The organism is Paraburkholderia sp. J8-2 (assembly GCF_905220195.1).
Lineage (GTDB): Bacteria > Pseudomonadota > Gammaproteobacteria > Burkholderiales > Burkholderiaceae > Paraburkholderia.
Map to the genome: position 1 here is coordinate 55,933 of NZ_CAJMZA010000016.1, position 114,489 is coordinate 170,421.

99 protein-coding genes, 2 pseudogenes and 1 riboswitch (2 of these 102 cut by a window edge) are annotated in these 114,489 nt (G+C 63.7%); of the genes and pseudogenes, 50 read left to right on the plus strand and 51 right to left on the minus strand.

Translation table 11 applies throughout. The features are described 5' to 3' along the window. Positions 1–1,230, minus strand: partial view of an allophanate hydrolase gene (gene atzF, locus U5A52_RS27800; protein ID WP_321936936.1) — the 5' portion only. Its footprint begins 609 nt before the window's first position; the window shows 1,230 of its 1,839 coding nt (coding positions 1–1,230); its start codon is at positions 1,228–1,230; the stop codon falls past the left edge of the window. A 421-nt stretch (positions 1,231–1,651) separates the two neighbouring features. Then, a complete protein-coding gene (locus tag U5A52_RS27805) occupies positions 1,652–2,911 on the minus strand; it encodes a glycosyltransferase family 87 protein (RefSeq protein WP_321936938.1) in 1,260 nt (419 codons plus the stop codon). Between the two features lie 397 nt (positions 2,912–3,308). Between U5A52_RS27805 and U5A52_RS27810 the strand changes: the two are divergent. From U5A52_RS27810 to U5A52_RS27825, 4 genes and pseudogenes are all read left to right on the plus strand, one after another. Next, positions 3,309–3,486: pseudogene (locus U5A52_RS27810) on the plus strand (integrase); the annotation flags it as partial. A gap of 146 nt (positions 3,487–3,632) precedes the next feature. After that, positions 3,633–5,123 (plus strand): transglycosylase SLT domain-containing protein, encoded by a 1,491-nt coding sequence (locus tag U5A52_RS27815; protein WP_321936940.1) that lies wholly within the window; start codon positions 3,633–3,635, stop codon positions 5,121–5,123. 294 nt (positions 5,124–5,417) lie between these two features. Further along, a complete protein-coding gene (locus U5A52_RS27820; RefSeq protein ID WP_321936942.1) occupies positions 5,418–9,041 on the plus strand; it encodes an AAA family ATPase in 3,624 nt (1,207 codons plus the stop codon). Positions 9,042–9,098: 57 nt separating this feature from the next. Continuing rightward, positions 9,099–9,356 (plus strand): DUF4242 domain-containing protein, encoded by a 258-nt coding sequence (locus U5A52_RS27825; RefSeq protein WP_321913258.1) that lies wholly within the window; start codon positions 9,099–9,101, stop codon positions 9,354–9,356. Positions 9,357–9,554: 198 nt separating this feature from the next. Here the strand turns inward: U5A52_RS27825 and U5A52_RS27830 are convergent, their stop codons facing one another. Beyond that, positions 9,555–9,857: a DUF4148 domain-containing protein gene (locus U5A52_RS27830; protein WP_321936943.1), complete on the minus strand. Its 303-nt coding sequence runs from the start codon at positions 9,855–9,857 to the stop codon at positions 9,555–9,557. A gap of 421 nt (positions 9,858–10,278) precedes the next feature. Here U5A52_RS27830 and U5A52_RS27835 point away from each other — a divergent pair, with 421 nt between their 5' ends. After that, on the plus strand, positions 10,279–12,195 hold the full coding sequence (locus tag U5A52_RS27835) for a kelch repeat-containing protein (RefSeq protein ID WP_321913260.1): 1,917 nt from the start codon (positions 10,279–10,281) through the stop codon (positions 12,193–12,195). A gap of 57 nt (positions 12,196–12,252) precedes the next feature. On the opposite strand, the gene U5A52_RS27840 is transcribed toward U5A52_RS27835, so the two are convergent. Beyond that, positions 12,253–12,999 carry a VC0807 family protein gene (locus U5A52_RS27840; RefSeq protein WP_321913261.1) on the minus strand — a complete coding sequence of 249 codons (747 nt, stop codon included), beginning with the start codon at positions 12,997–12,999 and terminating at the stop codon, positions 12,253–12,255. 133 nt (positions 13,000–13,132) lie between these two features. On the opposite strand from U5A52_RS27840, the gene U5A52_RS27845 reads away from it, so the two are divergent. Further along, positions 13,133–13,723, plus strand: a complete 591-nt coding sequence (locus U5A52_RS27845) for a cytochrome c (protein ID WP_321936945.1) — start codon at positions 13,133–13,135, stop codon at positions 13,721–13,723. A 310-nt stretch (positions 13,724–14,033) separates the two neighbouring features. Here the strand turns inward: U5A52_RS27845 and U5A52_RS27850 are convergent, their stop codons facing one another. Together U5A52_RS27850 and U5A52_RS27855 are read right to left on the minus strand one after the other, a co-directional pair. Beyond that, positions 14,034–19,520, minus strand: coding sequence for an AAA family ATPase (locus tag U5A52_RS27850; protein ID WP_321937040.1), 5,487 nt, complete (start codon positions 19,518–19,520; stop codon positions 14,034–14,036). 143 nt (positions 19,521–19,663) lie between these two features. Further along, on the minus strand, positions 19,664–19,972 hold the full coding sequence (locus U5A52_RS27855) for a DUF4148 domain-containing protein (RefSeq protein WP_321936947.1): 309 nt from the start codon (positions 19,970–19,972) through the stop codon (positions 19,664–19,666). Between the two features lie 272 nt (positions 19,973–20,244). On the opposite strand from U5A52_RS27855, the gene U5A52_RS27860 reads away from it, so the two are divergent. Continuing rightward, the gene (locus tag U5A52_RS27860; protein ID WP_321913409.1) at positions 20,245–20,850 is read left to right on the plus strand and encodes a glycine zipper 2TM domain-containing protein; all 606 of its coding nucleotides are present in this window, start codon (positions 20,245–20,247) and stop codon (positions 20,848–20,850) included. Positions 20,851–20,892: 42 nt separating this feature from the next. Here the strand turns inward: U5A52_RS27860 and U5A52_RS27865 are convergent, their stop codons facing one another. Continuing rightward, complete coding sequence (locus U5A52_RS27865) at positions 20,893–21,750, minus strand: oxidoreductase (protein WP_321936949.1); 858 nt, start codon at positions 21,748–21,750, stop codon at positions 20,893–20,895. A 119-nt stretch (positions 21,751–21,869) separates the two neighbouring features. Between U5A52_RS27865 and U5A52_RS27870 the strand changes: the two genes are divergently transcribed. Further along, complete coding sequence (locus U5A52_RS27870; protein ID WP_321936950.1) at positions 21,870–22,841, plus strand: LysR family transcriptional regulator; 972 nt, start codon at positions 21,870–21,872, stop codon at positions 22,839–22,841. Positions 22,842–22,890: 49 nt separating this feature from the next. Here the strand turns inward: U5A52_RS27870 and U5A52_RS27875 are convergent, their stop codons facing one another. The 3 genes from U5A52_RS27875 to U5A52_RS27885 form a co-directional block, all read right to left on the minus strand. Beyond that, on the minus strand, positions 22,891–23,610 hold the full coding sequence (locus U5A52_RS27875; protein ID WP_321913267.1) for a transposase: 720 nt from the start codon (positions 23,608–23,610) through the stop codon (positions 22,891–22,893). Between the two features lie 206 nt (positions 23,611–23,816). Beyond that, on the minus strand, positions 23,817–24,206 hold the full coding sequence (locus U5A52_RS27880) for a cupin domain-containing protein (protein WP_321936952.1): 390 nt from the start codon (positions 24,204–24,206) through the stop codon (positions 23,817–23,819). 83 nt (positions 24,207–24,289) lie between these two features. Continuing rightward, entirely contained in the window at positions 24,290–25,132 is an 843-nt protein-coding gene (locus tag U5A52_RS27885) for an AraC family transcriptional regulator (protein ID WP_321936954.1), read from the minus strand. A gap of 216 nt (positions 25,133–25,348) precedes the next feature. Between U5A52_RS27885 and tatA the strand changes: the two genes are divergently transcribed. Together tatA and U5A52_RS27895 are read left to right on the plus strand one after the other, a co-directional pair. Next, positions 25,349–25,576, plus strand: a complete 228-nt coding sequence (gene tatA / locus U5A52_RS27890; RefSeq protein WP_321936956.1) for a Sec-independent protein translocase subunit TatA — start codon at positions 25,349–25,351, stop codon at positions 25,574–25,576. 164 nt (positions 25,577–25,740) lie between these two features. Beyond that, positions 25,741–26,103 carry a BON domain-containing protein gene (locus U5A52_RS27895; protein WP_321936957.1) on the plus strand — a complete coding sequence of 121 codons (363 nt, stop codon included), beginning with the start codon at positions 25,741–25,743 and terminating at the stop codon, positions 26,101–26,103. 73 nt (positions 26,104–26,176) lie between these two features. On the opposite strand, the gene U5A52_RS27900 is transcribed toward U5A52_RS27895, so the two are convergent. Further along, entirely contained in the window at positions 26,177–26,497 is a 321-nt protein-coding gene (locus tag U5A52_RS27900) for a DoxX family protein (RefSeq protein ID WP_321936958.1), read from the minus strand. 1 nt (position 26,498) lies between these two features. After that, positions 26,499–26,879, minus strand: a complete 381-nt coding sequence (locus U5A52_RS27905) for a DUF4267 domain-containing protein (protein ID WP_321936960.1) — start codon at positions 26,877–26,879, stop codon at positions 26,499–26,501. 85 nt (positions 26,880–26,964) lie between these two features. Here U5A52_RS27905 and U5A52_RS27910 point away from each other — a divergent pair, with 85 nt between their 5' ends. Further along, positions 26,965–27,576 (plus strand): TetR/AcrR family transcriptional regulator, encoded by a 612-nt coding sequence (locus U5A52_RS27910; RefSeq protein ID WP_321913274.1) that lies wholly within the window; start codon positions 26,965–26,967, stop codon positions 27,574–27,576. 104 nt (positions 27,577–27,680) lie between these two features. Here U5A52_RS27910 and acnB read toward each other — a convergent pair whose 3' ends face one another. Further along, positions 27,681–30,266 carry a bifunctional aconitate hydratase 2/2-methylisocitrate dehydratase gene (gene acnB / locus U5A52_RS27915; protein ID WP_321913275.1) on the minus strand — a complete coding sequence of 862 codons (2,586 nt, stop codon included), beginning with the start codon at positions 30,264–30,266 and terminating at the stop codon, positions 27,681–27,683. A 355-nt stretch (positions 30,267–30,621) separates the two neighbouring features. Here acnB and U5A52_RS27920 point away from each other — a divergent pair, with 355 nt between their 5' ends. Further along, the gene (locus U5A52_RS27920) at positions 30,622–30,912 is read left to right on the plus strand and encodes a hypothetical protein (protein WP_321936961.1); all 291 of its coding nucleotides are present in this window, start codon (positions 30,622–30,624) and stop codon (positions 30,910–30,912) included. A gap of 126 nt (positions 30,913–31,038) precedes the next feature. Here the strand turns inward: U5A52_RS27920 and U5A52_RS27925 are convergent, their stop codons facing one another. Further along, positions 31,039–31,830, minus strand: coding sequence for an SDR family oxidoreductase (locus tag U5A52_RS27925; RefSeq protein WP_321936962.1), 792 nt, complete (start codon positions 31,828–31,830; stop codon positions 31,039–31,041). 148 nt (positions 31,831–31,978) lie between these two features. Here U5A52_RS27925 and gcvA point away from each other — a divergent pair, with 148 nt between their 5' ends. Next, positions 31,979–32,947 (plus strand): transcriptional regulator GcvA, encoded by a 969-nt coding sequence (gcvA, locus tag U5A52_RS27930; protein ID WP_321936964.1) that lies wholly within the window; start codon positions 31,979–31,981, stop codon positions 32,945–32,947. On the opposite strand, the gene U5A52_RS27935 is transcribed toward gcvA, so the two are convergent. Beyond that, a complete protein-coding gene (locus tag U5A52_RS27935; RefSeq protein WP_321936965.1) occupies positions 32,922–33,770 on the minus strand; it encodes an alpha/beta hydrolase in 849 nt (282 codons plus the stop codon). The two genes, gcvA and U5A52_RS27935, sit on opposite strands and share 26 nt — an antisense overlap. A 16-nt stretch (positions 33,771–33,786) precedes the next feature. Further along, positions 33,787–34,398 (minus strand): LysE family translocator, encoded by a 612-nt coding sequence (locus U5A52_RS27940; RefSeq protein ID WP_415774065.1) that lies wholly within the window; start codon positions 34,396–34,398, stop codon positions 33,787–33,789. 218 nt (positions 34,399–34,616) lie between these two features. On the opposite strand from U5A52_RS27940, the gene U5A52_RS27945 reads away from it, so the two are divergent. After that, positions 34,617–35,501 carry an oxaloacetate decarboxylase gene (locus tag U5A52_RS27945; protein WP_321913280.1) on the plus strand — a complete coding sequence of 295 codons (885 nt, stop codon included), beginning with the start codon at positions 34,617–34,619 and terminating at the stop codon, positions 35,499–35,501. A 143-nt stretch (positions 35,502–35,644) separates the two neighbouring features. Here U5A52_RS27945 and U5A52_RS27950 read toward each other — a convergent pair whose 3' ends face one another. The 3 genes from U5A52_RS27950 to U5A52_RS27960 form a co-directional block, all read right to left on the minus strand. Further along, on the minus strand, positions 35,645–36,625 hold the full coding sequence (locus tag U5A52_RS27950) for a helix-turn-helix domain-containing GNAT family N-acetyltransferase (protein WP_321913281.1): 981 nt from the start codon (positions 36,623–36,625) through the stop codon (positions 35,645–35,647). A 215-nt stretch (positions 36,626–36,840) separates the two neighbouring features. Next, positions 36,841–38,145, minus strand: a complete 1,305-nt coding sequence (locus tag U5A52_RS27955; protein WP_321913282.1) for an MFS transporter — start codon at positions 38,143–38,145, stop codon at positions 36,841–36,843. Continuing rightward, positions 38,142–39,332: a M20 aminoacylase family protein gene (locus U5A52_RS27960; RefSeq protein WP_321913283.1), complete on the minus strand. Its 1,191-nt coding sequence runs from the start codon at positions 39,330–39,332 to the stop codon at positions 38,142–38,144. The genes U5A52_RS27955 and U5A52_RS27960 overlap by 4 nt, the downstream gene beginning before the upstream one ends. Before the next feature lie 161 nt (positions 39,333–39,493). On the opposite strand from U5A52_RS27960, the gene U5A52_RS27965 reads away from it, so the two are divergent. Next, entirely contained in the window at positions 39,494–40,447 is a 954-nt protein-coding gene (locus U5A52_RS27965) for a LysR family transcriptional regulator (RefSeq protein ID WP_321936967.1), read from the plus strand. 57 nt (positions 40,448–40,504) lie between these two features. Here the strand turns inward: U5A52_RS27965 and U5A52_RS27970 are convergent, their stop codons facing one another. Further along, a complete protein-coding gene (locus tag U5A52_RS27970) occupies positions 40,505–41,212 on the minus strand; it encodes a GntR family transcriptional regulator (RefSeq protein ID WP_321936968.1) in 708 nt (235 codons plus the stop codon). 163 nt (positions 41,213–41,375) lie between these two features. On the opposite strand from U5A52_RS27970, the gene U5A52_RS27975 reads away from it, so the two are divergent. The 3 genes from U5A52_RS27975 (at position 41,376) to U5A52_RS27985 (ending at position 47,060) form a co-directional block, all read left to right on the plus strand. Continuing rightward, positions 41,376–42,593 carry a pyridoxal-phosphate-dependent aminotransferase family protein gene (locus U5A52_RS27975; RefSeq protein WP_321936969.1) on the plus strand — a complete coding sequence of 406 codons (1,218 nt, stop codon included), beginning with the start codon at positions 41,376–41,378 and terminating at the stop codon, positions 42,591–42,593. 150 nt (positions 42,594–42,743) lie between these two features. Further along, entirely contained in the window at positions 42,744–44,030 is a 1,287-nt protein-coding gene (locus U5A52_RS27980; RefSeq protein ID WP_321936970.1) for an MFS transporter, read from the plus strand. Between the two features lie 6 nt (positions 44,031–44,036). Next, entirely contained in the window at positions 44,037–47,060 is a 3,024-nt protein-coding gene (locus U5A52_RS27985; protein WP_321936973.1) for an FAD-binding and (Fe-S)-binding domain-containing protein, read from the plus strand. On the opposite strand, the gene U5A52_RS27990 is transcribed toward U5A52_RS27985, so the two are convergent. The 3 genes from U5A52_RS27990 to U5A52_RS28000 are packed head-to-tail and all read right to left on the minus strand — an operon-like array spanning position 47,057 to position 50,931. Next, positions 47,057–48,151: a serine hydrolase domain-containing protein gene (locus U5A52_RS27990; RefSeq protein ID WP_321936974.1), complete on the minus strand. Its 1,095-nt coding sequence runs from the start codon at positions 48,149–48,151 to the stop codon at positions 47,057–47,059. The two genes, U5A52_RS27985 and U5A52_RS27990, sit on opposite strands and share 4 nt — an antisense overlap. A 40-nt stretch (positions 48,152–48,191) precedes the next feature. Beyond that, the gene (locus tag U5A52_RS27995) at positions 48,192–49,502 is read right to left on the minus strand and encodes an MFS transporter (protein WP_321913290.1); all 1,311 of its coding nucleotides are present in this window, start codon (positions 49,500–49,502) and stop codon (positions 48,192–48,194) included. Between the two features lie 10 nt (positions 49,503–49,512). Then, positions 49,513–50,931 (minus strand): M20 family metallopeptidase, encoded by a 1,419-nt coding sequence (locus U5A52_RS28000; RefSeq protein WP_321913291.1) that lies wholly within the window; start codon positions 50,929–50,931, stop codon positions 49,513–49,515. Between the two features lie 124 nt (positions 50,932–51,055). Here U5A52_RS28000 and U5A52_RS28005 point away from each other — a divergent pair, with 124 nt between their 5' ends. After that, positions 51,056–51,964, plus strand: a complete 909-nt coding sequence (locus U5A52_RS28005) for a LysR family transcriptional regulator (protein WP_321936976.1) — start codon at positions 51,056–51,058, stop codon at positions 51,962–51,964. A gap of 6 nt (positions 51,965–51,970) precedes the next feature. On the opposite strand, the gene U5A52_RS28010 is transcribed toward U5A52_RS28005, so the two are convergent. From U5A52_RS28010 to U5A52_RS28020, 3 genes are all read right to left on the minus strand, one after another. Then, positions 51,971–53,314, minus strand: coding sequence for a type II toxin-antitoxin system HipA family toxin (locus tag U5A52_RS28010; RefSeq protein ID WP_415764026.1), 1,344 nt, complete (start codon positions 53,312–53,314; stop codon positions 51,971–51,973). After that, positions 53,311–53,739, minus strand: a complete 429-nt coding sequence (locus U5A52_RS28015; RefSeq protein ID WP_321936978.1) for a helix-turn-helix transcriptional regulator — start codon at positions 53,737–53,739, stop codon at positions 53,311–53,313. Before U5A52_RS28015 ends, U5A52_RS28010 begins: the two co-directional genes overlap by 4 nt. A gap of 323 nt (positions 53,740–54,062) precedes the next feature. After that, positions 54,063–54,896: an NAD(P)-dependent oxidoreductase gene (locus U5A52_RS28020; protein ID WP_321936980.1), complete on the minus strand. Its 834-nt coding sequence runs from the start codon at positions 54,894–54,896 to the stop codon at positions 54,063–54,065. Between the two features lie 174 nt (positions 54,897–55,070). Between U5A52_RS28020 and U5A52_RS28025 the strand changes: the two genes are divergently transcribed. From U5A52_RS28025 to U5A52_RS28045, 5 genes are all read left to right on the plus strand, one after another. Next, the gene (locus tag U5A52_RS28025) at positions 55,071–56,063 is read left to right on the plus strand and encodes a LacI family DNA-binding transcriptional regulator (protein ID WP_321913295.1); all 993 of its coding nucleotides are present in this window, start codon (positions 55,071–55,073) and stop codon (positions 56,061–56,063) included. A 192-nt stretch (positions 56,064–56,255) separates the two neighbouring features. Beyond that, positions 56,256–57,479, plus strand: a complete 1,224-nt coding sequence (locus U5A52_RS28030; RefSeq protein WP_321913296.1) for a porin — start codon at positions 56,256–56,258, stop codon at positions 57,477–57,479. Positions 57,480–57,549: 70 nt separating this feature from the next. Continuing rightward, on the plus strand, positions 57,550–58,560 hold the full coding sequence (locus U5A52_RS28035) for a TRAP transporter substrate-binding protein (protein WP_321913297.1): 1,011 nt from the start codon (positions 57,550–57,552) through the stop codon (positions 58,558–58,560). 78 nt (positions 58,561–58,638) lie between these two features. Next, entirely contained in the window at positions 58,639–59,118 is a 480-nt protein-coding gene (locus tag U5A52_RS28040) for a TRAP transporter small permease (protein WP_321936982.1), read from the plus strand. A 7-nt stretch (positions 59,119–59,125) separates the two neighbouring features. After that, on the plus strand, positions 59,126–60,478 hold the full coding sequence (locus U5A52_RS28045; protein WP_321913299.1) for a TRAP transporter large permease: 1,353 nt from the start codon (positions 59,126–59,128) through the stop codon (positions 60,476–60,478). Positions 60,479–60,548: 70 nt separating this feature from the next. On the opposite strand, the gene U5A52_RS28050 is transcribed toward U5A52_RS28045, so the two are convergent. Next, positions 60,549–61,565, minus strand: coding sequence for an NAD(P)-dependent alcohol dehydrogenase (locus U5A52_RS28050; RefSeq protein WP_321936984.1), 1,017 nt, complete (start codon positions 61,563–61,565; stop codon positions 60,549–60,551). Between the two features lie 110 nt (positions 61,566–61,675). Here U5A52_RS28050 and U5A52_RS28055 point away from each other — a divergent pair, with 110 nt between their 5' ends. The 4 genes from U5A52_RS28055 to U5A52_RS28070 all read left to right on the plus strand — a co-directional run bounded on the left by U5A52_RS28055 (position 61,676) and on the right by U5A52_RS28070 (position 65,985). Further along, on the plus strand, positions 61,676–62,632 hold the full coding sequence (locus tag U5A52_RS28055; protein WP_321936986.1) for a LysR family transcriptional regulator: 957 nt from the start codon (positions 61,676–61,678) through the stop codon (positions 62,630–62,632). A gap of 108 nt (positions 62,633–62,740) precedes the next feature. Beyond that, complete coding sequence (locus tag U5A52_RS28060; RefSeq protein ID WP_321936988.1) at positions 62,741–63,835, plus strand: fatty acid desaturase family protein; 1,095 nt, start codon at positions 62,741–62,743, stop codon at positions 63,833–63,835. 19 nt (positions 63,836–63,854) lie between these two features. Further along, complete coding sequence (locus tag U5A52_RS28065) at positions 63,855–65,102, plus strand: NAD(P)/FAD-dependent oxidoreductase (protein WP_321936990.1); 1,248 nt, start codon at positions 63,855–63,857, stop codon at positions 65,100–65,102. Between the two features lie 16 nt (positions 65,103–65,118). Further along, entirely contained in the window at positions 65,119–65,985 is an 867-nt protein-coding gene (locus tag U5A52_RS28070) for a sugar phosphate isomerase/epimerase (protein WP_321936992.1), read from the plus strand. Between the two features lie 10 nt (positions 65,986–65,995). Here U5A52_RS28070 and U5A52_RS28075 read toward each other — a convergent pair whose 3' ends face one another. Next, positions 65,996–67,060, minus strand: a complete 1,065-nt coding sequence (locus U5A52_RS28075; RefSeq protein ID WP_321936994.1) for a LacI family DNA-binding transcriptional regulator — start codon at positions 67,058–67,060, stop codon at positions 65,996–65,998. A 214-nt stretch (positions 67,061–67,274) separates the two neighbouring features. Here U5A52_RS28075 and U5A52_RS28080 point away from each other — a divergent pair, with 214 nt between their 5' ends. The 5 genes from U5A52_RS28080 (at position 67,275) to iolG (ending at position 72,964) form a co-directional block, all read left to right on the plus strand. Then, positions 67,275–68,120, plus strand: a complete 846-nt coding sequence (locus tag U5A52_RS28080) for a TIM barrel protein (protein ID WP_321936996.1) — start codon at positions 67,275–67,277, stop codon at positions 68,118–68,120. Positions 68,121–68,279: 159 nt separating this feature from the next. Further along, entirely contained in the window at positions 68,280–69,206 is a 927-nt protein-coding gene (locus tag U5A52_RS28085; protein WP_321913307.1) for a sugar ABC transporter substrate-binding protein, read from the plus strand. A gap of 57 nt (positions 69,207–69,263) precedes the next feature. Further along, positions 69,264–70,808, plus strand: coding sequence for a sugar ABC transporter ATP-binding protein (locus U5A52_RS28090; RefSeq protein ID WP_321936997.1), 1,545 nt, complete (start codon positions 69,264–69,266; stop codon positions 70,806–70,808). Between the two features lie 42 nt (positions 70,809–70,850). After that, a complete protein-coding gene (locus tag U5A52_RS28095; protein WP_321913308.1) occupies positions 70,851–71,873 on the plus strand; it encodes an ABC transporter permease in 1,023 nt (340 codons plus the stop codon). A gap of 68 nt (positions 71,874–71,941) precedes the next feature. Continuing rightward, the gene (gene iolG / locus U5A52_RS28100) at positions 71,942–72,964 is read left to right on the plus strand and encodes an inositol 2-dehydrogenase (protein WP_321936998.1); all 1,023 of its coding nucleotides are present in this window, start codon (positions 71,942–71,944) and stop codon (positions 72,962–72,964) included. 136 nt (positions 72,965–73,100) lie between these two features. Here the strand turns inward: iolG and U5A52_RS28105 are convergent, their stop codons facing one another. Next, positions 73,101–74,612 (minus strand): CoA-acylating methylmalonate-semialdehyde dehydrogenase, encoded by a 1,512-nt coding sequence (locus tag U5A52_RS28105; protein ID WP_321913310.1) that lies wholly within the window; start codon positions 74,610–74,612, stop codon positions 73,101–73,103. 185 nt (positions 74,613–74,797) lie between these two features. On the opposite strand from U5A52_RS28105, the gene U5A52_RS28110 reads away from it, so the two are divergent. Together U5A52_RS28110 and U5A52_RS28115 are read left to right on the plus strand one after the other, a co-directional pair. Continuing rightward, on the plus strand, positions 74,798–75,739 hold the full coding sequence (locus tag U5A52_RS28110) for a LysR family transcriptional regulator (protein WP_321937000.1): 942 nt from the start codon (positions 74,798–74,800) through the stop codon (positions 75,737–75,739). 111 nt (positions 75,740–75,850) lie between these two features. After that, complete coding sequence (locus U5A52_RS28115) at positions 75,851–77,038, plus strand: phytanoyl-CoA dioxygenase family protein (RefSeq protein WP_321937002.1); 1,188 nt, start codon at positions 75,851–75,853, stop codon at positions 77,036–77,038. Between the two features lie 130 nt (positions 77,039–77,168). Here U5A52_RS28115 and U5A52_RS28120 read toward each other — a convergent pair whose 3' ends face one another. Further along, complete coding sequence (locus U5A52_RS28120) at positions 77,169–78,062, minus strand: SDR family oxidoreductase (protein ID WP_321913313.1); 894 nt, start codon at positions 78,060–78,062, stop codon at positions 77,169–77,171. Positions 78,063–78,142: 80 nt separating this feature from the next. On the opposite strand from U5A52_RS28120, the gene U5A52_RS28125 reads away from it, so the two are divergent. Beyond that, the gene (locus U5A52_RS28125; RefSeq protein ID WP_321913314.1) at positions 78,143–78,988 is read left to right on the plus strand and encodes a helix-turn-helix transcriptional regulator; all 846 of its coding nucleotides are present in this window, start codon (positions 78,143–78,145) and stop codon (positions 78,986–78,988) included. Positions 78,989–79,129: 141 nt separating this feature from the next. Here the strand turns inward: U5A52_RS28125 and U5A52_RS28130 are convergent, their stop codons facing one another. Then, a complete protein-coding gene (locus tag U5A52_RS28130; protein ID WP_321937004.1) occupies positions 79,130–80,098 on the minus strand; it encodes a hypothetical protein in 969 nt (322 codons plus the stop codon). Between the two features lie 285 nt (positions 80,099–80,383). Then, complete coding sequence (locus tag U5A52_RS28135; RefSeq protein ID WP_321913316.1) at positions 80,384–80,875, minus strand: LEA type 2 family protein; 492 nt, start codon at positions 80,873–80,875, stop codon at positions 80,384–80,386. Between the two features lie 267 nt (positions 80,876–81,142). On the opposite strand from U5A52_RS28135, the gene U5A52_RS28140 reads away from it, so the two are divergent. From U5A52_RS28140 to U5A52_RS28155, 4 genes are all read left to right on the plus strand, one after another. Then, positions 81,143–82,273 carry a GGDEF domain-containing protein gene (locus tag U5A52_RS28140; RefSeq protein ID WP_321937006.1) on the plus strand — a complete coding sequence of 377 codons (1,131 nt, stop codon included), beginning with the start codon at positions 81,143–81,145 and terminating at the stop codon, positions 82,271–82,273. A 166-nt stretch (positions 82,274–82,439) separates the two neighbouring features. After that, positions 82,440–82,712 (plus strand): hypothetical protein, encoded by a 273-nt coding sequence (locus tag U5A52_RS28145; RefSeq protein ID WP_321937007.1) that lies wholly within the window; start codon positions 82,440–82,442, stop codon positions 82,710–82,712. Between the two features lie 167 nt (positions 82,713–82,879). Next, complete coding sequence (locus tag U5A52_RS28150) at positions 82,880–83,911, plus strand: GGDEF domain-containing protein (protein ID WP_321913319.1); 1,032 nt, start codon at positions 82,880–82,882, stop codon at positions 83,909–83,911. Positions 83,912–84,198: 287 nt separating this feature from the next. Then, positions 84,199–84,978, plus strand: coding sequence for an ABC transporter substrate-binding protein (locus U5A52_RS28155; protein WP_321913320.1), 780 nt, complete (start codon positions 84,199–84,201; stop codon positions 84,976–84,978). Positions 84,979–85,084: 106 nt separating this feature from the next. Here the strand turns inward: U5A52_RS28155 and U5A52_RS28160 are convergent, their stop codons facing one another. Continuing rightward, positions 85,085–85,981, minus strand: a complete 897-nt coding sequence (locus U5A52_RS28160; RefSeq protein ID WP_321937009.1) for an AraC family transcriptional regulator — start codon at positions 85,979–85,981, stop codon at positions 85,085–85,087. A 152-nt stretch (positions 85,982–86,133) separates the two neighbouring features. Here U5A52_RS28160 and U5A52_RS28165 point away from each other — a divergent pair, with 152 nt between their 5' ends. After that, positions 86,134–86,913 carry an SDR family NAD(P)-dependent oxidoreductase gene (locus tag U5A52_RS28165; protein WP_321937010.1) on the plus strand — a complete coding sequence of 260 codons (780 nt, stop codon included), beginning with the start codon at positions 86,134–86,136 and terminating at the stop codon, positions 86,911–86,913. Between the two features lie 9 nt (positions 86,914–86,922). Here U5A52_RS28165 and U5A52_RS28170 read toward each other — a convergent pair whose 3' ends face one another. Continuing rightward, positions 86,923–87,126 carry a DUF3079 domain-containing protein gene (locus U5A52_RS28170; RefSeq protein WP_321913323.1) on the minus strand — a complete coding sequence of 68 codons (204 nt, stop codon included), beginning with the start codon at positions 87,124–87,126 and terminating at the stop codon, positions 86,923–86,925. A gap of 203 nt (positions 87,127–87,329) precedes the next feature. Here U5A52_RS28170 and U5A52_RS28175 point away from each other — a divergent pair, with 203 nt between their 5' ends. The 3 genes from U5A52_RS28175 (at position 87,330) to U5A52_RS28185 (ending at position 93,136) form a co-directional block, all read left to right on the plus strand. Next, positions 87,330–89,840: a penicillin acylase family protein gene (locus U5A52_RS28175; RefSeq protein WP_321937012.1), complete on the plus strand. Its 2,511-nt coding sequence runs from the start codon at positions 87,330–87,332 to the stop codon at positions 89,838–89,840. 66 nt (positions 89,841–89,906) lie between these two features. Continuing rightward, positions 89,907–89,978, plus strand: a riboswitch (Fluoride riboswitch). A gap of 93 nt (positions 89,979–90,071) precedes the next feature. Next, positions 90,072–91,361 carry a voltage-gated chloride channel family protein gene (locus U5A52_RS28180; RefSeq protein ID WP_321937014.1) on the plus strand — a complete coding sequence of 430 codons (1,290 nt, stop codon included), beginning with the start codon at positions 90,072–90,074 and terminating at the stop codon, positions 91,359–91,361. Positions 91,362–91,582: 221 nt separating this feature from the next. After that, complete coding sequence (locus U5A52_RS28185; protein WP_321937015.1) at positions 91,583–93,136, plus strand: methyl-accepting chemotaxis protein; 1,554 nt, start codon at positions 91,583–91,585, stop codon at positions 93,134–93,136. A gap of 17 nt (positions 93,137–93,153) precedes the next feature. Here U5A52_RS28185 and U5A52_RS28190 read toward each other — a convergent pair whose 3' ends face one another. Continuing rightward, a complete protein-coding gene (locus tag U5A52_RS28190; protein WP_321937016.1) occupies positions 93,154–94,746 on the minus strand; it encodes an EAL domain-containing protein in 1,593 nt (530 codons plus the stop codon). Positions 94,747–95,019: 273 nt separating this feature from the next. On the opposite strand from U5A52_RS28190, the gene U5A52_RS28195 reads away from it, so the two are divergent. Next, complete coding sequence (locus tag U5A52_RS28195) at positions 95,020–95,532, plus strand: hypothetical protein (protein WP_321937018.1); 513 nt, start codon at positions 95,020–95,022, stop codon at positions 95,530–95,532. 58 nt (positions 95,533–95,590) lie between these two features. On the opposite strand, the gene U5A52_RS28200 is transcribed toward U5A52_RS28195, so the two are convergent. The 7 genes and pseudogenes from U5A52_RS28200 to U5A52_RS28230 all read right to left on the minus strand — a co-directional run bounded on the left by U5A52_RS28200 (position 95,591) and on the right by U5A52_RS28230 (position 102,541). Continuing rightward, positions 95,591–96,481: a transporter substrate-binding domain-containing protein gene (locus U5A52_RS28200; RefSeq protein WP_321937020.1), complete on the minus strand. Its 891-nt coding sequence runs from the start codon at positions 96,479–96,481 to the stop codon at positions 95,591–95,593. Continuing rightward, positions 96,474–97,352, minus strand: coding sequence for an ABC transporter permease (locus tag U5A52_RS28205; protein ID WP_321913330.1), 879 nt, complete (start codon positions 97,350–97,352; stop codon positions 96,474–96,476). The genes U5A52_RS28200 and U5A52_RS28205 overlap by 8 nt, the downstream gene beginning before the upstream one ends. Further along, positions 97,345–98,175: an ABC transporter ATP-binding protein gene (locus tag U5A52_RS28210; RefSeq protein ID WP_415774066.1), complete on the minus strand. Its 831-nt coding sequence runs from the start codon at positions 98,173–98,175 to the stop codon at positions 97,345–97,347. The genes U5A52_RS28205 and U5A52_RS28210 overlap by 8 nt, the downstream gene beginning before the upstream one ends. Next, positions 98,172–99,257 (minus strand): ABC transporter substrate-binding protein, encoded by a 1,086-nt coding sequence (locus U5A52_RS28215; RefSeq protein WP_321937022.1) that lies wholly within the window; start codon positions 99,255–99,257, stop codon positions 98,172–98,174. The genes U5A52_RS28210 and U5A52_RS28215 overlap by 4 nt, the downstream gene beginning before the upstream one ends. A gap of 222 nt (positions 99,258–99,479) precedes the next feature. Beyond that, positions 99,480–100,919 carry a 3-deoxy-D-arabino-heptulosonate 7-phosphate synthase gene (locus U5A52_RS28220; RefSeq protein ID WP_321937024.1) on the minus strand — a complete coding sequence of 480 codons (1,440 nt, stop codon included), beginning with the start codon at positions 100,917–100,919 and terminating at the stop codon, positions 99,480–99,482. A gap of 116 nt (positions 100,920–101,035) precedes the next feature. Beyond that, positions 101,036–101,561, minus strand: a pseudogene (locus U5A52_RS28225) (DUF6496 domain-containing protein). Positions 101,562–101,629: 68 nt separating this feature from the next. Then, positions 101,630–102,541 (minus strand): LysR family transcriptional regulator, encoded by a 912-nt coding sequence (locus U5A52_RS28230; protein ID WP_321937026.1) that lies wholly within the window; start codon positions 102,539–102,541, stop codon positions 101,630–101,632. A 121-nt stretch (positions 102,542–102,662) separates the two neighbouring features. Here U5A52_RS28230 and U5A52_RS28235 point away from each other — a divergent pair, with 121 nt between their 5' ends. Then, positions 102,663–103,601 carry an alpha/beta hydrolase gene (locus U5A52_RS28235; protein WP_321937027.1) on the plus strand — a complete coding sequence of 313 codons (939 nt, stop codon included), beginning with the start codon at positions 102,663–102,665 and terminating at the stop codon, positions 103,599–103,601. A gap of 7 nt (positions 103,602–103,608) precedes the next feature. Here the strand turns inward: U5A52_RS28235 and U5A52_RS28240 are convergent, their stop codons facing one another. The 6 genes from U5A52_RS28240 to U5A52_RS28265 form a co-directional block, all read right to left on the minus strand. Next, on the minus strand, positions 103,609–105,156 hold the full coding sequence (locus U5A52_RS28240; RefSeq protein WP_321937029.1) for a transglycosylase SLT domain-containing protein: 1,548 nt from the start codon (positions 105,154–105,156) through the stop codon (positions 103,609–103,611). Between the two features lie 140 nt (positions 105,157–105,296). Further along, positions 105,297–105,674, minus strand: coding sequence for a hypothetical protein (locus tag U5A52_RS28245; protein ID WP_321913337.1), 378 nt, complete (start codon positions 105,672–105,674; stop codon positions 105,297–105,299). A 131-nt stretch (positions 105,675–105,805) separates the two neighbouring features. Then, complete coding sequence (locus tag U5A52_RS28250) at positions 105,806–106,207, minus strand: hypothetical protein (RefSeq protein WP_321913338.1); 402 nt, start codon at positions 106,205–106,207, stop codon at positions 105,806–105,808. 159 nt (positions 106,208–106,366) lie between these two features. After that, the gene (locus tag U5A52_RS28255) at positions 106,367–106,630 is read right to left on the minus strand and encodes a pentapeptide MXKDX repeat protein (RefSeq protein ID WP_321913339.1); all 264 of its coding nucleotides are present in this window, start codon (positions 106,628–106,630) and stop codon (positions 106,367–106,369) included. 91 nt (positions 106,631–106,721) lie between these two features. After that, positions 106,722–107,498 carry a molybdopterin-dependent oxidoreductase gene (locus U5A52_RS28260; RefSeq protein WP_321937030.1) on the minus strand — a complete coding sequence of 259 codons (777 nt, stop codon included), beginning with the start codon at positions 107,496–107,498 and terminating at the stop codon, positions 106,722–106,724. Positions 107,499–107,554: 56 nt separating this feature from the next. Continuing rightward, positions 107,555–108,193, minus strand: a complete 639-nt coding sequence (locus U5A52_RS28265; RefSeq protein WP_321937032.1) for a cytochrome b/b6 domain-containing protein — start codon at positions 108,191–108,193, stop codon at positions 107,555–107,557. Positions 108,194–108,611: 418 nt separating this feature from the next. On the opposite strand from U5A52_RS28265, the gene U5A52_RS28270 reads away from it, so the two are divergent. Continuing rightward, the gene (locus U5A52_RS28270) at positions 108,612–109,157 is read left to right on the plus strand and encodes a sigma-70 family RNA polymerase sigma factor (protein ID WP_321913342.1); all 546 of its coding nucleotides are present in this window, start codon (positions 108,612–108,614) and stop codon (positions 109,155–109,157) included. Continuing rightward, positions 109,154–109,795 (plus strand): DUF1109 domain-containing protein, encoded by a 642-nt coding sequence (locus U5A52_RS28275; RefSeq protein WP_321913343.1) that lies wholly within the window; start codon positions 109,154–109,156, stop codon positions 109,793–109,795. Before U5A52_RS28270 ends, U5A52_RS28275 begins: the two co-directional genes overlap by 4 nt. 33 nt (positions 109,796–109,828) lie before the next feature. On the opposite strand, the gene U5A52_RS28280 is transcribed toward U5A52_RS28275, so the two are convergent. From U5A52_RS28280 to U5A52_RS28290, 3 genes are all read right to left on the minus strand, one after another. Beyond that, positions 109,829–111,136 carry a chloride channel protein gene (locus U5A52_RS28280; RefSeq protein WP_321937033.1) on the minus strand — a complete coding sequence of 436 codons (1,308 nt, stop codon included), beginning with the start codon at positions 111,134–111,136 and terminating at the stop codon, positions 109,829–109,831. Between the two features lie 128 nt (positions 111,137–111,264). Beyond that, positions 111,265–112,011, minus strand: a complete 747-nt coding sequence (locus U5A52_RS28285; RefSeq protein ID WP_321913345.1) for a glucose 1-dehydrogenase — start codon at positions 112,009–112,011, stop codon at positions 111,265–111,267. 220 nt (positions 112,012–112,231) lie between these two features. After that, positions 112,232–113,227, minus strand: coding sequence for an aldo/keto reductase (locus U5A52_RS28290; protein WP_321913346.1), 996 nt, complete (start codon positions 113,225–113,227; stop codon positions 112,232–112,234). A gap of 297 nt (positions 113,228–113,524) precedes the next feature. On the opposite strand from U5A52_RS28290, the gene U5A52_RS28295 reads away from it, so the two are divergent. Together U5A52_RS28295 and U5A52_RS28300 are read left to right on the plus strand one after the other, a co-directional pair. Continuing rightward, a complete protein-coding gene (locus U5A52_RS28295; RefSeq protein ID WP_321937034.1) occupies positions 113,525–113,833 on the plus strand; it encodes a microviridin/marinostatin family tricyclic proteinase inhibitor in 309 nt (102 codons plus the stop codon). A gap of 96 nt (positions 113,834–113,929) precedes the next feature. Next, a protein-coding gene (locus U5A52_RS28300) for an MvdC/MvdD family ATP grasp protein (RefSeq protein WP_321937036.1) crosses the window boundary here: on the plus strand, positions 113,930–114,489 show its 5' portion. The gene runs 442 nt beyond the window's last position; 560 of the gene's 1,002 nt are visible here — the first part of the coding sequence; it begins with the start codon at positions 113,930–113,932; the stop codon falls past the right edge of the window.

Genomic DNA, 114,489 nt, shown 5'->3' on the forward strand with positions numbered 1-114,489 from the left:
GTCGAGCAAATTCACGAAGTTGGTGTACACGCCTAGCTGGCTGTTCGCGCCGATCGGGTCCGCGTGCACATCGTCGAAGCTCGGATGGGTGGGCGTGGTCGGCACGATGAGGACATCGATTTCCTCGAACATCGCTTCGACTTCGCGGCGTAACGCGGCGAGTGCGTATTGACCATTGAACGCATCGACGGCGCTATAGCTGTCGGCTTTGGCGATGACCTCGGCGACAACCGGATCGATATCGGCGCGATGCGCCTCGAAGAACGAACCGAGCGCGGCCCGCCGCTCTGCCACCCAGGGGCCGTCGTAGAGGAGAGCCGCGGTGCGCTGCATGGGCTCGAACGGCACGTGTACCGGCGTGAACGCAAGGCGCGTGGCAAGCGTGTCGAGCGTGGCGGCAAAGGCCTGCTGCGCCTGCGTGTCGCCGAAGAATGTCAGCGGCTCCGGCACGGCGAAGCGCAGCGCTGCATGGGGCAGCCCAAGCGATGGCACGCGGCGCGCGTAGTCATCGTGCCCGTCGTACTTGGCCATCTGCAACAGGACTTCCCAGGCGTCGCCGACGTCGTGCGCGAAGATCGACACACAGTCGAGGCTTCGGCACGCCGGAACCACGCCGCGCTTGCTCACGAGGCCCGGCGTTGGCTTCAGACCCACGAGTTCGTTGAAGCCCGCGGGTACGCGCCCCGAACCCGCAGTGTCCGTGCCGAGTGAGAACGCGACGAGCCCGGTTGCAACCGCGACCGCCGACCCCGAACTCGATCCGCCGGAGACGTATGCATCGGATTCGAACTGGCGCACCCGGCCGTAGGGCGAGCGCGTGCCGACGAGCCCCGTCGCGAACTGGTCGAGGTTCGTCTTGCCGACGAGGATGGCGCCCGCATCGAGCAGGCGGTCGACTGCAAAGGCCGACGTGCGAGGCGTGTAGGCGAAGGCGTCGCAAGCCGCAGTGGTGGGCATGCCGGCAACGTCGATGTTGTCCTTCACGGCGAACGGTACGCCGAAGAGCGGCATCCGCTCGAAGACCACAGCGCCGAGGCGCGCGTACGCTTCGTCGAGTTCGGCGGCGCGGCGGGCGAGGTCGTCCTCGCTCACACGCGACAACCAGACTTCTGGGCGCCTCGCGGCCGCGATACGGGCGATCAACGTCTCGACGACCTCGCGGGGCGTTGCGCTTTTGCGGGCATAGGAGTCGAGCAGGACACGGACCCTGAAACGTGCGTCTTTAGACATGAGTTCAATCTTGAATACAAGTTTGAACTCAAGTTAGCAGTAACTGTGCCATCACGCCGGTTGTTGCCTGAGGGGCTTGCGGGACAAGGGTTTCAGGGGGAAGAGGATGCCGGGCAGCGGGCGTGTGCTGAACCGGACTTGATCCGGAATGGGTCGCAAATGTGCCCGCGGTGGTGCATGCATCCCGCACATCGTGCAAGACCTTGCAAAGTCCTTCAAAGGCTGGAGAGGGGGCTCTTGCTGCACGGCTGTGGTGGTAGCGGCGATAAGCACCGCAGCGCTGGCGCGGATCAGGGCGCTGAAAACGCAAATGCTTTGGTAGTTGTGGTTCGGCTTGCCTCTTGGAGTCGCGTGTTCGCGGGAGGGCGGCCTCTCTTTGTGGGCGGGTTCCGAGGCAAGCCCGCGAAGCCAGACGAATAGCTTATGCATGCACCCTGTCCAATGCTAAGGGGATTCCCTCTAGCTCACGCTCTAAACGACACCTTCTCAAGAAGATTAACAAAAAAAGCAAGCAAACCAACGGTTCAATTGGTATCAATATTGGAAGGCCAGGACATTGAATTTTTATATAGTTATAAATCGGCATAAGCCACGCGAGCAAGAAAAGCGTTTGCTCCCATTTCAGCCAGCCGCTCCTTGCCGCCATAGAATAGAGACATAGAGAAGAAATCCCTAGCCATGTCAATTCATAGTGCCAGGCATACGGAGAGATGAGAAGAACAGACGCGGCCAGAGCGCCTGCCCGCAGGCAGCGATCTCGGGATTTTTTCCATACGTGAACTACGCCCATGATCGCGACAAGCGCGCATAACGCCCACGCGACATGTGCCATGCCTGCCGAAAATCCTGTCAACCGCAGTGCAGCCATAATACCGGGCGAGGCATGCCAATATCCCCAGCTGTTCTCAATCGTCAGATCCTGGAGTTGTCTGGAGGCCTTCCATGTAGCCATCAATGCCCCCCATCCTTCGACCGCAACACTGGTCGCCACGAGAACTATCGCGCTTGCCATTGCAACTAAAAACGCTTTCCAGGCCCGAGTGGCGGCCAACACGAATGGGAATGCCACAGCAAATTGTGGCTTGATTACCAGCAGGCCAACGCACAGTCCAGCCAAAACGGGAAACTCGCCGACCCACAATACAGCCAGCATTGCCAAGCCACTTACCAAAAAGACATTCTGCGCCGTCAGCAAAGTTAAAAAGATTGGGGGGCTGAAAATGGCCGCGATTGCAAACTGTGAGTGAGTCAGCCCTGTCAGCCTCATATCCGACACCCGGTAGACCGCGTAAAGCATCAATGCAAGCGTCAGGCCATCCCAAAGTGCACATGCGACCCAGAATGGGAAAAAGCCCAACGGAGTGACGATCATCAGGAAAACGGGGAGATAGCACCATGGCATATACCCGGCGCCATAAGGCATAGGACCAAAAAAATGTTCCTCGACCCAATGAAATGTACCGTAGTCGTACACGGTAAGACCCGCACCAGCCAACGCGACATGGGCGGCGGACCAGAACACGCGAAAATCACCGCCGGGCAGCAACCATTCCGATGATTGCTTGCCAGATTCGAGGACCCACTTAATATACTCCATCTGCCACAGGGCAATCGGGTAGAAACACAGCAGCGCAAAACGAACCAGGAATTTATTCGATACCCACATTTTTGCGTAATTCACTGCTCCTCCCCATTCACTCTGGCGCTTCCTGTTCGCCGGCTGCAGGTTGTCAGAACAGCGCAACTGCAATCAGGCGCCTTATGTATTCAGTGCATGTTCTCACGGCATCGCAGAAGGACAAGAGCAAAGTTCGAGCATTATTGCGGCGGATCGTTTGGTTCAGTTCTTCTAGACCTCGGCCGATTCATTGCCCCGTCTCCCCCCGGCTATTGGCCTTGTTCACTACGCATAGTGGGCGTTGCAAATTTGCTGCCTCTCTCGTCACGTTCAAATATTCCAGAACCTCGTAGCCCACTCTGTTCGGGCAAGCACATAGTTTTTACTTGCGTCCAGGAGTGCAACTGCCGTACAGGGGGCTTGATTGCGCACAGAATTGGTTGCGCGATCAAGGAAGCCGCTATTCCCGAGTCGACTGTATGTATCACCGCATGGCTCGACGCGGTAATACGCATGAAGGGTCCCTCCGCCGGATCGCCTCCATCGGGCTTGATGATACTGGGTACGGCACGCACGCGATGCGTCGCCCAAAAACGCCATTGATATACCGCCGAACAGGGAAACTTCGCGCGTTGCAGTGACTGCCATGCTCGCCGCACGGAGGTTTGCCGCCATCAGGCGTACGTCTGCTCTTTTCCGGAAACGCGCGCATCATGAGCAATGTACGTGGCCGCGCGCAGACGTCTGGATGGTCGAGCGTCGCCGCGGGGCATAGGAGGACACCATGTCTTTCGCACCTATGTTCAGGCTCATCGTCAGCCTTGTATGCGCGATCGCGCCGCTTGGAGAGGGATCGGCTGGTGCGTTGCAGCACTCGGCCCCGGCATCAGCGCTCCGGCCCACGCCCGTGCATCAGCTCAGCGTGCCCAGCATCCCGTGGCAGGGCGACTTCAATGCGATCCTCGAGCGGCGCCAGCTTCGCGTACTCGTGCCCTACAGCCGCACCCTCTATTTCATTGACAAGGGGCACGAGCGCGGACTGACCGCAGAGCTCATGCGTGACTTTGAACGCTATATCAACAAGACCTACGCGAACCGCCTTGGCAAGCGCCCGCTCACGGTGTTCCTGATTCCGACGACGCGCGACCGGCTGCTGCCTAACCTGAACGCCGGGCTGGGCGATATTGCCGCGGGCAATCTCACGGTCACCGACGAACGGTTGAAACTGGCCGACTTTTTTGTGCCACCCAACCGCAAACCGGTGCGCGAACTGGTCGTGACGGGGCCGCGCTCGCCGCGACTCGCAACGCTGGACGACATGGCCGGAAAGACAGTCCAGGTGCGGCGCTCGTCAAGCTACTATGAGAGCCTCACTGCACTCGACAGGCAACTGCGCGCGAGCGGCAAGCTTCCCTTAAAGATCGTGCTTTTGCCTGATGCGCTCGAAGATGAGGACGCACTTGAAATGCTCAACGCCGGTCTGCTGCAGATTCTGGTCGTTGACGAATGGAAGGCCAGGCTGTGGGCTCAGGTATTACCAAACATCAAGGTTCACAACGATCTCGCCGTGCGAACCGAAGGCTATACCGGCTGGGCGATGCGCAAAAACAGTCCGCAACTCCGGGACGCGATGGCGGACTTCTTTCTCAACCATGTCAAGAAGCAGAGCATCGAAGAGTATCGCCTGGAGAGGTACATGCGGCGCTTCAAGCAGATTCGTAACAACGATGAGTCTGAAGAGCTTCGGCGCTTCGAGCAGACGATCGCGATTTTCCAGACGTACGGCCGGCAATATGGCTTTGATCCACTGATGCTTGCCGCTCAGGGCTTTCAGGAGTCGCAGCTTAACCAGAGCGCCCGCAGCCGCGCTGGGGCAGTCGGCATCATGCAGATCACGCCTGCTACTGGCAGGCAGATGAACGTGGGCAACATCATGGTCACGGAGCCCAACATCCACGCTGGTGCGAAATACATGGATGAACTGATGACCCGCTATTTTCCGAACGCGCACTTCAGTGAGAATGACCGATCGCTTTTTGCCTTCGCGAGTTACAACGCGGGCCCATCGAAGATTGCCAGAATGCGCGACGAAGCATTGAAGCGCCGGCTCGATCCGGACAGTTGGTTCAACAATGTCGAGATCGTCGTCGCCGGGAAGATCGGCATGGAGACGCCCACATACGTGCGCAATATCTATAAGTATTACGTATCGTATCGCTTGATTGCCGATGCCCAAGCCGCGCGCACGCAAGCGGTCGGGACGGTACGCAGATGAGCAGGGCCGCGCCGATGACCGCTAGCACCAGCTAGCTGCCATCGAAACACCTCTCCAATTAAACAATCGACCTTCGCACGGTGATCTACGCACGCAGAAAATAGCAGCGAAGTGGACGCGCGAGGAGACGACACTCGTCAAGTCACGAGGCGATGCAATGTTCGTCGCAACTACTTAATAAGTCCACTCGCACGCGAGCGTCCCCGTACCTGCCGCGAAGAGATGTGAGCCGCATGGACAAGTTGCGCTACCTCGCCGATGATAAGGCTGGATGGGCATTCCAGAGATGCAGCAATGACCGACGATCTGACGACATGGTTAGCGCAGGTTGGCCTTGGCGCGCACGCTGCAAAGTTCAGGTCGCAAGGGATTGACTGGGATGTGCTCGGCGATCTTTCCGAGGCTGACCTGAAGGAGCTTGGCCTTACCCTTGGCGACCGGAAGCGGCTCGCAAAAGGACTTGCGGCGCTGACCGAAGCCCACGCACATTCGATTGTGCCGGTGGAGGCATGCAGAGCCTTGTCTTCGTCGCCGGCTTCCGAAGCCATCGATGCAGAGAGGCGGCAAATCACGGTGATGTTCGTCGACCTCATCGATTCGACAGCGCTAGCGGAGCGATTCGATCCAGAGGACATGCGACGTCTGCTAGGGGTCTACCATCAAGCTTGTGCACGCGCGATTGAAGCTCACGAAGGCCATATCGCTCACTATATCGGCGACGGCCTGGACGTCTATTTCGGCTATCCCGATTCGCACGAAGACGATGCCATACGTGCGGTGCTTGCCTCTCTCGCCGCCATAGCTGCGCTTCGTGAGGCCAACGAATTCATCGAGCCGGAGTACGGCGTGCGCCTGCAGGCGCGGATAGGGATCGAGACGGGACTTGTCGTAGTCGGCGCGATTGGCGCTGGATCTTCGCTCGTTCAGCGCTCGATCGTTGGAGAGGCGCCAATCATCGCCGCGAGGCTACAGTCGCTCGCCCCGCCCGATGCGATAGTCGTGGGACCGGCCACCCAGCGCCTGATCGAAGGATCGTTCAAGCTTGAAGACCTTGGATGCCATGAACTGAAGGGGGTCACGGGTCCGGTCCGGGTTCAACGTGTACTCGCGCAAGCGGATACGATCGACCGCTTCGAAATCAGGGCGGCCCAAGGGATCACACCGCTCATCGGCCGGACCGCGGAACTCGAGATGATCCGGCGGCGCTGGAAACAGAGTGTCGATGGCGAAATGCGCTGCGTGCTGTTGACCGGCGCGCCGGGAATCGGCAAATCTCGCGTGCTGCGGGCGCTCTGCGACGGCATGAGTGAAGATGCGCATACGATCATTTCGCTTCACTGTTCCGCGTACTATCGCAACAGCCCATTTTGGCCGGTACAACGCTGGCTTCAGCGCACGTTCGGCGTCGGCCTGGACGCTTCGAATGCATCGGATAGGGAGCGCCTGGCGGCCGGGATTGCAAGGCTCGGGGTCGATGCCGACGAGACGCTTCTTGTTCTTTCAAACTTGCTCTGGATGCCAAAAGGAGATCGCCGTCCGGCCGTTGACACCTCTTCCCCTTCCTTCAAGCGCCGGACGCTCGACGTGCTGGTGGCGATGCTCGAAGCGTCAACGCGCGTTCAGCCGGTACTTGTCGTTGTTGAAGACGCGCACTGGATCGATCCGTCATCCCTGGAGTTTGTTCGGCTTGCGGTTGAACAACTGGTGTCCGCCAGGCTAATGGTACTGGTCACCGCGCGGCCCGAGTTTGAACCGGGATGGACTTACCCTCATCTCGTACAGATCAATCTCGATCGGCTATCGCGCCGCGATTGCGTTGCGATGATCAGGCGACTGACGGGTGGCAAACGGCTTCCGGATCTGGTACTCGATCAGATCGTCTCAAAGACGGACGGTGTGCCGCTTTTCGTCGAGGAGCTGACCAAGGCCGTGCTCCAGGGCGATCTGTTGCAGGATGCCGGCCTCAGCTACGAGTTGAAAGGCACCGCGCAGACGATCGCGATTCCGGACACGTTGCAGGGCTCGCTGCTGTCGCGGCTCGACCGGCTGGAGCCAGCAGTCAAGGAAACCGCGCAGATCGCAGCGACAGTGGGACGTGAGTTCGGCAGGAAACTGCTTGGGTTGATTGCGTCGAGGCCGGAGGATGAACTTCAGCAAAAGCTCAATTGCCTGATCGCGGCCGAAATCATTATTCCAGCTTCAGGGAAACTCACTGGCGGGGACGCCTATTTATTCCGGCACGCATTGATCCAGGAGATTGCATACCAATCCCTGCTGCTTGCGCACCGTCGCCACTACCATGCGCTAATCGCCGCCGCTCTTGAAGAACATTATCCGGACGTCGTCGAGCGGCAACCCGAACTGATCGCTCAAAACTTCGCTGCAGCCGATCTGCCGGATCGCGCGATCGGCTATTGGCAGCAGGCCGGGCAGCGGGCACTTGCGGGTGCCGCCTACGACGAGGCGATCGCCCATGTGCGGCGCGGTCTTGAGCTGGTCAACCGCTGCTCCTGCAGCGAGCCGACTCGGTCCAGCCACCTGCTGACGCTGCTGCTGACAAGAGGCAGAGCAGAGCTCAGACTGGCGCAGCGCGAGGCGATCGCGACCTTCCGCGAGGCGGCCTGCATTGCCCGCGAACGGAAGCTGACGTCGCATCTCGTGCAGGCAGCGTTGGAGTTTGACACCGCCGAGACGTTCCTCGAAGGCTCCGGAGATGAATCGATTTCTCTGCTGGAGGAGGCGCTCACCCTGATCGGCACCGAGGAGTCGGTCGAACGTTGCCGCCTGTTGAGTCGCCTTGTTCGCACAGTTCATATGACCGGTGCACGCGAACATCGTAGTGAATTTTCCTTGGAGGTCGTCGATCTCGCCAGACGCCTGAACGATCTGCCGAGCCTGTTCGACGCATTGGCGTGCGAATTGATGCATGTCGGGGCTCTCCCGTTGCCTGCTAACCGGTTTGCGCAGCGAGAAAGCGTGTTGCTTGAGCTCAGGCAGATTGCGGAAGATCTCGGCGATGCCCACACCATCGGTCATGCGTGCGCCCGATGTCTTGCCGGCTATCTGGAGATCGGCGAGGTGGACAGTTTTGAGAGCGCGCTGGAACGGTATCGGGAGATTGCCGCCAGCGGACAGCACTTCGTCGACAAGTGGTGCGTTACGGGGGCCCAGGCAATGCGGGCCATACTCGTTGGCGACTTCGCTGAGGCGGAGCGCAAGACGCGCGACTCGTTGCAGATGGCGCAGAACGCTGACGCGAATCTCGCAACGGGCGTCTACGGCATGCAGATGTTTACGGTCCGCCGCGAACAGGGCCGGCTCGCTGAGGTAGCGCCGATCTTCAAGCGGTTTGTCGATGAGCATTCCGAGGACACTACGTGGCGGCCAGGATTCATGTTGATTTGCAATGATCTCGGCTTCGAAGCGCAGGCCCGTGACAATCTCGAGCGGATCGCGGAATCGGAATCCGGTATCCCCGTGGACAGCAAGCGGCTTGTTACGTTGACCTATCTAGCTGAAGTTGCCGCGCGCCTGCGGGACGTCGAACGTGCCGAACGGATCTATGCCCTTCTCCTGCCATTCCGCGATCAGGTCGTCACGGTTCCAGTCTTTACGCTTTGCTGCGGATCTGCGGCACGGTTTCTTGGCATACTGGCCCATGCTCTCGGCGATTGGTCTGCTGCCGAACAGCATTTCGAATACGCGCTGTACATGGATGAGCGCTTGCGCGCGTGGCCCTGGCTGGCGCATGGCCGGCATGAATACGCGCTCATGCTGGCGGCGCGCAATGGCAGCGAAGATAGAGCACGAGCGCAAAATCTGCTGTCGATGGCCGCAGCCGCAGCCAAAAAACTCAAGATGTTCGCGCTCGTGGAGCGCATCGGCACCGCGCAGACAGAAGCTTGGCCCAGAAGATAGCACAGGCTGGCGCACCGTTTGACGCGCAATGATCCGCCGCTACTCAAGGAGAGTCACATGCCGCGCTTTATGATTGAACGCAATTTTGCGGAACAACTCGAGGTCACGGGAGAAAGTGCTGCAACTGTGAAAAGAATCAACGACGAGGAAGGCGTCGAGTGGCTTTTTTCGTTTCTCAGCGCCGACAAGAAGAAGACTTATTGCCTGTATGAGGCGCCCAACGCCGACGCCATCCGCGCCGCTGCACGTCGGGCAAATCTGCCGGCCGATGTGATCATCGAGGTCAGCGACTTGCGGCCGGAAATGTTTACTTAGAAGGTGGGAGCACGGATGCAATCTCTGATGGCTGTCTATGCAACGACAGCATTGCCGCCAACGAAAGCTCGCAGCGGCGGCAATCCGCAAGTGGCGACCGACATTCGGCCGCCATCGCGGCGCACAGTACGACCTCCCACGCCGTCCCAACTACAGACGGCGTGCTCCACATCGCCCAGATCAATCAGACGAAAACGCTTACGACCCGCCAAAGAAAACCGGCTTCATCCCACTCGGGCTGGCCGGACGTCCCGTCTGGGACGACCCGTTCGTTGCAGGGCCATAGCCGCTGCTCTGGCCCGCAGCACTGGCCTCGTTGGCCTGCATATTGGCAGGAAAGTCGACGGTATTCGCATTGGCCGGATTGAAGCCGGCTTGTTGAAGCTGAGCGATTTCTGCTTGCACTTGCGAGCGCGTCAGCGCCCCGTCTGACTGCGCCGACGATGCAATTGGCATCGCAATAACGGCGACCGCGCAAACTGTGTGGACTAGCGGCTTCATGATTGCCCACCTCCAGGTGAGTGACTCCAGTTGATTCGGGCCGCAAACGGCCCGGACTTTCGTTCGACGTTTGCCGCACTTTATAGCGCTCAAACGTTGACGTTGTCGTTCATTTCAATCGTATGCGCGAGTGATCGTTTTGGCCTCCATCATTTGATGGAGGCCATCCAGCGTGAAAACGAGACGCTGCCGTCTACGCGTTCTATCGTGATGAAGTGGCTCGATAAGCCGGACTAACCCAGACGATCAATTTCGGATAACTAACCCACGGTGGCGTAAGCCAGCTCTGGACGCGAATGTCATGCTCATACGGGAGTTACTGGGCATGTTTCCTAACCAGGTCATGCCGCGCTCGCCACTATTTTTTGGCTGATTTTCGCCACACGACCTAAGCTGATAAAACCGAGCGAGGGTCGAATCCATGCATATCAGGCAAAACGTGACCTGCGCGCTGCTGCTTGCCGCGACGCTGGCTGCAGGTTGCAGCGGTGGTGGTGGAGGCGGCAACACCACGCCCGTGTCGGCGCCGGCCGGATTGACCGAACGCGACGTTGCAGTGGTCTACTCGCAGGGCGCTGAAATTGTTCCCGATACGCTCAGCATCGGCGGTGGCCCCATTACACAGTGCAGCATATCGCCGCCTTTGCCGGCGGGGCTATCGCTCGATCCTCAGACCTGCGCGATCAGCGGCACGCCAAATGGCGTTTCTCCCGACACGATTTACACGATCAACGCCAGCAATGCGGCGGGAAGCGAGTCCATCAAGGTCGAGATCGAGGTCAAGGCTGAAGTGGTCCCCCCGGAAAGCCTGAGCTACCTGAACGCCGCAGTGATCTATACGACCAACGCGGCAATCATTCCCAACACGCCGATCGCCACAGGCGGAGAAATTACCCTGTACAGCATTTCGCCGGCCCTGCCTGCGGGGCTTCAGTTCGATCCGCAAACAGGCGTCATTTCCGGCACACCGCTGGCAGTCAGTCCGCCGGCCGTCTACACGGTGACCGGCAGCAACAGTGCCGATTTTGTCGAGACTCAACTCACGATCGAGGTGCACGCAGTCACTCAGCCGCCGGCGAGCCTCAGCTATTGGGATCTCGCTCCCATCTACGTCGTGGGCCATCCAATCTCGTACGACGAGCCGCAGTCCACCGGCGATGAAATCACCTCCTTCTCGGTCTCGCCCGCGTTGCCTGCCGGATTGAGCCTGAATCCGCAGACGGGCGCGATCAGCGGGACGCCGACCACGGCGCAGCCGCCGACGACCTATACGTTTACCGGCAGCAACAGCGCTGGCAGCGTCACGGTGCAGATCGTCATCGGCATCGACGAACCGGCGACCGGAGCGTGGACACCGGCTGGTTCCATGAGTCAGGGGCGGTTCCGGCACACCGCCACGCTCCTGTCCAATGGCCAGGTCCTCGTCGCCGGGGGGCAAAGAAGACAGGTCACTGCCTCCACCGAACTGTACGATCCGGTTGCGAACACCTGGACATTGACTGGCGGCCTGAGCCAGGCGCGGCAATCCCACTCGGCGACGCTGCTCCCCAACGGCCACGTGCTCGTGGCGGGTGGATTCAAAACGGGCGTTGGCAGTGAACAGTCGTCGGCGGAGTTGTACGACCCGGCTTCCGGTAGCTGGTCGTCCACCGGCAGCATGAGCGATGCGCGTGACGCTCACACGGCCACGCTGTTACCCAACGGCCTCGTGCTCGTTGCGGGCGGCGAGGGAAAGTCGGGAACGCTGTCGTCGGCAGAGTTGTACAACCCGGCAACGGGAACCTGGTCGCCAACAGGCAGCATGGCGCAAGCGCGCTTCTCCCATACTGCGACGCTGTTGGGCAACGGTCTCGTTCTCGTCGTGGGCGGGGCGACGGATTCAGGCGTCCTGGCTTCTGCGGAACTCTACAACCCGTCAACGGGCACCTGGTCACCCACGGGTAGCATGAGTCAGGTGCGCACCAACTTCGCCACGGCGTTGCTGCCTGACGGTACGGTGCTGGCCATAGGCGGAACGGACGGAAACGTCGAACTGTCGTCAGTCGAACGGTACGTCCCCGCTGGCACATGGACACCGACTGGCAGCCTGATCCATGCGCGCGACTTCCTGAGCGCCACGTTGCTGCCCAACGGCCGCGTGCTTGCGGCCGCCGGACTGGCCGGGAGCGACCTCTACTCGGACGAGCTCTACGATCCCGCCACGGGCACCTGGACGCCGACCGCAAGCCTGAGCTGGGCGCGCGAGCAGCACACGGCCACGCTACTGGGTAACGGCAGCGTGCTCATAACCGGGGGACTCGGTCGCGGAATACTGGCTCACGCCGAACTGTTCCATTGATACGGGAATGCAGATCGCGACCGACATTTCATGCGCGCTGTCTGTCTCAAGCCGGGATCATTTCTCAAACTGGGCATGCGGTTGCTGATTCCTGATGTAGGCGCGTCGGTACAGAATCGACCAGGCCGTCAGCCCGGCATAAGCGCCATATCTGACCAAAGTGGAGAGCCGATCCACGTCGTGCCCGGCAAGGTACCCGACGATATAGACCCGAATCACGTTTTCGGCTACGAGGCCGATTCCCCAAACGGCCGTCATGAGCCGGATCGATCGCGCGAGTGCCGGGCGCGATTGCCACATTTCGTCGAATTCCCGTTCGCGTCCCTCGCGCTCTCGCGCCAGCGTCGATCTCGCGAGATAGAACACGAGTGGGCGCTTGACCAGCAAGGAGAGGAGAAAAAGCACGCCAATGAAACCACCTACCAGTGGTTCACGTGCTTCGCGCAACCATCGACCAGCAGGCGAAGTTAGCAAGGCGAGCGACAGCGCCAGGCTCGCGAGGACGATTGCGCTCAAGGCATCGAAGTGCCGAAAACGGGCGAAATCGAAAGTGATCCAGGCCAGCAACGGTATGCTCGACGCCATCAGCGCGCCGGGTGTCCCCCAGTGGGGAAGCGCTATCCGGTAAGCCAATGCAGGCAATGCCACATTGACAACGAATGCCAGAACGTACCGGGCAGAGGGGATCATCTCGAGCGCATGGACTTTGGCGAGGGCCGATACCGGCGCGAAGTGAACGTCCGAATCTCCGAGGCACCTTACCACCGACTGGTCGTTGCTGGCCGCACGGCGATGGTCGTTCAAGGTGTGGGGCGAGGGCGCTCAGGTCGGGTTGCGGGCCGACCCAAGATAACAAATCGGTAATCCACGCGTCACTTTTCGGCAAGCCGGTCTATGGAGAATTGAAGCTCCACACACGCTGCGCGATACAAACATCATGATGTTTCTTCGTACCAGAATGGCGACAGTTGTCGCTACCGTTGTGGCGCTCTTCGTCGTGCTCGGCGCCGCAGGTTTGGCCTTCATGTACTCCGGGGTGTATGACGTCTCGGCAAGCTCCAAAGACAATCCGATCGTCGCGAAGTTGCTGCACGGAACTTACGAGGCCTCGTTGCATAGGCATGCCGGATCCGATGTCGCGCCTGGCGACTTGCTTTCATTTGAAAACATTCGTTCAGGTGCGCGAATGTATGACGCAAGCTGTGCCCTCTGCCATGGTGCACCTGACCGGCCACTGAGCGCCGTTGGGCAGGGTATTCAGCCCGCCGCGCCCTCGCTGTTGTCTGCGAGCCGCCGGAATAAGCCCGCTCTGATGTTCTGGACGATCAAGCATGGCGTGAACATGACGGCCATGCCGTCGTTTGGGAAGACGCAGTCGGACGACACGATCTGGCAAGTCGCGGCCTTTATTTACGCCGAACGCGGAATTTCGAAGGATAAGTACGACCTGCTCGTCCATGGGAACGCCCAAGCCGACAGCACGGCCGCATCTCTGAAGCGCCCCATGCCCGCGCCCGATCAAAACTGACGAAGCTGTTCCGATGTGCACACCCGCCTGGCTGAATGTCTTTCCTGGGGCAATTCCATGTTGCGCGTTGTCGTGGCTCTCCAGTTCGCAGTGCAGTTGGCCGCCTGTTCAACCGCCCCGTCAACCCACTTGGCGGCGGTTGATGTCGTCGATTACGCGGGCCAGGTATGTGGCGATCAAAGCGGTCACGTAAAAATGCCTGTATGCCTTTTTCCTCGAGCGATCACGCAAATGCCCGGGCAACGCTCACAATCCGGGCTCCTAAGCGCTCGTTGACGCCGCCTGTTGGTGGCAACCGCTACAGTCGCGATCAAACGGCGGAATGCCGCGGTACCGTAAATTGAACGGCTGCGCCGCGCGGCGAGCAGTCGCTCGCCCACAGGCGACCGCCATGTGCGTCGATGATCGAGCGGCAAATTGAAAGCCCCATGCCGAGCCCGGTCTCCTTCGTGGTATAGAACGCGTTGAACGCGTTCTCGGCATTCGGGCCAAAGCCTGGGCCCGAGTCGCGCACCGTCACGATCACGCAGGCACCCTCGGCCTCGCCGGTGCTGATGTGCACGTGCCGCACGCCATCGAGGCTGCTCATCGCCTCGAGCGCATTGATGATCAGGTTCAGCAGCACCTGCTGCAGTTCCACACGGTCGCCTTCGATAACCGGCAAATCTTCCGCGAGTTGCAACGTGAGCTGGGTGCCGCTCTTGCGTGCTTCTCCCTGGACCAGTTCGGCGATCTCGCGAATCGCCTCGTTGAGGTTGACGGGTTCCTTTTTGCGTGGCGCTTTTCTGATCAGTTGCCGCAGCCGCCAGAGCACGTCCCCGGCACGGTTGGCGTCCCTGACAATCCCGCCTAGCGCTAGGCCGGCCTCGGTGAGGTTGGCAGGCTCGCGGTTCAGCCATCGCAGTGCAGCCTCGGCATAGCTCACCGTCGCGGCAATGGGCTGACTGACTTCGTGAGCGATCGAGGCCGCGAGTTGCCCCATGGTCGCAACACGGTTCGCATGGGCGAGTTCGGCCTGGATCTCGCGATAGCGTTCTTCGCTCTCGCGGATTCTCATTTCCGCCTGCTTCTGCCCGGTCAAATCGAGCACGTAAGCCACGCCCTGGTTCGGCTGTTCTTCGAATGCCGCGCCGGCGATGAGGACGGGTACGCGGCTGCCGTCTTTCCTGAAGAACTCCTTTTCACAGGGTTGCAGCGCGCCGGTCGCCTCAAGCTCTTCCAACTCGCATGGGACGCGCGCTTGCCATTCGGGAGGCGTCATGTCGTACCATCGGAGCCCGGCCTCCAGATCCTCACGCTCGTACTGGCACATGTGGAGAAATGAATCGTTGGCGTCGATCAGTCGTCCGTCGAGGCCCCAGATGAAAATCCCAATGAGATTGGCGTCGACGAGGCGGCGGATTTTGGCTTCGCGTTGCGCAACGTCGCGATACAAACGGGCATTCTCGAGCGAAATCGCAGCCTGGGAGGCCACCAGCTTCAGCACGGCGATCCGGGCGGGGCTGAACACACGGGCAGTGAGATGGTTCTCGAGGTAGAGCGCGCCCATGAGCTTGGCGCCGTTCATCAGCGGCAGGCACAGAATGGAGCGTGCGCGATGTTCGCGCACGTAGGGATCGGCATCGGCCTTGGGATCGGTTGCGGCGTCGTCCAGGAAGAGGTTCTCGCGCGTACGCAGGACATGGTTGAGGATCGATTCCGGCAACAACGCAGCAGTGACCGGTTCGTCGGACAGTTGCACGCGCACCCCGTCGCCGGCAATAGTGGCCTGCGCTGCGATGCGGTGATCATCTCCGTCGGAAAGGATCAGCAGACCTCGCTGCGCGCCCGCCTGTTCGATGGCCGTGCGCATGACCATCTCGATCAGCCTTTCAAGGTGGATCTCGCCTGAAGCCGCCTGCAAGACCTTGATCACGGTCGCCAGCTCGAGGTGCTCGATTGGCGCGGCTATCGTATTCGTCGGTCCGGGCACGGTCTCTTCGGTCCGCAGGTACCGATACTTTTCCTCGAGCTGCCGCGCCTTTGCGTTGGCGCCCCAGCGGAGATAGCCGTAGTGTGCGTCCTGCATGTACACACGCGCAATCTTCTGAAGGCCGCGGGCTGCATAAAAGCGCGAAGCGAGTTCGTTGGCCGTTGCTTCGACGTGCGTAAAGCCGCTTTCTTTTGCTGTTTCGATAGCCTGCTCGTAGAGCATCTCGGCGTCGACTACGCGGTTCTCGATACGGGCGATTTCGGCACCGACCAGCGCGGCATGGCTTGCGAAGTTCTCCGCGCACAGATTCGCCCAGATGCGAAGCTGGTCGTGACGGGAACTCAGTGCTTCCAGGTGCTGCGGTAGTTCGCCAGACGGGATGGCGTCGCAACGGGCAGCCTGCGCCAGCGCGGCATAGAGGTAGTATTCGGCCGCCTCGTTGTAGACGTACGCGGTGGTCCAGATGAGACCTTGTGCGTTCGACGCAGCCGCCATGGCTGCCTCATACTCGCCAGCTAGATAGCACTCCTGCAGTTTCCGGAGCCAGTACCATCTTGTGTTTTCAACAGGGGACTGGGGCAGGCCGGGGGCAGCGTGCAGCTGGTCAGACTGCGCGTCTTCAAGGTTGCCTGAAACGGGCGTCAAGCCCCGGAGGGTCCGGATCAACGCGAGTTTTTCTTCGATAAAGTCGACGGTGATGCCGAACTGCAGCTTCTTCGCGTGCGCAAGGCAGGACTCGACCTCGCGTTGTACGTCGGGCAGCGGGTCGCCGATGAGAAGCAGTGTCTGGACGAGGTGCGCGTACGCGACGGCGCCATATGTCAGGTCGCCGGTCCGGTGCGCCGTGTCGAACACGCAGCGCAGCTGGTCAATGCATGCCCGCACGGGTTCCACCCAGCGTGCGACATACAGCGAGTAGCACAGATACGTGCGCGTTTCATACCGTTCGAGGCCGCGCTCTTCCACGAGTTTGCAGGCGAGCCGGCCGAATTCAAAGCCGACTTTGTAGTCGCCGAAAAGCAGGACGGAAAATCTGGGCAAACGCGCGTAGGCCACGCACGAGGCATCGGCGTTGCCATGCTCGAGACTGAGATTGATTGCCTTGCACAGCGTCAGGCAGGCAAGGTTCGCATCGGTGTCGATGGCAGGCAGGACGAGGGTGGTCAGCACCTCGATGGTTGCCAGGGCGGCCACGTCGTTCATTGGCGGCAGATCGATGAGTGCTTCGATGCTCCGGTCGCCGAGCAGTGACGTGATGCGCTCGTATTCGCTGCGCGTGGTCATCTCATCCGGATGAGGCGACCACGCGATGCCTGCGTGACGAAGGAAGGCGAGGCCAACAGCGATCGCGGTGTCAGTCTGGCGAAGGAGCACGTAGATCTCCATCTGCCTGCATGCGACCTGGGCGCGTTCGGGCGGGGTCGAGGCACGCTTTGCCAGGGCCGCGAGTTGCGCTTCGGCGGCCAGCAGCTGTCCCGTGAGGATTTCGCATTCGGCCCGGTTCAACGCCAGCGTGAAGAGCAGGTCATGGCGACGCTGCCAGCAATCGTCGCCCAGTACCGCCGCGCCGGTGCTGAAATAGGCGAGCGCCGAGGTGTAGGCCGTCGACGCCCTGGCGCGCTGGCCGGCGAGCAGGTTGAGTTCGGCCAGTTGCTCGCGTTCGTCCTGGTCGCCGATCAGCACGGCCCCGCGATTGAGTTGCCCCACGATCTCGAAGATCGCCTCCTCGCGCTTGTCGTCCGGCGTCTGCGCGATGAGCAGCCGGCCGATGCGCAGATGGGCGTCGGCGCGCGATGCCTCCGGGATCAGCGAATAGGCGGCTTGATGGACCCGGTCATGAACGAAGGCGTAAGCGCCGTCGAGCCGCACGGCCAGTTCCTGGCGAACCGCCTCCCACAACACGGCATGAACCTGCGTCTCCTGCATGCCGAGCACAGCCGAGAGGGTGGCGATGTCCGCGACGTTCCCGAGGCAGGCAAGCTGCTGCAGCGCGTGCTGCGTTGCGCACGGCAGGCGGGTCAGCTTGCCGGCCATCAGGTCCACGATGTTGTCGGTGTAACCCTTCGCGTGGATGCGCTCGGTATCCCAGCGCCACTGCCGCGCATCAGGGTCGAACGTCAATAGATCGCCTTCGGCCAGCGCATGCAGGAACTGGATGACGAAGAACGGATTGCCGCCGGTTTTGTCACGCACGAGGTGCGCCAGAGGCTCGATCGATTCGGGGGCACAGTGGAGCGCATCGGCGATCAGACGCCCGATGTGCGCACGGTTGAGCGGCGCGAGCCGGATTTCCGCTATCTTCGCGCCCGCGTTCCGGACGGCCTGAAGCCTGAGCGTCAGCGCATGGGTGGCATCCACCTCGTTGTCGCGATAGGCGCCAATGACCATCAGGTAGCGCAGGTCCGGCTGGCACAGCAGATCCGCGAGCAGGTCCAGTGTCGCTGCATCGAGCCACTGCAGGTCGTCGAGAAAAAGCGCCAGTGGATGGTCGGCCTGGGCGAATACGCCGATGAAGCGCCGGAACACCTGCAGGAAGCGCTGTTTCGCCTGCTGCGGTTCAAGTTTCGGAACGGGGGGCGGCTCGCCGATGATGAGCTTCAGTTCAGGGATCAGGTCGCTCACGAGGGCCGCATTCTGCGCCAGTGCCTCGAGCAATGCGGTGCGCCAGCGGGTCAGCTCCGCTTCGGACTTGCCCAGAAGCATGCGCACCAGCCCCTGGAACGCCTGAACAAGCGTGGCGTAGGGGATATCGCGCTTGTACTGGTCGAACTTGCCGGACGCAAACAATCCACGTGGCGGCACGAGTATCTTGTGCAGCTCATTGACCACCGACGATTTGCCGATGCCCGAATAACCGGAAACGAGCACCAGTTCCGGCATGCCGTTCTCGAGAATACGGGCGAACGTGGCGACGAGGGAATCGACTTCGCGCTCGCGCCCGTAAAGCCGCTCGGGAATCATCAGCCGGCCAGGGGCGCCGTGTTCGTCCAGTGCGAAGTCGTCGATGTGACGGTGACGCTGCCAGTGGGCGAGGCAACGCCGCAGATCATGCTCGACACCGGCGGCACTCTGGTAGCGCTCCTCGGCGGTCTTCGCGAGCAGCTTCATGACGATGCGCGAGATGGCCGTGGGGACGGCATCCGCGCGCGTGTGCGGCGGCAACGGCGTTCTTGCGATATGGCAGTGCACCCATTCCATGGCGTCGCCGGCGGCAAACGGCAGGGCGCCCGTGAGCATCTGGTAGAACGTGACACCGAGCGAATACAGATCGCTGCGCGAATCGGCCGAGCGATTCATCCGGCCTGTCTGCTCGGGCGCCATGTAGGCGAGCGTTCCGGCGATGGTTTCGGGGGGCTCCGGTGCGTGCCGCTCTCGTGGCAGGCGCGAGGCCAGGCCAAATCCGGCGAGCCGTGGCCGCCCATCGGCGCAATGCACGAAGATGTGCGCGGGCTTGAGGTCCTTGTGGACGAGGCCCCGCTGATGCAGCTTGCCGAGCGCGGCGGCAATGCCAATGGCGAGTTCGAGGAAATACCCGGTCTCGAGCGGCGCGCCAAGCAGCCTTGCGAGCGGCTCGCCGCCGGGGTCGTCGAACGACAACAAGGCCTGACCGCCTTCGCGCACCAGTCTTTGCGGGCGCACTGCCCATTCGCCATCAAGCTCGTCTCTGAGCCCGAACTCGCGGGCAAGACGCTCGAGACTGGCGGGCGAGGGCTGCTCTGCGGCGAGCCGCGCATGCAATACATCCTGGCCAGCTAGCGTCGAGGACGGTTCCCTCCAGAAGATACGTTCCCCGTCGTCCCACAAAATATTTGCCTTTTTATCCATCGACGCTGCAATGCGATTATCTATTACGGATAGCATACACATTCTTCGTCGTGGCGCAATTCGCGATACAAATGGCTGCGCGCGCAACGTATTACGTCATGGTGTGCATAGTCTCGCGACGGAAGTCGTTGGATCGCGTCATCTCATCCAGGATGAAACGGCGGGCACTCCGTGTTGAACCAATAGGCGACCCGGCGCTGCGCCGCCTCCAGATCCTCGGGATAGTAGGGGTCGTTCCATGGCGACGGGTTGTAGCCCGCTTTTCTCAGAGCTGCGAGTTCGCTCTGGTGTTGCGCCATCGTCGCAGGCGCGTTGCGTTTAAGCGCGGCCAGGTCGCGGCACTGCGTTGGGCTCAGATGCGGCCCGCTTTGCGGCATGCCGCCGGCGGTACAGGCAGTCAACAGGAGCGCCAACGCGGTGCGCGCAGGGCGCAATGTTGGGAAGCGATTCATAGTGCGTCTCCACGCGTGTGATTGGCGCAACGCTAGCGGCGCGATGCGACGGGCGCGCGTGACTTACGCGTTCATCTTGCCTTAGGCCACTCGGCGGACCCGGCGCAGTACGAAGTGAAGAAAGCGCCCGCGCCGTTCACCCAGCAACGGACTTTACACGTTGTTACCGTCGCGCAGCGCCCGTTTGTACGCGCTTTCCGTATACTGCCGCGCTTGTCGCCTTCCTCTTTACGCTTGTCGTGCCCGGCGCGGCGGCAATGCGAACCACACTTGTGATGCCCATGTTCTCTACCAGGTCCGTTCTCACTGCCGCGCTTGTCGCCGCAGCAAGTCTCTCGTTGTCGGCATGCGTTGCCCCGGGATACACGCCGTACGGCGCACAGCAAGGCTACCAGGCCCAGTACAGCCAGCCTGCTTATGCACAACCGGGCACCGTGCAGCAACCCGCCTACGTACCGCCGCCCGCGCCGCAACAGCCGTATGACACGCAAAGCAACGGCCAGTACGGTTCGCAGTACAACTCGCAATACGGCAACCAATATGGCACGCAGTACGGCACGATCTCGAGGATTCAGCCCTTGAGTAGCGCGACCGGCGCATCGGGCATCGCCGGGGCCGTGGTCGGCGCATTGGCTGGTGGCGTGCTCGGCAACCAGATCGGCGGCGGCCACGGCCGCGATGCCGCTACCGTCATCGGCGCGCTGGGCGGCGCTTATGCGGGCAACCAGATCGGTCAGCAGATGGGCCAGCCCGCAGGATTCCAGATCGACGTGCAACTGAGCGACGGCTCCACCCGCGCGTTCAACGTGCCGACGCCCGGCGACCTGCGCCCGGGCGACCGCGTGCAGGTCAACGGCAGCCAGCTTGCGCGCTACTGATTCCGCCTGCTGTCGCTGAGCGGTCCTACCCGGGCGCGCCAGTCATGCAGCGAAATCGGTCGACGCAGACAGGTCCTTCCACGTTTGCGTTTCCTGCGTCACATAAGCATTTTTCGCAGCGATGGCGGCCAGGGTGTCCGTACCGAGCGGAAGGCGCAGCGGCGGGTTAGCCGCGTCGACGAGCGTGATCAATGCGGCAGCAAGCTTCGTCGGGTCGCCGGGCTGATTGTGATTCATTTGCTCGGCCTTGCGGCGAACCGCGCCCGAGGTTTCGTCGTAATCGGCGATCACGTCGGGCGCCACGACCAGCGAGGACGCATCGAGAAAGTCCGTGCGGAAATACCCCGGCTCGACAACGGTTGCGTGAATGCCCAGCGGTTTCAGTTCGGCATGCAATGCTTCCGTAATGCCTTCGACGGCGAACTTCGTCGACGAGTACACGCCGAATCCGGCCGCGGCCCGATAGCCGCCAATCGATGAAATATTGATCACGTGACCCGCGCGGTTTGCGCGCATCGTCGGCAACACAGCGCGCGTGACGTTCAGCAGTCCGAATACATTCGTGTCGTACATGCGGCGCACGTCCTTGTCGGCGGATTCTTCGATCGCACCGAGCAGACCGAAGCCGGCGTTGTTGACCAGCACATCGACGCGGCCGAATTGCTCGAGCGCCAACTGCACTGCCTGCTTGGCCTGTGCCTCGTTGGTCACGTCGAGCGCAACCGGCAGCAACGCAGCCGACTCGCCCAGACGCTCAACGATAGCCTGCACGTTACGTCCGGCGGCCACGACAGCATTGCCGTTTGCGAGCGCTGCTTCGGCAATCAATGCGCCAATGCCTCGCGAAGCACCGGTGACGAGCCATACGCGTTTGAAGCCACCTTGTTGAGCGTCAGCCATGATGTCTCTCCTACGTGTGTGATGAGGTGACGCCATGGTAAGCGCGACGATTGACACGAACTAGCCGTATATTGCTGGAGTGATAATCAACGTTTGTTTGCGAATCGGGGGTTCCGGAAATGAACGAAATTCGTGCGATCACCACTTTCGTGCGGGCCGCGGCGCTCGGAAGCCTGCGCGGCGCGGCGGTCGATCAAGGCATCTCGCCGCAGGCCGCGAGCCATGCGGTGATGCAATTGGAGAAGGAGCTGGGCGTGCGGCTCTTTCATCGGACGACCCGCAAGTTGAGCTTGACCGAGGAGGGCCAGCGGCTTCTTCACAGCGTGGAGCCGGCGCTCGCCATTCTGGCGTCTGCGCTCGACGAGGCCCGGCGTTCACAAGAGGATGTGGCAGGCATGCTGCGCGTGAGCGCGCCGCGAGCATTCGGGCTCCCGGTCCTGTGGCCGTACTTCGAGGAATTCCAGAAGCGCTACCAGAACGTGCAACTCGAAGTGCAATTCGACGATCAATTCACGGATCTCGTGACCGACCGCTCCGACGTGGGATTTCGCGGTGGACCGCCGCCTTCGGGTGGGTCGATCGCACGCCGGCTGGTGCCGATTCAGCTGATCGTGTGCGCTTCGCCGGAATATATCGAGCGCAATGGCGCGCCGCGCACGATTGAGGAACTCGCTCAACATCGCTGCACCGGGTACCGCCGCGCAAACACGGGAAAGCTTGCGCAGTGGCAGTTCCGTATCGGCGACGAAATCGTCTATCGCGACGTGCCCGCCGCCATTTGCGTGAACGATACGGAACTGGAAACGCAGGCTGTGCTTTCGGGGCTCGGCATCGGGCAGTTGGGCAGCTTTAACGCCACGACGCATATTCGCAGCGGCCGGCTCATTCCGTTATTGATGGAGCACACCACCGAATACGGCACGATTTACATCTACTATAAGCATCGAACTGAACAATCGCTGCGCGTGAAGACGTTCATCGACTTCATGGTCGAGCGCATGGCCGGCAACCGGGACTTCTTTCTCGATGCGTCCGAACTTCGCGCTGCGCAGCAGCCTCAGCACAAGCGTGCTGCGAAGCGGCGTGGATAGTCGCCAGGCATTGCACCTCCCAAACGAGCAAGGTTTCCTGGCTTCTTCCTTAGTTGCCTTCGTGCGCAAAGGCGCCTGCCGCGCGAACCTTGGGCGGGCGGTCGCGCAGCAGTAGCGGCGTCAATCGCCGGTTGGCTGTCTGCGCCGCCCACTCGCAATACGCGGCGCTGCCGAGCACCCAACCCTTGAGCGTGGACTGCATCAGATTATCGACCTCGCGCTCATCAAGAGGCTGTGCGCCCAGATCGCGGTATGACTCGTAGCGCTCGAACGGCGTATTGCCGAGCGCGCGATAGAGCGGATGTTCCTTGATGAAGCGATCGACGCGCAGCCCGACGTGGTGCGAGTAGCTCGACCACGCGTAGTTTCCCGGTTCGGCCGCGAGGCCAGCGCGCACCGGCGCATGATCGATGACCTGGCTTGCGAGCAGGAAATAGCGGTCGGGCTCGATCACGGTTGCGTGGTACCCGCCACGCCACACCGTACCGCGGCGTCCATGGCGGCGGTTGAAAGTTTCGACATAGCGACGGCTGACCGCCTGCATCGCCATGGCCACGCTCGACTCGTATGAAGGGGTGACGAGGAACTGCACCGCGTCGGGCATGAGTACCCACGCGTGGACTGCCAGATCGGCAACGCGCGCGGCGTCCGCCAGGCAGGCGAGAAAGTAAAGATAGTCTCCTTCGTCGAGAAATGCGGGCCCTGTGAGCCCCTGCAAGATAACGTGCTGCGGTTGTTCTGGGACGTAGTGCCGTGCGAGCCGTGTCATGCTGAATTAACCGGAAATCCGATAGGAGAAAGCGATCCGATTGGGGATCGGACGCTCGGGCGTTGTGTAACGTGAATACACGATCAAATTCTAGGGGGGGCGAGCGCGCCTCTGCGCTGCGAACAAGCCTTTTTTCTGGCCTCAGTTCACTGATTTGACGATTGCAAACGGCGTTTTTTATGCCGTCGCTGAATAGCAGCGAGACATCACGCGTTGCCAGTAGGAACGATTCCCGTTGCCTCGACCATCAGGATCACCGTTTTCTCTGGCGCTCGCGGGCGATGCAGCAGGCCTTTACGTACGACAAAAGCGTGTCCCGGACTCAACTCCACGACGCGGTCCTCAAGATCAATCAGAAAGCGTCCGCTCACGACATAAAAGAACTCGTCCTCTGCGTCATGTTTGTGCCAGTGATATTCGCCTTGCACGACGCCCAGCCGAACCACCGACTGATTCACTTCACAGAGCGTCTGGTTGTACCAGGGATGGGTGTTCGCCGCCACGAGGGCAGGAATGTCGATGATTTCGCCGAATGAGTGGAGGACGTTAATACGGGTCAGATACGGAAAGGCATCGGCGCTCACATCAATCTCCATGAACGCGGGTTCGTGCGCGGGTTCGTATGGAACATGCGAGCCACTCTAGGCGATAGGCGTTCTGTGGGTCTTGCACCGGAGCGTCAGTCTTTGGTACGGGAGCGATGTTCGAGCAACTGCGCGCGGTACGCGCCGGGTGTCAGACCCATCCGGCGACGAAAGACGCGCGTAAAGTGGCTTTGGTCGGTGAAGCCGGCGGCCTGGGCGATGGCTGCGAGCGAATCGTGGCCACGGGTCAATTGATCGCAGGCGAAGTCAAGCCGAAGCTGGCGCACGTACTCACCCACCGTGCAGCCAAAGTGCTTGCGGAATTCACGTGCGAGATGGTCGGCGCAAACATGGTTGTCCGAAGCAATTTCATCCAGCGTCAACGACTCGCGAAAGCGATCGTGCAGCAATGCCTCCACGCGGCCGAGCCATCGACGCGCACCGACAACCGTTGCCGCACGCGGGACGGACCGCTCGCACGCTGCAAGAAGTTCGAGTACCAGACCTTCCATGGCCAACGGCGTAGCCGAATCCTGCTCGCGGCACTCGCGCACCAGGCGGCGCATGAACGACAGCGGCGTTCCGCTGGCAAAGTCATCGGGACGATCGAGAACCCGTGTGCGGCCACCAAGCCGCTGCAGCCACGCGGGCGAAAACTCGAGATGGAGTGCCCGTCCGCCGGACCCGTACCAACAATTTGCATGCGGTACGCCTGCGGGAAAAAACGTCAGTGACATCGGGCCGTCCTCGCCACGGCGTGTCGGCCAGGATCGTGTACCGCGGCCGTCCAGCACGAAACAGAAAAACGGATTCACATGTTCGTGCTGCGGGATGATCAGATCCGTTGCGAAATGCGTCTCCACGACCGAGATGCCGTCATCGCCGTATTGCAGGGTGGTGGTGCCGAAGTAGTCGCCCGGTTCAAGTACCCTCAGCATGGGACGGCTCCCAAAGAAACGTTGCAGTCGATATTACACACTTCGATTTGTATTGGAGTGTATCGACTGCGTGCGTCGGTACATGCGCCTACAAAACGATCGATTCATGAAATGACTGGGATACACCCTCGCGTTCCAATAGCGCGTAGCGGGCCGCAAGGTTCATGTTATTTGTCGCGAGCGAAGCGCGCGACGGGAAAGTGAGGGATTTCAGTTATGGGTTCATTGAGCATTTGGCACTGGATGATCGTTCTCCTAATCGTGGCACTAATTTTCGGTACGAAGAAGCTACGAAACATTGGCGGCGATCTGGGCGGTGCGGTGAAGGGATTCAAGGAGGGCATGGCGCAAAGCGAAACGCCCGAAACGCCGCGTGAATTGCCGAGCAGCGGCGCGGTCGACATGGAAGCAAAGGACGTGAAGCGTTCACGCGATTTCCGCTAACCATTAGCGTTTTAGTCTGATCCAGCGGTAGAACGGGGTAAAACGGACGATGAACGAGCGGGAAAATTCGGCCATTTTGCGCGCCGCCGGAGCAAGTGCGCGCATGGAGGTGCAATATGGATCGCGGCCGCTGCATCTCTGCGCGGCAACGACAGGAGGTGGTCATGAAATCGAACCTGCGATACGCCTTGTGTGCGTTTTTTCTGTTGACCGTTGCTGGGATCGCTCAAGCCCAGTCGGCGAGTGCGCCAATGGACGCGTCGATGGCGCCGTCCACGACGCAGGCAGCGCCCAGCGCGACGAAGTCGGACCGCGCACTCGCCCGTGCTGTGCGGCGTGCGTTGTCCAGAGCGCAAGGGTTCAACGTTTCCGGCGTTTTCGTTCGCGCGCGTAGCGGCGCCGTGACGCTGAGCGGAACGGTTCGCACTGGCGACCAGATCCGCCAGGCGGAAGAGGTTACGCGTTCGGTGCAGGGCGTCACTTCGGTGTCGAACAAGCTAACGCTCTTTCACGGCGGGAACGGTTGAATACACTGCGGTGGCAAACAGGCAGGACATCCGGTTCGTGCGCTGATTGCACGGGACGCAATCGGCGCACAGTTCACGTCGATAGGCCTGCAAGCGTGATTACGGCGACAAAGACACCAAGCGGCACCAGGTGCGTGAAGTCGCGGTGACGCAGAACAGTCAAAACCGCAGCCGCGATGATTAGCGCCCCAAGCGCCAGGCCAGCCATGCGACTGGCGGGAAGCGCAATCAGCAGGGCGCACGTCACTTCCAGTGTGCCGGTCAACCGGCCCCACCAGCGCGGGTAACCCCACCGGGCGAAATCGCTTTGCGCCGCGGGCGTGCCGATCGCGTTGAAGATGCCCGCGCCAAAGAAGCCGGCAACGAGAAGCCAGATCGAAAGCGTATGGATCATCTCAGCGCCCGCCCATCAGCAGCGAAATTGCCGTGAAGACCATCACCGCGGCTGTCGCGCCGTGCATGCCGAAGGCGCTTTTGGCGGAGCCTTTCGCCGCCAGAATGACCAGCATGTCGCCCGCAGGGATGCAGGCTTGCGCGAGCAGCAGGATGCCGATCGCCAGAGGCGTGCCCCACACCATGAACGCGAGCACCGCCAATCCCGACGCAATGTCGCGCACGCCCTTGAGGCGAAGCCACCAGGCCATGTTGGCGCCGTTTTCGGGAAGCGGCAGGCCGAAACTGCGTGTCGCAGTCCTTGGCCTCACAAGATATAGGGTTCCGATCACGATAATCGCGACGGCGAGGAACAGCGCTAGTCCAATCGAAAGCGGATGCATCGCGTAGTCCTATGCTTCGGGGTATAGTGGAAGAATATAATCTAGCATTGCTAGAATTTCAAGCTTCCGTATCATCGCGAGGCATGTGGACCATCGCAGTCAGGGAGACGAAAAGTTGAGTATCGCGGAGCGCAAAGGCAGGCAACGGGCAGAGCGCGAGTCGCGCATCGTCGCGGCAGCGCGGTTGATCGCTGAGCGCGAAGGCTGGGATGCCGTAACGGTTCGCCGCCTCGCCGAAGAGATTGAATATAGCCAGCCGGTTCTCTACTCGCATTTCGAGAACAGGGATGCAATCGTGGCTGCGGTTGCCGTCGAGGGTTTCCAGGAGCTTGCCGTCGCGCTTCAGGACGCAGCGCGTGGATCGACCGGGCAACAGAACGCCCTCGAAAATGTCGCCATGGCCTATCTCGGCTTTGCCGTGCGTTGTCCTGCACTCTACGAGGCCATGTTTACGCTGCCGACGAATCTGCTGTTTGCTGAGGCCGAGACGCGGCCAGAACTGCGCGCGGGTTTCGAAGCGCTTGCATCGGTCGTCGCGCCGTTTTGCACCGATGTCGAGGACGTGACCGAGACGTTTTGGGCCGCCCTGCATGGGCTCGCGGAACTCGAACGTTCAGGACGAATCCGCCCCGGCGCGCGGGCTGCACGCATCATGTGGATGGTTCGGGCAGTTGTCGTTGCCGGTAATCCTCGCTGAAATAAAAAATGGCGCCGCAGGCATTGAGCCTGCGGCGCCATTGCGTGGCGCTACGGTGGCGCGCTACAACGACAAAACCCCCGCACCGTACCCCAACATCACACTTACATCGTCACCGTATCAGCGACTTCCTTGAAGTCTTCGATCTTGTCGAAGTTCATGTACTGATAGATCTTGTCGCCGTTGGCGTTGAGCACGCCCATGTCGGCCATGTACTCTTCCTTGGTCGGGATCTTGCCCAGACGCGAGCAGATCGCAGCCAGTTCCGCCGAGCCGAGGTACACGTTCGTGTTCTTGCCCAGACGGTTCGGGAAGTTACGCGTCGAGGTCGACATGACCGTTGCGCCTTCGCGCACCTGTGCCTGGTTACCCATGCACAGCGAGCAGCCCGGCATTTCGGTACGCGCACCCGCCGTGCCGAACACGCCGTAGTGGCCTTCTTCGGTCAGCTGCTTCTGGTCCATCTTGGTCGGCGGCGCGACCCACAGTTTGACCGGAATGTCGCGCTTGCCTTCGAGCAGCTTCGACGCGGCACGGAAGTGACCAATGTTGGTCATGCACGAACCGATGAACACTTCGTCGATCTTGGCGCCGGCCACGTCCGACAGCGTCTTCACGTCGTCCGGATCGTTCGGGCAGGCCACGATCGGCTCGTGAATGTCGGCCAGATCGATTTCGATGACGGCAGCGTACTCGGCGTCCGCATCCGGTTGCAGCAATTGCGGGTCGGCGAGCCACGCTTCCATCGCCTTGATACGGCGCTGGAGGCTGCGCGGGTCCTGGTAGCCCTGGGCGATCATCCACTTCAGCAGCGTGATGTTGCTGTTGAGGTATTCGATGATCGGTTCCTTGTTCAGGTGCACCGTGCAACCGGCGGCCGAACGCTCAGCCGATGCATCCGACAGTTCGAACGCTTGCTCGACCTTCAGGTCGGGCAGGCCTTCGATTTCGAGAATGCGGCCCGAGAAAATGTTCTTCTTGCCTTGCTTGGCAACCGTGAGCGTGCCTTGCTTGATGGCCCACAGCGGGATCGCGTTGACGAGGTCACGCAGGGTCACGCCCGGCTGCATCTTGCCCTTGAAGCGCACGAGCACCGATTCCGGCATGTCCAGCGGCATCGTGCCGGTGGCGGCGGCGAAGGCGACCAGACCCGAACCTGCCGGGAAGCTGATGCCGATCGGGAAGCGCGTGTGCGAGTCGCCGCCGGTGCCGACGGTGTCGGGCAGCAGCATGCGGTTCAGCCACGAGTGGATCACGCCGTCGCCCGGACGCAGCGCGATACCGCCGCGCGTGCTGATGAAGTTCGGCAGCGTCTGGTGCGTCTTGACGTCAACCGGCTTCGGATAGGCTGCCGTGTGGCAGAACGACTGCATGACGAGGTCGGCCGAGAAGCCGAGGCACGCGAGGTCCTTCAGTTCGTCGCGCGTCATCGGGCCCGTGGTGTCCTGCGAGCCCACCGAGGTCATCTTCGGTTCGCAGTACGTGCCCGGGCGCACGCCCTGGCCTTCCGGCAGACCGCACGCGCGGCCAACCATCTTCTGCGCGAGCGAGAAGCCCTTGCCGCTGTCGGCCGGCTGCTGCGGCAGGCGGAACAGCGTCGACGGGGCCAGACCCAGCGCTTCACGCGCCTTGGCGGTCAGGCCGCGGCCGATGATCAGCGGAATGCGGCCGCCGGCGCGCACTTCGTCGAACAGCACGTCGGACTTGACCTGGAATTCGGAGATAACTTCGCCGTTCTTCAGTGCCTTGCCTTCGTACGGACGCAGTTCGACGACGTCGCCCATTTCCATCTTCGACACGTCGAGTTCGATCGGCAGCGCGCCGGCGTCTTCCATCGTGTTGTAGAAGATCGGCGCGATCTTGCCGCCGAGGCACACGCCGCCAAAGCGCTTGTTCGGGATGAAGGGGATGTCTTCACCCGTGAACCACAGCACCGAGTTGGTGGCCGACTTGCGCGAGGAGCCCGTGCCGACCACGTCGCCCACGTAGGCGACCAGGTGACCCTTTTCCTTCAGCGATTCGATGAACTTGATCGGGCCGCGCTTGCCGTCTTCTTCCGGGGTGATGCCGGGGCGCGCGTTCTTCAGCATGGCGAGCGCGTGCATCGGGATGTCCGGGCGGGTGGTGGCGTCCGGGGCCGGCGAGAGGTCGTCGGTGTTGGTTTCGCCCGTCACCTTGAACACGGTGATGGTCAGGCTTTGCGGCACTTCCGGACGGCTCGTGAACCATTCGGCGTCGGCCCAGCTTTGCAGCACGGCCTTGGCGTTGGCGTTGCCCTTGTCGGCCAGTTCCTTGACGTCGTGGAACTGGTCGAACATCAGCAGGGTTTTCTTCAGCGACTCGGCGGCCACCTTGCCCACTTCGGCGTCGGCCAGCAGCTCGATCAGCGGGGCGATGTTGTAGCCGCCCAGCATCGTGCCGAGCAGTTCGGTGGCGCGAGCGCGCGAGATCAACGCGCAGGCGGTTTCGCCCTTGGCCACGGCGGCGAGGAAGCCAGCCTTCACGCGGGCAGCTTCGTCAACGCCTGCGGGCACGCGGTTCGTGATCAGGTCGACCAGCGTTTGCTCTTCGCCCGCGGGCGGGTTTGCCAGCAGTTCCACCAGTTCGGCGGTCTGCTGAGCCGTGAGAGGCAGGGGGGGAATGCCGAGCGCGGCGCGTGCGGCTACGTGAGCGCGATAGTTTTCAAGCATTGGGGGACCTACTGGTATTGCGTTTGAAGGCGAAGGCTTTTCGGGCGCTTCGATGCTTTTCCAGGCACTGCTTTGAGCGCAATTTTAATTGGAATGCCGTCTAACGTCAAATGTCTTATGTCTTATATAAGAGTTGGGCTAGACCCCAATGACGCTGTGGAAAAGCCTGCGATTTTGCCGGAGAGCTTGCGGCCGGACGCTTTGCAAAGCTTTCGATTCGCTTTCTTAACGGGAGCAATCACCGCCTGCTGCGCGCAGCGGGGCCCGGCATGCTCCATGCATCGACGTAGGTGCGCGCGCGAGGCGTGAGGAAAACGGCTCGCGCGCTCCGAACCGGCAAAGGAGGCAGTCGATCATGAAGTCAACCCCACGCTTCGAGGTGAATGTTTGCGGCGGCGATTTCCAGCATGTGAGGGAATGCTTTCGTGCATGGAAATTGGAAACGCTCATCTACCGCCAGGACCAGAAGATGTTCGAGGGCCGCAACGAGGTGCGGCCGCTGGCCAGGCGCGAGTACGAGAACACGGAGCAGGCGCGCAAGGCGCTGCAAAACGCTTGCAGCCCGCACGATCGCTACGCGCTGGCGGCCGAAGTGAGCAACGGCGAGCGCGACATGTGGATCGTGATGGCAGCTTATCGGGAATGAACGATGGGCGCGCCTCGGCGCGAGCCGGGGCGCGCCGGTGCGAGGCTGAAAGAGGGGAGCGGGGTAGAAAAATTACAAGCGCGGCGCGCGGCAATTGCAATTGCCGCGCACGAGAGCGAGATCAGATCAGGCGTGGCGGCCGGCCATCACGCCGCCGTCCACGGGCAGCACGGTGCCCGTGATCCACGAAGCGTGAGGCGAGGCGAGAAAGAGCATGGCCTCGGCAACATCCGCGGGCTGACCATTGCGCCCGAGCGGATGAAACGCGTTGAACCCCGGCAGCGTTTTGCTGACCTCGTCCTCGGTCATGAAGGTGCGATAGACCGGCGTTTCCACGACGCCCGGCGCGACGGTATTGATGCGGATATGCGCGGGCGCGAGTTCGATGGCGAGATTGCGCGTGAGCGCATGCACGCCCGCATTCGCCGCCGAATAGGCCGCGGAAGGCGTGGCGCCGATGGCCTGCAGCGCCCAGAGCGAACCTGTTTGCACGATGGCGCCGCCGCCGCGTTTGAGCATGGCTTTAGCCGCGGCCTGCGCCATGAAGAACTTGCCTTTGAGGATCGTGTCGAGAAAGCCGTCGTATTCGGCCTCGGTTACGTCGAGAAACGCTTTGGGCTGGAAAATGCCGGCGTTGTTGATGAGAATGTCGACGCCGCCGAACGCCTCGGTTGCGAGGTCCACCAGCGCAACCGCGGTGGCGGGCAGCGCGATGTCGCCGGCATGAAAGCGCACGCTCGCGCCCGAAGGGTCGATTTGCGCAGCCGCTTCACGCAACTTCGCCTCGTCGCGCCCGCCGATGACGACGCGCGCGCCGCCCGTAACGAGACGCGCGGCGACTTCCTTGCCGATGCCGGAGCCGCCGCCGGTAACAATGGCGACCTTGGACGCAAAATCAAAAGAAAAACTATGGGTCATGGTGGACTCCTCGAAGTCACGGAATGGAGGGCGACGCTGGCGCAATGGCGCGCATCCGGCACTACGTCTACAGCAGCCATTCTGTTCGCGTCCTCTTGCGGCCGCAAATCAGATATTCTGTGCCTCATTGATAGAAAAACTTTAGATCATGAAGACGCCGGTCTACCTCAACGCCATGCGTGCATTCGAAGCGAGCGCGCGGCATCAGAGCTTTTCTGCCGCGGCGGCCGAGTTGAATGTGACGCCTGCCGCCGTTGGCCAGCTCGTGCGCAGTCTCGAAGACTGGCTCGGCACGCCTCTGTTCGTACGCGGCAGCGGCGGACGGGCGCGGCTGGTGGCGACGGAAGTGGCCGAGCGCGCGCTGCCCGACATCCGCGCGGGGTTCGCTCGCTTGAGCCTGGGGCTGGAACGCTTGAAGGAAGGATCGGCGAACGGTGTGCTGACGGTCACGGTGAGCCCGGCGTTCGCCGCCAAATGGCTCCTGCCGCGCATCGACCGCTTTCAGGCCGCGTGGCCGGACACCGACGTGCGTCTGGACACGAGCCTGAAACTGCTCGACTTCGTTGCGCAGGGCGTCGATATCGGCGTGCGCTATGGGGCGGGCGCGTGGCCGGGGCTTGCTGCCGAAAAGCTCATGGACGAGGAGATTTACCCCGTCTGTTCGCCTGCCGTGCGCCGCGCCGGCAAATGGCGCGCACCGCGCGATCTCACCCGCGCGCCGCTCATTCACGATCTCTCGGTTGACAGCCATGCGGGCTTTGCTTCGTGGCAGGCGTGGTTCGGGAGCGTGGGCGTGACGCTCGCACCAGCCAGCCGCGGCATGAAGATCAACAACTCGGCTGCGGTGCTGCAAGCCGCGATAGAGGGCCACGGCGTAGCGCTCGCGCGCAGCGTCATGGTGCGCGACGATCTGGCGGCTGGCCGGCTCGTGCGTCTCTTTCCGGAAGTCACCTTGACATCGGCGCTGGCGTATTACGTGGTCTATCGGCCCGAATGCGCGAGTCTGCCTCGCCTCGTGGCGTTTCGTGATTGGCTGAAGGACGAGGCGCGACGCGGTGCGCAAGCGTCGCCAACGCGTGTTCGCGGCGCACTCAAGGCGCCAGCATCCACGAAGTGATGTCATGCACGACTTCGCTTTCGATGCCGTTGAAACCGTGATACGCAAGCGCCCCGCACGCCTCGCCGTGTGAAGTACCACCGGAGACGAGCGTCAACGTCGTTCTTGGCGATTGCGTGAGCTTTTGCATGAGCGCGTCCGTTCCGGACACCGGACAGAGCTTGCAGGCGTCGTCCTTGTTGTGCACTACGAGCACGGGAATCTTGAGCGCGGCGAGGTTCATGCCGGTGACCGGGTCGCCGCCCCGGTTTTCGCGCAGGATGGTCGAGGTGAGCACGATGCCGTCGGGGCCCGCGCCGGGGTTTGCGTTTGAATTTGCGTTCGAATTTGCGCTATTGGCGAGCGCAATGGCGATGGCCGCCACCGACTGCGTGCCGCGACTCGTGCCGACGAGCCAGACCGGCACGTGTAGTTGCGCACGCAACCATACGATCACGGCGCGCGCGTCCTCGGCGTGTTCGGGCGTGAGGCGAAAGCCGTCCAGGTAGGGCGGCGACTGCCGGTCGCTCGGTGCGTCGACGACCGCCACGGCAACGCCGTCGTCAACGAACAGCGTGCGGGTACGCACGAGAAAGTTGTTGGCGCCCCAGCCGAAGTTTCCCTGCGGGTCCAGTTGCAGGCCGCCATGCCCGCCTGCGTAAAGAATCGCAACTGCCTTCGGCGCCTCCGGCGTGACGAAAAGAAAGCGCTGGGTGACGCCGGGCCGCGTTGGAATGTCAACGACCCTGGGCGCGCTTTGCGCGTGGGCCAGCAAGGACAACACTGCGAGCGCGAACGTCAGCAGCGACGCACGCAGCCATTGTGAAGCGATGCGCGCGCCCATCACTGCGCGGGCTAGCTCAGCGCCCTGCGAGCATGCGCCCGCCGAGCCCGATCAGCACAACGCCCACTACCGAGTCGAGCGCGGCTTTGCGCCGAACGAGGAACTGTCGCACTGAGGGATGCGAGGCGAGCAGGGCCATCGTGCAATACCAGGCGCACGAGATGAGAATGGCGATCACGACGACGGCCGCCTCGAGCCAACGCGGCGCGGCGGCGGGCACCATCAACGCGAAGATGCTGCCGTAGAACGCAATGGCCTTGGGATTCGTCATGCTGACGACATAGCCTTTTTTCGCGGCCGCCCAACCCGATGCGCCCGCCTGCGTCGAGACCTCCAGGGGTTGGCGCGCGGTGAGGAGCATCTTCGCGCCGAGCCAGATGAGATAGGCCGCGCCCGCGACGCGCAGCCCGGTGCCGATCCACGCGACATGAGCGACGATCAGGCTCAAGCCCGCGATGGCGATCCACGCCCATGTGCCTGAAGCGGCGGCGAGGCCCAGGCCGGTCGCGAGACCCGCGCGGCGCGAAGCCACCGCCGTCGAGGTGACGATGACGAAGTTCGGCCCCGGGCTGGCGACGCTCAGAAGCAGCACGCCCGAAAGCGCGAGCAGGACATTGAAATAGTTCACGATGGCAGGTTCCGCGGCAGGTTCGATGCGCGTTCAATCGACGCGTCGATCAGTTCGTCATGATACTCCGCGCGACTCCGTGGTTCGGCGCAGTTGCCTTCAGCTGAGGTATTGTTTTGTCTGGCTTGGGCTGGGCTTCTGCCGCTTGGCCTACGTCGTGCGAATGTCTGAGCCATCTGAAAACCGACTGATCGAATCAACTGAACGGAGCCATCGCCATGACCACTTCCACTGCCGCACGCCGCGCCGCCTTCCGCGCCAAGGTCAACGAACGCCGCGGCCTGCTCGTGCCGGGCGCCTTCAACGCCATGAGCGCCCGCGTGATCGAGGACGCCGGCTTCGAGGCGCTCTACCTCACGGGCGCGGGCGTGACCAACATGTCGTTCGGCCTGCCCGATCTCGGTTTCGTCGGGCTCTCCGACATTGCCGAGCACACGGCGCGCGTGCGCGACGCCGTCAACCTGCCGCTCATCGTCGACGCCGACACGGGCTTCGGCAACGCGCTGAACGTGCGCCAGACCGTGCGCACGCTCGAGCGCAGCGGCGCCGACGCGATCCAGTTCGAAGACCAGATCATGCCGAAGAAGTGCGGCCACTTCGCCAACAAGGAAGTGATCGGCGCAAGCGAGATGGTCGGCAAGATCCGCGCGGCCGTGGACGCGCGCGAAGACGGCAACCTGCTCATCATGGCGCGCACCGACGCGGCCGCCGTGCACGGCATTGAAGACGCGATTGCGCGCGGCCATGCGTTTATCGAGGCGGGCGCGGACATTCTCTTTATCGAAGCCACGGAAAAGCTCGAGGACATCGAGCGCCTGCCGAAGCTCATCGACGCCCCGCAGCTCATCAACATCGTAATTGGCGGCAAGACGCCGGTGCAGTCGCGCGAAGCGTTGGCGAGCCTCGGCTACGCGCTGGTGCTGTACGCGAACGCGGCACTGCAAGGCGCGGTGGTCGGCATGCAGCGGGCGCTCGGGCAATTGCGCGCGAACGGCCGTCTCGACGAAGACGCGAATATCGTCGCGCCGTTCGCCGAGCGTCAACGTCTCGTGAACAAGCCGCTCTTCGACCGGCTCGATCGCGAGTACGCACCGAAGGACTGAACGCCCACACCCCGGCATTTTGAGGAACAAGAGGAGGAGACACGCATGTCGAATGAAGCGGACTCTGCGCGGCGATTTCGCTGATCGTGTCTCTGCGCATGCCTGAAACGCGCGGGCGCCGGGCAGAGTCCGCGTAATGCCAGTTAGCGGGCGCGGCGCCTCACGAAGCGCTGCTCCGTGACCTTCGTGCCCCACTGGCTTCCTTCGAGTTCCTCCGCCAGTTCGAAGCCGAACGACTCGTATAAATGCCGCGCGGCGTCGAGGCCCTTGAAGGTCCACAGGTAAGTCTCGGCGTAGTGCGCATCGACGAACTGCATCGCGCTCGTCATCATCTGCCTGCCGATCCCGGTGCCGCGCAGCGAGTCGTCCACAATGAACCAGCGCAGATGCGCGACGCCTGCGTTGCCGTGCTCGTTTCCGTCGATGGCAAGCGAAGCCAGTATGCGATCGCGCTCCACCGCGAGCCACAGCGCACGGCCTTCGGCGGGCAACGCGCCGGCGAATTCGGCCAACTCCGTCGCTACCTTCTTTTCGAAGTAAGCGCCAAAGCCCCAGTTCGCTGCGTAGAACCGCGCGTGCAGACTCGCAATGTCGCCAATGCAGCCGGGGCGGTAGCCTTCCACGACCTGTACGCCCACTGTCGACGCGGTCGTGCTTTCCTCGTTGGGGTTGTCGTGCGCGAGCGCGTCGGCGTAGAGCGCGAGCGCACGCACGAGCGCCTGTTGATCGGCGGGAACCAGCCGCCGCAGCGCGTTGGAAACCTGGTCCGTGGCGAAGCGGTCGATCTTTGCGCGCAACTTTTGGCCCGCCGCGCTCAGGCTCAGCTCGGAGGAGCGCGCGTCGTCGTCGGCGGTCTTGCGTTTGACGAGACCGGCCGCCTCGAGCCGCGCAACCTGGCGGCTCGTGTTCGACTTGTCGAGCCGCAGGATATCGCCCAACGCCCGCGCGTTGATGCCAGGCTGCGCGCCGATCTCGATGATGGCGTGCACGGCGGAAGGGGCGAGATCGCTGTCTGCGAGCGTCGTGCGCATGAAGCCCAGTTCGCGCACGAGCCGCCGCGAGAACTCGCGCAGCTCGAGAATGGTCGTCTCGCGGGGCTGGGCGGGCACGTCGACAAAATCCATGAGAGTCTCCGCTATGGTCTTCTTGCAATTGGTTGCGAGTCGCAACCATTAGAGGCCAATATAGGCGGCCATGACGGATAACGCAAGTTCGGAGCGCTGGCGGCAAATTGCCGTTCGACCCTTCAGTCGTTCAGGCTTCAGAAGCGAAAGGGCGGGCGACGCAATCCGCGTTCGCCCGCCCTTTTTTCAAAGCGGCGTTCTTGTGGGTCGACCGTTCAGTCGATTACCTTGTTGCCGGTTTCCTCGAACAAGGAAACGGCGATGAGCGAAATCAGCACGCAGCCGATCATGTACCACGCGGGCGCCATCTTGTTGCCCGTGACATGGATGAGCCAGCCGGCCACGAGTTGAGCCGTGCCGCCGAACACCGACACCGCAATCGCGTACGCGCTCGACATATAGCCTGCGCGCAGATGCTTCGGAAAGTTTTCCGGCATCAACGCGTAAGCGGGCGCGGAGCCCATCGTGTAGCAGAGCATGAGCACGATGAGCGCGCCGAGCACGACCGGCAGCGAAGGAAAGTGCGTCATGAGCCAGAACGCCGGGTAGAGCAGCAGGATCAGCGCGACGCGACCGATCACCGTGAGCGGTTTGCGGCGGCCCATGCGGTCCGACCACGCGCCGTAGATCGGGCACATCACGAGCGAGATCGTGCTGGACGCCACGCCCGCGAGGATCGACATCTTCGGTGGCAGTCCCAGGTACTGGATGCAGTAGGTCGGCATGTAGTACATCATCACGTACGTCGACACCGACATGCCCATGACCGCGAAGATCGTGAGGAACCAGTTGCGCACGTACAGCCCGCGCTTCGGGTCGTTGCGGTCTGCGACCACGCGCTGCGCGGGCGGCTCCTCGCGAATGTGCCGGCGCAGATAGATGCCGACTGGCGCGATGAGCGTGCCGAGCAGAAACGGAATGCGCCAGCCCCAGCTATGCATCGTCTCCGCGGAGAGCAGAAAGCCAAGGCTTGCCGCAAGACCCGAGCCGAGCAGCGCCGCCGCGCCCTGGCTGGCAAGCTGCCAGCTTGCGCGAAAGCCGCGGCTCGCTTGTCCGCCCATTTCGAGCAGCGTGGCCGTTGCCGCGCCGAATTCGCCGCCTTGCGCGAAGCCCTGCACGAGGCGGGCGAGGACGATGAGCAGCGGCGCAGCGATACCGATCTGCGCATAAGTGGGCGCAAGACCGATGGACGCGGAACCCACCGCCATCAGCAGGATGGTGAGCGTGAGCGCCGGCTTGCGGCCCGCGCGGTCGGCGTAGCGGCCGAGCACGATGCCGCCGAGCGGGCGCATGACGAAGCCCACGGCGAACACCGCGAACGCGAGCAGCAGCGACGTGACCTGGCTGTCGGCCGGAAAGAACTGATGGCCGATCGTCAGCGCGAAATAGCTGTAGACAGTGAAGTCGAAGAATTCGAGCAGGTTGCCGATCACCGCCGCGAGAACGATCTTGCGCTGGTAGCCAGGGGAGAGTGCGACTTCGTCGGTTGTTTTCAGAAGCGGTTCAGTGGCGGCGTTCATGCACGGTCCTTGCTGAGGAATCGTTCGACGAGACGCGTCCAGAACGCAGCGCCAATGGTCAAGTTCTCGTCGTTGAAGTCGTAGCGCGCGTTGTGCAGCATCGGCCGGCCTTCGCCATTGCCAAGGCGTACGAAACAACCGGGGCGCTGCTGCAGGTAGTACGCGAAGTCTTCGCTACCCGCGATCGGCGGGAATGGCGCGATGACGTGCTCCGGCCCGACCAGTTCCTCGGCCACCTGGCGGGCAAATTCGGTTTCGGCTTCGCTGTTGATGAGCACCGGATAGCCGCGGATAAAGTCGATGTCCACCTTCGCGCCGTAGCTTTGCGCCTGCGCCTCGACGAGCGCGCGGATGCGGGCTTCGAGCGTCGCGCGCACTTCGGGCGAGAACGAGCGCACGCTCATTTCGAGCACGGCGTCTTCGGGAATCACATTCGGCGCATGGCCCGAACGGAACGCGCCAACGGTCACGACCGCGGCTTCGTTCGGGTCGACGTTGCGCGACACCACCGACTGCAAGGCCATCACGATGCTGCTGCCCACGAGCACCGGGTCCACGGCCAGATGCGGGCGCGCCGCGTGGCCGCCCTTGCCGTGAACGCGCAGCTTGACGGTGTCGCAAGCGGCCATGAGCGGGCCTGCGCGAAAGCCGAACGTGCCGGTGGGCACGCCCGGATGATTGTGCAGGCCGAAGATCGCTTCGCAGGGGAAGCGATCGAACAGGCCGTCGGCGATCATGCGCTCGGCGCCGCTGTCCGAGCCGGCTTCCTCGGCGGGCTGGAAGATCAGGTGGACCGTGCCGTCGAAGTTGCGCGTTTTGGCGAGCTGGCGCGCCGCGCCGAGCAGGACCGCGGTGTGGCCGTCGTGGCCGCATGCGTGCATCTTGCCCGCGTGCACGCTTGCATAGTCGAGGCCGGTCAGCTCCTGGATCGGCAGGGCGTCCATGTCGGCGCGTACGCCTACCGTGCGCGCGCTCGTGCCCGCCTTGAGCGACGCCACCACGCCGTGGCCGCCCACGTGGCGCGTGACTTCGTAGCCCCAGGCCGCGAGCTTGTCCGCGACGAAGCGCGATGTGTCGGCTTCCTCGTACGAGAGTTCAGGGTGCTTGTGGAGGTGATGACGGATTTCGTCGAGTTCCGAACGGGCTTCGGCCAGGTCGGCGATTTCGCAGTAGTGGTGCTCGCTCACGGGGACTCCTTATTGGAATTGGTTTGGGCAAAAGCCGAAGGCCGAGTATTGCATCGACGAAAAACTCGACCCATGACGGAAAAGCGCCGAAAATGTTGACTTGAAGTCAACGGTTGATTGTCGCGGCGCAGCAAGGCAATGCGCGCAAAAGGAGCCACGCAGTGCGGGGAAAAGCAGATCGGGAAGATGCGGCGCGAGGCGCGATTGACGATATCGGCGAGCGGCCGTTGCGCTATCTGGCCGAAATTGCGGTGGCGGGCGGCGTGCGCATGGCCGCCGAGGCGCTGGGCGTCAACGCATCGGTCATCAGCCGCCAGGTGGCGGCGCTGGAGCGGCGGCTGCGCTTTTCGCTGATCGAGCGGCGCGGGCGCAACGTGGCCGTGACCGAGATCGGTCAGGTGCTCGTGGATCACTATCGCGACGGCCAGCGCCGCCAGCGCGATCTGGCCGCGCGGCTGGAGGAGTACCGGCACCTGAGGCGCGGGCGCGTGGCGCTGGGCGTGGGCGAGGGCTTCATCGGCAATCTGATCGCGCGGGCGCTGCAGCGGTTTTCGATGACCTACCCCGACATTCTCGTGGAGATCCGCTCGGGGCCGACGCCGGTCGTGCTCTCGCTCGTGCGCGACGACGTGGTCGATATCGGCCTCTGCACGCGCACCTCCGACGACCCCGCCATGCGCATTCATCCGTTTGCGTCGCGGCCGCTTTGCGCGCTCGTCGCGCCCTCGCACCGCTTTGCGAAGTTGCAGAAGGTGGCGCCCGCCGAACTCGCCGGCGAGCGACTGATCTTCATGACCGAGTCGTTCGGCGTGCAGCACTTCGTGCAGTCGCTGTTCGACGACGCGCGCCTGAATGTGATGCCCGCCTATCGCGTGGATCTTTTCAATACGGCGCAGACGCTCGCGGCCGCCGGGCTCGGTGTGGCATTCATGTCGTCGATCACGGCGCGCCGCGGCATCGATCTGGGCGAACTGGTGGCCGTGCCGATCGATCATCCGATTGCAGCGGGCTTTTCAAGCCAGATGGTCACGCGCGTGGGCCGCAGGCTCTCGCCCGCGGCGGATCACCTGAGGAAGCAGCTTGCGCAGAGTTTTCTGGAGTCGGCGGAGAAGTAACGGCGTGTCGTTGCGTGCGCAACGGATCGGGTCGGTAGCGGCTCGGTTGCCGATCTATTATTCCTGCGCCGAAGGCGCATCCCCAATCCTCAACACCGCGTCGCGCTTGGCTAGCAAATGCTGCCGCAAGATCGCTGCGAGCCGCTTGCCGTCGCGCGCGTCGAGCGCTTCGAGCATTTCGCCGTGCTCATGAATCGCGCGATCCCACTTCGGGGTCTCGAAGTTCGAGCGAAACCGCAGCGCCTGCAAGCGGCGATTCACGGCGATATACGTTTGCCGCAGCGCCGAATTGCGCGCCGCTTCATTGATCTTGTCGTGAATCGCCTGATTGCGGCTGTAGTAACCGGCCAGGTCGTTCTGCGCGCGGCAGGCGAGCATGGCGTAGTGCAGCGCCTTGATCTCGGCGATCTCGGCCGCGGTGATCCGCTCGCAAGCCAGTTCGCCTGAAAACGCTTCGAGTCCGCTCATGAGTTCAAAGGTCTCGCGCAGTTCCGCCTCCGACATCGTCGAGACCGAGGCGCCGCGATTCGGCGAAATCTCGATCAAGCCTTCGGACGCGAGCACCTTCAGCGCTTCGCGCAACGGCGTGCGCGAAATGCCCAGGGTTTCGCACAGTTCGCGTTCATTGAGCTTGCGGCCGGGCTCGAGCACGCCTTCCACGATGAACCGCCGCAGATGATCGACGACGGTGTCATGGAGTTGCTGGCGCGGAATAGGCGGCAGTTCCGGGCTAACGGCGACGGGGTTCAGGTTCGGGTTTTGCATGCAAAAGGCATTTCCATCGATTTTCAGCGAATTCTAGCCCAAGGACAGGACCCCAAAGAAGCACGCCGTGATTGGGGTAAACCACGTCGGAATTCTCTGTCTACGTAAGGGCTGACTGGATTATAGTTTTTTGCATGCAAAATTCAAAAACAGGAGCGATTGCATGTTGAAGCTCGATTTCCATCCCGCTGGTCGTCACTTCCTGCAGATTCCCGGCCCGAGCCCGGTGCCTGATCGCATCCTGCGCGCGATGAGCTATCCGACCATCGACCATCGTGGCCCCGAGTTCGGCGTGCTCGGACTCAAGGTGCTGGACGGCATCAAGAAGATCTTCAAGACCCAGCAGCCGGTGGTCATCTACCCGGCCTCGGGCACCGGCGCCTGGGAGGCCGCGCTCACCAACACGCTGAGCCCCGGCGACACGGTGCTGATGTATGAAACGGGTCATTTCGCGACGTTATGGAAGCAGATGGCCGAGCGCCTCGGTCTGAAGCCGGAGTTTCTCGGCCTGCCTGGCATTGAAGGCTGGCGGCGCGGCGTGCAGCCGGACCTGATCGAAAAGCGTCTGCGTGAGGATGCGCAGCACGCCATCAAGGCCGTTTGCGTGGTGCACAACGAGACCTCGACCGGCGTGACCTCCGACATCGCCGCAGTGCGCCGCGCAATCGATGCCGCCGGGCATCCGGCGCTGCTGCTCGTCGACACGATTTCTGGCCTCGCGAGCGCGGACTACCGGCACGACGAGTGGGGCGTGGACGTGACCGTCTCCGGCTCGCAGAAGGGCCTCATGCTGCCGCCGGGCATCAGCTTCAATGCGGTTTCGGCGAAGGCGCTGGCAGCCAGCGAGCAGGCAAAGCTGCCGCGCAGCTTCTGGGGCTGGACCGAGATCATCGAGATGAACAAGAGCGGCTACTGGCCGTACACGCCCAACACGAACCTGCTCTACGGCCTTTCCGAAGCGCTCGACATGCTGCAGGACGAAGGGCTCGACAACGTGTTCGCGCGGCATCAGCGTCTTGGCGAGGCGTGCCGGCGCGCGGTGCGCGCGTGGGGCCTCGAGATCCAGTGCGCCGACCCCGCCGTCTACAGCCCGGTGCTCACGGGCGTGATGATGCCCGAAGGCGTGGACGCGGATGCGGTTCGCAAGATCATCTACGAGCGCTTCGATCTTTCGCTCGGCACGGGCCTTGGCAAGGTCAAGGGGCGCATGTTCCGCATCGGGCACCTGGGCGACTGCAACGATCTCACGCTGCTGGCCGCGTTGGCCGGCTGCGAGATGGGCCTGCGCATTGCGAGCGTGCCCTTGAAGGACAGCGGCCTGCCGGCGGCGATGGAATATCTGGCGGCGCAGCCCAATGTGGTTTCGCTGAAAGCAGCCTGAAGCAGGCGTTTTTCTCACATAAGACGCACATGCCGCGCACGGGGCGCGGCATGACAGGCTGATTTCCTATGTTGTCCCAGGTTGTTCCCATGCCGGACGCCCCTGCAAGAAGGGCGAAGCGGCCGATAGAACCAGCAACGGAGACAGACGATGAAACGGTATCGATTGACGAGCGCGAGCAGCATCGTGCTGATCATGCTCTGCATCATGTACTTCATCACCTACCTCGATCGTGTGAACGTGAGCACGGCGGCGGCGGGCTTCGGCAAGGAGTTCCAGCTATCGCACACCGAAGTAGGGCTGGTTTTTTCGGCGTTTGCGTATCCGTATCTGCTGTTTCAGATCATTGGCGGCTGGGTGAGCGACCGCTTCGGCGCGCGCCGCACGCTGCTTTTCTGCGGCGCTGTGTGGGGCGTGGCCACGGTGCTCACGGGCATGGCGGGCGGCCTCGCCTCACTGCTCGCCGCGCGTCTTTTGCTCGGTTTCGGTGAGGGCGCAACGTTTCCCGCCTCGACCTCGGCCATGTCGCGCTGGGTCGCAAAAGAGCGGCGCGGCTTCGCGCAGGGCATCACGCACTCCGCGTCGCGCGTCGGCAATGCGGTGGCGCCCGCAGTCGTGGTGCTCGTGATGGCGCGCTACGGCTGGCGCGAATCGTTCTATGTCTGCGGCGCGCTCAGCCTGCTGTGGGTGGTGGTGTGGGCGTTCACGTTCACCGAGCACCCGAAGGATCACCCGCGCATTACCGAGGCCGAACTCGCCATTCTGCCGCCGCCCAAGCCGCGCGTGACTGGCCTGCCGTGGATGGCGCTCTTCAAGCGCATGATTCCGGTGACGATCGTCTACTTCTGCTACGGCTGGACGCTGTGGCTTTTCCTGAGCTGGATTCCGCAATACTTCCTGCACAACTATCACCTGCAGCTGGGCAAGTCGGCGATCTTCGCCTCGGTGGTGTTCCTCGCGGGCGTGGTGGGCGACACGCTCGGCGGCCTCGTGACCGACTGGCTCCTCAAGCGTACCGGCAACCTCAAGCGCGCGCGCAGCTGGATGGTCTCGGTATGCATGCTCATCACGTTGATCGTGCTGGTGCCGCTGATGTTCGTGCACGATCCCGTTATTTCGATGACATGCCTCGCGGCGGGTTTCTTCTTCGCCGAAATGACCATCGGCCCGATGTGGGCGATCCCCATGGACATCGCACCGGAATTCTCCGGAACGGCGAGCGGCATGATGAACACGGGCTCGGCATTGGCCGCGATCATCTCGCCCGTGGTGGGCGGCTTTCTGATCGACCACTTCGGCAACTGGGATCTGCCGTTCGTGGGCAGCATGGTGCTGATGGGGTGCGGCGTGATTCTCGCGTTCCGCATGCAGCCCGAGAGCCGCTTCGAGCTGGGCAAGCAGGCTGAAGCGCCCACAGGTTCTCATCAGGGAGTGTGACCGGCAATGGAAGGCGCACGCACCTCTGGCATGCTGGTCAAGCCGATTCATCTGGTTCCCTCGAGCGCGGGCCATGGCTCGCCGCTCGCGCGTCGCCTGCGCGAAGCCGTGCGCGGCGACGTGTTCTTCGACGCCGCGAGCCGCGGCCGCTACGCAACCGACGCCTCGATCTACCAGATCACGCCCATTGGCGTGGTGGTGCCGCGCGATCAGCACGACCTGCGCGCCGCGCTGGAAGTGGCGCGCATCGAGCATGCGCCGGTGCTGGCGCGTGGCGCGGGTACGAGCCAGTGCGGCCAGACGGTGGGCGAAGCGCTCGTGATCGACACGTCGAAGTGGCTCAACAACATCGTCGATTTCGATGCCGAAGCGCGTACGGTAACAGTCGAGCCGGGCGTCGTGCTCGATCATCTGAATGCCTGGCTCAAGCCGCACGGGCTGTGGTTTCCCGTAGACGTTTCGACGGCCGCGCAGTGCACGATCGGCGGCATGGCGGGCAACAATTCGTGCGGCTCGCGCTCGATCGAGTACGGCAACATGGTGCACAACGTGCTCGGCATCGACGCGATTCTCGCGGACGGCAGCGAGGCCCGTTTCCAGTCGTTGAAGAAGCCGCAGGAAGGCGCGCGCCTCGCGGCGCTGCTTGAAGGCGTGCAGCGCATCGCCACGCGCGAACGCGGCGAGATTGCCGAACGCATACCGAAGGTGTTGCGCCGCGTGGCCGGCTACAACATCGACCTGTTCGACTGCCAGAACCCGCTCGCCTATACCGACGACGGCGTGGCGAATCTCGCGCATCTGCTCGTAGGCTCCGAAGGCACGCTCGCCTTCAGCCGGCAGATCACGCTGCAGCTCGCGCCGCTGCCCGCGCACAAAACGCTGGGCGTAGTGAGCTTTCCGACCTTCTGGCAGGCGATGGACTCCGCGCAGCATATCGTCAAGCTCAAGCCGACTGCGGTGGAACTGGTCGATCGCACGATGATCGAACTCGCGCTTGGCAACCCCGGCTTCAAGCCGGTGATCGAAAAGGCGCTGGTGGGCAGGCCCGATGCGATCCTGCTGGTCGAATTCGCCGGCGACAATCGTGACGATCAGGTGCGCCGCCTCGATGGTCTGGTCGAACTGATGGGCGACCTCGGCCTGCCGGACTCGGTTGTGAAGATGACCGACGCGAACGAGCAAAAGGCGCTGTGGGAAGTGCGCAAGGCCGGCCTGAACATCATGATGAGCATGAAGGGCGACGGCAAGCCGGTCTCGTTCATCGAAGACTGCGCGGTGCCGCTCGAACATCTCGCGGAGTACACGAGCCGCTTGACCGAAATCTTTCATCAGCACGGCACCGAGGGCACATGGTACGCGCACGCGAGCGTCGGCACGCTGCACGTGCGCCCGATTCTCGACATGCGCCGCGACGGCGCGGCGAAAATGCGCGCGATAGGCGAAGCGGCCGCCGAACTCGTGCGCGAGTACAAGGGCGCGTTTTCGGGCGAGCACGGCGACGGCCTGTGCCGCGGCGAATGGATTGCCTGGCAGTACGGACCGAAGATCAACCAGGCGTTCACGGAGATCAAGCAGCTATTCGACCCCGAGAATCGCTTCAATCCCGACAAGATCGTGCGCCCGCCGAAGATGGACGACGCAAAGCTGTTCCGCTTCGCGCCGGGATATCGTGAGCGCCAGATGCGGCCGATGCTCGACTGGTCGGCGTGGGACGCGAAGCGCGATCCGCTAACGGGCGTTGAAACGCCGCCCGGCAGCGGCGACGACTTGACTGGCGGCCTCGCGAAAGCCGTGGAGATGTGCAACAACAACGGCCACTGCCGCAAGTTCGACGCGGGCACGATGTGCCCGAGCTATCGCGTGACGAAAGACGAGAAGCACGTGACACGCGGCCGCGCGAACACGTTGCGGCTCGCAATCTCGGGGCAGTTGGGCGAGGACGGGCTCGCGAGCGACGAAGTCAAGGACACGCTCGACCTGTGCGTGTCGTGCAAGGGCTGCAAGCGCGACTGCCCGACCGGCGTGGACATGGCGAAGCTGAAGATCGAGGCGCGCGCGGCGTGGAATACGAAGCACGGCCTGAAGCTGCGCGAGAAGATGATCGCGTTCTTGCCGCGCTATGCGCGTCGTGCAGCGAAAGTGGGCGGCCTGGCGGCGGCCGGCGAGCGCATTCCTTTGGTCAATGCATGGGTGAAGCGCGCGCTCGGTCTCGCGCCGCAACGCTCGCTGCCGCAGTTCAGGCGGTCATTCCTTGCGGAGGTTGCAGCCACAAAGCCGGATGCTGCAGCGGCCACCAAAGAGGTCGTGCTGTTCGTCGATACCTTCAACGACAACTTCGAGCCGGAAAACGCGCGCGCCGCGCAACGGGTGCTCGAAGCGGCCGGCTATTTCGTGCACTACAACGTGCGTGGCGAAGAACGTCCGCTGTGCTGTGGCCGCACGTTCCTCGCAGCGGGTCTGGTGGACGAGGCGAAGCGCGAGGCGCGGCGGCTACTCGATATGCTCATGCCGTTCGTCGCGCGTGGCGTTTCGATTGTCGGGCTCGAACCCTCGTGCCTGCTCTCGATGCGCGACGAGTTCCTGCAATACGGCTACGGCGACGAGGCTCGCGAACTTTCGGCCGCGGCATTCCTGTTCGAAGAATTCCTCGTGCGCGAGAAAGGCGCTGGCCGATTCGATCTGGCCTTGCATCCGCTCGCCGCGCCGCGTGCGTGGGTGCACGGCCACTGTCACCAGAAAGCGTTCGACGCCTTCCGGCCCGTGCTCACTGTGCTGGGCTGGATTCCGGGGCTGGACGTCAAGCCGATCGAATCGTCATGCTGCGGCATGGCGGGGAGCTTCGGCTACGAAGCGGAGCACTACGAAGCCTCGCTGGCGATGGCCGAACTTTCGTTGTTGCCCGCAGTGCGCCAAGCGGATCGCGCCGACCTCGTCGTGGCGGATGGCACGAGTTGCCGCCACCAGATCCACGACGGCGCGAACGCCACGGCGCTGCACGTGGCGAGAGTGCTGGAAATGGCGATTAGCTAACTTGCGAGTGTGCTCGTGCCATGGCGCGAGCACGCGGCATCTACGGCGTGCAGCATCTTGCCGAAGAATGCATCGGCGAATTGCGAGTCGAGCCAGCGCACGATCAGCGCGATTTTGCGCTCGGGCTCGATCCACATGAAGGAGCTGCCCGCGCCTACGCCAAAATAACTCGACTCGGGCACGCTCGGAAACACGCGCCGCTCTGTATTGAGCCACACCAGCGAGCCATAGAACGGCGCGAGCGGGCAGGGCGTGCGCATGCGCGCGATCCATTCGCTCGAAAGCACGCGGCGGCCCGAGGCCATGCCATCGTCGAGCAGCATCTGCGCGACCTTCAACTGATCGTTGGCGCTCACCGACATGCCGCCGCCCCAATGCGAGCCGCCGGGCACCGATTGCACCCGTTTGCCGCCCAGATCGATCCATGCGTCGTCGTAGCCGACCCATTGCCAGTTCTCGCTTGCGCCAACGGGCCGCATGATCGTCTCGCGAAATACTTCGGGTAACGAACGACCGAACAGATGCAGCAGCGCGAGCGCGAGCTGGTTGATGCGCACGTCGTTATATTCCCAATACGTGCCGGGCGCTTGCAACGGGCGCAAATCGCCTTTCTTCCCGTTGGGCGGCTCGCCGAAGGTGACGGCGCGATAGTGATCGGCCTGATCGGCAAGGCCGAAGCACTTGCCTTGCCACTCGCTCGTCTGTTGCAGCAGGTGCGTCCACGTCACGGTCGCATTGTGGTCGTCGTCGAAGCCGATGCCGGGCACGCGCACGCGTACAGGCTCATCGGGATCGGGCAAGAGGCCCTGATCGTGGGCGACGCCCGCAAGTAACGCCAGATACGTCTTCGCAATGCTGAAGGTCAGGTCCGGCCGATCAGGTTCGCCCCATTGCGCGAGCGGGCGGCCATCCACGGCAATGGCGCCGGACACAGGGCCGCGGTCGTGGATGGGGCCGAGCAAGCGGTTCCACGGCGGCGGGTCGTTCACGTGCACGCCGAAGTTGCCATCGGCGTGGCGGTCCCATGCCGATTCGTGATCGACGGAAAACTGAATGGCGTCCTGAACTTCTTGCGGCAAATCGTGTGACATACGTGCGTATTTCCCTTTCGTGTTCCTGTATGGCGCCGGTTCAACGGGCGCCCAGCTGTATGCGCGCCCAGATCAGCGTAGCGAGGCTCAACACGGCGGCGAACATCAGCCAGAGTCCCGGCGCGAGATTATTGCCCGTCGCCGCAATGAGCGAGGCCACGGCCAGCGGCGTGAAGCCGCCGAACACGGTCGTGCCGACGTTGTAGGCGAGCGCCATGCCCGTGGTGCGCGTGCGGGTGGGGAAGAAGCTTGCCATGAGCGCCGGAATCGAGGCGAAATACACGACCTTCAGCACCGCGACCCAGATCACGGCGGCCAGCAGCGTGGAGAGCGACGGATACGCGTTGATGAGCATGAACGCCGGATAGACGGTGAGCAGGAACAGCACGCCCGCCACGAACATGATGCGCGTGCGGCCCACCTTGTCCGACCAGTGGCCCACAATGGGTGTGAGCACGATGGCGATCAGGCCGGCCACGAGCGTGGCGATAAAGCCCGACGAAGGCGCGAGGCCGAGCTGGCGCGCGGCATACGTCGGCATATAGAGGAGCACGTACTGCGCCGACGTCGTCAGTATCAGCACGCCGATCGACGCAATCACTTGTGCCTTTTGCGTGGCGAACAATTCGCGCACGGGCGACTCGGCTTTCTCGACGCGCTCGAATTCGGGCGTTTCGTCCATGCGTTTGCGGATATAGAGACCCACGGGCCCAATTAGCACACCGAACAGGAATGGAACGCGCCAGCCCCAGCTTTCGAGCTGCGGCTGCGTGAGCGCGCCCGTGAGCACGGCGCCGAACAACGAGACGAGCAGCGTGCTCGCACCCTGGCTCGAGAACTGCCAGCTCGACATGAAGCCGCTGCGCTGCGGCGCGTGCTCGACCAGGAAGGCGGTCGAACTGCCGAACTCGCCGCCGGCCGAAAAGCCTTGCAGAAGGCGCGACGCAAAAATGCCGATGGGCGCGAGTATGCCGATCGTCGCGTAGGTGGGCATGAGCGCGACCATGCCGGTGCCGATCGTCATCATCGCAATGGAGAGCGTGAGCGACGCCTTGCGGCCCTTACGGTCGCTGTACGAGCCGAGCACGAGCGCGCCGAACGGCCGCGCGAGGTATGAGAGCGCGAATGTGCCGAGTGTCAGCAGCAACGATATCGTCGCGTTGTGAACGGGGAAGAAGAGCTTGGAGAGCGTCGTGGCGAAGTAGCCATACGCGAGCAGGTCGTAGAACTCGAGCGCGTTGCCGATCGAAGTCGCGATGATGAGCCGCGAGACGTTCTTGCCCGAAGTGCTTCGCGTGGGCTCCGACCAGGGCTCGCTGCCGTGATGCGCGGGAAGGGAATCGATGCTCATTGCGACGTCCTCATGCAAGCGTTGTTGGATGCGGTGCGGGGTTGGACGCACCGGCTTCTCTTGCGCCGAGGTCCCAGAAAAGGCCAGCCATGATGCGCAGCCCGTCGCGCACGACCGGGCCGAGCAGGTGCTCGTTCGGTGCGTGCTGCGAGCAGCCTGGATACGAATGCGGCACCCACAGCGTGGGCATGCCGAGCACGTCGGCGAATACGTCGTTGGGGAGCGTCCCGCCCAGGTTCGGCAACAGCACGGGTTCGGCTCCCGTGGTTTCGCGCAGCGAGCGCAGCGCCCATTGCACCCACGCGTTGTCGGGATCGACACGCGTGGCCGGCGCGCCGCGCTCCACGTCGAGTTCGATCATGCCGAAGCCGTGCGCGTCGAGGTGCGCGCGCACGATGCGTTCGAGGTTTTGCCAGTCCGTGCCGACGACGAAGCGAATCTGCATGTAAGCGATCGCGTGCGGCGGAATTGCGTTCACGGGCTTTTCGGGGTTGCCGGTGCGAAACGCGAGCACTTCGAGATTGTTCCAGCCGAACACGCGCTCGGTGGACGTGAGGCCCGGCTCGCCGTAGTCGCGATCGACCTCGGGCTCACCCGGATTGCCGCCCACACGAATATCGGCAAGCGCGCGGCGTACGGATTCCGGAATGGGGGGCGGGCGCAGACCTTCTACGAGAATCTTGCCGTTCGCGTCGACCATCGAGGCGATCGCGTTTGCGAGCACGACGCCCGGATTGCGCAGGAGGCCGCCCCAGTTGCCCGAATGGTGGCCACCTTCACGCAGCGTCAGTTCGAGCTTGAAATTGACGAGGCCGCGCGAGCCGAGAAAGATCGTCGGGCGGTGCGCGCTCAGGCGCGGGCCGTCGGAGGCGATCAGCACGTCGGCGGCGAGTTCGTCGCGTAGGTGCGTGCACAGTTCGTGCAGGCCCGGCGAGCCGACTTCTTCGCCCGTTTCGAACAGCAGCTTGAGGTTGAAGCCGAGCTTGCCGCCGCGCGCGTCGAGCACGGCCTTGAGCGCCGCGAGATTGATGCTGTGCTGGCCTTTGTTGTCGGCGGTGCCACGGCCGTACCAGCGCTCGCCGTCGACGGTCACGTCCCACGGCGTGAGGCCCGTGCGCCATTGCGCGTCGTAGCCGCGCACCACGTCGCCGTGGCCGTAGCTGAGCACGGTGGGCAGCGCATCGTCTTCGTGGCGATGCGCAATCAGGAACGGGCCCGCGCCTTGGGCGGGATTCTCGACGACACGGCAGGTGAAACCCCAATCGACAAGGAGCGGCGTGAGTTCCTCGTCCAGATAGCCGCGCAGGCGCTCGCCGCTTTCCGGCTCCTGGCTCTCGGTGCGATACGCCACGCGGCGGCGCAGATCGTTCAGGAAGTGGCCTGAATCGTATTGACCGGCTGCGGTTTGAATAGCGGTGTCACGGGTCAACTCACGTCCCCCTGTTTTTAAGGCCGTCGAGCGATCCTGCAGTCGCCGATATTTCTTCACAATTACAATATTTGTGATTTATCTTTGCCGAAACGGCAAAGCGAACGAGACCGCGCTCATCGACATGGACAACACCGCACTGCGCTATTTTCTGGAAGTGGCCCGCAGCGGCTCGCTGAGCAAGGCGTCCGAACGGCTTTACGTGGCCGTTTCGGCGCTCAGCCGCCAGATCAGCCGGCTCGAAGAGGAACTCGGCACGCCGTTATTCGAGCGGCGGCCGCGTGGCATGGTGCTGAGCGAGGCGGGGCGCATGCTCGCCGAGCACGCGCGGCGCAGCCTGCTCGAAACGGATCGCGTGGTCGGCGAGATTCGGGGCTTAAGCGAGGGTGGCCGCGCGACCATACGCGTTGCGAGTTCCGAAGGCCTCGCGCCGGATTTTCTGCCCCAGGTTTTCGCGCACTTCCTCCGGACCTGGCCGCAAACGCATTTTCAGCTGGACGTGTCGGCGCCTTCTGTTGCAACGCAGCGCGTGAGAGAAGGTACGGCCGATATCGCGCTGTGCTTCAGCCTCGCGCCGGAGAAAGAAATTGCCGTGCACTATTCGCAGCGCGCACCGATATTTGCGCTCATGCGGCACGATCATCCGCTGGCGGCGCGCGAGTCGCTTTCGTTGCGCGACTTGATGCCGTGGCCGGTTGCCATGAACAACCAGGGCGTAACGATCCGCCAGCTCATCGACATTGCGTGCAGCCTCGAAGGGTTGATCTTCGAGCCGGTGTTCGTCAGCAACTATCATGTCGCACTGCAAAGATTCGTACGCCTGACCGATGCCGTGACGTTCACCGGTTTTCTAACCGTGCGCGGCCGTCTCGAGGTGGAGGGTCTTGCCGCCGTGACGCTCTCGAACCCGGAGTTGCATCAGCGCACACTGCAGATCCAGACGATGGCGGGCCGCACGCTGCCGCAGACCATGCAGGCTTTTCTCGACCTGCTCACGCGCGCGATAGACGACGAGGATCTCGCCTGCGGGTGATTTCGCTTAATTCGTGAGCCCGGCGGTAAGCCGCGCGGCGAGCCTGCGCATGCCGGCGAAAACGGCGTCGGCGACGTCTTCCGGAAAACCGGCGGGAATCTGCGCCGAGACGGCTTCGATCACGCGCGGCGTTTGCGCCGCCACCTGCGCGAGCATCGCTTCGACTTCCGGCGCTGCGTATCCCACGCGCTGGCCTTGCGCGATCCAGTGCCGGGGATAGATCTCCTCGACGCGATAGTGCCGGTTGCGCCCGCGCACGGCCATCGCGAGGCTCACGCGCTGCGGCGCAATATGATTGCGGCCCCGGCCGACGACAGGATGCGCGCTGAGCACGTCGTAGAGCGGCGTAGCGGCGTACTCGCTGCCGGGCAGCAGTGCGATGCTGTAGTTCTTCGCGTGGCCGTCCGTTGCCGCGAGCAGCCAGAAGACGATTTGCGTGACGAAGAAGTGGCGGCGGTCGGCCGTGGCCTGCGCGGAGCCGTCCAGCACTTGCATGATCGCGTCGATGCCCGGGCCGCCGTCGGTTTCGTATTTGGCGAGCCCGGACGTGCCCGTGGCCTGGCACAGGTCCTCCTGCGGCAGGCGCACGATCCATTTGCCGTCGCTGGCAAGACGCCGGTCGAATCGCTCCACGACCAATGCCTTCATATCCTCGAATTGCGCGATTTCGCAGGGCGCGACGGGCAAGCCGTAGGCCGCGATGATTTGCGTGCACAGCCACTCGTTTTCCACCGAGGTACGCATGTCGGCGCGCATGTTGCCGACGAGCCCGAGCGGCAGCTTCAGGATATGCGTGGTCGGCGTGCTGCCTTCGGGAAGCAGCCACTGGCCGCCATGCCATAGCAGCGCGGTCTTTTCCTGCGCCCCGGCGATGGAAAGCCGCAGGCTGTCCACGGAGTCGTGCTCGCCCGCGTGCGGCGTGGCGGTGGTTTCGCGCAGCAGTTGTGCGATGTCGCCTTCGCTCAGCGCTCGCCCCTTGATGCTCCTGAGGCTCGCGGGCGCAACGCCAGCGGGGAGAATCTGCAGCGCGCCCACGCAATCGCGGCCGAGCGCGGCGAGCAACTCGAACGGCGAGGTGCCGCCCGTCTGGTAGCGCGCGGCGATACGCCTGCGAATGCGGTCGCTGTCCGGCAGCAGATTGTCGAAATAGTCCGCGACGATCTGGCCGCGGTAGGGCTGGTTGCCGGGCGTGAACGGCAGCGAGAGCGAGAGGGGGCGGCCTTGCGGGTCGTCGAGCCAGCTGTCGAGATACACGAGGCGCTCGTTGCCGCGCGCGCTCTCCCAGGAGCCCACGGGCAGGCCGTTCATCCACAGGTCGAGCCGGTTGGGTAGACGCGGGCGTGCGCTCACCAGTTCTCCCTCGGTTTGCGGCGCGTGGCGGACTGGCGCGGCGGGGCTCCGGCTGCCTGCGTGGTGCGGGTGCGCGTGCTTTCCCGGGTGCTTTTGCGAGTGCTTTTGCGGGCGGCCGGCGGCTTGGCCGCGCTCGGCATCCTGGCTGTGGCCGCGGGAGCTTTGGCCGGGCGGGGCGCGGCTTTCGCCGCGACCGGCGCAGCCTTGGCTTCGGGCGCGCCGAACTTGATTTCGACGTCGACGAGCCGCAGAACCCGAACGAGCCGCTCGACGCTCGCCGCTTCGGGATTCGCCTCGAACGCGGCATAGCTTTGCTGCGAGATGCCGAGCCGCGCGGCCATGTCTTTCTGGGTGAGGCCGGCTTTCTTGCGGAAGCCGACGAGAATCGGGCGCAGTTGACTCAGGGTCTTGAGAGGGTAGTCCACGGCAACTCCGGGCGGCTAGATGCGGATGCAAACGGAAGCAACGGCCGATGCAAACGGAAACGCGCGGCGCAGTGGAATACAGTCTATACGTTGTAAAGAAAAAATACAAACCATAGGCTGTAATTTGAAAATACAGCCTGTAGGTTGTATCTGGTGCCAGGAGAGTGCGGCAGCGGGTGAGTGACGACGATCAGGTTGCCATGCAAAGCTGCAACTAACTGTCCGGCGCGCCGTGATCCCGCCCAGCCGCTTCGCGGCCAGGGCGGTCTGCCTTCAGGTTATCGAGCCGGTTCTCCAGCATGCACAGCAGACCGGGCGCCTGCTTAGCCCTCGGCGCCTTGCATCGGCTCGCCAAGCACGAACGGTCCGCCCTGATACTGCTGCGCGACGTCGCCAGGCTCGGCGTTCGGCGCGGTCGCCGGGAAGCGCTCGGCATACGCCGCCGAGCTGTCGCGCGGCCGGTAGCCGAGGAAACCCGCCTTGCCGTTGTCCCACCAGCTTGCCGGGTTGTCCGACACGCCATACACGACAGCGTGGCCCACGCGGTTGGTGAACAACGAGCAGCGCACGAGTTCGATGAAGTCGCGATAGCTCAGGAACGTGACGAGCATGCGCGCGTTCTTCGGTTCTTCGAACGACGAACCAATGCGCAGACATACCGTTTCCATGCCGAAGCGATCGAAGTAATAGCGCGACAGCGATTCGCCGAAGCATTTCGTCACGCCGTACAAGCTGTCCGGCCGGTGCGCGGCGTCGGTATCGAGCACGCTCGTGACCGGATGGAAGCCCGTGACGTGATTGGAGCTCGCGTAGACGATGCGCTTGATGCCGTGCTTGCGCGCGGCTTCGTAAAGGTTGTACGTGCCGCGAATGTTGGCTTCGAGCAGGTCGTCGAATGGCGCGTCGATGGAAATGCCGCCCAGGTGCACGATCGCATCCACGCCTTCCACAAGCTGCATGACCGCCTCGCGATCCGAGAGGTCGACGCAGTGCGTTTCCTCGTGCGCTGCCGCCTCGCCCAGTTCCGTGATGTCGCTCACGCGAACGACGGCGGCCCAGTTCGCGAGCGCGCCGCGCAACTGACGGCCCAGATTGCCGCCCGCGCCGGTAAGAAGAAGGCGGCCGAACGGTTTGGCGGAAATTGAGTGTTGCGACATCAGGGCTCCCTGGGAATTATTTTGATATTGATGGACGCATGGAAAACGTTTTCCGAATATAGCCACCGGCAATCGTAGCGTCAATGGAGGAATACCTGCTCCGAATACGGGGTTCACCCCAGGTCCGTTTCTGCGACAATGCTCGCCGTCGATCATCCCTGGCGCTGCCAACCTATGAAAAGTGGTTCCCCGACGATTCGCGATGTCGCCGCGATGGCCGGCGTCTCGGTCGCGACGGTATCGAAGTACGTGAACGGCACGCAACGCTTTTCGCCGGCGGTGGAAGCGAAGGTCAAGGACGCCATCGAGGTGCTCGGCTACCGCTCCAATCCGCTTGCGCGCTCAATGATCACGGGGCGCACGCGCACCATCGGCGTTGCCATTCTGGACATCGCGAACCCGCACTTCACGAACGTGGTCAAGGGCGCGAACCGCGTCGCGCTTCAGCACGACTACACGCTGCTTCTCGTGGACGCCGAAGAAAATCTCGCGCGCGAGCGCTCGCTCATCGAAGCGCTTTCGCCGCGCGTGGACGGCCTGATCGTCAGCTCGCGCGCGTCCGAAGAGATCGCCAGGTGGACGATGAATCTGGGTAAGCCGGTCGTCATGCTCAGGACCGTGCGCGGCCTCGACATTCCCACCGTCGGCTTCGACAACCGGCTCGCGACTTCCATGATGGTGCGTCATTTGCTCAACCTCGGGCACCGCCACGTTGCGTATCTCGGGTTCGCCGCGGCGACCATCAACGACGAACGGATTGCCGGCGCAACCGAGGCGCTGGCCGAAGCCGGCCTCACGCTCGACGTGTACGAGACCCACGCGCCGACCGCCCAGGCAGGCGAGCAAGCCTGCTCGCGGGTGATGCTGGGCCCGAAGCGTCCGCAGGCGGTGATCTGCTACAACGACCTCATCGCGCTTGGCTTCATGAAGGAAGCGAAGTCACTCGGCTTTCGCATACCGCAGGATGTCTCGGTCGCCGGCATCGACAACGTGCCCTATGGCGAATACGTGGAGCCGCGCCTGACCACGATCGACGGGCAAAGCGAGCGTATGGGCGAACTGGCCATGCAAAAGCTCATCGACGTCCTTGCCGGCCGCGCGGATGTCGAGCAGGTCGTGCTCGAACCCCGCCTCGTTGTGCGCGACTCGACCGCCCCCTGCCGCTGATTCCCTGATCTGCGAAGTACCCGCTCGCTGGCCGTTCTTCAACGGCCGGCGGCCTCGTCACGTGTGCCCAGGGCACGCACTTTCGTACTGCCGCTCCGCGTAACTACCTACTAGCCATTTCGAAAGGAACGCATTAAATTTAAGAAAACGTTTTCCCGAAGTGACACATAAAGAACAAAAGGAGATCGGAGAATGCCGGAGAATACGCGCCGTTTGAAGTGCGCCGTCGTCGGGGTGGCGATTGCAGGTGCTGCGCCTGCCTTTGCGCAAAGCAGTGTCACGCTCTACGGTATCGTCGATACGGGCATCGGCTGGCAGTCGAGTCAAACGACGCTCGGTTCGACCTCGGGCGGCCGTTCGGCGGTCAAGATGATCAACGGCGTGTGGGCCGGCAGCCGCTTCGGCCTGAAGGGCGCCGAAGACCTGGGCGGCGGCACGAAGGCCATTTTCCAGCTCGAGCAAGGCTTCAACAGCGCAACCGGCGCGCAATCAACGAGCGGGCTCATGTTCAGCCGGCAAGCGTTCGTGGGGGTGACCAATCCCACCTACGGTTCGCTCACGGCGGGCCGCCAGTACGCTTCGTACTACCAGATGCTTTCGCCGTACAGCCCGACCACGTGGCTCACCGGTTTCTACGGCGCGCATCCGGGCGATCTCGACGGTCTCGACACGATCTATCGCGCCAATAACACGCTGTTGTACACATCGCCGAAGATCTACGGCTTCACGGTGAGCGGTTCGTACTCGCTCGCTGGCGTCCCCGGCAGCGTGACGCAAGGCTCGACCTGGACCGCCGCGGCGCAGTACGCCATGGGGCCGTTCGGCATGGCGGTGGGCTTCTCGCGCATCAACAACTCGAACGTGAACGGCGGCGCCTTCGGTGCCGATACGACCACGTCCAACGCGGGCGCGCAGCCCGGCATTTCCGCCGTCACCTACGGCTACCAGTCGGCGCGCGCACAGCAGCGCTTCGCCGTGGGCGCGGGCTATACGTTCAACAGCCAGTTCGATCTCACCGCGACTTACTCGAATGTGCAGTACATCCCCGGCGTGGGATCGGGCTTCCACGACACCGCGATCTTCAATACGGGCGGCGTCGTCCTGCACTGGAAGCCGGCTCCGACGTGGGACTTCGCGACGGGCTACAGCTATACGCGCGCAACGCGAGCCAACGGCATCACGAGCAGCGCGCAATACCAGCAGTTCAATCTCTCGGAGTACTACACGCTTTCCAAGCGCACGGGACTTTACGCGTTGCAGGCTTTTCAGCGTGCAAACGGCAAGACCCTCACGCCGGCGGGCAACGGTACCCAAATCATCAACGCGACCGCGACGATTGGCGATGGCTTCCAGACCACGCCGTCTTCGTCACGCAGCATGGTCGCTGTAGGTGCAGGCATCATCCACCGGTTCTGAGACACCCGGTTGGCCAGCTAATCAGCCCAAACACGGCTTGAAAACAACTCTTCCATTCTTGGGGCAAGCGATGAAAAAAACCTTTCGCAACGCACGCACTGCACGCACCGCAAAGACCGCAATGACGGTTCTGGCAGCGGCTCTCGCACTGACCGCCGGCGCCGCGCACGCGCGCGTGTTCCGCGTAGCCGATGTGCACAGCGACACCTTCCCGACCAACATGGCGATCAAGCACATGGGCGAAGAGATTTCGCAGGCCACGGGCGGCAAGGACTCCGTCAAGGTGTTCGGCAACAGCGCGCTCGGTTCGGAAAACGACACGATCGATCAGGTGCGCATTGGCGCGCTCGACATGGTTCGCGCCAATGGCGCCGCGTTCAACGAGATCGTGCCGGAGTCGATGATTCCGTCGCTGCCGTTCCTCTTTCGCGACATCGACCATTTCCGCAAGGTGATGTACGGCCCCGAAGGCCAGAAGATTCTCGACGCGTTCAAGGCCAAGGGCATGATCGCGCTGACGTTCTACGAGAGCGGCGCGCGTTCGATCTACGCGAAGCGCCCGATCAAGTCGCCGGCCGACATGAAAGGCCTGAAGGTGCGCGTGCAGCCGTCCGACCTGATGGTCGACGAAATCAAGGCCATGGGCGGCACGCCCACGCCGATGCCGTTCGCCGAAGTCTATACGGGCCTGAAGACGGGCCTCGTGGATGCGGCTGAAAACAACCTGCCGTCGTACGAGGAAACCAAGCACTACGAAGTGGCGCAGGTGTATTCCGAAACGGATCACGCCATGACGCCGGAAGTGCTCGTGTTCTCGAAGAAGGTATGGGACACGCTCACGCCGCAGGAGCAGGACGTCATCAAGAAGGCGGCGGCCGACTCGGTGCCGTACTACGTGAAGCTCTGGACGGCGCGCGAAGACACGGCGGGCAAGACGGTGCAAAAGGGCGGCGCGACCATTGTTCCGGCTACGCAGGTCGATCGTGCAGCGTTCGTGAAGGCCATGCAGCCTGTGTGGGCGAAGTATGAAAAGACGCCCGAAATGAAGCAGATCGTGGACGAGATCCAGGCGATTCACTAAAGCCCGGGGCTCCGCGCCGCGAGCGGCGCGGAGCCGGAAAACCGCAGTTGTGAAGTCTGTACCGTGCAAGGGTGGATCATGACCTTCCTGAAACTCCCCAACGATTTACTGTTTCGCCTGCTGACGATCGTCGCCTCGGTTGCGCTCGCCGCGCTAACGGTGCTCGTCTTTTACGGCGTGATCATGCGCTACGTGTTCGAAAGCGCGCCCGATTTCGTGGAGCCGGTCGCGTTGCTGCTGGTGGTGACCATCGCCATGTTCGGCGCCGCGCTCAAGGTGCGCGAGCGCGGGCATATCGGGCTCGATTCGCTCGTCAAGAAGCTTTCCCCACGGTGGCAGCTGATCGCAGAAGCGTTTCAGCATGTCTGCCTGATCGCGCTTGGCGGGGCGATTTTCTTCGGCTGCCTGCAAATGGCGGAAACAACCATGGACGACCATATCGCGATTCTCGGCGTGCCGGAAGCGGTGCGCTACGTCATTCCGGTCGTGGCCGGCACCTGCATCGTGCTGTTTTCGCTCGAGCATTTGTTGGCGCTGTTCGTACGCAAGGCAAAGTAGGGCAAACATGGAACTCGCAATTCTTTCGCTCAGCTTCTTGGTGCTCCTCGCCTTTGGGGTGCCGGTTTCTTTCTCGCTCGGTCTCGCCTGCGTCAGCACGTACCTTTACGAAGGACTGCCGGCCGCGACTGCCATGCAGTCGATGATCTCGGGCATGAACGCGTTCTCGTTTCTCGCCGTGCCGTTCTTCATCTTCTCCGGCGAGTTGATGCTGCACGGCGGTATTGCCGACCGCATTCTGCGCTTCGCCCAGGCCGCCGTGGGGCACTTCCGCGGTGGCCTCGGCATGGCCAATGTCGTTGCGTGCACGCTCTTCGGCGGCGTTTCCGGCTCGCCTTCGGCGGATACGTCGGCCATGGGCGGCGTGGTCATTCCGCTCATGAAGCGCGAAGGCTATAGCGCCGCCTATGCGGTCAACGTGACGACGCACTCGTCGCTCGCCGGCGCGTTGATGCCGACTTCGACGAACATGATCATCTACGCATTCGCGGCGCAAGGCATTACGGGCACGCTGAATGGTCAGCAGATGAGCGGCGTGTCGATTGGCGACCTGCTGTTCTCGGGCCTGCTGCCGGTGTTGTGGGTCATGGGTTTCGTGCTGATCGCCGCGTACTGGCAGGCGCGCCGCTTTGGCTATCCGCTCAGCGCGGACGGCAAGACCAAACTGCAGGTGTTCCCCGGCTGGCTCGCCGTGGTGCGAGCGTTCCTCGGCGCGCTGCCTGGCTTGCTCGTGATCGCGATCATTCTCTTCTGCGTGGCGCGGGGCATTGCGACCGCGACGGAAGCGGCCGCGATTGCCGTGGTGTATTCGCTCGCGCTCACCGTGGTCGTGTATCGCACGATGACGAAAGAGAAGCTGTTCTTCGCCCTCTCGCGCGCGGCCAAGACCACGGGCGTGGTGCTGCTGCTGATCGCGGTGTCGAACATGCTGCGCTACCAGATGGCGTATCTGGAGATTCCGGAAGCCATTGAGCGCGTGCTCGAACATGCCACGACGCTTCCCTGGCTGATGCTTCTGTACATCAACATCATCCAGGTGTTTCTGGGCACGTTCATCGACATGGCGGCGCACATCCTCATCACGACGCCGCTGTTCCTGCCGCTCGCCATGCATAGCGGCGTGGGTCCGGTGCAGTTCGGCATCATGATCCTGCTGAACTGCGCGCTGGGCCTCGTGCATCCGCCAATCGGCTCGGTGCAGTTCATCGGCTGCGCAATCGGCGACGTGTCGATCGGGGAGACGACCAAGGTCGCGTGGCCATACTATCTGGCGATTTTCAGCGCGATCAATCTGGTCACCTACTTTCCGTTCTTCTCCACGTGGCTGCCTAGCGTGATCAACGGGCATCCGGTCTTCTAAAGCGACGGGCACAAGCAAAACGAAGCGGGCACCTCGAGTGCCCGCTTCGCTTTTCTGCGCCGCTAGCGCATCACGCCACGCGTATCACCACCTTGCCGAAATGCTTGCCGGCTTCGAGCCACGCGTAAGCTTCGGGCGCCTCATCGAAACCGAATACGCGATCCACCACGGGGCGAATCTGCTGTGCGCCGATAAAACGCGTGAGGTCGTCTAGCATCGTGCGGCTGCCGACCATGAGGCCGTGCAGCCGCTTGAAGCCGCCGATCACCGGAAGCAGGCCGAGTTCGGGGCCCGCGAAACTCGTCACGCCGCCGATGATCGAAACGAGCCCGCCCATCTTCGCGGCGGCCACCGAGCGCGGCAGCGTATCGCGGCCGCCCACCTCCACGACGATATCCGCGCCTTCGCCGCCTGTGAGCTTCAGCACGTCGTTCTGCCATTCGGGGTGCGAACGATAATTGATCGTCTCGCTCGCGCCAAGCGAGCGCGCGCGCTCGAGCTTCTCGTCGCTCGACGAAGTGACGATGGTCCGCAAGCCCGCCGCGTGGGCGAGCTGCAGCGCCCAGATCGACACGCCGCCGGTGCCGAGCAGCACCACGGTCGCGCCGGGCTTCGCCTCGCCATCGACGAAGATCGCGTTCCAGGCCGTGATGCCTGCGCACGAGATCGTCGCGGCCTCCTCGTAGCTCAGGCGCGCGGGAATCGAAACGAGCGAGGTTTCGTCAGCGACGAAGCGTTCGGCCAGCACGCCGTCGAATTGCGCGCCGGGCGTCTCGCGCACTTTCGAGGGCGTGGGCGCGCCGTCCACCCAATGCGGGAAGTAGGTGTTGATCACGCGGTCGCCGGCTTTGAAGCGCGTGACCGCCGCGCCGACTTCGACCACTTCGCCGGCGCCGTCGGCAACCGGCACGAGCGCCGCGTCGCCGAGCCCCAGGTAATCGCCGCGCGCGAACATCAAATCGCGATAGTTGAGCGAAGCCGCGTGAATCTTCACGACCACGTCATGCGGGCCGGGCGCGCGCGGCGTGAAGTCGGTGCGCGCGAGTGCGCCATGGCCGCTGCCGGCCTTGAGTTTCCATGCGTTCATGACTGCTCCAGTACGAGTGGGAACACCTATGATAGTGTTGCTTGTGTGGCGACATTGGTGAGATTTTTGACCTTCGTTGTTGCCGAAAGGGATACAAAGGAGTCAGCGTAATGGATGATCGTCTGAGCGGCGTGGCCGAATTCGTGGACGTGGTGGACGCGGGCAGTTTCTCTGCCGCGGGCGAGCGCCTTGGCGTGACGCGCTCCGCTGTCGCGAAGATCGTGGCGCGGCTCGAGCAGCGCCTGGGCGTGCGTCTGCTGCACCGGACCACGCGCAGTTTGAGCCTCACCGACGAAGGCCACGCGTACTACGAGCAGTGCCGCCGCGTGCTGAGCGAGCTGAGCGCGGTGGAAGCCGCCTTCGACCACGGGCGGCGCGAGCCTTCGGGGCGCTTGCGGATCAGCGCACCGGTGCTGTTCGGGCGTCAGTGCGTCGCCCCCGTGGTGCGGCGGCTCGTGGAGGACTATCCGCGTCTGAATGTCGAACTTTCGTTTAGCGATCGCGTGGCCGATCTCGTCGAGGACGGCTTCGATCTGGCCGTACGCATCGGCACGCTGCCCGATAACGGCACGCTCGTCGCGCGTAGGCTCGGCGTGCAGCGCATGGGCATCTGCGCGTCGCCTGCGTATCTCGCGCGGCACGGCAAGCCCGCGGACGTCGCCGCGCTCGCCACGCATACCGGCATCGCGTATGGCCGCGCCGGGCAGAGTCCGCCGTGGCGCGTGCGCGGCCCCCGCGGCGAAGTCGAGGAGTGCCGGCTCGCGTCGCGGCTGTACTTCGACGACCTGCTGGCGATTGCCGATGCGGCGGCCGCCGGCGCCGGTGTCGCGTGGCTGCCGTGCTGGCTTATGGCGCCGTACTTGAGCGACGGACGGCTCGAACTCGTGATGGACAGCAAGAGCGTGCTGGGCGGCGAAGTTCACGTCGTGCGGCAGAAGGCGCGGCACGTGCCGTCGAAGGTGCGCGTGGCCGTGGACGCGCTCGTCGCGGATATCTCGCGCATGCTCGGCGCCGAACAGGAGCACGTGGATTTCACCCACAAGCTCGCCCACCTGGACGCAAGTTGACGAAATTTCATCAAGGTTTCCGTTGAGCGCGACCGGCGCGCCGCTTATGTTTGATCCCAGAAAGACGTTGCTGCTCGAAGCACGGACAACCGGATCAAGGAGACATCGGTGTCGAACACGGAAACCAGCGCAAGCGGAGCCGGTCGTGACGCGTACAGGCTGATCGGCGGAGCAGGGGAAGCGGCGCGCGCCGCGGGGCTCGTCAATGCCGAGTGGTACAAGTGCCCGGTGCCGCGCGCCACGATGAAAGCGCTCATGCAGCGCGGCGACGCCCGCGCCATGCGCGACACGTTAATCTGGTACGCGGCCATCGTCGCGAGCGGCGTGCTCGCATGGTTCGCGTGGCACGCCCATTCGCTGTGGGCGATTCCCGCGTTCTTCCTCTACGGCACGCTCTATTGCAGCCCCGCCGATTCGCGCTGGCACGAATGCGGACACGGCACGGCGTTCAAGACGCGCTGGATGAACACCGTGGTCTACCAGCTCGCCTCGTTCCAGGTGTTCCGCCGCCCGACCGTCACGCGCTGGACCCATGCGCGCCACCATACCGACACGCTCGTCGTCGGCCGCGACCCCGAGATCGCCGCGCCGCGCCCCACCGACTGGGCCGCGCTGCTGCTCAACGTTTTCGCGATCAAGCATGTGGCGGGCGAAGTGCCGAAGATCGTCGCGTGCGCGTTTGGCCGGATCGGTGCGGAAGAAAGGACCTATGTGCCCGCTTCCGAGTGGCCGAAGGTCGTGCGCGAAGCACGGCTCACGCTGCTCGTCTATGCGATGGTGATCGGCGCGTGCATCGCGCTGCGCTCGCCGCTGCCGCTCCTCTATATCGGTCTGCCGAGCCTGTACGGCGCGTGGCTCTATCTCTACTTCGGGCTCACACAGCACGCGGGGTTGCCCGAGAACGTGCTCGACCATCGCAAGAACTGCCGCACGGTCATGATGAATCCCGTGTTCCGCTTTCTCTACTGGAACATGAACTATCACGTCGAGCACCACATGTTTCCGATGGTGCCGTTCCACGCGTTGCCGCGACTGCATGAGGTCGTCAAGCCCGACATGCCGCCTTCATACAGCAGCACGATCGCGGCTTACGCGGAGATCTTGCCCGCGCTCGTACGCCAGACTCGCGATCCCTCATATCACGTGAAGCGGCCTGTGCCGGGCGCCGAGTGGAACGCATTCAAGCAGCCGGAAACGGTGTGAAAACCGGGGGAGACACAAGATGACGGCCACGGAACGAGTGATGGCGATCGTCGGGGCGGGCCATGTTGGCGGGCGCGCCGCCCAGACGTTGCGCGAAGCGGGGTGGCGCGGCCGCATTGCGCTGATCGGTTCGGAGCCGCATTTGCCGTATGAGCGCCCGCCGCTTTCCAAAGCACTCCTGACGGGTGAGCGCAGCCCCTCGCAATGCGGCCTGCGCTCGCCCGAAGCCTGGCGCGAGGATAACGTCGAGCACATCGTGGCGACTGTGCAGGCGATCGATCCGGTGGCGCGCGCGCTGCAACTGGGCGACGGCGCGACGCTCGCCTACGAGGCGCTGCTGCTGGCAACGGGCGGTCACGCGAGGCGGCTCACGATTCCGGGTGCGACGCTCGCGAATGTGCTGACCCTGCGCACGCTGGACGACGCAGCGGCAATCGGGCCGCGGCTTGCCGCGGGGTCGCGCATCGTCGTCGTGGGCGGCGGGTTCATCGGGCTCGAAGTTGCGGCCTCGGCCCGCGCGCGCGGCTGCGGCGTCACGCTTATCGAAGGTGGTGCGCGACTCATGGGCCGCGCCGTGCCCGCTGTGATCGCGGCGCGCGCTCATGCGCTGCATGAGCGCAATGGCGTTCGCGTGCTGCTGAACTGCGCGCCGCAGGCAATCGAGCGGCTGAGCGACGGCACGCTCGACATGCTGCTGGAAAACGGCGATACGCTGCGCGCCGATACGGTGATCGTCGGTATTGGCATCGAGCCTGCCGATGGGCTCGCACGTGCGGCCGGCATCGAAGTCGAGCGCGGCATCGTCGTGGACGAGGAACTCGCGACGTCCGTGCGCGGCATTTATGCCGCCGGTGACGTGGCGCTGTTTCCGAGCCGTTTCGGTTCGCATCGCATTCGCCAGGAAACCTGGCACAACGCGGAAACCCAGGCACGCGTAGCGGCGCACAACATGCTCGGTGCTCACGACGCGTATCGCGAGTTGCCCTGGTTCTGGTCCGATCAGTACGATCACCAATTGCAGGTTGCGGGCGAGCCGGCGCTTGGCGCAAGTTCGGTCGTGCGCCCCCTGGCTGGCGACGCGGAAATCCACTTCGAACTCGCTGGCGACCAACGCCTCGTTGGTGCGAGCGGATTCGGACCGGCCAGTGCGCTTGCCAAAGAAATGAAGCTGGCGCGCATGCTGGTGGAGCGCGGTGTGGCGATTGCGCCGGCGCAGTTGCCCGATGCGTTGGCCAACCCCGAGGTCAAGCTCAAGAGCCTGCTTTGATACAAAAAACGGAGACATGATGGCGCAACGACTGCTGGTGTTCCAGTCGCTCTGGTCGATGGAACGCCGCCACACCGATGGCTACGAGCGCACGCTCGAAGACAATGTGCGGATGATCGCCGAAGCGGGGTTCGACGGCGTGAGCGCGCATTGCACGAATCGCGAGGACGTGAAACGCCTCGCGGAACTACGCAAGACATACGGGCTGGCGGCGGAGGGCCAGTGCTTCCCTGCGACCGTGGACGACCTGCAGCCGGTGCTCGAGCTTGCCACCGAATTCGGTCTGCACCATGTCGACCTTCAACCCGACGTGCGCCCGCGCACGCAGCGCGAGGCGCTCGCGTTGCTGGACGGCTGGCAGCGCCTGGCCGACCAGGTGAACATACCCGTCTACATCGAAACGCATCGCGACCGCATGACGACGGACCTGTATTTCACGCTCGATCTGCTCGACGCGCGCCCCGACCTCAAGCTGCTCGGCGACATATCGCACTACCTCGTGGGGCGCGAGTTCGCATGGCCGGTATCGGAGGAGAATCACGCGCTCATGCATCGCATCCTCGATGCGTCCTGGGCGTTTCATGGTCGCGTGGCGAGCCGCGAACAGGTGCAGATCGAGCTATCGTTCGCGCCGCACCGCAAATGGGTCGATCTCTTTCTCGACTGGTGGCGCTACGGCTTTCACTCGTGGCGCAAGCGTGCGGGCGCGGACGAGACGCTCTCGTTCACCTGCGAGCTGGGGCCGCAGCCTTACGCGATCATCGGTCCGGACGGCAACGACACGACCGACCGCTGGCGCGAATCGCTGCTCATGCGCGACTGGATTCGCGAGCTGTGGCTAGAGGTCGAAAAGGAATCTGCGCGCGAAAGCGCCGCAGCCTGAAACGGGAAAGTCAATTCCCGACACCCAGATACGGATTGCGTCGCACATTCGCCGAGCAGAAAATGCGGAACTCCACCGGCCCCGGAGGCGCGGGCGTTTCGAGCACGCCGCATGCGTTGAGCGCATGCTGCAGCGCCGAGATGACCTGGCCGTCCGGGTCCTGGTCGATGGCGATATCCATCGTCCCCTGCTCGATGTACTGGCGGTGCAGGTCGAGCATTTCGTGGCCTGCCCATACGATTTTTCCCACCGCGCCCACCTTGCGCAACGCGGCCTCGATGCCCGCCGACGCATAGCCGCTGTTGTAGATGCCGACCACGCCGCCGCGTTTGAGCGACTTGAGCACCGCGCGATGGCATTGGTCCACGTCGTCGAGCGTTTCCACCGCTTCCTCGTCGCAAACGAGGTGCGGAAACGATTCGGCCAATTGCTCGCGGCACCCGCTGATCCGCTCGATATGCGCGTGATAGTCCTTGCGCGAGCAGATCAGCAGCACGCGGCCCGGCGCTTTCGCGAGGCGCCCGACGAAATAGCCCGCCGTGCGTCCCGCAAGCCGGTTGTCGATGCCCGCGTAATGCACGCGCTCGACCGCATCGATATCGGTGACCATCGTCACCACGGCCTCGCCCTGGGCGATCACGGTGCGCAGCGCGTCGCGCACTTCCCCCGTATCGTGCGTCGTGACGATCAGGCCCGCGCGTTTGTAATTCGGCTTCAGGATGGCGCGGGTAATCACGGTGTCGTCGGCTTCGGGCAGGAACTGCCGGTGCAGCACGATGCGCCGGTCGAGCATTTGCATGGAGCGTTCAAGGCCCTGCGTCAGCCGCTGGAAAAACGGCGTGTTGTTTTGCGGCAGCAAAACGTCGATATGCACGAGCCCGTGATGCGTTTCGGGTAACACACGCGGCACGCCGAGCTGGCGCGCGGCCGCGACGACGCGCGCGCGCATCGCGGCGGACACGCTGCCGCGCTCGTTGAGCACACGGTCGACCGTGGCGGGGCTCACGCCCGCGGCTTCGGCAATCTCCACGAAACGCGCCGTGCGCTTGCGGCGCGGCGAAGCGGTGTCCGTCATGGGGCGTCTCCATCTGTTTTGTTTTCCTGCCGGCATTTGAAAACTCGCGCGCGGCGTTGTGGCATTGCAGCACGAAGTGCAGTTTTTTGCCGCGCTGCCGCTGACGAAAAATCATCAATCTTTTCGTTGAGGCGCGTCAATGGGTCGCCTACCTTTTCTACATCGCGCAGGCAGATGAAGAAACCAACAGCTTGGCAATCGACAGGAGACAACGATGCGAGACGTGCAGCAGTTTTCCCTCAACCGCATGAGCGCGCCGAAGCTCGGCTTTCCCGAGTATGTGGAGCTGTGCCAGCGACTGGGCATCGATGCGATTGAGATCCGCAACGATCTGCCGGGCATTGAAATGACCGATGGCACGCCCGCCGCGCAAATCAAGGCGGCATGTGAGGCGGGCGGGCTCACCATTCTCTCGATCAACGCGCTGCAGCGCTTCGAGCAATTCGATGCGACGCGCATGAGCGAAGCCGTTGCGCTCGCACGCTATGCCGCCGATTGCGACGCGAAGGCGCTCGTTCTGTGCCCCACCAATTCGCTGCTCGACAAACGCACGCCGGGCGAGCGTCATGCCGATCTCGTGGCCGCGCTCACGCAACTCAAGCCGGTTCTCGAAGACCACGGCCTCCTTGGACTCGTGGAAACGCTCGGCTTCGAAGAGTGCGCGCTGCGCCGCAAGTCCGACGCGGTAAAGGGCATTTATGACGCGGCAGGCGAGCGTCATTTCAAACTCGTGCACGACACCTTTCATCATCACCTTGCTGGCGAAGACATCTTCTATCCCGATCTCACCGGCCTCGTGCACATCTCGGGCGTGGAGATAAGCACGCTGAAAGTCGACGAGATGCGCGACGGCCATCGCGTGCTCGTGGGCCGCGACGACCGTCTCGGCAACGTGCGTCAGCTCGCGGTGCTGCGCGCGCGCGGCTATCGCGGTTACGCCTCGTACGAACCGTTCGCCGATGAAATCGCACAGGCCAGCGATATCGAACAGCGCCTCGCGGCGAGCATGAGCCATATCCGCGAAGCACTCGAAGCCGCGAGCTTGCGCGAGGCCGCTTAAGGCTGATTCGCGGTTTATCTGCACCACCCCGCAGTACCGAAGTCGTCACTGACCGTGCGCAGTTGACCCTGCCTCGCACGGCAGCAGAGGTTTTGCGCGCCGGAAAAAGCGCTCGGCCATTGACCAGCGCGCAAAACCGACAAACATACGGAGACAGCCATGAACATCCTCACCCGCTCGCTGCTCGCGTTCGCGCTGGCAGCCGCCATCCCCCTTTCAGCTTCGGCCAGCTCGACGATAGGCGTGACCATGGCGCACTTCGACGACAACTTCCTTACCACCGTGCGCGAGTCCATGGCCGCGGAAGGAAAGGCGAAGAACGTGACGCTCGACTTCGAAGACGCGCAAGGCGACGTGGGCCGCCAGGTGAGTCAGGTCGAAGCGTTCGTCGCGCAGCATGTGGCGGCCATTATCGTGAACCCGGCCGATGCGTCCGCAACGAAACGCATGACCAACGCCGCGCGCAAGGGTGGCATTCCGATCGTGTACGTCAACCGCAAGCCCGACGAGCCGATGGGCAACGGCGCGTATTTCGTGGGGTCGGACAGTCTCGTAGCGGGTCATCTGCAAATGGAGTACCTCGCGAAAAAACTGGGCGGGCACGGCAATATCGCGGTCATGCTCGGCGAACTCTCGACCGACGCCACGCGCGACCGCACACGCGGCGTGAAGGACATCCTCTCGAAGAATCCGGGCATTCATATCGTCGCGGAGCAGACGGCGAATTTCGACCGCAGCCAGGCGATCAATCTGATGAGCCAGTGGCTCAGCGCGGGCAAGAAGTTCGACGCCATCGCCGCCAACAACGACGAGATGGCGCTCGGTGCGCTGATCGCGATGCGCCAGGCCGGGGTCTCGCCGAAGACGGTGCTGGTGGGCGGCGTCGACGCCACGAAGGACGCCTTGTTTGCGATGTCGAAGGGCGACCTCGCCGTGACCGTGTTTCAGGACGGCAAGGGCCAGGGCAAGGCCGCCGTCGACATGGCAGCGAAGGTCGCCGGCGGCGACAAGAGCGTGCAGAGCGAAGCGTGGATTCCCTATCAGCTTGTGACGCCTGATAACTACAAGGGCTTCGTGAACCGCTAAGCCGCGCTCGCTCCGGGCAGTTTGTCTTCTCAAGCAGTTTTCCAGGCGAGAGCGATCATGCCAGATTCGACTATCGCAGCACCGGCGGCGCACGCAACGCAGGCCGCCTTCTTCGTCCCGCTACTTGCGGCGCAGCACGTCCGCAAGGCATTTCCCGGCGTGATTGCGCTCCATGATGTTTCCATCGACATCCATGCGGGACGCGTTCATGCCTTGATGGGCGAGAACGGCGCGGGCAAGTCCACGATGATGAAGATCATCGCAGGCGTGTATGCGCCCGATGGCGGAACGTTGCGCTTCAAAGGCGAGCCCGTCACACTGAAGTCGCCGCGCGACGCGCTCGACCGCGGCATTGCCATGATTCACCAGGAGCTGAACCTGCTGCCCGACATGACGGTGGCGGAAAACATCTGGATACGGCGCGAGCCGCGCAACCGCATTGGCCTGGTCAACCACGGCGCACTGAACCGGCGCACGCGCGAACTGTTCCAGCAGCTCGGCATCGAGATCGATCCGGAAATACAGTTAGGCAAGCTGAGCATTGCGAACCGGCAGATGGTGGAGATCGCGAAAGCCGTGTCGTTCGACTCCGACCTGCTGATCATGGACGAGCCGACTTCGGCCATCACGGACAAGGAAGTCGAGCACCTCTTTCGCATCATTGCGCAGCTGAAAGCACGCGGCAAGGCGATCATCTACATCACCCACAAGATGGACGAGGTGTTCCAGATCGCGGACGACATTTCGATCTTCCGCGACGGACACCATATCGTCACGCGCGCCGCGTGCGAATTCGACAAGCCGTCGCTGATCGCCGCGATGGTCGGGCGCGAACTGACGCAAGTGTTCCCGAAGGAGACGGTGCCGATTGGCGAAGTGGCGCTTTCGGTGCGCCATCTCGGCCGGCGCGGTGCTTTTGCGAATGTGAGTTTCGACGTGCGCTACGGCGAGATTCTCGGCGTGGCGGGGCTAATGGGCTCGGGCCGCACCGAGGTCATGGAATCGATCTTCGGCATGTACCCCGCAGATGAAGGCGAATTGCTGTTCGACGGTAAGGCAAAAGCAATCCGCTCGCCGGCAGACGCCATTCGCGCCGGCGTGGCGTTCCTGACCGAGGACCGCAAGGGCACGGGACTCTTCATGCAGCTTTCCGTGGGCGAAAACATGCAGATTTCGTCGCTCAAGCGGCATTGCGCGTTTGGCTTCGTACGGCAGCAGCGCATGGACGAAGAGTGCGCGCGGATGTGCCGAAGCCTGAAAGTGAAAACGCCGGGACTCGCGCAGATCATCGAAAACCTGAGTGGCGGCAATCAGCAGAAAGTGCTGCTCGCCAGGTGGCTGCTCAATCAACCCAGGCTGCTGATTCTCGATGAGCCCACGCGCGGCGTGGACGTGGGCGCCAAAGCCGAGATTCACGCGCTCATCACGCAGCTTGCGCGCAGCGGCGCCGCAATCATCATGATTTCGTCGGAGTTGCCTGAGGTGATCGGCATGAGCGACCGCGTGGTGGTCATGCACGAGCGCACGGTGAGCGGCATTCTTCCGCGCGAGCGCGCCACGCAGGAATTCATCATGACGCTCGCATCGGGCGAGCGGATCTGAATCCCACCATTCGACAATTCGAGGCGATAGAAGGAGACGGACATGCGAGTATCAGCGATCAACGGCGCCGCCGACGCAGCGGCCGCAGCGCCCCGCAAGTGGCGCTTCCCCCAGGAAACCAGCATTCTGGTCGTGCTCGTAGCCATTGCGCTCGTGTTCGAGGCGCTGGGCTGGATCGAACGCGGCCAGTCGTTTCTCTACAACCCGCAAGGATTGCTGATCATGGTCCTGCGCGTTTCGGAGATCGGGCTCATCGCGGTGGGCGTCACGATGGTCATCATCGCGGGCGGCATCGACTTGTCGTCGGGTTCGCTCGTCGCGTTGTCGGCCATGGTCGCAGGGAGCTTCGCCCAGGCCGGCGGCTTTGGTGCGACCGTGTTTCCCGGCGTGGCCGATTTGCCGGTGTTCGTTCCCGTGCTGGCAGGCGTGCTCGTGGGCGGCGTGTGCGGACTCCTGAACGGTGCGCTGATCGTGCGCTCGAATGTGCCGCCGTTCATCGTCACGCTGGGCATGATGGTGTCGGCACGCGGCCTGGCGCGCTATTACACGCACGGCCAGCCGATCTCCATGTTCACCGACGCCTATTCGGCCATCGGCTCGGGCGCGCGGCCCGTGGCGATCTTTCTCGTAGCCGCCCTGATCTTTCATGTCGTGCTGCGCTATACGCGCTTTGGCAAATGTCTCTATGCAATCGGGGGCAACGTGCAGGCCGCGCGCGTTTCGGGTATTGGCGTGGGGCGCAACCTGATCGCCGTCTATGCAATCGCGGGGCTGCTGAGTGGGCTGGCGGGCGTGGTGGTGTCGGCGCGCGCACAAACCAGCCAGTCAGGCATGGGCCTTTCGTACGAACTCGACGCGATTGCCGCAGCCGTGATTGGCGGCACGAGTCTCGCGGGCGGAGTGGGGCGCATTACCGGCACCGTGATCGGCGCGTTGATTCTGGGCGTGATTTCGAGCGGCTTCATTTTCCTCGGCATCGACTCCTATATTCAGGAAATTGTGAAAGGCGGAATCATCGTTGCCGCCGTGATCGCCGATCAATATCGCAAGCGCCGCGCGCGTTGAGAGCGTATTCGTAGTTCATCGACATCGTAGTAGAGGCCACGTCTGGAAGAGACATAACGGAGAACGTAATGATTGAGTTTGCTTTGTTCGGTGCGGGTCGAATCGGCAAGATTCACGCTTCAAATCTGGTTCGCCAGCCGGGCGTGCGATTGAAATACGTCGTGGACAGGCATGCGCCTTCCGCGCAGGCGCTCGCGCACGCGCACGGCGCACAGGTAGCCAGCGTGGCGCAGGCGCTCGAAGATCCGGCCATTGGCGCGGTGGTGATCGCTTCGAGCACGAATACGCATGCGGATTTGATCGTCGCCGCCGCGAACGCGGGCAAAGCCGTGTTCTGCGAAAAGCCGGTCGATCTGACGGTCGCTCGCTCGCGAGCAAGCGCCGAGGCGGTGCGGCGCAATGGCGTGGTTTGCATGATCGGGTTTCAGCGGCGTTTCGATCCGACCTTTGCGGCGCTCAAGGCACGCATCGAGCAGGGCGAAATCGGCGAACCGGAAATGCTCATCATCACGAGCCGCGATCCGGGCGCGCCGCCCGTGGACTACATCAAGAGTTCGGGCGGCATTTTCAAGGACATGCTGATTCACGACCTCGACGTGTTCCGCTGGATTCTCGGCGACGAAGCGCTGAGCCTGCACGCCACCGGCAGTTGCCTGACCGACCCGAAAGTGGCGGCGGCGGGCGATATCGATTCGACGGCCGTGACCATTCGCACGCGGCGCGGCCTGCTTTGCCAGATCAACACGTCGCGGCGCGCCGCGTATGGCTATGACCAGCGCTTCGAAGCGCTGGGCAGCATGGGCATGCTCCAGGCGGGCAACGTGCGCCCGACGCAGGTAAGTGCGTGGACGGCGGCAGCGGTCTCGACAGACGTGCCCGAGCCGTTCTTCCTCGAACGGTATCGCGAGGCGTATGCCGCGGAAATGGCGCACTTCGTGCAGGCGCTGACGAAGGGCACGCCGGTTCGCACGACGATCGAGGACGGCGTGAAGGCGCTTGAACTCGCGGAACTGGCGACGTCGTCGTGGAAGACGGGCGCGGCGCTCGATGTCGCAGTGGAAGCGCAGCGCCAGTTGGCCACGGCGGCGTAGGGTGTTCCCAATCGGTTCGCCGGTTTCACCTCTGCTCCCGGCGGGGGCAGAGGTAAAGCAGTGCCTACGTGCTCCTGCGCGACGAACCATAAAAAAAGCCCACATGAAGTGGGCTTTTTGCGCTCAACAACAATCTTTACTTCGCCACCGGCATCGAAAACTCCGCACCCTTTTCGGTGCTTTCCGGCCAGCGCTGCATGATCGACTTCTGCTTCGTATAGAAGCGCACGCCTTCTTCGCCATACGCGTGCATGTCGCCAAAGAGGCTGCGTTTCCAGCCGCCAAAGCCGTGCCATGCCATCGGCACCGGAATCGGCACGTTGATGCCCACCATGCCCACTTCGATCTGGCGGCCGAACTCGCGCGCCACGTTGCCGTCGCGCGTGAAGCAGGCCACGCCGTTGCCGAACTCGTGGTCGTTGATCAGTTGCACCGCTTCGGCAAAGTCCTTGGCGCGCACGCAGGCGAGCACCGGCCCGAAGATCTCTTCCTTGTAGATGCGCATTTCCGGCGTGACGTTGTCGAACAGCGTGCCGCCGGTGAAGAAGCCATTCTCATGGCCGGGGACCTTCAGGCCGCGCCCGTCGACCACGAGCGTCGCGCCTTCTTCCACGCCGGTCGCGATATAGCCTTCGATGCGCTCGAGTGCCTGCTTCGTGACGATCGGGCCCATTTCCGCGTCGGCTTCCATGCCGTTCCTGATCTTCAGCGTGCGGGCGCGCTCGGCAAGGCGCGGCACGATCTTGTCGGCCACGTCGCCCACCAGCACGGCCACCGAAATCGCCATGCAGCGCTCGCCGGCCGACCCGTAGCCAGCGCCGATCAGCGCATCCACGGTTTGTTCGATATCGGCGTCGGGCATCACGACCATGTGGTTCTTCGCGCCGCCCAGCGCCTGCACGCGCTTGCCGTGCTTCGCCCCGGTCTCGTAGATATAGTTCGCGATCGGCGTGGAGCCCACGAAGCTCACGGCCTTCACGTCGCGGTGCGCGAGGAGGGCGTCGACCACGACCTTGTCGCCCTGCACGACGTTGAATACGCCGTCGGGCAGGCCGGCTTCCTTGAGCAGGCGTGCCATGAAGAGCGAAGGGGAAGGATCGCGCTCGCTAGGCTTGAGGATGAACGTGCAGCCCGCTGCGAGCGCCACCGGGAACATCCAGCACGGCACCATGCAAGGGAAGTTGAACGGCGTGATGCCGGCCACGACACCCAGCGGCTGGCGCACGGTCCAGTTGTCCATGCCCGTGGAAACCTGTTCGGTGTAGTCGCCCTTGAGCAGTTGCGGAATGCCGCAGGCAAATTCGATCACGTCGATGCCGCGCGCGACTTCGCCCTGCGCGTCGGAGAACACCTTGCCGTGCTCGGCCGTGATGATGGCCGCGAGTTCGTCCTTGTGGCGGTTCATCAGCTCGAGAAAACGCAGCATGACGCGCGCGCGGCGAATCGGCGGCGTGTCGCGCCAGGCCGGGAACGCGGCTTTCGCGCTCGCCACGGCGGCGTCCACATCGGCCACTTCGCCCAGCACGAGGCGGCGCGCGGCGGCGCCGGTCGCGGGGTTGAAGACCGCTTGCGTACGGTCGCCCGTGCCGCGTTCGGTCTTGCCGCCGATGAAGTGGATCACGTCTGCGGAATCGGTGTAGGCCTGCATGTCATCTCCTCGTCTGGTGAGTACGTGCCGTCAGTCTACGGAGACCGCAGGGCCCGGGAAAGGCTCTGTCGCTGAATTGATTGTTTTCAGTGGTGAACAATCGCTTGCGAAGTCTGTGAAAGATTGCCGGGCGGCATGCTAGTATCGGCGCAGGAATTACGAGCTTTTGGGGCGGACTTTCATTCATGGATACGCAGCGAGTCGAGGCACTCTGGACGCATCTGCACTGGCTCAATGTGCTCGCCACCCAGGGCAGCTACACCGCGGCGGCGGCGCGCCTCGGCGTGAGCAAGGCGGCCGTGAGCCAGCGCATTGCCGAACTGGAGCGCGTAGCGGGGGTGCCGCTTGTGCAGCGCACCACGCGCAGCGTGCGCTTCACGGAAGCGGGGCTGCGGCTCGTGGAAGACACGCGCGCGCAATTCGACAGTATCGCCGCGAGTTTTGCGAGCGTGCGCGAGATGGCCGATGTTGCGCGCGGCACCGTGCGCGTTACCGCGCCCGTGGCCTTCGCGCGCCAGCAACTGGTGCCGCGGCTTGCGCAGTTTTCTCGCGCGCATCCTGAAGTGCGCGTGCAACTGGAACTCTCCGACCGGCTCACCTCGATTGCGAGCGAAGGGTTCGATCTCGCGATCCGCCATAGCGCGCAGGTGCCCGAAACGCACGTGGCGTGGAAACTGTGCGACACGCGCTCGGCCATCGTCGCCACGCGCGCTTACCTCAAGCAGCGCGGCACGCCGCAAACGCCCGCCGATCTCGCGCAACACGACTGTCTGTTCTATCCGCGCGCGTTGGGTGCGGGGGTGTGGTCGTTCGAAAGAGCCGGCCGCCGCGCTGAAGGCGCGCGCGAGACGGTGACGGTGAACGGCCCATTCTCGGCGAACAACAGCGAAGCGCTGCGCGATGCGGCGCTCGAACATCTCGGCATCGCGCTGCTGCCCGACTTCAGCGCGCAGGCCGCGTTGCAGGCGGGCAAGCTCGTAGTGCTGTTGCCCAGCTGGCGTCCGGTGGGCGCGTTTGCTTCGCAATTGCACGTCGTGCGGCCGTATGGGGCGCAGGTGCCGCGTGCGGTCAAGCACTTCACGGAGTTTCTGCGGCAGACGTTCAAGGATGGCTTTCCATTGGCGTGACAGAGGTGTGCGACGCCGTGCCTGCGCCTTGCTGATGTGTTTTCGATAGATTTTTGGTATCCACGGCGCCCGGTGCCAACGTTATGCTTGAGTCAAACTGGAGGCAGACGCATGAATCAGCACGAGACATCTTCGGCGGATTTGGGGCAGCAATGGTACGCCGAACGCGAATGCTCGCTCGATGCATTTGTGAACCGGCTGCGAGACGACGACAGCCCGTTGCGTTTTGCCAGCGATGTGCGGCAGCGCATTCCCGTGTACGACTGCCAGGCACTCCAGACCGTGCTCGACGACGCGGCGCTGCGCGCGCAGTTGCAGGCCGAGTGGGCGTACGTGCTGTGCGACGGCGCTGGCGTGCTCGTGCTTGAACGCGCTTACGCAAACACGCGGCCCGTGGACGAAGCGACCGCCGTGTTCGAATCGATCATTCGCGACGAGCGGGAGCAGGGCGCAAGCGGTGCAGACCATTTTGCCAAGGCAGGCGCGAACGACCGCATCTGGAATGCGCAACAGAAGCTCTGCCTGAAAGCGCCCGGCGTATTCGTCGATTACTTCGCAAACCTGCCGCTCATGGCCATTTGCGAGGCGTGGCTGGGACCGTGCTATCAGACGACCTCGCAGGTCAACGTCGTGCGTCCTGGCGGCGCGGCGCAGGAGGCGCACCGCGATTATCACCTGGGATTCCAGACGATCGAAGAGGCGCAACGCTATCCGGCGCACGTGCATCGCGTGTCGCCTTTCCTCACGCTCCAGGGGGCGGTGGCGCACAGCGATATGCCGGTCGAGAGCGGGCCGACGAAACTCCTGCCGTACTCACAACGCTATGCAGAGGGCTATCTTGCATGGCGGCGCGCCGATTTCCGTGAGTATTTCGAAGCGCATTGCGTACAGCTGCCGCTCGCAAAGGGCGACGCGCTGTTCTTCAATCCCGCGTTATTTCATGCGGCGGGCGCGAACCGCACGGCCGACGTGCAGCGCATGGCGAACCTGCTGCAGGTTTCGTCGGCTATGGGGCGCGCCATGGAGGCGCTCGACCGCACCAGCATGTGCGAAGCGGTTTATCCCGTGCTGCGCGAGCGCCGCCAGGGCGTTGCAGTCGATCTCGCGACCGTTGCGGCGATCGCGTCCTGCGCGGAGGGCTACCCGTTTCCCACGAATCTCGACCGCGACCCGCCCGTGGGCGGCCTCGCGCCAGAAAGCCAGCAGGCGCTCATGCTGCGCGCGCTGCGCGAGGACTGGGATCCGGGCAGATTCGCGCAGGCGTTGCGCGCGCAGGACGCGCGACGCGACCCGGCATAAGCACTGCGACGGTCTTATCGTGCACGGGTGTGTCTCGTGGCCGCTATCGACCACGAGTCGGCAAGTCTACGAAACTTGAATGGTGAGGATATTCAGGATTGCATAGGAGGCATCCGGCTCGACCTGAAGCTCACACCTCAGCAAAGCGCGCTTCGTTCAGATCGGCAATGAGCGTCGGACCGGTCGGGCGCCAGCCGAGCCGCGCCTGGGTGAGCGCGCTCGAAGCAGGCATGTCCATGCCGACGAACATACCCATCCACCCGAAATGCGCGGCCGCGTCCTCCGGCGCGATCGAAACGGCCGGCAGGCCGAGCCCGCGGCCCAGCGACTCGGCTATTGCGCGGCTGCTCACGCCTTCTTCGCCGACCGCGTGGTAACGCGCGCCGGGCTGTCCTTTTTCCACGGCGAGCCGGTACAGGCGCACGACGTCGGACAGATGGCCAGCCGGCCAGCGGTTCAGGCCGTCGCCCACGTAGGCGCAAACGCCTTTTTCGCGCGCGATCGCGACGAGCGGCGTAATGAGCCCCTGCCGAAACGGATTGTGGACCTGCGGCAGCCGCACCGCGCCCACATTGAGCCCTTGTTCCAGCAGCACGTGCGCGGCCAGTTCGGACGCAATGCGCGGGTTGGGATGGCTCGCATTGAAGACATCTTCGCTCGCTAGTTCGCCGTGCGCGCCGCTGCCGACGCCGGTGCCGGACGTGATGAGCAACGGTCGATCGGAGCCGGCGAGCGCGGCGCCGAGCGCCGCGATGGCGCGCTGGTCCTTTTCGCAGTTCTCGACGAAGCGCGAGAAGTCGTGATCGAAGGCGGTATGGATCACGGCGTCTGCCTGCTCCGCGCCACGGCGCAATGTCTGCGGCTCCTCCAGCGTGCCGCGATGCACGCGCGCGCCCGCCTTGGCGAGCGCCTGCGCGCCGGCTTCCGAGCGGGTCATGCCGATCACCTCGTGGCCGGCTTCGATGAGTTCCGGCACGAGCGCCGAGCCGATGAAGCCGGTCGCACCGGTCAGAAAAATACGCATGGTCATCTCTCCAGGGTCATGACTGGCGTACTATCTCCAAATTTTCTATACCGTTAAAGTAGTGAGCTCATCATATTAAGATGACTAACAGGCTCTCCATTCCGATTCATTCGGCGGGCTCGCTCGGCGACTTCCTGAGGCGTTGCCGCACGCGGCTCGACCCGGCGAGTTTTGGCTTCAGCGGCCGCCGGCGCACGCCGGGGCTGCGCCGCGAAGAAGTGGCGCAGCGCGCCAACATCAGTCCGACCTGGTACACGTGGCTCGAACAGGGGCGCGGCGGCGCGCCTTCGCCGGAGGTGCTCGAGCGCCTATGCGGCGCGCTGATGCTCACCGATCCGGAGCGCGAGCACCTCTTCATGGTGGGGCTCGGGCGCCCGCCCGAAGTCCGCTACAAGGCCGTGGACGGCGTCAATCCTCGGCTGCAACGCCTGCTCGACTCGCTGCGCTTCAGCCCGGCCATCGTCAAGACGGCCACCTGGGAGGTCGTGGCGTGGAATCGCGCCGCCGCCATCGTGCTGACCGACTACGGCAAGCTGCCGCCCGGGCAGCGCAATATTCTGCGCTTTCTGTTCTGCAATCCGGACGTGCGCGCCAAGCAGCACGACTGGGACAGCGTGGCCCGTTTCGTGGTGGGCGCGTTCCGGGCCGACGTGGCGCGCGCGGGCCTCGTTTCGGCGGTAGGTGAACTCGTCGAGGAACTGTGCAGCGTCAGCCCCGAGTTCGACGCCCTATGGCGCGACAACGAAGTGCCTACGCACGCAGAAGCCGACAACGTCAAACGCCTGCACCATCCCACGCTCGGGCTGATCGCGCTGGAGCAGTCGGCGTTTTCCGTCGATGGGCGGCCGGACCTCCACATGATCGTGTACAACCCGGTCGATGCGGAGCAGGCCGAGCGCATCAAGGCGCTAATCGAGCAGTCGTAACGCCGCCGCTTCAATGCCATAAGAGCGCGATGAGAATGATGATCGGGATCGGAACGCCTAGCAGATAAAGAAGAATCGAGCGCATGTCAGCCTCCTCGCGGTTCGGATATTGGCGTCATTGCCATGTCGATAAAGGTCGCTTCAAAACTCGCGCATCCGGCCGCCGATCGTCGCCATCAGGCTCGCGGCAAATGCCCCGATCAGCAGGGAGATGAAGAGCCACAACGTCACGCGGACGCTCGCCTTGCGGGCCGTTTCCACCGCGGCGCGCGCGGCGCTTTCCTCGGCTTGCGCCTTTTCCTGCAAGCGCGACCAGGTGGTCGTGACGCGGGCGCGGGCATCGGCCGGCGAGAGCCCGGTTTTTTGCGCCACGATGCGCGCCACGTAGTCGCTGTCCTCGGGCGAAAGCGTGCCGCTGGCAGGCTGGCTGTTGAGAAAGATGCGCGCAATCTCCTGTTTCTGTTGCGCGGTCGCGAAGACCTGGTCGGCACCCGAGGTGTCCGAAGCGCCTGAAGCGCCCGCCGTTGCGGCGGGTGCCGCAGCGCCTGCGGCCGGGCGCAGCATGGCATCGATCAGATAGCCCATGGGCCAGGTGCTGTAGGCGGCGAGGGCATTGCCGCGGTTGAGCGCGCCAGTGCCGCTCGCCATGCGTTCGGCGCTTTGCGCGCCTACGTTCACGCCCTCGCGCGCGAGCCCTGAAATGGCCGACGTGAGGATAGCGGCGGAGAAGAGTGTGGCGAGCGCCCAGGCAAGAAAGCCGTGCGCGGTGTCGCGAAAGTGGGTCTCGTCGGTGCCGATGCCGGGCCAGTGCCGGCGCAGCCGCCCCGCAAGATAACCGCCGAGGCCGGCGGACATCACTTGCGTGACGCAGATCCAGATAATGGCCGCCACACCGAAGGTTTTCGCGTGCGCGCCGCTCCCGGGCCATGGCGAGAGGGACGAAAGGCCGAGGCCGGTGCCGAGCGTGAGCAGAATGAGGGAAAAGGCGGCCATGCCCACCGCGCCGGCCAGGATCGCGCTCCAGGAAACGGCGGCGCGTACGCGTCCAATTGGCTGCTCCGCGGCGCGTGCCGTGGCGTATTCAGCCGCAAGTCGATCGATGTCTTCCATGGCGCCCCCCTTTTCGGTCGTGAGCCTGCGCAGCGCAGTGAGGCGGTGGCAGGCGGGTCGAGAGTCGCAGCGCAGGAAGCGTGCCGCGCGTCGGGGGCTGGGTGTCGGTGTGCTTGTCAGCAGCTTTTGGGCCGGGCGTGCAGATGCCAGTACGGCCGTGAACCGGTCAAGGCCGATGGGTTTCACGAGGTGCCGATAGAAGCCGCTCCGCGCCCGGCTGTGCGGGCGGCTGCGCTTGAGCGGGGCGGCTAGCCGCGGCGGCATATCGCGCCGCCGGCCGCTGCGTCACGGGCCGAGCAGGCCCCCGGTCGGCAGCGAAAGCTTGCCGTGGTCGACGAAGCGCGTGCCGCCGCCTATGCCGCCTGCCAGGCGCCCGCGTATTTCGTAGGGAATGCTGCCCGCCTGCGCCCCGCCCGCAAGAGCGAAAGCCTGGCGCACGGCGGAGAATGCCGGCACGGTCAACGGCACGACGAGCACCGTTTCTCCGAAGCGCGGCACGACGCCGCTTTGATCGCTTACGCCGCTGGCGAACGACTGACCGTTAAGATCGAGTTGCAGCGACACGCCGCTAAATTCGACCGGCGCGTCGTTGGGGTTCTGGATGCGCAGCTTCACGTTGAAGCGCATCTCCATGCCTTCGCCCTGTAGCGGCTCGAGCCCCGCCACGCTGACTTGCAGCGCGTCCTTGCCCAACCCCGCGCATGCGCCGAGCCAGAAGACCACGCAAAGCAGGGCGCAGATAAGTCGAACTGCGCGGCCGGTGTCATGTGCTGGCATGGGAAGTCCCTCGTTCGTAGCGTTCTCAGGAGCCATTTAGTGTAGCGTCGATCCGTCACGGGTTTCACGTAGCTGCATTGATCCAGGCGAAACCTGCGATACGATATGTCCCCGGCGCTTCTGTGTCATGCGTGACTCGCAGCTTAAATTATTTTCAATTAGCTTTCGTCGATCGCGCGCGCGTCCCGATTCTCTCCTTTCGTTGCCCGGCCCGTTCTCATGCTCAGCGCCTTCGCTCTATTCGGGATCTTGATCGTATCTTGCCTGATGAGCGTCGCCATCCTGGGCTCGTTGATTCGAACCGCCGTGCCGGGCGTGGTCCGCTGGTGTCTGGGCTATGCGCTGCTCGCCGCCGCCTCCACGTGGATTGTGACCTCCGCGCCGCACGCCGGCGGGATCACGATTGCCGGCGCTTCGATCGCGACCTTGGGCGCCGCGGTGCTGCTCGTGCAGGGCACGCGCCAGTTCTTCGGCCAGCGTGCGGTGTGGGGCGCGGAATCCGTGGCGCTTGTCGTCATTTGTGCGGCGCTCGTGTATTTCACGTGGGTGTCGCCCAACGTCGACGCGAGGGGCGTGCTCGTTTCGCTGGGCCTGATCTACGGGCGGCTCGCGGTGGCCACGCTGGCGCTTCGGCACGCCTCGCGCGAGGGCACGCGCTACGCATGCCGGTTCATCGCCGTGGCCGCCGGGCTCGGCGCGCTCGTTTATGTCGCGCGAATCGGTGCGATTGTCTTCGGCGCCGCGCCGTCACTTTCGTTTGTGCAGCCCTCGCCGTGGAACGTGGCGCTGCTCGGGCTCGCCATCCTCACGTTGCCCTGCATGTCGATCGGCATGGTGATGCTCGCTCACGACCGGATCCTCGGGAGAATGGAAAAGCTCGCGACGATCGACGAACTGACGGGCGCACTCACGCGCCGTGAGTTCATCGCCCGCGCGCAAGTCCTGCTTTCGCAAGCGCGGGAGAAGGGCGATCCCTTGTCGATCGCGATTCTCGACATCGACAATTTCAAGGCCGTGAACGACGGCTTCGGCCACGCGGTGGGCGATCGTATTCTTTCGCACGTTGCCTCGGTCGTCACTGGCCAGTTGAGATCGTGCGATCTGTTCGGCCGGCTGGGTGGCGAAGAGTTCGCGATCCTGTTCGCCTACGCGCAAAAGCACGACGCAGCGACGTTGACGAATGCGCTGAGGCTCGCTGTCGAACGGTCGTCCGCCGAAGGCGTGCACTGCACGCTTAGCGCAGGCGTTGGCCGGTTCGTGCCGGCCGATACACTGGGGAGCGCGATGGTGCGGGCCGACGCTGCGCTTTATGTCGCGAAGGCCGCGGGGCGCAATCGCGTCATCATGACATCGGATGCCGAAGAAGGCGAAGCGCGCTACCTGGCCGAATCCCGTTGAATCGCGCTGCATAAATGCTTGCCTGGTAAATTTATTCCACGGAGAATTCTCGCTGACGAAACCGGCATCGACGCCGGCTTCGTGCGGCCCGGCGCGTCGTACCGGGCAAGTCAATCACTTCTCGGGCAATGGCGTCCGCAACGGTGGTCATGCCGGATATCCGCCCATGTTCAAGCGCATTCTTTTCGAACTCGCCCGTGTGTTCGTTCCCGATGAGCGAAACCCCGACTCGCCCGCTTTGATCGATCTTTCGCGCAGCGCTTTCGATACAGCGGCCATCGAGGCGGAAAGCACGCTGTCCCGATTGCGCGACAGTGCGGGCACGCGTGCGGCCCGCTCGCGCCGCCGCGTCTGGAGGCTTCGCGAAGTCCGCCGCAAGTTTCGCCGCGAAGTCCGTCGCGAATTCCGTCACATCGTTCAGCCGGTGCCGCGCTTCTAATGCGCTAATAGGCTCGCCCGCAATCAGGGAAAAAGCGAGGGAAAAAGCGAGGGATAAAGCGGCGTGGATTCGTCATAAAAAACCTGCTACTGTAATTCGCACAAAAACCCGGCTGGAAGGACCGTTGCCAAAACAGGGTTTCAATTGTTTTACAGTGAATAGCCAATATGGATGAATTGCTTGAGCGCCTTTCCCAGAAGGTTGTTGCGGCCCAGAATCTGGAAGGTCTCGTGCGGCCGCTTCTCGAGATGCTTGGAATATTGACCGGACTTGAGTCCACCTACCTGACATCGGTCGACTTCAGCCGCGAGGTGCAGACCGTCCTCTATTCGCGCAACGACGGCGACGTGGAGATCATGGAGGGCTTGCAGGTTCAGTGGTTCGACACTTTGTGCAAGCGCAGTCTGGAAAGCGGGCGGCGCGTGGTCAGCAACGTCAGGGACATTTGGGGCGACTCGCGCGCGGCCTCCGAACTCGGGATCTGCACCTATGCCAGCGCGCCGGTCTGCGCGCAAGGCGGCGCCGTCATCGGTACGCTATGCGGCATTAGCCGCGAGAGCCGCGAAGTCAGCTCACGGGCGCGCGGCGCGCTCAACGTCTTTGCCAAACTGATCTCGGAGCATATCGAGCGCGAACGGCTCATCGAACGACTCACGCTCACCAATGAGCACCTCGCACAACGCGCCCTGATCGACGACATGACGGAGCTGCCGAACCGGCGCGCGCTGCATGAGGAACTCGGCCGCCTGATGGCGCAGGCCGCTTCGGACGGCTCGTATGTCGTGGTTTGCATGATCGACCTGGACGGCTTCAAGGAGCTAAACGATCAACGCGGCCACGCGGTGGGTGACCAGTTCCTGCAATCGTGCGCCGGGCGTTTGCTGGCGGCGACTGCCGATCGAGGTCTGCTTGCGCGCATTGGCGGCGATGAGTTCGCATTCGTTGCATCGGGGCCGGCCGATTACGATCAGGCGGCGAGCATGGCCGAAGCCGTCGCGAGCCATGTTTCCTCAGTGACGGCAGGGGAATACACCTTGCCGAACATGCGTCTGCAATATGGGGGGGCGGCCGCCGGATGCGTGGCGGTTCGCTTCGTGAGCGCGCAGCAGGCGCTCGACCAGGCGGACCATGAGATGTACCGTGTCAAGCGCTTGCGGCGCGCGGCTCGCGCGGGCAAGAGCAACTGGACGTTCGGATAAGCCGCCTTCACTCCTCCTGCGACCGGTTAAGGGTCTTCCCTGCCAGGCAAGCGGGTTGGCCCTATTCGGCCTGCGTTTCTCCCAGGGTTCTCCCGCGCCATAGGTGTTTCCGCGTGTTTTTGACATCTCGACGCGTGTATTCTGGACTGCTACCTTGCCCGGCGCAGGTGCACCCGCAGCGTCGACCACGCTTGCGGCGCGCGCCGCTGGGGAACGTCCGTGCCGCAACCCTGCGGGCGGAGTCCATGTCTTGACCACCCTGTATATCCAGAACCTAGGGGGATCCCATGAAAAAGTTGTTTGCAGCCGTGTCTATTGCCTTGATCTCCGTCACGGCCAGCTCCGGAGCATTTGCGGCGGACACCATTCGCTTTGGTGTCGATGCGAGCTATCCGCCGTTTGAATCGAAAGCACCGGACGGCAAACTGGTTGGCTTCGACATCGATCTCGGCAACGAGATCTGCCACCGTCTGAATGCGAAATGCGTCTGGATCGAAAACGACTTCGACGGCATGATCCCGGCGCTCAAGGCGCGCAAGTTCGACGGCGTGCTCTCGTCGATGTCGATGACCCCCGCACGCAAAGAGCAGATCGCGTTCTCGGACAAACTGTTCAACACGCCGACGCGTCTCGTCGCCAAGACGGGCTCGGGCATCATGCCGACCGCGGAATCGCTCAAGGGTAAGCGCGTGGGCGTGGAGCAGGGCACGATTCAGGAGACCTACGCCAAGGCCCATTGGGCGGCGGCTGGCGTGGAGGTCGTGCCTTACCAGAACCAGGATCAGGTCTATCAGGACCTGCTGGCCGGCCGCGTAGACGCGGCGCTGCAAGACGCCGTGCAGGCCGAAGTGGGCTTCCTGAAGTCGCCGCGCGGCCAGGGCTACAGCTTCGCGGGCGGCGACCTCGACGATCCGGCGACGCTTGGCAACGGCGCCGGCATCGGCCTGCGCAAGGAAGACACCGCGCTCAAGACGAAGATCGACGGCGCGATTGCCAGCATCATCAAGGACGGGACGTACAAGAAGATCGAGAAGAAGTACTTCGACTTCGACGTGTATGGCAAGTGACGTTTGATCGATGACGCGCACGGCGCGAAAGCGGACGCATCGCTTTCGCGCCGCGTGTCACATACGCCAGTTAAGCCACCTAAGTCACCTATGCCACCTATGTCATCTAAGCGGCCTCGCGCATTGCCTTCGCCTGGGTCGAGTCTTTTTTCGGTGGCGCGCCAAACATCCGCGTGTATTCCCGGCTGAACTGCGAGGCGCTCTCGTATCCCACTTCGAATGCGGCGGCCTGTACGCTCATCGAAAGCGAGAGCAGCAGTCGGCGGGCTTCCAGTAGCCGCAACTGCTTCTGGTATTGAAGGGGCGGCAGCCCCGTCAGCGCTTTGAACTGGCGGTGAAACGCCGACGCGCTGAGCTGGGCAAGCGCCGCCAGGTCTTCCACCCGCACGGGCTCGGCAAACCGCTCCCGCAACTTTTCCACCGCGCGCAGCAGGCTGAGAGAAGGGCTTTCGGTCGACGCGAGCCGCGCGATTTCAGATCCATTCGGACCCCTTAGCAGCCAGTAGCAGATCTCGCGCATGAGCATGGGGTACAGCATGGCGATGGCGTCGGGCGTCTCCAGCAGGCGCACGGCGCGCAGCGCGCAATCGGCAAGCGGGCCGTCGAAGTTCGCGACGAACACGCCGCGGCTCGCCTCTGCCGCCGGCGCGGGCGCAGGCGACATCTCTTTCGCCACGGCGCGCAGCATGGCCAGGTCCAGTTCGAGTATCAGAACCAGGCAAGGTTTGTCCGGGCTCGCTTCGAACACCCGGCCCCGCGACGGCGTTTGAACGCCGACCACGAGCGCTTGACCTGCCCGGTATTCGAGTTGCGCCCCGCCGAAACTGGCCCATTTGGCGCCTTGAGCGACGATGCACAATGCCGGGCGCGCCGCGCGAAACGTGGGCGGCGCGGGGTGGTCGGAGCGCAGAATGAGCAGTCCGTCGACCGCGGTGCTGTATGGGCTCGTGCCGGGCTGCGTTTGCGTGTAGCGCAGCAGGGCGGCGGCCAGTTCGTTCGTCATGGCGGCTCGCTAAGGATCGCTAGAGGGAAAGGGCGCCGAGGCATGTTAGTCAGCGAAGCAGGAATAGGCAAGAATCGGGCAGGTTCGGGTATTCACTCGCCGGTGGCGCCAGGCGGAGAATCGAAGCCATCCACACTAGCGAGAGGTGCCAAATGGCAACGAACAACGGCAGTCAGTCGGGCCCGAAAATCGCGGTCGTCACCGGCGGCAGCCGCGGCATTGGCCGCGACACCGTTCTGCGGCTGGCAAGCCGCGGCGTCCGCACGGTCTTTACTTACAACACCAATCGGGCCGAGGCCGAGAAGGTTTGTGCGCAGGTTGCAGAGGCGGGGAGCCAGTCGATCGCCCTGCAACTGAACATGGCGAATTCTGGCGCGTTCGACGACTTCGTTGCGCGCCTGCGAGAAGCGCTCGGAACGCTGAGCGCCACGGGCTTCGATTATCTGGTGAACAACGCCGGAATTTCTTCCACAGCCACGCTTGCAGCCGGCACCGAAGCGGAACTCGACGCGCAGTTCGCGGTGCACTTCAAGGGGCCGTTTCTGTTGACGCAAAAGCTGCTGCCGCTCATTCATGACGGCGGCCGGATTGTGAACGTCTCCTCGGGTCTTGCGCGCTTCGCGTTTCCGGGCCGCGCGATTTATGGGCCGATGAAGGCGGCGGTCGAAGCGCTCACACGCTATATGGCGCTCGAACTCGCGCCGCGCCGAATCGCAGTCAACGTCGTCGCGCCAGGCGCCATTGCGACCGACTTTAGCGGCGGCATCGTGCGGGACAATCCGGAGGTCAATAAAGCGGTGGCGGAACACACCGCGCTCGGCCGCGCGGGATTGCCGACTGACGTGGGGCCGGTTATCGCGGGTTTATTGTCGGATGACTTTGGGTGGGTGAACGCGCAGCGCATCGAGGTGGCTGGCGGCATGCATATTTGATTTCGCCGGTCACAGCGCGACGCTTTTGCCGGTCGCGTCGACTTCGATGCCCCAGTCGCCTTGTTCGAACCAGTCGTCGCCGAGCAGTTCGGCCGGATGCTGCGTGCGGCTCTGGCCGTTGCCGCATCGCATGTCGCCGGCGGGGCAGTAGTGGTCGCAGCCCCAGCACAGGCGCTCGGGGTGCTGGGGGTGAATCGGAAACTTCTTTGCCATGATGTCGTCCCGGTGCGATCCCGGAAAGGACGCAATATCAACATTGTCGTCCTCGCGCGCCACAGTGGCAGATGGCAGAGTGTCACGCCCAGCAAGCGCGGCTGCTGCAGATTGTCGCAGCGTCATGCTATGGTCGTAAGGCGGCCGGCCGATCCGGTCGCAGCGCCCGGAGGCGCTAATCAAAACGACCCGCATGCGCCGCCATGACCCGTTCGAGCCTTTCTCCGCAAAAGCGCCGCCGCGCGTGGCCGCTGATTGTGTTGGGTACTGTCGTCGTCGTTCTGGTTGCCGGGGTCCTGGCGGGCTGGCTGACATTGCGCGGCAGCTTGCCGCAACTGGACGGCACGCGTGCCGCGCCGCTCTCCGCGCCCGTGACGATCGAGCGCGACGCGCTGGGCGTGCCGACGATACAGGGCAACACGCGCGGCGACCTCGCGTATGCGAGCGGCTTCCTTCACGCACAGGATCGTTTCTTTCAGATGGATTTGCTGCGCCGGGTCGCCGCTGGCGAGATGGCGGCGCTCATCGGACCGGCGGCGTTGCCTCTGGACCGCCGCGACCGGCCCTTGCGCTTTCGCGAACACGCCCAGGCAGCGCTCGCCGCGCTCTCCGCTGACCAGCGGGAACTGATCGAACGCTATACGGCGGGCGTCAACGACGGCCTGCGCTCGCTTCGCGCGCGGCCGTTCGAGTACTGGCTGTTGCGCACGCAACCGGCGCCGTGGCGTCCCGAGGACACGGTGCTCACCGTCTACGCGATGTACTTCGATCTTCAGTACGACCAGGTGAGGCGCGTGCTCTCGCGTGCGGCGCTGCGCGAGCGCGTGCCCGCCGACCTGCTTGCGTTCCTGCTGCCTGAAACGAGCCATTGGGACGCCCCGCTCGACGGGCAGCGCGCATTGCCGCAACCGCCGGCGGCGTTGCCCGCCGCGCCGCCATCGTGGCTTCCGGCAACGCGGTCCGCCGCCGATCTCGATCCCGACGCCACTTCGCTTCTCAGCAGCGTGCCTGGTTTCGTCGGCGGCGAGAACGCGGTCGATTCGATGGTCGGCAGCAACGGTTTCGCGGTCGACGCCGCGCATAGCGCGCACGGCGGCGCGCTGCTCGCGAGCGACATGCACCTGGGCCTCGCGCTGCCGAACGTCTGGTACCGCCTCTCGCTCGTGTATCCCGCCCCCGATGGCGGCGAGCGGCGTATCACGGGCGTCAGCCTGCCGGGTACGCCGTCCGTCGTGGCCGGCAGCAACGGCCATATCGCGTGGGGCTTTACGAACAGCTATGCGCGCTTCGTCGATCTGGTCGAACTTCAGCGTGATCCTGCCGATCCCTTGCGCTACCGGGTGCCGGGCGGCGGATGGGACAAGGCGCGGCTGATCCACGAGCGCCTCGATGTGAACGGCGGCGCGAGCGTCGATCTGCCGGTCGTGCAAACGCGCTGGGGGCCGCAACTCGTTGTCGGCGAGCACGCCTATGCATTGCATTGGGTCGCGCAGGATCCACAGGCGACCAACATGAACTTCATGCAGCTCGAAGGCGCCACGAACGTCGCCGACGCATTGCGCGCCGCGCAGACCTTTGGCTTGCCGACGCAGAATTTCATGGTGGCCGACGCGCAAGGCCATATCGGCTGGACGCTTGCCGGGCCGCTGCCGCGCTTCGCGGATGCCGACGGCGGCGCGGCGGCGCTCGCGAGCTTGCCGTACCGCTCCGAAACGTATGCCGGCTGGCAAGGGTACCGTTCGCCCGATGCGTATCCGGTGCGCGTCGATCCGCCGGCCGGGCGCATCTGGACCGCGAACAACCGTACCGTGCCGCTGGAGGACGTGGCGCGCATCGGCGACGCCGGCACGGATCTCGGCGCGCGCGCCACGCAGATTCGCAACGACCTGTTCGCGCTGCCGCATGCGAGCGAGCGCGACCTGCTCGCGGTGCAGACCGACGACCGCGCGTTCTGGATCGAGTACTGGCGACGTGTCGCGCTGGACGCGCTCGATGCGCGCGCACTCGACGGTCATCCCAAACGCGCCGAATTCCAGCGGCTGGTCCAGGCGTGGGACGGCCGCGCCGATGTGGATGCCGTCGGCTACCGGCTCGTGCGCGCGTTCTACGACTCGCTCTACCAGGCATGGTTCGGTGTACTGGACAAACAGTTGGCCGCGATTGCGCCGGACCTCAGCTATCGCGCGGCGAACTCGCGTTACGAAGCGACGATGGAGACACTCGCCGACGATCGCGCCTGGATACCAGGAGCCTTCGCGGATTGGCGCGCGTTCATGCTGGACCGTATCGACCATACGATCGCTAGCTTGCCGCATGGTGCGAATGGCACGAATGGCACGAAGCTCGAAGACGCACGCTGGGGCGAGCGCAACCGCGCGGCAATTGCGCATCCGTTCGCGCGCATGGTGCCGGAGTGGCTGCCGTGGGTTCGCGGCTGGCTCAGCGCGCCGCATGACCCGTTGCCGGGCGACTCCAACATGCCGCGCGTGCAGTCGCCGGCATTTGGCGCGTCCGAGCGTTTTGCGGTGTCGCCGGGGCGCGAGCAGGACGGGATCTTTGAGATGCCGGGCGGGCAGTCGGGTAATCCCATGTCGCCGTACTTTGTCGCGGGACATGAAACATGGGTGCGTGGCGACGCAGCGCCGTTCCTGCCGGGTACCGCCGTTCATACGCTCAAGCTCGTCCCGGCCGGCGCACAGCAGGCTCAAAACTGAGGCCCGCAGGTTCGCGAGCGCGGCGACGATCCTGTTGCAGCGTCTTATGTTGTCGCATAAAATCACGGGGCTTTCGGAGATGGCATTCCTCCCGTAACCGCCCTGCGTTCCCGCAGCGCTGATGATGCCTACGAGTTCCTGGGTGCAGGAGGTCGTAGGCCGTCCACGCGACGCCCCCCCTGTCGCCCAGGTGATTTGCAACCGTGCAAGCAAACGCAAACCTGGACCGCAATGAAATCCCTGAAGTCTATCGAGCAGTTCGCGATGGTTCCGTACCTCGCGCGCTGGCTGCTGCTCTCGTCCGTGCTTGGCGCCCTGGCGGGCAGCGCCTCCGCCTTGTTCCTCTATGCGCTCGATCGCGCAACCGACATCCGCGTCGTCCATGCCTGGCTGCTCTGGCTGCTGCCCGTTGCCGGCTTCGCGACCGGCTGGGTCTATCACCGTGTCGGCAAGCCGGTGGAAGGCGGGAACAACCTGCTGATCGACGAAATCCACGACCCGCAAAGAATCGTGCCCAAGCGGATGGCCCCGCTCGTGCTCGTCGCCACCGTGGTCACGCATCTGTTCGGCGGCTCGGCCGGACGCGAAGGCACGGCCGTGCAGATGGGCGGCGCGCTCGCCGACCGGGTCACGCACGTTTTCGGCCTCGACCGGGAAGCGCGCCGCATTCTGCTGATGGGCGGCATTGCAGCGGGCTTTTCGTCGGTGTTCGGCACGCCGCTGGCCGGCGCGATCTTCGGGCTGGAAGTGCTCGCAATCGGGCGCCTGCGTTACGACGCGCTGCTGACCTGCGTGGCGTCGTCGCTGGTCGCGGACCAGGTGTGCCGCGCGTGGGCCATCCATCACACGGTCTATAGCATTGCGTTCGTCCCGCATGTCACGCCGCTCGGACTTGGCTCGGCCATTCTCGCGGGCATCGCATTCGGCGTAGTGGGCATGCTGTTCGCCGACTCGACCCACGCGCTCTCGGCGTTCATCAAGCGCAAGATTGCCTACGCGCCGGCGCGTCCGTTCGTGGGCGGTATCGTCGTGGCGCTTGCCGCTACCGCGCTGAACGTGCCGCAGTATCTCGGCCTGGGCATTCCGACCATTGTCGAAGCGTTCAATCATCCGTTGCCCGTCTACGACTTCGCGGGCAAGTTCGGCTTCACCGTCGTGACGCTGGCATCGGGCTTCAAAGGCGGCGAAGTCACGCCGCTGTTCTATATCGGCGCGACGCTCGGCAATGCGTTGGGGCATGTGCTGGCCTTGCCGATGCCGGTGCTCGCGGGCCTTGGTTTCGTTGCCGTATTCGCTGGCGCCGCCAACACGCCGATCGCTTCGACGGTCATGGCAATCGAGCTGTTTGGCGCCGACATTGGCGTGTATGCGGCGCTGGCCTGCGTGGTGGCTTATCTGTTTTCCGGCCACACGGGCATCTACCGCGCGCAGCGCGTAGGGCAGGCGAAGCATCCGCTTTTGCCCGCTGGCATGCGTCTTTCGGACATTCCCGCGTTGCGCCGTGTACGGAGCAGCGATTGAGTCTCCGGCATCGCGTCATCGTTGTCTTGTCCACCTGAAAGCGAAGCGCATCGGGCTCGTTAGCAGAAGTGAGCGGACGACGCCAGAAGCGCTGGCTGATTCTCCCTATATCGGTTCGCCTCCTACCCTTGGTGTGGGGGATGAGTCAAGCTTGCCGCGCTCGCGTCGAGGCAGGGTCTCGCCGTGAGCCACATAACAGGGAATCGAATAAGGGGACAGCCATGAAGTGGCTCGATCGCATGACGGTGTTCAAAAAGCTGCTGACAGCATTCGCCGTTGTGATCGTATTTGCGGTGGCCGTGGGTATTGCCGGCGTCTCGTCGCTGGCGTCGATGCATGATATTGCCGATGAAATCTGCAACCGGCACATGAGCGGCCAGTTCTGGTTGGAGGAAGCGGCGCGCAGCAAGTTGAGCACTGACCTCGACGCGGCGAATCTGGGCTACGCCGATGAAGCGGGGCGCAACCATCTGAAGGAAGACATCGTCGCGCAGCTCAAGCGCATGCATGAGTCGCTCGATCGCTACGCCGGTGCAGGCGTGTCGGCTGGCGACCGCGCGCTCTATGACGACGTGCTCAAGAAGACCTCCGCATGGGAAGCGATCGTGCATCAGCAAATCGGCTTCGCGCCCGTGCCCGCAGGCGTGGACAACGCCGAACTCGTGCGCCGCGCGATTGCGGCGAGCGTTGCGTTGGGCGACAGCGTGGCCGCGCTGATCGATTCGCTGCAACGCGAGGCGAAAAACGCGCAGACCGCAGCCACAGCGCAATTCCAGCATATGCGCGCGCTCGTCATTGCGATTCTGCTCGGGGCGGTCGCGACCGGCGCGCTGCTGGCCTGGTTGATTTCGCGGCGGCTTTCACGCCAACTGGGCGGCGAGCCGGCTTACGCCATGGAAATTGCAGGCCGTATTGCAGCCGGAGACCTTTCGGTATCCGTAACAATGCGACCCGGCGATTCGAGTAGTCTGTTGCACGCGCTGGGCGAGATGCGTGTGCAACTGACTGGCATCGTCGCCAACATTCAAGACTCGAGCGGTTCTATCCTTCTTGCTGCCCGCGAAATCTCGCAAGGCAACACAGATCTCTCGCAACGCACCGAAGAGCAGGCGGCGTCGCTCGGCGAAACTGCGACGAGCATGGAGCAACTGACTTCGACCGTGCGCCAGAATGCCGAGAACGCGAGACAGGTGGGCGGGCTCGCGCGCGGCGCTTCGGAGGTTGCGGCGCGCGGCAGCGAACTGGTGAGCGAAGTGGCGAGGACAATGGGCGAGGTGGCGCAGGACGCGAAGCGCATGACCGATATCATCGCGACGATCGAGAAAATCGCTTTCCAGACCAACATTCTTGCGCTCAACGCCGCCGTTGAATCGGCGCGCGCCGGCGAGCAGGGGCGCGGCTTCGCGGTCGTGGCGGGCGAGGTGCGCGCGCTCGCGCAGCGCAGCGCGGCTTCGGCGCGCGAGATCAAGGAGCTGATCGAAGCCTCGACGGCGGGCGTTGCAAACGGCGCAACGCTGGCGCAGCGCGCGGGCTCGACGATGGTCGAGGTAACGGAGGCGGTGCAGCGCGTCACGGACATCATGGGCGAAATCGTCGCCGCCTCGGGCGAGCAAAGCACGGGCATCGAGCAGGTCAACCGGGCGGTGGCGCAAATGGACCAGGTCACGCAGCAGAACGCGGCGCTGGTCGAGCAGGCGGCCGCTGCCGCAAGCTCGATGGCCGATCAGGCGGCGCAGTTGCAGCAGGCCGTTTCGGTATTCAGGTTTGCGAATTAAGCCGTTCTCTGCTGCGTTTAAATCGCCGGCATGCTGTTCGCCTCACGCGGCACGCGATGCTTGCCCAGCCATTTCGCGAGATCGCCGGCGGACATCGCTTTCGCGTAATACCAGCCCTGTCCGTACTGAACCCCCTTGTTGCGCAGCCACGTCACCTGTGCCCCCGTCTCCACGCCCTCGGCCACGATTTGCAGGCCCAGCTCGTGGGCCATCGAAATGATGTGCGGCGCGACCACGCTAGAAGCGGTATCCTGGACGATCGTATCGACGAACGACTTGTCGATCTTCAGCACGTCGATCTCGAAGGTCTGCAGATACGCGAGGCTCGAATAGCCGGTGCCGAAGTCGTCGATATAGATGGGATGACCGGCGGCTCGGAACGCCGCAATGACACTGCGCGTGGCTTCCGCGTTCATGAAGCTGCGCTCGGTCGCCTCGATGCGGATTTGCGCGGGCGCGATGCCTGTTCCTTTGAGCGATGCGGTAACGAGGTTCAGAAAGCGCAGGCTTTGCAGATCCTCGCTGCTCACATTGATCGAGACATAAAACGACGGATTGGCGGCCAGCAATTTGCCGAGCTGCGCGATGGTCTTTTCGAGCACGAGATCGGTCAAAGGCTGAATGAGGTGATTGTCTTCGGCCACGCGCACGAAGACGTCGGGCGAGATGGCGCGACCGTTCAGCGTCCAGCGCACCAGCGCTTCGGCGCCGGCGCACTGGTTGTCGGCTAGCCTCACGATGGGCTGGAAAACCACGTCGATCTTGCGCCGTGAAATGGCCCAGGACAGCGTTGCGGGAAACGAGAGCTGCCGCGTGACGCGCTTGTAGGCGAGCCAGCCGAGCGCTGCGCCCGCGAACACGCCGATGGTCAGCCACGCGGCGAGCAGTTTGGGCCAGTCGCCCGCAACGCTGCTGCGCGGCGATTTCACCACGACCCCGAGCGGGCGCGTCGACGACTGCGCGACCGCGTAATTCCAGTCGTCGCTCTTCACGTCGCCGCCATGTTTCCACGCTTCGAGCATGTCGTCCGGATCTGCGCCGGCCGAGACGGCGAGCAGCTTGCCCGTCGTAATCTGGACCACGGCGATGGGGCGTCTCGCCGGATCGATGAGATCGACATAGGAGCCCGGGTCGATGGAGACGTAGTGGCCGTTGCGGCCGATCTGAATGTCCTTGCGGGCCTCGCTTAACGGGCTCTTCTGCAGGAACCACACCAGGTAGCCGTCGTTGCTGCGATAGTCGGGCGGCGGCAGTGTGAGGTCCTTGTTGCGCACGTCGCCAAGCAGCGGAGAGCAGAGATAGCGCCCTTCGGCGTAGGTGCCGGCATCCTGAACATACCGGTAGTTGTAGATGACGCGCGCGGCCTGTTCGAGGTTGGACGGCGAACAAGGCGCACCCGGTTCCCGGTCCAGGTCCGAAAGGGCGGCAAAAGCCTGGTACGTGACGAGGTCCGTGCGCATAACCGCCTTGTTGGCGAACTCGCCGAGCTCGTCACGGTCGCGCCGCTGGACGTCCTTGTTGGCGACGTAAAGACTCGTGAAAACGGGGCCGAGGGTGGCGAGGCACCCAAGGGCGACCGAAGCCGCAATCAGCGTGATGCGCTTGATCATTCCGCACCCCGGGGGTAGGGAACGTTAGGGAACGAACCGCGGACGGGACGCGCGCGCTCGTGCGGGCGCGCCGCCGGTATTCTGGAGCCCGAACATCAGAGCAAAGCATACACTTTGGCGCTTCGTTTTCAACGGGAAAACGCGTGCGCCGCGCTGCCCCGCCGCCGCCACGGGTGGCTTGGCGGTAGGACCATGGTCCGATTGTCCGCATCTGCCGCGCCCGGCATGATCTGCACGTGTTGCCCGCCAGGCGCGTGGCTCAGGGGTGCGTGAATGGGGACGCTGTCCAACATCGTGAAGCGCGCGTGGCTTGCCGCCGTGATGGCGCTCGTGGCCGGCTGCGCCCAACCGTGGCAAAGCATCGTGCCCGGCACCGACCAGTCCGCGTTGATCGCGCGTCTTGGGCCGCCGCGCGAAACCTATAACCTGCCGGACGGCGGCAAACGGCTCATGTGGCCGACCCAGCCGATGGGCACGACGAACACCGTTGCCGACATCGACACGAACGGCAAGGTCGTGAGCGTGCGCCAGGTCATGCAGGAGAGCGAATTCAATCGCGCGAGAGTCAACGAGTGGACCCGCGACGATGTCCTGATCAATTTCGGCCGGCCCGCGGAGACAGCATACTTTTCGCGCATGCAGCGGGAAGTCTGGTCCTACCGCTACGTCGAGAACAACATCGACTACATGATGTTTCACTTCTACTTCGACAATCAGGGCATCTTGCGGCTCACGCAAAAGACGCCGGACCCGATGCGCGACCGTAACCTGAGGCGCGGATTCTGAAGCGGGTCCCGTTCAACTACACGCGCAATTTGGCACGGCTAGTGACGGATGGCGACGGCTAGTGGCAATACAAGTCGTTTTCGGCATTGAACATGTCGAATGCGAGGCTGATTGCCTGATCCTTGCGCACGGTCGCGAGCCAGCGGCTACGGCGCCATTGCGCTACTGTGTCGCCGATAAAGACAGCGCTTGCCGCATCGCCCGCGCGCGTCGCGATGAACGCCGCCTGCGCGGCAATCGTTCCGGGCAGCGGGCGGTAGTAGGACCAGTCTGCCTGTTTGAGCAGCGCTTCGATGACGAACTCGTCGTCGACCAGTGCGGCGCAGTCGCCTGCCTGGAATGCCAGCAGGGCATCGAGTGGCCGGTCGAAACCGTGCACAGTTGCGTGGTACTCACGCGCCACGCGCGCGGCATACGGATTGCCTTGCGGCGCGCAAATCGCGCGGCCGCGCAGGTCGCGCCATGCCCGCACATTGCCGTGTTTCAGAACGAGTGCCATGCCAAGTCCGCTCGTGTACGAAGACGGTGCGAATGCCACCTGCGCGTCGGGCGAGAAGCTTAAGCCTACGATGGCGGCATCGGCGTTGCCCGACTGCACGGCGGCGCGCGCGGCGGCCGGTTCGGTCAGCACGAATTGCACGGGCAGGCCCACGCGGCGGGCGAGGTCGGAAGCAAGCGCGGCCGCGAACGGATCGGGCGCGCGCACTGTGCGGTCGACTCGGCCGACGTAAAGTGTAGGCGCGGGTCGCGGCGGCACCGCCACGATCAGCACGCCGCGCGCTGCCGCAGCGGCAAACGGGCGCTCGTTGTCGAGCAGGCTGCGTGGAAAATCGTTCTTCAGCGCCCACGCGAGCAGCGCGAGCAAGGTGAGCGCAGCCGCCAACGTGGTGGCTGGCCAGCGCAAGCGCCGCGGAACTGGCGTGGCGGCGAGCGGTGCGTGCCTAGCCATTCTGCGCGAGCCCGACGCGCCAGCGCAGCAGTTGCCGCTCCAGTATCGACAGACTCTGATTGATCAGCAGTCCAAATATGGCGAGCAGCACGATGCCCGCGTACATGTCGGGAATCTGAAACGTCTCCTGCGAATTGAGCGTATAGAAGCCGAGCCCCGAACGCGCGCCGATCATCTCCGCCGCCACCAGCGCGGTAATGCTGTACGCGCCCGCGAGGCGTACGCCCGTGAGGATCTGTGGCAGCGCGGCAGGCAGCACCACCTTCGTCGCGATGAAGCGTTGTGAAGCGCCCATCGAGCGCGCGCAGTCGATCAGCACGCGCTCGACCTGCTTCACGCCCGCAATGGTATTGAGCAGGACCGGCCAGAACGCGGCCCACACGACAATGGCGATCTTCGACGATTCGCCAATGCCGAGAAACAGCATGAATACGGGAAAGAGCGCGAAGGCCGACACTTGCCGCAGCAGTTGAAAGACGGGGTCGACAACGCGCTCGACGCGCCGGAACCATCCCAGCAGGAAGCCGCACACAATGCCGCCGGCCACGGCGAGCAGCAAACCGCTAATGGAACGCACGGCGCTTGCGCCGATATGCGTCCACGCATCGCCGTTTTCGAACAATCGCGCGATGGCGAGCGCGACCTGCGAAGGCGGGCTCAGGTAAGCCGCATTGACCACGCCGAGCCGCGGCAGCAGCTCCCATAACAGCAGGAAGGCAACGAGCGCAATGGAGCGCTCGACACCCACGGAAAGGTGCACGATGGACGAGCGAACGCGCCCGCGCCGTGCGCCGCGTGGCACGGGCACCAGCACGGGCGATTCGCGGACCGCGCCGGCGTCAGGCATCGAATCGGACATCGCGTTAGACATGGTGAGCTTCCGGTAGTGCGTGGGGTTGCGGCTTTGCGTCGAGCTCTGTGCTGAGGCTTTCCCATGCGCGCTGCCGCAACGCGACGAATGCTGGCGAGTGGCGCAGCGCGGCGTCGCGCGGGCGCGGCAGATCGACCTCGATGATCTCTTTCACGCGGCCGGGGCCACGGCCGAGTACGGCGATGCGATCGGAGAGAAAGATCGCTTCGTCGATGCTGTGCGTGACGAACACGACCGTTGTCGCGCTTTGCTCCCAGATCGCCAGCAATTCCTGCTGAAGCAATTCGCGCGTTTGCGCGTCGAGTGCGCCGAACGGTTCGTCCATGAGCAGAATCTCGGGGCCGTAAGCGAGCGCGCGTGCAATGGCCACGCGCTGGCGCATGCCGCCGGAAAGCTGGTGCGGATAGTGATCCGCAAATTCCAGCAGGCCCACGAGGCGCAAAAAGCGCTCGGCCTCGCTGCGTCGCGCGGCGCGCTTCATGCCGCGAACTTCGAGCCCGGCCTCCACGTTCCTGCGCACGGTGCGCCACGGAAAGAGCGCATAGCCCTGAAACACGAAGCCGAGTTTTTGCCGCACGGCGCTCACGGGGTCGCCGTCCACGCGAATGTCGCCCGAGGTGGGCGGCGTGAGGCCCGCGAGCACGTTCAGGAACGTCGACTTGCCGCACCCGCTTGGGCCCAGCAGCGAAATGAATTCGCCTTCGCGCACGGCGAGATCGAAACGCTTGAGCACCGTATGGTGCGTGTCCGTTTGCGCGTGGGTATACGTGAGCGAGAGGTCGCGCGCGACGATCTTCTCGCGTCGTGCAGTTGCCGTGCTCACGAGCGTGTTCCGTTCGGCAAAGCCGTCACGCTGGCTTGCGCCTCGTGCTTCACGAAGGGATTGAAGTCGTTCGTGTAGACATCCTTGACGTTGACCTTGCCCTTCGGAATCTTGCCGGCCTGTTCGAGAATGTCGATGTAGTACTGGATAGGCGGCTCGGTGACCACGAGATTCTGCACGTAGGCATAGCGCTCAACGAGCCGGACGTCGATGCCAAGCCGCTCGGCCGTGAGCTTGCGCGCTTCGTCGGGATGCGCGTTGACCCAGTTGCCCGCCTTCGCGATGGCCGTGACGAAGTCGCGCACTGCCTGCGGGTGGGCGCGCGCAAACGCGCCGTTTACGCTATAGGGCGCCATGCCGCCAAGACCGTGGTCTTCGTCCCAGTCGCTCCACAGCTTGTGCAGCTGCGGATCGGCTTCGGCCGAGCCGGAAAAGGGCGGATGAATGATCGCGACGTCCACGTTCTTTGTGACGAGCGCCTGCTCGGACTGATTGTCGGGCACGACGAGCCAGTTGACCTTCGAGACATCCACGCCGTGCTGCGCCAGATACTTCTTGGTGACGAACTCCGCGCACGCGCCGAAGCTGTTGAACGCCACCGTTTTCCCTTCAAAGTCCTTCGGCCCGAGAATGCCCGAATCCTTGCGCACGAAATACTTCATGTGCGGCGCGTCGGGCAGCGTCTCGCCGCCTGCGGAAATGACCTTGATATCGGCACCGCTGGCAATGGCGGAGATCACGAGCGGCACCATGCGCGTGCCGAAATCGATATCGCCGGTGCCTACGAGCGGAATGATCTGCGGCGCGGAAATCTTGCCGACATATTTGGGCCGCGTGCTCGTGTGGTCGAAATAGCCGAGCTTGTCGGCGAGATAGACGAGGTCGAACGCGGGATTGTCGGGATACTTGAAATAGGTGATTTCCTGCTGCGCCGACGCCTGGCTTTGCGGCGCGGCCGCGCTTTGCGGCTGATCTTCATGCGGCTTGCAGCCGCTCTGGAGAATCAGGACGGCGGCAGCGCACGCGGCAAGCAGGAGGGTGCCGGTGGAGCGCCGACGGATATTCGAGGAGAACGCCTTCATGTTCGCAGGCTCGGCAACGAGCAGGGTAGGTAAGTGAATTGACGATGCCGGGTGATTGTCGATCTGCAACGATTTCTGGCAAACCAACGAATTCTGATTTGCTTAGTTGTTCATCTCGGCAATGCGTCAATTGACTATTTCTGCTGGTACGCCTAAATATCCGCTACTGCTGCAACCCTGCGCGCGCCGTGTGAATCGAATGCGAGCGCAATGGGCGCGCGCTCAACAAGGCCGGTCGTTCGTCGCGTATTGCTGACACCCCGCCGTGTCGCGAATCGTTGCCATCATGTCTTCGGGGTGCACCATCAATTCGCGCACGAGGCGCAGCGTCGCGTATTGGTGAAGCACGGCATGCCAGCGGGGGGATTGCGTCAGTTCATGCCAGACAGCATCCAGTATTTGCGGATCTGCATCTCGCCCGTCCCACAGGGCACTGGCGAATTCAACGCTCGCCTGCGTGGAGAGAAGCTGCATGCGGCTCGCGGCATTGAGCATTCGCGGGGCGTTTTCGGCAGGTGCGTCGCAGCAGTAAAGAATGGCTTTCATCAAGCCGGACTCTTCGGTGCCAAGCGCGCGTAGCGATACGCCGTCCAGCTGCACAGGGCCCTGCTGCGTCTCGAACGCATACACGACGTTCTCCTCGGCGTGAGCGAGTAGTCGCAAACCGCGCATGAGCCGCGGCAGGTCAGTCGTCGCGGACTCAACAGATGCCTTCGCTTCGACGAGCAGACGCACGTGCCATACCGGTTCTGCATCGAGGGCCTGCGCATGGGGCCTCTCCAGGAGAACCACGTCCCATTCGGTTTTTGCGCGCTCGTGCTTGCCCGGTATCGAAGACGGAACGCGCATCGAACTCACGATACGGTACGCCTGCGGGTCCTCCTGCGCTGCGTTGAGCCATTGAGCCAGTGCTTCGAGCGCCTGTACGGCCAGCGCTTCGACAGCAGCGCCGCGCTGCTGCGATGCACGGCCTTGCGCGACGGCTGCCGGCGTACCCGGCCGTGGACCGTACGCATCGAGCAATGATACGTACTGCTGGACGAGTGGGTCGGGCGTCAGGGCTTCGAGCCGGCACAGGCGCGCGAGTGCCGCGCTGTCCAGCAGATCAGCCAGTGCGTGCTCGAAATCCGCGTCCTTCGCCGCAAGCTCCGGCACGGCGAGGAGGGCTCGCACCGTATCGTGAAGCCCGGCGTAATTCGCCTGATGGTGCGCGGAAGACGCGGACGCATGCAACTGCGCGAGTGCTTCGCGCTGCCAGGGTTGCGGGGCACGCTGCTGCTTGGCCGGATGCGCGATCGCGTTGACGGCGGTATGGATCTGCCTGCGGTCCTGGTCGGCCTGTGCCGAAAGCGACGCAAACTCGCGCACCTGGGGGGCGCGGTGCCGCAGAACCAGCGCCTGGAATGCGCGGTCGCCGGAGTCGGCGTGCATGGCTTCGGTGATCATGGCCGCGAGTGCGTCGATAAAGCGTTGCTGCAGCGTCGCGCCCGGTGCGCTGCCATGCACCAGGGCCTCACGTGCTTTTTCAATGACGAGTGCGACCGCCGTGGCCGGATTGGCGCTTCCAGACTGCTGCTGTGAAGCCGCGGTTTCTTGCGGCAAGCGATAACGACGGGGGATGTCGCGCAGGATGTTTTCGAGCAGAGGCGTGGAAGAGGACATCGGCGGTTTGCAGCCTGCGTGTGGGGGACGATGAGCCACATAGTCTCATAACCCCGCGGGCGAGCGGCGCCCGGCGGCAAGGTTCGCCTCGCCGCCTGAACCGCGTTGGCGTCGCGCTAGTGGCGTGTTTGCTGCGCTCGTGCGGCGCGTGTCTTCGCCGCCTTTTTTGCCGCGGCGGAACGGCCCGCTGCGCCCTTGGTCTGTGCAGCCTTCTTCGCAGCCGCCGATCGGCTTGCGGCAGGGCGGCGCGCCGCCGCGGTCTTCGCCTGCTTCGACATAGCCAGCGGCGATGCCCCAGCCTGGCTCTCGCGCTTGAGCACTTCCGTCGCCGTGCGCGAACGTTTGGCCTTCGATTCCGTGCTAGCGCCAGTCTTTTTCTCGCCGCGGCCTGCCGCGAGATCCTGCGCGGCCTTCTTGCGCGTTGCTTCGCTGGCCTTGCCCTTCGGCGGCGGCTTCAGGTCGACCCCGGCGCGGCGCGCCTTGGAAAGGCCGATCGCCACGGCCTGCTTCGCGGAGCGCACGCCATGCTTGCCCGCGCGCACGCGCTCAAATTCCTCTTTCACAAACTCGCCGGCCTGGGTGCTTGCGGATTTTCCCGCGCGCTTGTCTGCGCGCGCGCTCTATCGTTTTCTTCTCGGGCATTTTGGCTCTCCTGAATGAGTGACTCACTCGTTCCAGCAAGTGCCGTTCCGCGCATGCGCGGCAAACCATCAGACCGGCACAAAAGCCGGGCGCGGATCAGCCGCGAGTGTTTCGGCAACGAAGTCGAGAAACACGCGGGTCTTGGTCGGCAGCCGCCTGCCTGAGGGATGCAGGCCGTGCACGGGCAGCGGCGGCGGCGCGAAATCCTCCAGCACACTGACGACGGCGCCGCTCGCCATCTCCGCTGCGAAGAGCCACGCCGGCGCCTGCACCAACCCCATATGGGCCAGCACAGCAGCGCGGATCTGTTCCGCGTCGCCAGTGCGGAAATTGCCGGACGGAACATACAGGCCCGGCCCTTCGACGTTCCCGAAGCGCCATGCTCGCGGCTCGCGCATGGGCGCGAAAACGACACACGTATGCCGCTCGATATCTTGCGGCCACTCGGGCCGCCCATGCTTGTCGAGGTATTCGGGCGTCGCGACGACAACCACCGGACTCGACGCCAGATGCCTCGAAATCATTGAGGAGTCGGCGAGCGGTCCGCTTTTGATCGAAAGGTCGAAGCCTTCCTCGACGAGATTAACGTTTCGCTCCGTTGCGGAAAGGTCCACCTGCATCTGCGGATATCGGGAGAAAAACACCGGCAGGCGCGGCACGACATACAGCCGGCCAAAAACGGGCGGCACGGTCACGCGAATCAGCCCGCTCGGCGACATCTGGCCGTGCCCGACCGAAGACTCCAGCTCGCTGAAGTCGCCAATGATGCGCAAGCCCGCTTCATAGACCGACTGCCCGGTTTCGGTCAGCGTCATGCTGCGCGACGTGCGCCTGACCAGTTGCGCGCCGAGATGGCGCTCTAGCGAGGCGATCTGCTTGCTGACTGCCGGCTGGCCCACGCCGATGTCGCGCGCCGCCGCCGCGAAACTCCCGCTTTCGACGATGCGGATGAACAGTTTGAGCGCGTCGAGCCGGTCCATCTCTTCCTCCCCAAAACTTCCTGATTGGAATGGATTCTATTCCAATTGACCTTCTTCTATGTCTCGATCGGAATCGATATCGTCATGCCCATCGAGAACGCATTCACGCAACGAAGGAGCCATGATGAGCATTGGAGAACGCGCAAACCTGATCGAAATGCGGCACCGCTTGAGCGACGACGACCGCGACGCCGCGAGGGCCGCGATCGCGCGCATGCAACGCCACTTTGAAGAATTCAACGGAACGATGCGCGAGGCGTACGACGCCATGACCGCGCACACGCCGGTGGCGGAGGGCGCGAGCCTGGAAAGCATCGAGAATGCGGATGTCAAGGGGTGGTGGATTCGGCCACGCAGCGCGCCTGCCCACCGCGCGATCCTGTTCCTGCACGGCGGTGCTTTCGTGCTCGGGTCGGCAACGGGCTATCGCGGCTTTGCGAGTCAGATCGCAGCGCGCGCCGGCGTGGATACTTTCGTTCTCGACTATCCGCTCGCGCCAGAGCATCCGTTTCCCGCGGCGCACGACGCCGTCCTGGCCGCGCTGCGATGGCTGGCGAAAGGCGGCATACGCGAGGTCGCCCTGATCGGCGATTCTGCAGGCGGTGGCCTGGCGCTTGCGGTTCTGGGCGTAGCGGAGCGGCCGGCAGTGAGCATCGCGAGCGTGGCCGCTTTCTCGCCGTGGGTCGATCTTGCGTTCACGGGGCCGTCGTTCCACAGCGAAACGACCCACGACCCGGTCTTGACGCGCCCCGTGCTCGCCAATGCCGCCGCGGCGTATCTCGGCGCCGCCGATCCCGCGGATGGGCGCGCGTCGCCGCTGCATGCCATCGCCGGGCGCCTGCCGCCCATCGCGCTCCAGGTGGGCACGGACGAACTCCTGCTCGACGACGCACGGCGTTATGCAGCGGCTGCGGCGGAGCAGGGCAACACGGTGCAGCTGGAAGTCTACGAAGGCCTGCACCACGTGTTCCAGCGCTCCACCCATGAGCTGGCGAGCGCGCGCTACGCGTTGGATCAGGTTGCGGGATTCATCTCGCGCAACTGGACGCTTGAGGCATAGCCATGCCTCAACCCTGCTTGCGCACCTGCCCGATGGCGCGCTCGCGCTGTGCCTGCGCTTCTTGAACGAGCCGGTAGGCGGCGTAGTACTTGTAGATGTTGCGCACGTAAGTGGTCGTCTCGATCCCGATCTTCTCGCCAACCACGATCTCGACGTTGTTGAACCACTTGTCGGGAGAGAGTCCTCGAGCGGCCGCTTCCTTGCGCATCTTCGCGATCCTCGCCGGACCCGCGTTGTAGCTCGCGAAGGCGAAGAGGGCGCGGTCCGAGTCGGAAAAATGCGCGTCGGGGAAATAGCGGGACATCAGGAGGTCCAGGTATTTCGCACCGGCATGGATGTTCGATTCCGTCACACGGATGTCGCCGACGGCCAGTTCCTTGCCGGTTGCCGGCATGAGCTGCATGATGCCGATCGCGCCAACGTGACTGCGGGCGCTCTGGTCGAGCTGTGATTCCTGGAAGCCCTGCGCGGCAAGCATCAATGGATCGAAGTGATATTGCGAACCGTACTTTTGGAAGAGGCCGACCGTTTGCGTGAAACGCTTCAGTTCCGCTTCCTCGGTATTGCTGGTGATCTGCTTGACGCGCTGTAGCTCCTGCTTCAGCCGCACTTCCGCCACGCTCTGCTTTTTCACGTAGCTCACGTAGAAGTCGTTGATGGCCTGCTGGAGCTTGGGGCTCTGCTTGCGAATCGCCCAGCCGATATAGCTGGCATCGCGCACGGCCATGTCCTCGTGCACCACGATGCCTGGCAGCACCTGCGCCCAGAATTTCGCCTTCCAGTCGTCGACCACGAGAATCTGGACCAGCCCGACGTTGAGCATTTCCATGGCGTCCTCGTCCTCGAGCGCGTCGGGCAGCTTCACCAGCTTCATCGGCGGCTTGCCTTCTTTTTTGAAGCGCGCGTTCAGGGCGGTGAGACTTTCGAAGTAGCTGCTGCTCGGGCGCACATGCACGGTCTTGCCGCTCAAGTCGTCGAGTTTGGCGAGCGCGGGCGACTTGGGACCGGTGACGACCAGCTCGCGAACCGGCGTGCGGTCTCGCGGCGCGACGAAGTCGACCTGCTTCAGCCGCGATTGCGTGGCGGTCAGATTGCCTGCGGCGATGTCGCCCTTGCCGGCGAGGAGACCCGGAATAAGCTGCTCGCGCGTCGTGGGGATGATCACGAGCGTCAATGGGCGTTTGCCGAGGCTGCTCTGATACTTCTTGTTCAGATAGCCCTCGAAGTCGCGCATGAGTCCGGCGGTCAGCCCGCGCTCATGACCGAGTTCGTTGAAATAGAGTGTCCTGCTGTACGGCACCAGTACGCGGATCAGCCGGCGGTCGAGCATCGCGTCGAAATCGCCGAACCTGGGCTGGTTCGCGAGGTTGAGGTGGCGGGTCGCGGCGGCAGCAGCTGCCGTAGGCGGCGATGGCGCGCTGGCTGGCGCCGCTGTCGCGGCTTGTGATGCAACGGCTTGCGCAGGCGTTTCCTGGGCCGCGAGACAATCTGCCCCGCGGCCGGCAAAACTCATCCCGAAAGCCAGGATGATCAGCAACGTATGAACAATACGCATGGCGCCAGGGCCGGGTGCTCCGCTCGTTCCCATCATGTCACAACCGCATGGGCTGGATATGGGCCGATAGTCCTATAGACCTCTGGAGGCGGCTTTTCGGCGCCGCTCGGGCGCCCGGTAGCGGCGCGCGAGAATCGTCGCTACTTCGCCGGTGTCATGTCGCAGCCGCCGTGGCTACCGGTGTTTTTCAGGGTAAGCGTAAGCCGGCTGCCCCGGGTCGCCGTGACGATTCCCCCGTAGCTCACCGTGGGAATGAACTGGACATCCGGCGCGACCGCCACGGGAGGATTCCTTGCTCCGTCAACGGTCAGGTCGAGTTCCACGGTGACCGTGTCGATGGTGACGCCCATATCCTGCTTCCGGTCGGCTTGTTCTTTCTTGAAATTACACAGGCCCGTGAGAACCTGCTCGAGTGCGGTCGGGATATCAACCGCCTTACCCGGCGGGATCGGCGGCGTGTTGCAGCCAACGATCAGGAATGGCAAAGCGCAAAGGACCACATATCGGCAGGCGCGCATCGGGTTCCCCTGTTATGAGCCGAAGAATGGCTTTGTCGAAGGGTGCCACGTGTGGATGCCCAGTCAATCGGACCTAAGGCCTAGGGATGCGGTGCTGGCCGCAAGCGCATGCGCCTGCTTTGCCCGGTGAATTACCCGGTCAAGCGTGCCCACAGCGTTCGTATGCGGTGCGCCCGGTTGTCGAAGAGCCAGGAGGCCGCGAGCGCAAACAGGCCGGACACGATCCCCGTCGCGATGTGTTCGAGTACATGAACCCGATAGTGACTCGTGTGAGCGTAGGCGTCGCCTAGCACGGTCAGGCAGCCAACCAGCAGCGCGTTGCCATAGCGATTCGCGTACCACTTCGTCGCCGGCGTGAAGGTGAGCAGCACGGCCAGCGCGCCGGTGAAGAGGCCCGTCTTGAATGCGATGGTCCAATGGGCAAGGCTCATGATGTTGCCCCAGCTCCCCGGCATGCAGGTCATGCAGGCGCTGGTTGGCTGCCAGAAGCGCTGGATAAACAGTTTCAAGCGGTGTTGCCATTCGCTTCCCATGACGTGCTCCCGGCGCGGGGTGGGCGGCCCCACCTGGGCGGCCCCACCTCGGTGGCCCCCACTGAGATCATATATCGCGAGCGCACAATGGCCACGCGCGCGTTGCGCTCCTGGCGCGGGCCACGCCGGGAGCGCACTGCCAGGGTGCAATGCGAGGGTTCAATGCGCCATGGCGCCCGACGCCGGATGATCCATGCCCATGGCGTCGTTTTTCATGGGCTTGCTCATTTTATCTTTGCTCATCGCATCGCCCTTGCCCATTGTGTCCTTTGACATGGCGCCTTTGCCCATGGTGTCCTTGTGCATCGAGTCTTGCGACATGGCGTCGTTCGACATCGCGCCGCTTGCCTGTGCGAATGCGCCTGCACTCATGCTCAACAGGGCGGCCGAGATGGCGATGGCTGCGAAACGGATCGTGTTCATTTGCGTTGCTCCTTGCTGGGTGGAAAAAGCCGTTGCCCATTTTTGGGCGGAAGTGAAGCGGAACCGTCGCGCGAGCGGCGGCAGGAAGATGTCACGAACCGCCGAACCAGTTGTAGCCCTGGTCGACCCAGTAGCCGCCTGGATAGGTGTTCGTGACGAAAATTTCAACGATGTGCTTGGGGTTCTTGTAGCCAAGCTTCGTTGGCATGCGCAGCTTCATCGGGTAGCCGTATTTCGCGGGCAGCCGCTCGCCGTCGTAGTCGAACGTGAGCAAGGTTTGCGGATGCAGCGCCGTCGGCATGTCGATGCTTTCGTAGTAGCTGTCGGCGCAACGAAAGCCCACGTATTTCGCGGTGAGATCGGCGTCGACGCGCCGCAGGAAATCGGCGAACGGCGTGCCGCCCCAACGGCCTATTGCGCTCCAGCCTTCAACGCAGATATGCCGCGTGATCTGTTCGGCGTGCGGCAGCGCATACAACTCGGGCAGCGTCCAGACGCGCTGGCCCTTGACGAGCCCGCTGATCTTGAGCCGGTAGTCGCCGCCATCGACAATGGGCGCCTCGCTTTCGCTATAGAACGCATTGAACGGGAACGGCCGCGTGATCTGGGCTTCGGTGTACGTGGGCGCGAGCCGGGTAGGGTCGAACAGCCACCCCTGCACGCGGTCGTTGAGCCGCGAAACGGCGGTGAGGAATGTGTTGACCGAGGCGTCGTCGGTGATCGTGCAGCCAGTCAGCAGCGAAAGACCGCCGAGCGTGAGCATGCGCTTGCCGAACAGGCGCCGTGACGGCATGTCGAGTTCGCGCCGTGCGTCGGCGAGAATCGCTGCGCGGTCGAGTTCGATAATCTTGCGGTCTGGCGTTTTCATCTGGAATCCTGATCAACTGATAGGGTTGATATCTCTCGTTTCTGCAGGCCGCGCGTTCAGCGTCCGCGCAGCATGGTGAGCAACGAGCGCGGCACGAGTGCGACCATCGCCACGTGAACGAGCACGAACGCCGCGAGCAACGCCATCGCGCAAAAGTGCACCACGCGCGCACGGTCGTAACCTCCCATCAATTCGCGCAGCAGCGGAAACTGCACCGACTTCCAGATCGCAAGGCCCGAAAGCACGAGCACGACGAGATCGGCGATCGCGACGAGGTAGGCGAGTTTCTGCACGGCGTTGTACTGGCTCAGGTCAGCGTGAGAAAGCCGGCCCGAGAGCGCGGCGCGCAGATCGTGGAATACGGCGCGCGCGCTCAGCGGGAAGAACTTCGTGCGCCAGCGGCCGGTGGCGAGATTCATGCCGAGATAGAAGAGCCCGTTGAAAAACAGCAGCCACATCGCCGCGAAATGCCATTGCAGCGCGCCGCCGAGCCAGCCGCCTAGCGTGATCGACGTGGGAATGACGAATCCCGCAAACACGGGCGACGCATCGTAGATGCGCCAGCCGGAGAACATCATGACGAGTGCCGCGAGCGCGTTGAGCCAATGCGAGACGCGTAGCCAGAGCGGCTGGATCGCGCGTGGCCGGCGAATGCGTGCTTCGAGTGCGGGCGTTTCACCGATCGACGTGTGCATGGCAATTCCTTGTGAGCACAGAGTTGACAGTGAATTCGCCGCGGCGCGCGCGCCGGTTACAGCGCGCCGAGAAAAAAATCGCTCGACCGGGTGCGGCCGGAAATATATCGCTGTAGCTGTAACCGGGCCGGCGCGGCGAACGAATTACCCGCAACGGGCGCACGCGCTCGCGCCACGGGGAGAAGCCAAGGTGGGCTTGACCAGCACATGGGGGACGATGACGGAGGGGGCGGCGCCCGGCGCGCACGCCCTCGGCCCGCATGGCGTTGCGGCGCGCGAAGCGTTCGGCTACGCTCACGCGAGCGGGCGCGAGTGCGGCAGCGTTCGTAATCATTTTGAAAGTTCGCCGTCGCAAGACCGGGCTAGCGCCATGCCCGCAAGCCCGCCAACTTTTCGTCGCGACAATCCAGGACGACCTTTGCACTCAGCGGAAACCCGTCTCAAAGCGCTTTTTGTCCGCGGCCTGGAAGGCGACGCGCAAGCGTATCGCGACTTCCTCGAGGAACTCACGCGCCATTTGCGTGGTTACCTGCGCAGGCGCATTCCGCAGTTGCGCGACGACGTCGAGGACCTCGTGCAGGAGATCCTGCTTGCGGTCCACAACGCACGCCACACATGGCGCCCTGACGAACCGCTCACGGCCTGGGTGCACGCGATCGCCCGCTACAAGCTCATGGACTTTTTCCGCTCGCGCGCACGCCGCGACATGCTCAACGATCCGCTCGAAGATCACACCGATCTCTTCGCCGCGCCCGACGACGAACCCGCGCAGGCGCGCCGCGATATCGGCAAACTGCTCGACCAGTTGCCCGACAAACAGCGCCTGCCGATTGTCCACGTGAAGCTCGAAGGGCTGTCGGTCGTGGAAACGGCGAAACTCACAGGGCTTTCCGAATCGGCGGTCAAGGTGGGGATTCATCGCGGTCTGAAGGCGCTTGCCGCGCGCATCAGGGGAGCGCGATGAAAACCGACGATCTGATCAATCTGCTTGCCGCAGGCGACACGCGCGTGGACCGCAAGGCCGCGCTGCGCCGCTTCGCAAAGGCGCTGCTGCTCGGTTTTGCAGGCTCGGTCGTGCTGATGAGCGTGGTGTTCGGCGTGCGGCGCGATCTCATGAGTGTCATGCACACGCCGATCTTCTGGGCGAAGCTCGCGTTCCCGTTGTGTGTCGCGGCCGCTGCCGCGCTCGTGGTGAGCCGCCTCGGGCGGCCCGGTCAGCGCGGCGGCTATGCGTGGGCGCTGGTGGCGCTGCCATTCGTCGCCGTGCTGGCGGGTGCGTGGCTCGCGCTTGGCGACGCGGCGCCCGCGCAGCGCGTGCCGCTCGTGCTCGGCCACACATGGCGCACGTGCCCGTTCAATATCGTGCTGCTTTCGGTGCCCACGTTCGTGGCCGTGTTCTGGGCCGTGCGCGGTCTCGCGCCCACCCGCCTGCGCGTGGCGGGCGCCGCGGCCGGGCTCTTTGCGAGCGCGCTCGCAACCATTGCGTATTGTCTCCATTGTCCGGAGATGAGCCCGGCGTTCTGGAGCGTCTGGTATGTGATCGGCATGTTGCTGCCCGCCTGCATTGGCGCATGGCTCGGGCCGCGGCTGCTGCGCTGGTAACGGCGTGCGCCGCTCAGCGCGAGTTGGCGCACATCACTGCTTCAGGAAGCGTTGTGCGAGGGCTTCGTATAGCGGCGGCGCGAATAGCCTGGAAACCTGGCTCGAAACGAGCGCCGTTGCCATCAACGAGATCACGAGCGCGTGGCCGTCGATCATTTCGATGACGATGACGAATGCCGTGATCGGGCTCTGCGTGACGGCGGCAAGATAGCCGACCATGCCGAGTGCGATCAGCATTGGCAACTGCATCTGCCCGAACAGCATGTGCAGCACGTTGCCGATGCCCGCGCCGATCGCGAGCGACGGCGCAAAGAGCCCGCCCGGCGTGCCAGGCAAATACGAGCCCACCATCGAGGCCATTTTCAGCACGGGATAAGCCACGCCGATCTGCGAGTGGCCTTCGAGCATGCTGCGCGCTTCCGCGTAGCCGCTGCCGAACAGATTGCCGCCGCTCGCCACGCCGAGCACCGCGATGAACAAACCGCATACCGCGCCGAACGCGACGGGCTGTTCCTTTCGGAGGGCGAGCAAGCGGGTGGGCATCCATCGTTCGGTGTTGAGCAGCAGCCAGCAGAACACGCCGCCCGCGACGCCCGTAATTACGCCAACGAGAATGACGGCGACGGCGAGCAGATCGGGCAAATGGCCGGCGATGGCGATCGTGCCGAAATACACATAATTGCCTTGCAGCGCGAGCGAGACGACGCCCGCGAAGATGATTGCCGTGATGATCACGCCGCTCGTTCGCGCCTCGAAGCTGCGCGTGAGTTCCTCGATCGCGAAGACCACGCCCGCGAGCGGCGCATTGAACGCGGCGGAAAGGCCCGCAGCCGCGCCCGCTAGCGCGAGCTTGTATTCGAGGCCGACGCCGTACATGCTGCGCAGACGCGCCGGATAAAAACGTCGCAGGTTGTACATGAGCGCGGCGCCCACGTGGATAGTCGGGCCTTCGCGCCCAATCGTGAAGCCGCCGAGAATGGCGAGGAACGACAGGACGATCTTGCCGACCAGGATGCGCAGCGTGAGCAGGCGCGGGCCGAATTTGCGCACGTCGTGCAACGTAGCAATGACCTGCGGGATGCCGCTGCCCTCCGAACCCGCAAACCAGCGGCGCGTGGCCCAGACACAGAACGCGGAGATTGCCGGCGTGACGAGAAGCGGCAGCCACCGGTAATGCGCGGTCATCTGCAAGAAGAGCGAGTAGCCGAAGTCGATGAGCCGTGCGTACATGACCGCAACGAGCCCCGTAGCGATAGCGCCCAGCCAGAACACGGCGAAATACAGCCAACGCCGCCGGCTGCGCAAGATCGTGCGACTGTCGATAAGGTCGGAAACTCGCATGAAACGGCTTGGCCAAACTCCCTTTTTTGAAGTGTTGCCGGTCGTGCCGCAGCGAGGGCGGTACGACCGATTTTCGGGAGATTACCACGCACGCGATTTTTACCGCCTGCCAGTCCCACCAAAATGCCTTAGCGCATGCCCCCGCTGGCGACGATATGTTCGCCCGTCAACCACTTGGCATCGTCCGATGCGAGGAACACCACGGCCGTGGCGATATCGTCGGGCTGCCCCACGCGTCCGAGCGGCGTCTGGCTGACCGCAAGGCTTTCGAACTCCGAGCCGATGACGCCTGCCGTGTGGGCGCCTTCGGTCTCGATCACGCCGGGATTGATCGCATTCACGCGGATCTTGCGCGGTCCCAGTTCGCGTGCGAGCACGCCGGTGATTGCATCGACGGCGCCCTTCGTGCCGCTATAGACAGCCGTGGTCGGCGGCGTGAGCGTCGTGACGACCGAACTCACGTTGATGATGCTCGCGCCTTCGCCCAGATGCTTCACGGCCGCCTGCGTGGTGAGCAGCACGCCGAGCACGTTCGTGTCGAACTGCCTGCGGTATTGCGCCTCCGTGAACTCTTCGATCGGCGCGAACTCGTAGACGCCCGAGTTGTTGACGAGGATGTCGAGCCGGCCATAGGTTTCGACGGCCGCGCCGATGATGCCTTGCGCGTCCGCCGCCTTCGAGACGTCGCCGCCAACGGCAACCGCCCGGCCTCCGGCCGCCGTAATCGCGGCGACGACCGTATCCGCGCCCGCCTTGCTGCTCGCGTAGTTCACGACCACCGAAGCGCCTTCTGCCGCGAGGGCCTTGGCAATAGCGGCGCCGATGCCTTTCGACGCACCCGTGACAACCGCGACCTTGCCTGCAAGTTTGCTCATCATGTTCTCCGCACCGTAAGTTGCACCATCTAGAGGAACCGGCGTCTGGCTTGCACGAAGCAATCGGCCGGCGACAAGCACAAATGTAAAGATACGCGCCGCCGCGATAAAGCGGCCGGGCGCGAATTGACTGGCGGGATCAGCCGAACAATCGGGGCAAAGCGGCGCAAACTGGAGTCAGCGTGCGCCGAAACTGCGGTGGCATCGACCGCAAGCGTCTTTACCAGCGCTGGTGGACGTGCGGCGCGATAAGGCGTTCATAAACGTCCCGCGCGCGTTGCATGGCGGCATCGGACAGCGGTGCGAGGTTCGCCGCCGCGGCATTCGACGCCGCCTGGGCCGCGTTCTTGCTGCCCGGAATGATGACCGAGACGGCATCTTCCATGAGTATCCAGCGCAGCGCGAGCTGGGCCATGGAGGCGTTCACCGGAACCAGGCCGCGCAGTTCGTCGACCGCTTTCAAGGCGACGTCATACGGCACGCCCGAGAACGTTTCGCCCACATCGAATGCCTCGCCATGACGATTGAACGCACGGTGGTCGTCCGGCGCGAAAACAGAGTCCGCGGACAGCTTGCCGGTGAGCATGCCGCTCGCCAACGGCACGCGCGCGATGACCGCAACGCTCTTCTTGTGCGCTTCCCGGAAAAACAGGTCGGCAGGACGCTGGCGGAACATGTTGTAAATGATCTGCACCGAAACCACGTTGGGATACTCGATCGCCTTCAGCGCTTCTTCCACCTTTTCGACCGAAACGCCGTAGAAGCGGATTTTGCCGGCGGCGACAAAGTCGTCCATTGCGGCGAACACCTCGGGGCGGTAATAGACTTCGGTCGGCGGGCAGTGCAGTTGCACGAGGTCGAGCGTGTCGACGCCCAGGTTCGAGAGGCTCCGGTCGATGAAGCCTTCGAGTTCGCGTTTGTTCAGATAGCCGCTGGTCACATGCGGATCGAGCCGGCGCCCGAGCTTGGTGGCCACGATGGGACGCTCGCCGCCGCGCTCGCGCAGCACGTCGCGGATGATGCGCTCCGAGCGGCCGTCGCCGTAGACGTCGGCCGTGTCGATGAACGTGACGCCGCTATCGAGCGCGGCGTTCAGCGCGGCCCTCGCGTCGTCTTCGGCAACGCTGCCCCACGAGCCGCCGATTGCCCATGCCCCAAATCCGATTTCGGACACCTTCCAGCCGGTACGGCCGAATTCTCTCTTCGAAAGCGTCATTTATTTGCTCCTCCAGTAGTTTGCCAATTTGATTGCGACGTGACCTCGCCAGCGTTTGCATCGCCTCTGCGCCGGTAGTTTAGCGGGCTGTTGGCGCATTTCCATCTTTTCGCCCCCTCACGTTGGCTTCGCGCCAACGGTTCCGGTTTTGCGTCCCCACCGATTCTCCGCCACTTCGGGCCGCTACGCGCCGCAGCGAGCCACGGGCTTCGCTGGCACGGTGGTTGCAGGAAGTGGCGGCGGCCTATGCCGCCATATTGGTTCCCAATGGCCCACACTTCCAGCGAGGTAAGCATCATGTCTAACGTCAAAATTGAAACTCAGGAACCCGTACCGTTTTTCTCGCATTTCCTGGAAGGGCAGTTCTCCAGAAATCTCACATCGGCTGAGATGCAGGCCATACGCGGCGGTGCGGTCGTGACGATGGCGGCGCCGTCCGACCAGGAAGGCGTGCCGGTTGGCGAATTGCCCGATCTATTGGGCATGCTGCGGCACATGGGGTGGCCTATGGGGCCGATGGGGCCGATGGGACCGATGCCCGGCACGCCGTCATCGCCCGTGACGACGATGGCGTATCCCTCGGACGGCGAAAGTGCACCTATTTAGCATTCCTGTTCATTGCCGGGCGGCAACGCCAGGTCCGAAGTCGAGCGTGCGGCGAGGCGCCATCCCGCCGCATGCCTTCAGTCAAGGAGCGCAATCATGTCCGAGCGCCACCCACGGCCCGTGGTACTGATCGTCACCCACAGCAACGACAATGAGAGTATTGCGCTTGTCATGAATGCTGTTGCGGCACAGGGCGGCGTGCCTTACCGGTTCAATACCGACCGCTTCCCGACCGAGATTCGGCATTGCAGCGAATATAGCGGCGAAAAAGAGCGGCACATGATTGCGTGTGAGGACGATGAGTTGGACCTGGATACGGTGTCTGCCGTGTGGTACCGGCGGATCGCTATCGGGCGGTGCATCCCTGAAGCGATGGACTTGCAGCTCAGGCGGGCGGCGATCGAACAATCGCGCGCCACGCTGCACGGCATGATCGCCAGTCTCGATGCGTTTCATCTCGATCCCGTGCACCGTTTGCGCCGCGCGGAAAACAAGCAGCTTCAGCTCAAGATTGCGAGAGAAGTGGGGCTCACCGTTCCGCGCACCTTGATCACCAATGTGCCAGAAGCCGTGCGTGGGTTCGCACGCGAATGCAAGCAGGGGATGATCATGAAGACGCTGTCTTCGTTTGCCATTTACGAACAGGGCGAACAGAA

Bases quoted from the DNA above. Each gene is read 5' to 3' on its own strand.
- U5A52_RS27815 (WP_321936940.1), top strand. From the start codon at position 3,633: ATGTCTTTCGCACCTATGTTCAGGCTCATCGTCAGCCTTGTATGCGCG.
- U5A52_RS27820 (WP_321936942.1), top strand. From the start codon at position 5,418: ATGACCGACGATCTGACGACATGGTTAGCGCAGGTTGGCCTTGGCGCG.
- U5A52_RS27825 (WP_321913258.1), top strand. From the start codon at position 9,099: ATGCCGCGCTTTATGATTGAACGCAATTTTGCGGAACAACTCGAGGTC.
- U5A52_RS27830 (WP_321936943.1), bottom strand. From the start codon at position 9,857: ATGAAGCCGCTAGTCCACACAGTTTGCGCGGTCGCCGTTATTGCGATG.
- U5A52_RS27835 (WP_321913260.1), top strand. From the start codon at position 10,279: ATGCATATCAGGCAAAACGTGACCTGCGCGCTGCTGCTTGCCGCGACG.
- U5A52_RS27845 (WP_321936945.1), top strand. From the start codon at position 13,133: ATGATGTTTCTTCGTACCAGAATGGCGACAGTTGTCGCTACCGTTGTG.
- U5A52_RS27850 (WP_321937040.1), bottom strand. From the start codon at position 19,520: ATGGATAAAAAGGCAAATATTTTGTGGGACGACGGGGAACGTATCTTC.
- U5A52_RS27855 (WP_321936947.1), bottom strand. From the start codon at position 19,972: ATGAATCGCTTCCCAACATTGCGCCCTGCGCGCACCGCGTTGGCGCTC.
- U5A52_RS27865 (WP_321936949.1), bottom strand. From the start codon at position 21,750: ATGGCTGACGCTCAACAAGGTGGCTTCAAACGCGTATGGCTCGTCACC.
- U5A52_RS27870 (WP_321936950.1), top strand. From the start codon at position 21,870: ATGAACGAAATTCGTGCGATCACCACTTTCGTGCGGGCCGCGGCGCTC.
- U5A52_RS27875 (WP_321913267.1), bottom strand. From the start codon at position 23,610: ATGACACGGCTCGCACGGCACTACGTCCCAGAACAACCGCAGCACGTT.
- U5A52_RS27880 (WP_321936952.1), bottom strand. From the start codon at position 24,206: ATGGAGATTGATGTGAGCGCCGATGCCTTTCCGTATCTGACCCGTATT.
- U5A52_RS27885 (WP_321936954.1), bottom strand. From the start codon at position 25,132: ATGCTGAGGGTACTTGAACCGGGCGACTACTTCGGCACCACCACCCTG.
- tatA (WP_321936956.1), top strand. From the start codon at position 25,349: ATGGGTTCATTGAGCATTTGGCACTGGATGATCGTTCTCCTAATCGTG.
- U5A52_RS27895 (WP_321936957.1), top strand. From the start codon at position 25,741: ATGAAATCGAACCTGCGATACGCCTTGTGTGCGTTTTTTCTGTTGACC.
- U5A52_RS27900 (WP_321936958.1), bottom strand. From the start codon at position 26,497: ATGATCCATACGCTTTCGATCTGGCTTCTCGTTGCCGGCTTCTTTGGC.
- U5A52_RS27905 (WP_321936960.1), bottom strand. From the start codon at position 26,879: ATGCATCCGCTTTCGATTGGACTAGCGCTGTTCCTCGCCGTCGCGATT.
- acnB (WP_321913275.1), bottom strand. From the start codon at position 30,266: ATGCTTGAAAACTATCGCGCTCACGTAGCCGCACGCGCCGCGCTCGGC.
- U5A52_RS27920 (WP_321936961.1), top strand. From the start codon at position 30,622: ATGAAGTCAACCCCACGCTTCGAGGTGAATGTTTGCGGCGGCGATTTC.
- U5A52_RS27925 (WP_321936962.1), bottom strand. From the start codon at position 31,830: ATGACCCATAGTTTTTCTTTTGATTTTGCGTCCAAGGTCGCCATTGTT.
- gcvA (WP_321936964.1), top strand. From the start codon at position 31,979: ATGAAGACGCCGGTCTACCTCAACGCCATGCGTGCATTCGAAGCGAGC.
- U5A52_RS27935 (WP_321936965.1), bottom strand. From the start codon at position 33,770: ATGGGCGCGCGCATCGCTTCACAATGGCTGCGTGCGTCGCTGCTGACG.
- U5A52_RS27945 (WP_321913280.1), top strand. From the start codon at position 34,617: ATGACCACTTCCACTGCCGCACGCCGCGCCGCCTTCCGCGCCAAGGTC.
- U5A52_RS27950 (WP_321913281.1), bottom strand. From the start codon at position 36,625: ATGGATTTTGTCGACGTGCCCGCCCAGCCCCGCGAGACGACCATTCTC.
- U5A52_RS27955 (WP_321913282.1), bottom strand. From the start codon at position 38,145: ATGAACGCCGCCACTGAACCGCTTCTGAAAACAACCGACGAAGTCGCA.
- U5A52_RS27970 (WP_321936968.1), bottom strand. From the start codon at position 41,212: ATGCAAAACCCGAACCTGAACCCCGTCGCCGTTAGCCCGGAACTGCCG.
- U5A52_RS27975 (WP_321936969.1), top strand. From the start codon at position 41,376: ATGTTGAAGCTCGATTTCCATCCCGCTGGTCGTCACTTCCTGCAGATT.
- U5A52_RS27980 (WP_321936970.1), top strand. From the start codon at position 42,744: ATGAAACGGTATCGATTGACGAGCGCGAGCAGCATCGTGCTGATCATG.
- U5A52_RS27985 (WP_321936973.1), top strand. From the start codon at position 44,037: ATGGAAGGCGCACGCACCTCTGGCATGCTGGTCAAGCCGATTCATCTG.
- U5A52_RS27990 (WP_321936974.1), bottom strand. From the start codon at position 48,151: ATGTCACACGATTTGCCGCAAGAAGTTCAGGACGCCATTCAGTTTTCC.
- U5A52_RS27995 (WP_321913290.1), bottom strand. From the start codon at position 49,502: ATGAGCATCGATTCCCTTCCCGCGCATCACGGCAGCGAGCCCTGGTCG.
- U5A52_RS28005 (WP_321936976.1), top strand. From the start codon at position 51,056: ATGGACAACACCGCACTGCGCTATTTTCTGGAAGTGGCCCGCAGCGGC.
- U5A52_RS28020 (WP_321936980.1), bottom strand. From the start codon at position 54,896: ATGTCGCAACACTCAATTTCCGCCAAACCGTTCGGCCGCCTTCTTCTT.
- U5A52_RS28025 (WP_321913295.1), top strand. From the start codon at position 55,071: ATGAAAAGTGGTTCCCCGACGATTCGCGATGTCGCCGCGATGGCCGGC.
- U5A52_RS28030 (WP_321913296.1), top strand. From the start codon at position 56,256: ATGCCGGAGAATACGCGCCGTTTGAAGTGCGCCGTCGTCGGGGTGGCG.
- U5A52_RS28035 (WP_321913297.1), top strand. From the start codon at position 57,550: ATGAAAAAAACCTTTCGCAACGCACGCACTGCACGCACCGCAAAGACC.
- U5A52_RS28040 (WP_321936982.1), top strand. From the start codon at position 58,639: ATGACCTTCCTGAAACTCCCCAACGATTTACTGTTTCGCCTGCTGACG.
- U5A52_RS28045 (WP_321913299.1), top strand. From the start codon at position 59,126: ATGGAACTCGCAATTCTTTCGCTCAGCTTCTTGGTGCTCCTCGCCTTT.
- U5A52_RS28050 (WP_321936984.1), bottom strand. From the start codon at position 61,565: ATGAACGCATGGAAACTCAAGGCCGGCAGCGGCCATGGCGCACTCGCG.
- U5A52_RS28055 (WP_321936986.1), top strand. From the start codon at position 61,676: ATGGATGATCGTCTGAGCGGCGTGGCCGAATTCGTGGACGTGGTGGAC.
- U5A52_RS28065 (WP_321936990.1), top strand. From the start codon at position 63,855: ATGACGGCCACGGAACGAGTGATGGCGATCGTCGGGGCGGGCCATGTT.
- U5A52_RS28070 (WP_321936992.1), top strand. From the start codon at position 65,119: ATGATGGCGCAACGACTGCTGGTGTTCCAGTCGCTCTGGTCGATGGAA.
- U5A52_RS28075 (WP_321936994.1), bottom strand. From the start codon at position 67,060: ATGACGGACACCGCTTCGCCGCGCCGCAAGCGCACGGCGCGTTTCGTG.
- U5A52_RS28080 (WP_321936996.1), top strand. From the start codon at position 67,275: ATGCGAGACGTGCAGCAGTTTTCCCTCAACCGCATGAGCGCGCCGAAG.
- U5A52_RS28085 (WP_321913307.1), top strand. From the start codon at position 68,280: ATGAACATCCTCACCCGCTCGCTGCTCGCGTTCGCGCTGGCAGCCGCC.
- U5A52_RS28090 (WP_321936997.1), top strand. From the start codon at position 69,264: ATGCCAGATTCGACTATCGCAGCACCGGCGGCGCACGCAACGCAGGCC.
- U5A52_RS28095 (WP_321913308.1), top strand. From the start codon at position 70,851: ATGCGAGTATCAGCGATCAACGGCGCCGCCGACGCAGCGGCCGCAGCG.
- iolG (WP_321936998.1), top strand. From the start codon at position 71,942: ATGATTGAGTTTGCTTTGTTCGGTGCGGGTCGAATCGGCAAGATTCAC.
- U5A52_RS28105 (WP_321913310.1), bottom strand. From the start codon at position 74,612: ATGCAGGCCTACACCGATTCCGCAGACGTGATCCACTTCATCGGCGGC.
- U5A52_RS28110 (WP_321937000.1), top strand. From the start codon at position 74,798: ATGGATACGCAGCGAGTCGAGGCACTCTGGACGCATCTGCACTGGCTC.
- U5A52_RS28115 (WP_321937002.1), top strand. From the start codon at position 75,851: ATGAATCAGCACGAGACATCTTCGGCGGATTTGGGGCAGCAATGGTAC.
- U5A52_RS28120 (WP_321913313.1), bottom strand. From the start codon at position 78,062: ATGCGTATTTTTCTGACCGGTGCGACCGGCTTCATCGGCTCGGCGCTC.
- U5A52_RS28125 (WP_321913314.1), top strand. From the start codon at position 78,143: ATGACTAACAGGCTCTCCATTCCGATTCATTCGGCGGGCTCGCTCGGC.
- U5A52_RS28130 (WP_321937004.1), bottom strand. From the start codon at position 80,098: ATGGAAGACATCGATCGACTTGCGGCTGAATACGCCACGGCACGCGCC.
- U5A52_RS28135 (WP_321913316.1), bottom strand. From the start codon at position 80,875: ATGCCAGCACATGACACCGGCCGCGCAGTTCGACTTATCTGCGCCCTG.
- U5A52_RS28140 (WP_321937006.1), top strand. From the start codon at position 81,143: ATGAGCGTCGCCATCCTGGGCTCGTTGATTCGAACCGCCGTGCCGGGC.
- U5A52_RS28145 (WP_321937007.1), top strand. From the start codon at position 82,440: ATGTTCAAGCGCATTCTTTTCGAACTCGCCCGTGTGTTCGTTCCCGAT.
- U5A52_RS28150 (WP_321913319.1), top strand. From the start codon at position 82,880: ATGGATGAATTGCTTGAGCGCCTTTCCCAGAAGGTTGTTGCGGCCCAG.
- U5A52_RS28155 (WP_321913320.1), top strand. From the start codon at position 84,199: ATGAAAAAGTTGTTTGCAGCCGTGTCTATTGCCTTGATCTCCGTCACG.
- U5A52_RS28160 (WP_321937009.1), bottom strand. From the start codon at position 85,981: ATGACGAACGAACTGGCCGCCGCCCTGCTGCGCTACACGCAAACGCAG.
- U5A52_RS28165 (WP_321937010.1), top strand. From the start codon at position 86,134: ATGGCAACGAACAACGGCAGTCAGTCGGGCCCGAAAATCGCGGTCGTC.
- U5A52_RS28170 (WP_321913323.1), bottom strand. From the start codon at position 87,126: ATGGCAAAGAAGTTTCCGATTCACCCCCAGCACCCCGAGCGCCTGTGC.
- U5A52_RS28175 (WP_321937012.1), top strand. From the start codon at position 87,330: ATGACCCGTTCGAGCCTTTCTCCGCAAAAGCGCCGCCGCGCGTGGCCG.
- U5A52_RS28180 (WP_321937014.1), top strand. From the start codon at position 90,072: ATGAAATCCCTGAAGTCTATCGAGCAGTTCGCGATGGTTCCGTACCTC.
- U5A52_RS28185 (WP_321937015.1), top strand. From the start codon at position 91,583: ATGAAGTGGCTCGATCGCATGACGGTGTTCAAAAAGCTGCTGACAGCA.
- U5A52_RS28190 (WP_321937016.1), bottom strand. From the start codon at position 94,746: ATGATCAAGCGCATCACGCTGATTGCGGCTTCGGTCGCCCTTGGGTGC.
- U5A52_RS28195 (WP_321937018.1), top strand. From the start codon at position 95,020: ATGGGGACGCTGTCCAACATCGTGAAGCGCGCGTGGCTTGCCGCCGTG.
- U5A52_RS28200 (WP_321937020.1), bottom strand. From the start codon at position 96,481: ATGGCTAGGCACGCACCGCTCGCCGCCACGCCAGTTCCGCGGCGCTTG.
- U5A52_RS28205 (WP_321913330.1), bottom strand. From the start codon at position 97,352: ATGTCTAACGCGATGTCCGATTCGATGCCTGACGCCGGCGCGGTCCGC.
- U5A52_RS28215 (WP_321937022.1), bottom strand. From the start codon at position 99,257: ATGAAGGCGTTCTCCTCGAATATCCGTCGGCGCTCCACCGGCACCCTC.
- U5A52_RS28220 (WP_321937024.1), bottom strand. From the start codon at position 100,919: ATGTCCTCTTCCACGCCTCTGCTCGAAAACATCCTGCGCGACATCCCC.
- U5A52_RS28230 (WP_321937026.1), bottom strand. From the start codon at position 102,541: ATGGACCGGCTCGACGCGCTCAAACTGTTCATCCGCATCGTCGAAAGC.
- U5A52_RS28235 (WP_321937027.1), top strand. From the start codon at position 102,663: ATGATGAGCATTGGAGAACGCGCAAACCTGATCGAAATGCGGCACCGC.
- U5A52_RS28240 (WP_321937029.1), bottom strand. From the start codon at position 105,156: ATGCGTATTGTTCATACGTTGCTGATCATCCTGGCTTTCGGGATGAGT.
- U5A52_RS28245 (WP_321913337.1), bottom strand. From the start codon at position 105,674: ATGCGCGCCTGCCGATATGTGGTCCTTTGCGCTTTGCCATTCCTGATC.
- U5A52_RS28250 (WP_321913338.1), bottom strand. From the start codon at position 106,207: ATGGGAAGCGAATGGCAACACCGCTTGAAACTGTTTATCCAGCGCTTC.
- U5A52_RS28255 (WP_321913339.1), bottom strand. From the start codon at position 106,630: ATGAACACGATCCGTTTCGCAGCCATCGCCATCTCGGCCGCCCTGTTG.
- U5A52_RS28260 (WP_321937030.1), bottom strand. From the start codon at position 107,498: ATGAAAACGCCAGACCGCAAGATTATCGAACTCGACCGCGCAGCGATT.
- U5A52_RS28265 (WP_321937032.1), bottom strand. From the start codon at position 108,193: ATGCACACGTCGATCGGTGAAACGCCCGCACTCGAAGCACGCATTCGC.
- U5A52_RS28275 (WP_321913343.1), top strand. From the start codon at position 109,154: ATGAAAACCGACGATCTGATCAATCTGCTTGCCGCAGGCGACACGCGC.
- U5A52_RS28280 (WP_321937033.1), bottom strand. From the start codon at position 111,136: ATGCGAGTTTCCGACCTTATCGACAGTCGCACGATCTTGCGCAGCCGG.
- U5A52_RS28285 (WP_321913345.1), bottom strand. From the start codon at position 112,011: ATGAGCAAACTTGCAGGCAAGGTCGCGGTTGTCACGGGTGCGTCGAAA.
- U5A52_RS28290 (WP_321913346.1), bottom strand. From the start codon at position 113,227: ATGACGCTTTCGAAGAGAGAATTCGGCCGTACCGGCTGGAAGGTGTCC.
- U5A52_RS28295 (WP_321937034.1), top strand. From the start codon at position 113,525: ATGTCTAACGTCAAAATTGAAACTCAGGAACCCGTACCGTTTTTCTCG.